The sequence below is a fragment of the Neorhizobium populisoli genome (genome assembly GCF_019430945.1).
In the GTDB taxonomy this organism is placed as follows: domain Bacteria; phylum Pseudomonadota; class Alphaproteobacteria; order Rhizobiales; family Rhizobiaceae; genus Neorhizobium; species Neorhizobium populisoli.
The window spans coordinates 460,400-575,742 of record NZ_JAHYCB010000004.1 but is presented as its reverse complement, the minus strand read 5'-3'; the positions used below and the strand labels follow the sequence as shown (position 1 = coordinate 575,742).

The 115,343-nt window shown below is 60.0% G+C and carries 110 protein-coding genes (2 of these 110 running past the window's edge); 61 read left to right on the top strand and 49 right to left on the bottom strand.

The features are described from left to right. The 4 genes from KX729_RS13795 to bcoG form a co-directional block, all read right to left on the bottom strand. On the bottom strand, positions 1-262 hold the beginning of the coding sequence (locus KX729_RS13795) for an acetate--CoA ligase family protein (RefSeq protein WP_219743028.1). It extends 1,814 nt beyond the left edge of the window; 262 of the gene's 2,076 nt are visible here — the first part of the coding sequence; it begins with the start codon at positions 260-262; the stop codon falls past the left edge of the window. Between the two features lie 213 nt (positions 263-475). Continuing rightward, positions 476-1,636 (bottom strand): acyl-CoA dehydrogenase family protein, encoded by a 1,161-nt coding sequence (locus tag KX729_RS13790; RefSeq protein WP_219743027.1) that lies wholly within the window; start codon positions 1,634-1,636, stop codon positions 476-478. 169 nt (positions 1,637-1,805) lie between these two features. Beyond that, entirely contained in the window at positions 1,806-3,296 is a 1,491-nt protein-coding gene (locus tag KX729_RS13785; protein ID WP_219743026.1) for a carnitine 3-dehydrogenase, read from the bottom strand. Between the two features lie 5 nt (positions 3,297-3,301). Next, entirely contained in the window at positions 3,302-4,204 is a 903-nt protein-coding gene (gene bcoG / locus KX729_RS13780) for a 3-dehydrocarnitine:acetyl-CoA trimethylamine transferase BcoG (RefSeq protein ID WP_219743025.1), read from the bottom strand. 106 nt (positions 4,205-4,310) lie between these two features. On the opposite strand from bcoG, the gene KX729_RS13775 reads away from it, so the two are divergent. Then, positions 4,311-5,291, top strand: coding sequence for a GlxA family transcriptional regulator (locus KX729_RS13775; RefSeq protein ID WP_219743024.1), 981 nt, complete (start codon positions 4,311-4,313; stop codon positions 5,289-5,291). Here KX729_RS13775 and KX729_RS13770 read toward each other — a convergent pair. Further along, positions 5,275-5,433, bottom strand: coding sequence for a YqaE/Pmp3 family membrane protein (locus KX729_RS13770; RefSeq protein WP_117193362.1), 159 nt, complete (start codon positions 5,431-5,433; stop codon positions 5,275-5,277). The genes KX729_RS13775 and KX729_RS13770 overlap by 17 nt on opposite strands. Positions 5,434-5,835: 402 nt before the next feature. On the opposite strand from KX729_RS13770, the gene KX729_RS13765 reads away from it, so the two are divergent. Further along, positions 5,836-6,282: a hypothetical protein gene (locus KX729_RS13765; RefSeq protein WP_219743023.1), complete on the top strand. Its 447-nt coding sequence runs from the start codon at positions 5,836-5,838 to the stop codon at positions 6,280-6,282. On the opposite strand, the gene KX729_RS33495 is transcribed toward KX729_RS13765, so the two are convergent. The 7 genes from KX729_RS33495 to KX729_RS13725 all read right to left on the bottom strand — a co-directional run bounded on the left by KX729_RS33495 (position 6,283) and on the right by KX729_RS13725 (position 16,156). Further along, positions 6,283-8,661, bottom strand: a complete 2,379-nt coding sequence (locus tag KX729_RS33495) for an acyl-CoA dehydrogenase family protein (protein ID WP_246617575.1) — start codon at positions 8,659-8,661, stop codon at positions 6,283-6,285. A gap of 321 nt (positions 8,662-8,982) precedes the next feature. Beyond that, positions 8,983-9,825: a p-hydroxycinnamoyl CoA hydratase/lyase gene (locus tag KX729_RS13750; RefSeq protein ID WP_219743022.1), complete on the bottom strand. Its 843-nt coding sequence runs from the start codon at positions 9,823-9,825 to the stop codon at positions 8,983-8,985. A gap of 19 nt (positions 9,826-9,844) precedes the next feature. Beyond that, positions 9,845-11,287 (bottom strand): NAD-dependent succinate-semialdehyde dehydrogenase, encoded by a 1,443-nt coding sequence (locus tag KX729_RS13745; protein WP_219743021.1) that lies wholly within the window; start codon positions 11,285-11,287, stop codon positions 9,845-9,847. A 218-nt stretch (positions 11,288-11,505) separates the two neighbouring features. Next, the gene (locus KX729_RS13740; protein ID WP_219743020.1) at positions 11,506-13,626 is read right to left on the bottom strand and encodes an acetate--CoA ligase family protein; all 2,121 of its coding nucleotides are present in this window, start codon (positions 13,624-13,626) and stop codon (positions 11,506-11,508) included. An 11-nt stretch (positions 13,627-13,637) separates the two neighbouring features. Beyond that, complete coding sequence (locus KX729_RS13735) at positions 13,638-14,501, bottom strand: p-hydroxycinnamoyl CoA hydratase/lyase (RefSeq protein WP_219743019.1); 864 nt, start codon at positions 14,499-14,501, stop codon at positions 13,638-13,640. A gap of 106 nt (positions 14,502-14,607) precedes the next feature. Then, positions 14,608-15,336 (bottom strand): SDR family oxidoreductase, encoded by a 729-nt coding sequence (locus KX729_RS13730; protein WP_219743018.1) that lies wholly within the window; start codon positions 15,334-15,336, stop codon positions 14,608-14,610. A gap of 28 nt (positions 15,337-15,364) precedes the next feature. Continuing rightward, positions 15,365-16,156, bottom strand: coding sequence for a helix-turn-helix transcriptional regulator (locus tag KX729_RS13725; RefSeq protein ID WP_219743017.1), 792 nt, complete (start codon positions 16,154-16,156; stop codon positions 15,365-15,367). 154 nt (positions 16,157-16,310) lie between these two features. Between KX729_RS13725 and KX729_RS13720 the strand changes: the two genes are divergently transcribed. After that, on the top strand, positions 16,311-16,841 hold the full coding sequence (locus tag KX729_RS13720; RefSeq protein ID WP_219743016.1) for a VOC family protein: 531 nt from the start codon (positions 16,311-16,313) through the stop codon (positions 16,839-16,841). A 264-nt stretch (positions 16,842-17,105) separates the two neighbouring features. Here the strand turns inward: KX729_RS13720 and KX729_RS13715 are convergent, their stop codons facing one another. Next, positions 17,106-18,284 (bottom strand): alpha/beta hydrolase family protein, encoded by a 1,179-nt coding sequence (locus KX729_RS13715; protein ID WP_219743015.1) that lies wholly within the window; start codon positions 18,282-18,284, stop codon positions 17,106-17,108. A gap of 76 nt (positions 18,285-18,360) precedes the next feature. Continuing rightward, a complete protein-coding gene (locus KX729_RS13710; RefSeq protein ID WP_219743014.1) occupies positions 18,361-19,581 on the bottom strand; it encodes an FAD-dependent monooxygenase in 1,221 nt (406 codons plus the stop codon). Between the two features lie 464 nt (positions 19,582-20,045). Here KX729_RS13710 and KX729_RS13705 point away from each other — a divergent pair, with 464 nt between their 5' ends. From KX729_RS13705 to KX729_RS13685, 5 genes are all read left to right on the top strand, one after another. Next, positions 20,046-20,492, top strand: a complete 447-nt coding sequence (locus tag KX729_RS13705; protein ID WP_219743013.1) for a tripartite tricarboxylate transporter TctB family protein — start codon at positions 20,046-20,048, stop codon at positions 20,490-20,492. A gap of 3 nt (positions 20,493-20,495) precedes the next feature. Then, positions 20,496-22,001 (top strand): tripartite tricarboxylate transporter permease, encoded by a 1,506-nt coding sequence (locus KX729_RS13700; RefSeq protein ID WP_219743012.1) that lies wholly within the window; start codon positions 20,496-20,498, stop codon positions 21,999-22,001. A gap of 49 nt (positions 22,002-22,050) precedes the next feature. Beyond that, a complete protein-coding gene (locus KX729_RS13695) occupies positions 22,051-23,037 on the top strand; it encodes a Bug family tripartite tricarboxylate transporter substrate binding protein (protein ID WP_219743011.1) in 987 nt (328 codons plus the stop codon). A gap of 82 nt (positions 23,038-23,119) precedes the next feature. After that, positions 23,120-24,103 carry a Bug family tripartite tricarboxylate transporter substrate binding protein gene (locus tag KX729_RS13690; protein ID WP_219743010.1) on the top strand — a complete coding sequence of 328 codons (984 nt, stop codon included), beginning with the start codon at positions 23,120-23,122 and terminating at the stop codon, positions 24,101-24,103. Between the two features lie 82 nt (positions 24,104-24,185). Beyond that, a complete protein-coding gene (locus KX729_RS13685; RefSeq protein WP_219743009.1) occupies positions 24,186-25,169 on the top strand; it encodes a Bug family tripartite tricarboxylate transporter substrate binding protein in 984 nt (327 codons plus the stop codon). Between the two features lie 119 nt (positions 25,170-25,288). On the opposite strand, the gene KX729_RS13680 is transcribed toward KX729_RS13685, so the two are convergent. The 3 genes from KX729_RS13680 to KX729_RS13670 all read right to left on the bottom strand — a co-directional run bounded on the left by KX729_RS13680 (position 25,289) and on the right by KX729_RS13670 (position 27,550). Beyond that, the gene (locus KX729_RS13680; RefSeq protein WP_219743008.1) at positions 25,289-25,660 is read right to left on the bottom strand and encodes a hypothetical protein; all 372 of its coding nucleotides are present in this window, start codon (positions 25,658-25,660) and stop codon (positions 25,289-25,291) included. Positions 25,661-25,736: 76 nt separating this feature from the next. Then, on the bottom strand, positions 25,737-26,549 hold the full coding sequence (locus KX729_RS13675; protein ID WP_219743007.1) for a class II aldolase/adducin family protein: 813 nt from the start codon (positions 26,547-26,549) through the stop codon (positions 25,737-25,739). Positions 26,550-26,578: 29 nt separating this feature from the next. Then, on the bottom strand, positions 26,579-27,550 hold the full coding sequence (locus tag KX729_RS13670) for a 2-hydroxyacid dehydrogenase (RefSeq protein ID WP_219743006.1): 972 nt from the start codon (positions 27,548-27,550) through the stop codon (positions 26,579-26,581). A gap of 308 nt (positions 27,551-27,858) precedes the next feature. Between KX729_RS13670 and KX729_RS13665 the strand changes: the two genes are divergently transcribed. Further along, entirely contained in the window at positions 27,859-28,350 is a 492-nt protein-coding gene (locus KX729_RS13665) for a MarR family winged helix-turn-helix transcriptional regulator (protein ID WP_219743005.1), read from the top strand. A 66-nt stretch (positions 28,351-28,416) separates the two neighbouring features. Here KX729_RS13665 and KX729_RS13660 read toward each other — a convergent pair whose 3' ends face one another. Continuing rightward, the gene (locus KX729_RS13660; RefSeq protein WP_219743004.1) at positions 28,417-29,118 is read right to left on the bottom strand and encodes a TylF/MycF/NovP-related O-methyltransferase; all 702 of its coding nucleotides are present in this window, start codon (positions 29,116-29,118) and stop codon (positions 28,417-28,419) included. A gap of 236 nt (positions 29,119-29,354) precedes the next feature. Next, positions 29,355-29,948 (bottom strand): TetR/AcrR family transcriptional regulator, encoded by a 594-nt coding sequence (locus KX729_RS13655; protein ID WP_219743003.1) that lies wholly within the window; start codon positions 29,946-29,948, stop codon positions 29,355-29,357. 123 nt (positions 29,949-30,071) lie between these two features. On the opposite strand from KX729_RS13655, the gene KX729_RS13650 reads away from it, so the two are divergent. After that, a complete protein-coding gene (locus KX729_RS13650; protein ID WP_219743002.1) occupies positions 30,072-31,298 on the top strand; it encodes an MFS transporter in 1,227 nt (408 codons plus the stop codon). 125 nt (positions 31,299-31,423) lie between these two features. Here KX729_RS13650 and KX729_RS13645 read toward each other — a convergent pair whose 3' ends face one another. Further along, positions 31,424-31,993: a helix-turn-helix domain-containing protein gene (locus tag KX729_RS13645; RefSeq protein WP_219743001.1), complete on the bottom strand. Its 570-nt coding sequence runs from the start codon at positions 31,991-31,993 to the stop codon at positions 31,424-31,426. Positions 31,994-32,114: 121 nt separating this feature from the next. On the opposite strand from KX729_RS13645, the gene KX729_RS13640 reads away from it, so the two are divergent. From KX729_RS13640 to KX729_RS13610, 7 genes are all read left to right on the top strand, one after another. Further along, complete coding sequence (locus KX729_RS13640) at positions 32,115-33,056, top strand: ornithine cyclodeaminase family protein (RefSeq protein WP_219743000.1); 942 nt, start codon at positions 32,115-32,117, stop codon at positions 33,054-33,056. A gap of 26 nt (positions 33,057-33,082) precedes the next feature. Further along, positions 33,083-34,216 (top strand): aminotransferase, encoded by a 1,134-nt coding sequence (locus tag KX729_RS13635; RefSeq protein ID WP_219742999.1) that lies wholly within the window; start codon positions 33,083-33,085, stop codon positions 34,214-34,216. An 80-nt stretch (positions 34,217-34,296) separates the two neighbouring features. After that, complete coding sequence (locus KX729_RS13630) at positions 34,297-35,076, top strand: transporter substrate-binding domain-containing protein (RefSeq protein WP_219742998.1); 780 nt, start codon at positions 34,297-34,299, stop codon at positions 35,074-35,076. Between the two features lie 72 nt (positions 35,077-35,148). Then, positions 35,149-36,519 (top strand): M20/M25/M40 family metallo-hydrolase, encoded by a 1,371-nt coding sequence (locus tag KX729_RS13625; RefSeq protein ID WP_219742997.1) that lies wholly within the window; start codon positions 35,149-35,151, stop codon positions 36,517-36,519. After that, on the top strand, positions 36,512-37,183 hold the full coding sequence (locus tag KX729_RS13620; RefSeq protein WP_219742996.1) for an ABC transporter permease subunit: 672 nt from the start codon (positions 36,512-36,514) through the stop codon (positions 37,181-37,183). Before KX729_RS13625 ends, KX729_RS13620 begins: the two co-directional genes overlap by 8 nt. A 1-nt stretch (position 37,184) precedes the next feature. Continuing rightward, positions 37,185-37,868 carry an ABC transporter permease gene (locus KX729_RS13615; RefSeq protein WP_219742995.1) on the top strand — a complete coding sequence of 228 codons (684 nt, stop codon included), beginning with the start codon at positions 37,185-37,187 and terminating at the stop codon, positions 37,866-37,868. 148 nt (positions 37,869-38,016) lie between these two features. Continuing rightward, entirely contained in the window at positions 38,017-38,778 is a 762-nt protein-coding gene (locus tag KX729_RS13610; RefSeq protein WP_312991014.1) for an SDR family oxidoreductase, read from the top strand. Between the two features lie 4 nt (positions 38,779-38,782). Here KX729_RS13610 and KX729_RS13605 read toward each other — a convergent pair whose 3' ends face one another. Beyond that, positions 38,783-39,427, bottom strand: a complete 645-nt coding sequence (locus tag KX729_RS13605) for an HAD hydrolase-like protein (RefSeq protein ID WP_219742993.1) — start codon at positions 39,425-39,427, stop codon at positions 38,783-38,785. A gap of 311 nt (positions 39,428-39,738) precedes the next feature. On the opposite strand from KX729_RS13605, the gene KX729_RS13600 reads away from it, so the two are divergent. Further along, complete coding sequence (locus KX729_RS13600) at positions 39,739-41,652, top strand: potassium transporter Kup (protein ID WP_219742992.1); 1,914 nt, start codon at positions 39,739-39,741, stop codon at positions 41,650-41,652. Between the two features lie 214 nt (positions 41,653-41,866). After that, positions 41,867-42,757, top strand: a complete 891-nt coding sequence (locus tag KX729_RS13595; RefSeq protein WP_219742991.1) for a helix-turn-helix domain-containing protein — start codon at positions 41,867-41,869, stop codon at positions 42,755-42,757. Positions 42,758-42,801: 44 nt separating this feature from the next. On the opposite strand, the gene KX729_RS13590 is transcribed toward KX729_RS13595, so the two are convergent. Next, positions 42,802-44,964, bottom strand: coding sequence for a TonB-dependent siderophore receptor (locus KX729_RS13590; RefSeq protein ID WP_219742990.1), 2,163 nt, complete (start codon positions 44,962-44,964; stop codon positions 42,802-42,804). A gap of 367 nt (positions 44,965-45,331) precedes the next feature. Between KX729_RS13590 and KX729_RS13585 the strand changes: the two genes are divergently transcribed. The 12 genes from KX729_RS13585 (at position 45,332) to KX729_RS13530 (ending at position 57,385) form a co-directional block, all read left to right on the top strand. Continuing rightward, positions 45,332-46,288: an iron-siderophore ABC transporter substrate-binding protein gene (locus tag KX729_RS13585; RefSeq protein WP_246617603.1), complete on the top strand. Its 957-nt coding sequence runs from the start codon at positions 45,332-45,334 to the stop codon at positions 46,286-46,288. Then, positions 46,285-47,325, top strand: coding sequence for a FecCD family ABC transporter permease (locus tag KX729_RS13580; protein ID WP_219742988.1), 1,041 nt, complete (start codon positions 46,285-46,287; stop codon positions 47,323-47,325). Before KX729_RS13585 ends, KX729_RS13580 begins: the two co-directional genes overlap by 4 nt. Next, the gene (locus KX729_RS13575) at positions 47,322-48,362 is read left to right on the top strand and encodes a FecCD family ABC transporter permease (protein WP_219742987.1); all 1,041 of its coding nucleotides are present in this window, start codon (positions 47,322-47,324) and stop codon (positions 48,360-48,362) included. Before KX729_RS13580 ends, KX729_RS13575 begins: the two co-directional genes overlap by 4 nt. Further along, positions 48,359-49,186: an ABC transporter ATP-binding protein gene (locus tag KX729_RS13570; protein ID WP_219742986.1), complete on the top strand. Its 828-nt coding sequence runs from the start codon at positions 48,359-48,361 to the stop codon at positions 49,184-49,186. The genes KX729_RS13575 and KX729_RS13570 overlap by 4 nt, the downstream gene beginning before the upstream one ends. Continuing rightward, on the top strand, positions 49,183-50,247 hold the full coding sequence (locus KX729_RS13565; protein ID WP_219742985.1) for a DUF2218 domain-containing protein: 1,065 nt from the start codon (positions 49,183-49,185) through the stop codon (positions 50,245-50,247). Before KX729_RS13570 ends, KX729_RS13565 begins: the two co-directional genes overlap by 4 nt. A gap of 298 nt (positions 50,248-50,545) precedes the next feature. Next, on the top strand, positions 50,546-51,028 hold the full coding sequence (locus KX729_RS13560) for a GNAT family N-acetyltransferase (protein WP_219742984.1): 483 nt from the start codon (positions 50,546-50,548) through the stop codon (positions 51,026-51,028). Between the two features lie 23 nt (positions 51,029-51,051). Further along, positions 51,052-52,074 carry a glycoside hydrolase family 3 N-terminal domain-containing protein gene (locus KX729_RS13555; RefSeq protein WP_219742983.1) on the top strand — a complete coding sequence of 341 codons (1,023 nt, stop codon included), beginning with the start codon at positions 51,052-51,054 and terminating at the stop codon, positions 52,072-52,074. Between the two features lie 37 nt (positions 52,075-52,111). Next, positions 52,112-53,761, top strand: a complete 1,650-nt coding sequence (locus KX729_RS13550; RefSeq protein ID WP_219742982.1) for an ABC transporter substrate-binding protein — start codon at positions 52,112-52,114, stop codon at positions 53,759-53,761. Positions 53,762-53,831: 70 nt separating this feature from the next. Continuing rightward, positions 53,832-54,809 (top strand): ABC transporter permease, encoded by a 978-nt coding sequence (locus KX729_RS13545; protein WP_219742981.1) that lies wholly within the window; start codon positions 53,832-53,834, stop codon positions 54,807-54,809. A gap of 1 nt (position 54,810) precedes the next feature. Further along, on the top strand, positions 54,811-55,689 hold the full coding sequence (locus tag KX729_RS13540; RefSeq protein WP_219742980.1) for an ABC transporter permease: 879 nt from the start codon (positions 54,811-54,813) through the stop codon (positions 55,687-55,689). Continuing rightward, positions 55,686-56,489 carry an ABC transporter ATP-binding protein gene (locus KX729_RS13535; protein WP_219742979.1) on the top strand — a complete coding sequence of 268 codons (804 nt, stop codon included), beginning with the start codon at positions 55,686-55,688 and terminating at the stop codon, positions 56,487-56,489. Before KX729_RS13540 ends, KX729_RS13535 begins: the two co-directional genes overlap by 4 nt. Continuing rightward, on the top strand, positions 56,486-57,385 hold the full coding sequence (locus KX729_RS13530) for an ABC transporter ATP-binding protein (protein ID WP_219742978.1): 900 nt from the start codon (positions 56,486-56,488) through the stop codon (positions 57,383-57,385). Before KX729_RS13535 ends, KX729_RS13530 begins: the two co-directional genes overlap by 4 nt. Positions 57,386-57,399: 14 nt before the next feature. Here the strand turns inward: KX729_RS13530 and KX729_RS13525 are convergent, their stop codons facing one another. Next, on the bottom strand, positions 57,400-59,577 hold the full coding sequence (locus KX729_RS13525; RefSeq protein WP_246617573.1) for a M48 family metalloprotease: 2,178 nt from the start codon (positions 59,575-59,577) through the stop codon (positions 57,400-57,402). Between the two features lie 296 nt (positions 59,578-59,873). Between KX729_RS13525 and KX729_RS13520 the strand changes: the two genes are divergently transcribed. The 3 genes from KX729_RS13520 to KX729_RS13510 all read left to right on the top strand — a co-directional run bounded on the left by KX729_RS13520 (position 59,874) and on the right by KX729_RS13510 (position 61,261). Then, on the top strand, positions 59,874-60,320 hold the full coding sequence (locus KX729_RS13520; RefSeq protein ID WP_219742977.1) for a hypothetical protein: 447 nt from the start codon (positions 59,874-59,876) through the stop codon (positions 60,318-60,320). Between the two features lie 123 nt (positions 60,321-60,443). Next, positions 60,444-60,935, top strand: a complete 492-nt coding sequence (locus KX729_RS13515) for a hypothetical protein (RefSeq protein WP_219742976.1) — start codon at positions 60,444-60,446, stop codon at positions 60,933-60,935. 53 nt (positions 60,936-60,988) lie between these two features. Beyond that, a complete protein-coding gene (locus KX729_RS13510) occupies positions 60,989-61,261 on the top strand; it encodes a hypothetical protein (RefSeq protein WP_246617572.1) in 273 nt (90 codons plus the stop codon). A gap of 43 nt (positions 61,262-61,304) precedes the next feature. Here the strand turns inward: KX729_RS13510 and lhpI are convergent, their stop codons facing one another. Then, entirely contained in the window at positions 61,305-63,023 is a 1,719-nt protein-coding gene (gene lhpI / locus KX729_RS13505; protein WP_219742974.1) for a cis-3-hydroxy-L-proline dehydratase, read from the bottom strand. A 221-nt stretch (positions 63,024-63,244) separates the two neighbouring features. Between lhpI and KX729_RS13500 the strand changes: the two genes are divergently transcribed. Further along, positions 63,245-64,138, top strand: coding sequence for a glycoside hydrolase family 25 protein (locus KX729_RS13500; protein WP_219742973.1), 894 nt, complete (start codon positions 63,245-63,247; stop codon positions 64,136-64,138). 238 nt (positions 64,139-64,376) lie between these two features. On the opposite strand, the gene KX729_RS13495 is transcribed toward KX729_RS13500, so the two are convergent. Then, entirely contained in the window at positions 64,377-65,165 is a 789-nt protein-coding gene (locus KX729_RS13495; protein ID WP_219742972.1) for a class I SAM-dependent methyltransferase, read from the bottom strand. Positions 65,166-65,272: 107 nt separating this feature from the next. Here KX729_RS13495 and KX729_RS13490 point away from each other — a divergent pair, with 107 nt between their 5' ends. From KX729_RS13490 to KX729_RS13440, 11 genes are all read left to right on the top strand, one after another. After that, positions 65,273-66,409 (top strand): ABC transporter substrate-binding protein, encoded by a 1,137-nt coding sequence (locus KX729_RS13490; protein ID WP_219742971.1) that lies wholly within the window; start codon positions 65,273-65,275, stop codon positions 66,407-66,409. A 6-nt stretch (positions 66,410-66,415) separates the two neighbouring features. Beyond that, positions 66,416-67,486, top strand: coding sequence for a FecCD family ABC transporter permease (locus tag KX729_RS13485; RefSeq protein WP_219742970.1), 1,071 nt, complete (start codon positions 66,416-66,418; stop codon positions 67,484-67,486). After that, positions 67,480-68,232: an ABC transporter ATP-binding protein gene (locus tag KX729_RS13480; RefSeq protein WP_219742969.1), complete on the top strand. Its 753-nt coding sequence runs from the start codon at positions 67,480-67,482 to the stop codon at positions 68,230-68,232. The genes KX729_RS13485 and KX729_RS13480 overlap by 7 nt, the downstream gene beginning before the upstream one ends. A 132-nt stretch (positions 68,233-68,364) precedes the next feature. Continuing rightward, entirely contained in the window at positions 68,365-69,138 is a 774-nt protein-coding gene (locus tag KX729_RS13475; RefSeq protein WP_219742968.1) for a DeoR/GlpR family DNA-binding transcription regulator, read from the top strand. A 109-nt stretch (positions 69,139-69,247) separates the two neighbouring features. Beyond that, positions 69,248-70,762 carry a glycerol-3-phosphate dehydrogenase gene (glpD, locus tag KX729_RS13470; protein WP_219742967.1) on the top strand — a complete coding sequence of 505 codons (1,515 nt, stop codon included), beginning with the start codon at positions 69,248-69,250 and terminating at the stop codon, positions 70,760-70,762. A 40-nt stretch (positions 70,763-70,802) separates the two neighbouring features. Then, complete coding sequence (locus KX729_RS13465; protein WP_219742966.1) at positions 70,803-71,873, top strand: ABC transporter ATP-binding protein; 1,071 nt, start codon at positions 70,803-70,805, stop codon at positions 71,871-71,873. A gap of 10 nt (positions 71,874-71,883) precedes the next feature. Then, the gene (locus tag KX729_RS13460) at positions 71,884-72,954 is read left to right on the top strand and encodes an ABC transporter ATP-binding protein (RefSeq protein WP_219742965.1); all 1,071 of its coding nucleotides are present in this window, start codon (positions 71,884-71,886) and stop codon (positions 72,952-72,954) included. 4 nt (positions 72,955-72,958) lie between these two features. Continuing rightward, a complete protein-coding gene (locus KX729_RS13455; protein ID WP_219742964.1) occupies positions 72,959-73,825 on the top strand; it encodes a carbohydrate ABC transporter permease in 867 nt (288 codons plus the stop codon). A 15-nt stretch (positions 73,826-73,840) separates the two neighbouring features. Further along, a complete protein-coding gene (locus tag KX729_RS13450; RefSeq protein WP_219742963.1) occupies positions 73,841-74,668 on the top strand; it encodes a carbohydrate ABC transporter permease in 828 nt (275 codons plus the stop codon). Between the two features lie 15 nt (positions 74,669-74,683). Next, the gene (locus KX729_RS13445; RefSeq protein WP_219742962.1) at positions 74,684-74,965 is read left to right on the top strand and encodes a DUF2160 domain-containing protein; all 282 of its coding nucleotides are present in this window, start codon (positions 74,684-74,686) and stop codon (positions 74,963-74,965) included. 76 nt (positions 74,966-75,041) lie between these two features. After that, positions 75,042-76,772 carry an ABC transporter substrate-binding protein gene (locus KX729_RS13440; protein WP_219742961.1) on the top strand — a complete coding sequence of 577 codons (1,731 nt, stop codon included), beginning with the start codon at positions 75,042-75,044 and terminating at the stop codon, positions 76,770-76,772. A gap of 76 nt (positions 76,773-76,848) precedes the next feature. Here KX729_RS13440 and KX729_RS13435 read toward each other — a convergent pair whose 3' ends face one another. The 5 genes from KX729_RS13435 to KX729_RS13415 all read right to left on the bottom strand — a co-directional run bounded on the left by KX729_RS13435 (position 76,849) and on the right by KX729_RS13415 (position 83,393). Then, positions 76,849-77,676, bottom strand: coding sequence for an alpha/beta fold hydrolase (locus tag KX729_RS13435; protein WP_219742960.1), 828 nt, complete (start codon positions 77,674-77,676; stop codon positions 76,849-76,851). A 137-nt stretch (positions 77,677-77,813) separates the two neighbouring features. After that, the gene (locus KX729_RS13430; protein ID WP_246617598.1) at positions 77,814-78,644 is read right to left on the bottom strand and encodes an alpha/beta fold hydrolase; all 831 of its coding nucleotides are present in this window, start codon (positions 78,642-78,644) and stop codon (positions 77,814-77,816) included. Positions 78,645-78,977: 333 nt separating this feature from the next. After that, entirely contained in the window at positions 78,978-79,916 is a 939-nt protein-coding gene (locus KX729_RS13425; RefSeq protein ID WP_219742958.1) for an MBL fold metallo-hydrolase, read from the bottom strand. Positions 79,917-80,029: 113 nt separating this feature from the next. Then, positions 80,030-80,569, bottom strand: a complete 540-nt coding sequence (locus tag KX729_RS13420; RefSeq protein WP_219742957.1) for a type 1 glutamine amidotransferase family protein — start codon at positions 80,567-80,569, stop codon at positions 80,030-80,032. Positions 80,570-80,654: 85 nt separating this feature from the next. Further along, positions 80,655-83,393, bottom strand: coding sequence for an ATP-binding protein (locus tag KX729_RS13415; protein ID WP_312991010.1), 2,739 nt, complete (start codon positions 83,391-83,393; stop codon positions 80,655-80,657). A 421-nt stretch (positions 83,394-83,814) separates the two neighbouring features. Here KX729_RS13415 and KX729_RS13410 point away from each other — a divergent pair, with 421 nt between their 5' ends. Both KX729_RS13410 and KX729_RS13405 read left to right on the top strand, forming a co-directional pair. Beyond that, positions 83,815-84,456 carry a MarR family winged helix-turn-helix transcriptional regulator gene (locus KX729_RS13410; protein WP_219743137.1) on the top strand — a complete coding sequence of 214 codons (642 nt, stop codon included), beginning with the start codon at positions 83,815-83,817 and terminating at the stop codon, positions 84,454-84,456. 34 nt (positions 84,457-84,490) lie between these two features. Then, on the top strand, positions 84,491-85,210 hold the full coding sequence (locus KX729_RS13405; protein ID WP_219742955.1) for a hypothetical protein: 720 nt from the start codon (positions 84,491-84,493) through the stop codon (positions 85,208-85,210). 459 nt (positions 85,211-85,669) lie between these two features. Here the strand turns inward: KX729_RS13405 and KX729_RS13400 are convergent, their stop codons facing one another. Continuing rightward, complete coding sequence (locus tag KX729_RS13400) at positions 85,670-87,262, bottom strand: gamma-glutamyltransferase family protein (RefSeq protein ID WP_219742954.1); 1,593 nt, start codon at positions 87,260-87,262, stop codon at positions 85,670-85,672. Between the two features lie 500 nt (positions 87,263-87,762). On the opposite strand from KX729_RS13400, the gene KX729_RS13395 reads away from it, so the two are divergent. From KX729_RS13395 to KX729_RS13385, 3 genes are all read left to right on the top strand, one after another. Continuing rightward, complete coding sequence (locus KX729_RS13395) at positions 87,763-88,269, top strand: MarR family winged helix-turn-helix transcriptional regulator (RefSeq protein WP_219742953.1); 507 nt, start codon at positions 87,763-87,765, stop codon at positions 88,267-88,269. Positions 88,270-88,335: 66 nt separating this feature from the next. Beyond that, on the top strand, positions 88,336-90,057 hold the full coding sequence (locus tag KX729_RS13390; protein ID WP_219742952.1) for a thiamine pyrophosphate-requiring protein: 1,722 nt from the start codon (positions 88,336-88,338) through the stop codon (positions 90,055-90,057). Positions 90,058-90,186: 129 nt separating this feature from the next. Beyond that, positions 90,187-90,771 carry a UbiX family flavin prenyltransferase gene (locus tag KX729_RS13385; RefSeq protein ID WP_219742951.1) on the top strand — a complete coding sequence of 195 codons (585 nt, stop codon included), beginning with the start codon at positions 90,187-90,189 and terminating at the stop codon, positions 90,769-90,771. A gap of 12 nt (positions 90,772-90,783) precedes the next feature. On the opposite strand, the gene KX729_RS13380 is transcribed toward KX729_RS13385, so the two are convergent. After that, positions 90,784-91,758: an oxidoreductase gene (locus KX729_RS13380; protein ID WP_219742950.1), complete on the bottom strand. Its 975-nt coding sequence runs from the start codon at positions 91,756-91,758 to the stop codon at positions 90,784-90,786. Positions 91,759-91,812: 54 nt separating this feature from the next. Between KX729_RS13380 and KX729_RS13375 the strand changes: the two genes are divergently transcribed. Next, the gene (locus tag KX729_RS13375; protein ID WP_219742949.1) at positions 91,813-92,811 is read left to right on the top strand and encodes an AraC family transcriptional regulator; all 999 of its coding nucleotides are present in this window, start codon (positions 91,813-91,815) and stop codon (positions 92,809-92,811) included. On the opposite strand, the gene KX729_RS13370 is transcribed toward KX729_RS13375, so the two are convergent. Further along, positions 92,812-93,315 (bottom strand): TIGR02444 family protein, encoded by a 504-nt coding sequence (locus tag KX729_RS13370; RefSeq protein ID WP_219742948.1) that lies wholly within the window; start codon positions 93,313-93,315, stop codon positions 92,812-92,814. A 174-nt stretch (positions 93,316-93,489) separates the two neighbouring features. On the opposite strand from KX729_RS13370, the gene KX729_RS13365 reads away from it, so the two are divergent. Further along, a complete protein-coding gene (locus tag KX729_RS13365) occupies positions 93,490-94,341 on the top strand; it encodes a hypothetical protein (RefSeq protein ID WP_219742947.1) in 852 nt (283 codons plus the stop codon). 19 nt (positions 94,342-94,360) lie between these two features. Here the strand turns inward: KX729_RS13365 and KX729_RS13360 are convergent, their stop codons facing one another. From KX729_RS13360 to pcaD, 5 genes are all read right to left on the bottom strand, one after another. Beyond that, a complete protein-coding gene (locus KX729_RS13360; RefSeq protein WP_219742946.1) occupies positions 94,361-95,431 on the bottom strand; it encodes a 3-carboxy-cis,cis-muconate cycloisomerase in 1,071 nt (356 codons plus the stop codon). A gap of 61 nt (positions 95,432-95,492) precedes the next feature. Beyond that, on the bottom strand, positions 95,493-96,110 hold the full coding sequence (gene pcaG / locus KX729_RS13355; protein WP_219742945.1) for a protocatechuate 3,4-dioxygenase subunit alpha: 618 nt from the start codon (positions 96,108-96,110) through the stop codon (positions 95,493-95,495). 3 nt (positions 96,111-96,113) lie between these two features. Then, positions 96,114-96,854, bottom strand: a complete 741-nt coding sequence (pcaH, locus tag KX729_RS13350) for a protocatechuate 3,4-dioxygenase subunit beta (protein ID WP_219742944.1) — start codon at positions 96,852-96,854, stop codon at positions 96,114-96,116. After that, the gene (gene pcaC, locus KX729_RS13345; protein ID WP_219742943.1) at positions 96,851-97,267 is read right to left on the bottom strand and encodes a 4-carboxymuconolactone decarboxylase; all 417 of its coding nucleotides are present in this window, start codon (positions 97,265-97,267) and stop codon (positions 96,851-96,853) included. The genes pcaH and pcaC overlap by 4 nt, the downstream gene beginning before the upstream one ends. A gap of 8 nt (positions 97,268-97,275) precedes the next feature. Beyond that, complete coding sequence (gene pcaD, locus KX729_RS13340) at positions 97,276-98,067, bottom strand: 3-oxoadipate enol-lactonase (RefSeq protein ID WP_219742942.1); 792 nt, start codon at positions 98,065-98,067, stop codon at positions 97,276-97,278. Between the two features lie 93 nt (positions 98,068-98,160). Between pcaD and pcaQ the strand changes: the two genes are divergently transcribed. Further along, positions 98,161-99,087: a pca operon transcription factor PcaQ gene (pcaQ, locus tag KX729_RS13335; RefSeq protein WP_025554347.1), complete on the top strand. Its 927-nt coding sequence runs from the start codon at positions 98,161-98,163 to the stop codon at positions 99,085-99,087. Here pcaQ and KX729_RS13330 read toward each other — a convergent pair. Together KX729_RS13330 and KX729_RS13325 are read right to left on the bottom strand one after the other, a co-directional pair. Continuing rightward, positions 99,071-99,496 (bottom strand): hypothetical protein, encoded by a 426-nt coding sequence (locus KX729_RS13330; RefSeq protein WP_312991004.1) that lies wholly within the window; start codon positions 99,494-99,496, stop codon positions 99,071-99,073. The genes pcaQ and KX729_RS13330 overlap by 17 nt on opposite strands. Before the next feature lie 82 nt (positions 99,497-99,578). Next, positions 99,579-99,911, bottom strand: coding sequence for a hypothetical protein (locus tag KX729_RS13325; protein WP_025554343.1), 333 nt, complete (start codon positions 99,909-99,911; stop codon positions 99,579-99,581). A 153-nt stretch (positions 99,912-100,064) separates the two neighbouring features. On the opposite strand from KX729_RS13325, the gene KX729_RS13320 reads away from it, so the two are divergent. Continuing rightward, a complete protein-coding gene (locus tag KX729_RS13320; protein WP_219742941.1) occupies positions 100,065-101,321 on the top strand; it encodes a glycerate kinase type-2 family protein in 1,257 nt (418 codons plus the stop codon). A 151-nt stretch (positions 101,322-101,472) separates the two neighbouring features. Here KX729_RS13320 and KX729_RS13315 read toward each other — a convergent pair whose 3' ends face one another. The 3 genes from KX729_RS13315 to KX729_RS13305 all read right to left on the bottom strand — a co-directional run bounded on the left by KX729_RS13315 (position 101,473) and on the right by KX729_RS13305 (position 103,410). Continuing rightward, complete coding sequence (locus KX729_RS13315) at positions 101,473-102,378, bottom strand: S1C family serine protease (protein ID WP_219742940.1); 906 nt, start codon at positions 102,376-102,378, stop codon at positions 101,473-101,475. A 147-nt stretch (positions 102,379-102,525) separates the two neighbouring features. Next, entirely contained in the window at positions 102,526-102,771 is a 246-nt protein-coding gene (locus KX729_RS13310; RefSeq protein ID WP_246617571.1) for a hypothetical protein, read from the bottom strand. A 108-nt stretch (positions 102,772-102,879) separates the two neighbouring features. Then, positions 102,880-103,410, bottom strand: coding sequence for a DUF992 domain-containing protein (locus KX729_RS13305; protein WP_219742939.1), 531 nt, complete (start codon positions 103,408-103,410; stop codon positions 102,880-102,882). A gap of 253 nt (positions 103,411-103,663) precedes the next feature. Here KX729_RS13305 and KX729_RS13300 point away from each other — a divergent pair, with 253 nt between their 5' ends. Further along, on the top strand, positions 103,664-104,227 hold the full coding sequence (locus KX729_RS13300) for a putative glycolipid-binding domain-containing protein (protein WP_219742938.1): 564 nt from the start codon (positions 103,664-103,666) through the stop codon (positions 104,225-104,227). Positions 104,228-104,235: 8 nt separating this feature from the next. On the opposite strand, the gene KX729_RS13295 is transcribed toward KX729_RS13300, so the two are convergent. Together KX729_RS13295 and KX729_RS13290 are read right to left on the bottom strand one after the other, a co-directional pair. Then, positions 104,236-104,646 (bottom strand): TIGR02588 family protein, encoded by a 411-nt coding sequence (locus tag KX729_RS13295; RefSeq protein ID WP_219742937.1) that lies wholly within the window; start codon positions 104,644-104,646, stop codon positions 104,236-104,238. A gap of 11 nt (positions 104,647-104,657) precedes the next feature. After that, positions 104,658-105,569, bottom strand: coding sequence for a TIGR02587 family membrane protein (locus KX729_RS13290; protein ID WP_246617570.1), 912 nt, complete (start codon positions 105,567-105,569; stop codon positions 104,658-104,660). Positions 105,570-105,694: 125 nt separating this feature from the next. Between KX729_RS13290 and KX729_RS13285 the strand changes: the two genes are divergently transcribed. Next, positions 105,695-106,858: a mandelate racemase/muconate lactonizing enzyme family protein gene (locus KX729_RS13285; protein ID WP_281423222.1), complete on the top strand. Its 1,164-nt coding sequence runs from the start codon at positions 105,695-105,697 to the stop codon at positions 106,856-106,858. 2 nt (positions 106,859-106,860) lie between these two features. Here the strand turns inward: KX729_RS13285 and KX729_RS13280 are convergent, their stop codons facing one another. The 4 genes from KX729_RS13280 to KX729_RS13265 all read right to left on the bottom strand — a co-directional run bounded on the left by KX729_RS13280 (position 106,861) and on the right by KX729_RS13265 (position 110,221). Next, complete coding sequence (locus KX729_RS13280; protein ID WP_219742935.1) at positions 106,861-107,649, bottom strand: DUF1194 domain-containing protein; 789 nt, start codon at positions 107,647-107,649, stop codon at positions 106,861-106,863. 102 nt (positions 107,650-107,751) lie between these two features. Next, the gene (locus KX729_RS13275; RefSeq protein ID WP_312990998.1) at positions 107,752-108,024 is read right to left on the bottom strand and encodes a hypothetical protein; all 273 of its coding nucleotides are present in this window, start codon (positions 108,022-108,024) and stop codon (positions 107,752-107,754) included. Positions 108,025-108,281: 257 nt separating this feature from the next. After that, positions 108,282-109,442 carry an LLM class flavin-dependent oxidoreductase gene (locus tag KX729_RS13270; RefSeq protein ID WP_219742934.1) on the bottom strand — a complete coding sequence of 387 codons (1,161 nt, stop codon included), beginning with the start codon at positions 109,440-109,442 and terminating at the stop codon, positions 108,282-108,284. Then, positions 109,439-110,221, bottom strand: coding sequence for an alpha/beta fold hydrolase (locus KX729_RS13265; RefSeq protein ID WP_219742933.1), 783 nt, complete (start codon positions 110,219-110,221; stop codon positions 109,439-109,441). Before KX729_RS13265 ends, KX729_RS13270 begins: the two co-directional genes overlap by 4 nt. Before the next feature lie 397 nt (positions 110,222-110,618). On the opposite strand from KX729_RS13265, the gene KX729_RS13260 reads away from it, so the two are divergent. The 4 genes from KX729_RS13260 to KX729_RS13245 form a co-directional block, all read left to right on the top strand. Continuing rightward, on the top strand, positions 110,619-111,410 hold the full coding sequence (locus tag KX729_RS13260; protein ID WP_219742932.1) for an SDR family NAD(P)-dependent oxidoreductase: 792 nt from the start codon (positions 110,619-110,621) through the stop codon (positions 111,408-111,410). Positions 111,411-111,548: 138 nt separating this feature from the next. After that, positions 111,549-113,012 carry an NAD-dependent succinate-semialdehyde dehydrogenase gene (locus tag KX729_RS13255; RefSeq protein ID WP_219742931.1) on the top strand — a complete coding sequence of 488 codons (1,464 nt, stop codon included), beginning with the start codon at positions 111,549-111,551 and terminating at the stop codon, positions 113,010-113,012. A 41-nt stretch (positions 113,013-113,053) separates the two neighbouring features. Next, entirely contained in the window at positions 113,054-114,766 is a 1,713-nt protein-coding gene (locus tag KX729_RS13250; protein WP_219742930.1) for a thiamine pyrophosphate-requiring protein, read from the top strand. Between the two features lie 10 nt (positions 114,767-114,776). Then, positions 114,777-115,343, top strand: partial view of an alpha-hydroxy acid oxidase gene (locus KX729_RS13245; RefSeq protein ID WP_219742929.1) — the 5' portion only. 663 nt of this gene lie beyond the right edge of the window; only the first 567 of its 1,230 coding nucleotides appear in the window; its start codon is at positions 114,777-114,779; its stop codon lies off the right edge, out of view.

The following is a 115,343-nucleotide window of genomic DNA, read 5'->3' as shown; positions in this document are numbered from 1 at the left end:
CCGAAAGATCGCGGATGATCTCGATCGTCAGCTGCCTGTTAACACCGACGAAGGAGGCATCCGGTGCGGCCGGCAGGTCAGCCACCGAGCGATAACATTTGCGCCCGAGGATTTCGTCACTCTTTGGATGAACGGGCCAGATCTCGCCGGCAAAACCCATCTTGTCGCATTGCTCGATGACGCGACGGGCTTCCTTGCCGCCGAAGACTGCGATGGTTTTGGGGCGTGTGAGGCGGTCGAGAGAACGGGGGGCTGGCGTCATACCGCAGATACACCCCTCAGCCCTGCCGGGCATCTCCCCCTCAAGGGGGGAGATTGGCCTATGGCATGCCCTTCACCCAGCATTTTGCGTTGGCTAAACCTAACAGGGGAGATAGGCGCGGGGCGGTGCTCCATCCGATCTCCCCCCTTGAGGGGGGGATGCCCGTCAGGGCAGAGGGGGGCGCGCCCCAACGACTGCGAGTACTTATACATCTCAAGCCCCCAGCGGCCGCAGCAGATCGCGGCTGATGATATGCCTCTGGATTTCCGACGTGCCGTCCCAGATACGCTCCACCCGCGCGTCTCGCCAGAACCGCGCCAGCGGCAGGTCATCCATCAGGCCCATGCCACCAAAGATCTGGATCGCTTCGTCGGTGACGCGGGCGAGCATTTCCGTGGCAAACACCTTGGCGGAGGCGATTTCGCGGTTCGACGGCAGGCCCTGGTCGAGCCGCCAGGCGGCGGAGAGCGTCAGCAGGTCCGCGGCATCGATCTCGGTGATCATGTCGGCCAGTTTGAAGGAAACGCCCTGGTTGGCGCCGATCGGCTTGCCGAACTGTTTTCGCTCGGCCGCATAGTTCAGGGCGTAGTCGAACGCCCGCCGCGCCCGGCCAACCGAGGTGGCCGCAACCGTCAGGCGCGTCGCATAAAGCCAGTCGTTGGCGATGTCGAAACCCTTGTGTACCTCGCCGAGGATTTGCGCCGACGGCAACCGGCATTCGTCGAAGGTGAGAATGCAGTTCTTGTAACCGCGATGCGAGACGGAATTGTAACCCTCACGGATTTCGAAACCCGGCGTGCCGCGATCGACGAAGAAACAGGTGATCAGCTTCTTCGGCCCGCGCGGTGTCTCCTCCTCGCCCGTCGCAATGAAGACGATCACGAAGTCGGCGATATTGGCGTGGCTGATGAAGTGTTTCGTACCGTTGACAACCCAGTCGTCGCCGTCTTTCCGGGCAAAACATTTCATGCCGCGCACATCCGAACCTGCATCCGGCTCGGTCATGGCCAGCGCATCGAACTTTTCGCCCTTCACTGCCGGGAAAAGATACTTTTCTCGTTGCTCGTCATTGCAAGCCATCAGGATGCCGGAGGGGCGGCCAAAAAACACGGTCAGCGCCATCGAGCCGCGACCGAGCTCACGCTCCACCAGCGTGAAAGATGTGTGATCGAGACCGGCACCTCCCACCTCTTCGGGGAAATTGCATCCAAAGAAGCCTATTTCCCGACATTTCGTGGCGATCTCTCGGCCAAGCTCCGGCGGCACGATACCGGTGCGCTCTACCTCATTTTCGTGCGGATAAATCTCCGTCTCGACAAAATCGCGGACGGTCTTGACGATCATTTCCTGCTCGCCGGTCAGGCCGAAATTCATGTGTTCTCCTCCACACTAAAAGCGGAAGGCGCCGCTACCCTCCTCTGCCCCGCAGGCCATTTCTCCCACAAGGAGGGAGATCGACTTGCGGCATACGTCTCGCGTCTCTCTGTCGTCGATGGGAGTAAGTCACCGGTGCGCCCAGCCAATCTCCCCGCCAAGCCCCACCTTACCTCTTCTGCCCCACAGACCGCCCCGCCCCTTCCGGCGCCGGCAAGCCCCTGTGTGCGTCGATCAGCGGCTGCAGCCTGCCCATGACCTCCGCCCCGGGCGCCACCGCCTTGCCCTCGTCCGACGAGACATGCAGCATCAGATGTTCGCATGTCGCAAGCAGCACGCCATCCGAAGCGCGGCTCAACGACAGGAAGCTCTGTACCTTCTTGCCGTCCGAAGACGGCAATATCTGCCCGCTGACTTTCAGGACATCGCCAAGCTTGGCTTCGTCGAGCAAACGGTTATGAGTCTCGACGGTGTAATAGCTGTTGCCTGCCGCGACATAGTCCATATCGACACCGATCAGGCGCAGAAGCGAGTCGCTGGCATCTGCAAAACACTGCGCATAACGGAACTCGGTCATGTGACCGTTATAATCGATCCAGGACGGGTGGACCTTGATCTCGAGAAGGTCGAGCGCATTCTTGCCGGTTTTGGCGGCCGGTTTTGGCGAATTCTTCCAGAGATGTTTTTCGAACTCGGCGAGGATCTTGCCGGCGCCCCAGCCCTTGCCCGCATCGCCTGCCTTCAGCGCCTGCATGATGCCGACGAGGTTTTCGTCGCGGATGCGTTCCAGATCCCGGATGCCTCGGGCGCCGGATTGTGCATCGGACTGGCCGGCGATCTTGTCGACCAGCGCATCATCGAGATCGACGACATCGGTGAGCTTCGTCCACGGCCAGGAGAGGCACGGACCGAACTGCGCCAAGAAGTGCCGCATGCCCGCCTCGCCGCCGGCAATGCGATAGGTCTCGAACATGCCCATCTGCGCCCAGCGCATGCCGAACGAGTAGCGGATCACGTCGTCCAGCGTTTCCGTATCACAGATGTCGTCATGGATCAGCCAGAGGCCCTCGCGCCATACGGCTTCCAGCAGACGGTCACCGACGAAGGCTTCGATTTCCTTCTTGATGATGACACCCTTCATGCCGATTGGTGCGAGCTTTTCCTGCGCCGCCTTCAGCGTTTCGGCAGATGTCCTCTGACCGCCGACCAATTCGGCGAGCGGCAGGAGATAAACGGGATTATAGGGATGTGCGACGAACATCCGCTCAGGATGTTTCATGTCCCGCTGCAGGTCGGTCGGCATCAGGCCGGAGGTAGAGGAGCCGATCAGCGCCTTCGGATCGGCGGCCGCGTCGATCTGGGTGATGATGCCACGCTTCAGTTCCAGCCGCTCCGGTACGCTTTCCTGGATCCAGTCGGCGCCTTGAACAGCTTCCTCGACCGTCTTGCAGAAGGTGATTTTTCCCTTTTGCGGCAATGGCGCCATGGTGAGCATGGCATAGGCACGTTCGGCATTGGCGAGCACTTCGCCGACGATACGCTGCGCTTCGGAATGCGGATCGAACATGTTGACGTCGATACCGGCCAGCAGAAACCGAGCCGCCCAGGCCCCACCGATCACGCCACCGCCGATGCAGGCTGCTTTTTCAATCTTGCTCATGGCGATCACCGCTTCTTCAGCTTCAGTTTTTCACGCACCGCAGCCGGCCCGATGATCTTGGCGCCCATGCCTTCGATCATGCCAACCGCCTTTTCAACGAGCTGCGCATTCGTCGCCAGCTGCCCTTTGCCGGCATAGAGATTGTCCTCCAGCCCGACGCGGACATTGCCGCCGGCGAGCACCGCGGCCGCCGGATAGGCCAGCGCGTTGCGACCAATTGAGAAGGCCGAAAACGTCCAGTTCTTCGGCACGTTATTGACCATCGCCATGAAGGTGTTGAGGTCGTCCGGCGCGCCCCACGGAATGCCCATGCAGAGCTGGATCAATACCGGATCCTCGATCAGCCCCTCTTCGACAAGCTGCTTGGCGAACCAGAGGTGGCCGGTGTCAAAGGCCTCGATCTCCGGCCGCACGCCGAGCGCCGTCATCTGCCGCGCCATTTCACGCAGCATGGAGGGCGTGTTGGTCATGACGTAATCGCCGAGCGAAAAATTCATCGTGCCGCAATCGAGCGTGCAGATTTCCGGCAGGCATTCGGCCACATGCGCGACACGCTCCGTGGCGCCCGCCATGTCGGTGCCATTCGGATTGACCGGGAACGGCGCCTCGACATTGCCGAACACGAGATCGCCGCCCATGCCGGCGGTGAGGTTCAGCACCACATCGACATCTGCTGAACGAATGCGGTCGGTGACTTCCCTGTAAAGATCGATGCCGCGTGCAGCCGCACCGGTTTCAGGATTGCGGACATGACAATGGACGACTGCCGCTCCGGCCTTGGCGGCGTCGATTGCCGAATCCGCGATCTGCTTCGGCGTGATCGGCACGTGGCTCGATTTCGCGGTCGTATCGCCGGCACCGGTCACGGCGCAGGTGATGAAAACCTCGCGGTTCATCTCAAGCGGCATCTTCCCCTCCTTGTTCGTTTTGCGCATTACGAACCGGACAAGGGCGAAATGCTTTTCACTTTCGGCGCCATTCTATACATTACCGGAAACGGAGGATGATGGTTGCATGGCAGACGGTTTGGCCGGAGCGCAGCATTTCGACATTCTGGTGCTGCCGGAGATCAACCTCATTCTCGCGGCATCCGTGATCGAGCCTTTGCGGGCCGCAAACCGCATCGCCGGCCGGGAGCTTTATCACTGGACACTGTCCTCGCCCGACGGGCAACCGATCGACACCAAGTCCGGCATCCCCATCCCGGTCGGCGGCGCATTCCGGCCCGGTCGGGAAAGCGATCCACTCTTCGTGCTTGCGAGTTACAACTGGAAACGGCATGCCACCCGCGAGCTGAAATTCCAGCTTTCACAAACCGCCCGACACCGGACGCTGATCGCCGGCATCGAGGCTGGCTCCTTCATTCTTGCCGATACCAGCCTGCTCGATGGCTTTTCCGCCACGACCCATTGGGAGGATTTCGAGGACTTTTCGACGGCCTATCCGCAGGTGAACATGGTCCGCGAGCGGTTCGTCATCGACGGCAAGCGGATAACCACCGGCGGTTCACTGCCGACACTCGACTTGATGCTGGAATTGATCCGCCGTTCGCATGGCTATTCACTGGCGCTCGAAGTCTCGCGTCTCTTCATCTACGAGCAGGAAAGGACCCGCGGCGACCTGTTGCAGATGCCGGCGATAGGCAACATGCGCATCGTCGATAGCCGGGTGCAGGTGGCGGTAAAGTTGATGGAAGAAACGGTGGAAGCCCCGCTTTCGCTGACCCGGCTGGCAAAACGCGCAGGCGTCAGCGCGCGCCACCTCCAAGATCTTTTCAACGATATTATGGGTGTGGCGCCGCGCGAGCACTATCTGGCGCTGAGGCTCAACGCGGCACGTCGAAAAGTCATCGAAACGCGCGCGACTTTCGCGGATGTCGCCGCCGCCACCGGCTTCAACTCGGCCTCCGCGTTTTCCCGCAGCTATCGCGCGCATTATCGCGAAAGCCCGAGTGATACCCGCCGGCGGCTGAAGCAACCTATTTCTTCAGGATGACCCAGAGTGCATGCACGATGCCCGGCAGCCAGCCGCAAAGGGTGAGCAGGATGTTCAGCCAGAAATGCAGGCCAAGGCCCACCTGAAAGAACACGCCGAGCGGCGGCAGGATGAAGGCGAGCAGGATGCGGATGATATCCAAAGGGTGTCTCCGGGTTGTGGCATTTGGCCCAATAACGTGCTGGACGGGAGATGGTTTCAGCACAGACGACACTCTTTGGGATCGATATTTTTACGGCTTGCCCTTACGCGAAGGCACACCTATTCATGAAACCTAAGGCTGAGGTGTCGATTTCATGCGCAAATATATTCTGCCCATTCTGGGCTTTTATCTCGATTTCATTTTCATCAACTCGCTTGTCGGCCTTATGGCGCATCTGGCGCAGGTTGCCGGGCGTGAAATCGATTCGGCCTATTCTGTACCGGCATCGTGGGGACTGGTTCTAAGCCTGATATTGATCGGCCGACGGCTTGATCTTTCAATTGGAGAACGGTTATTGGCCCACGCAAAAGTCGAACGCGCGATGGGAGTTACCACCCGCCAATGGCCCAATTTGGTGATTGGCACACTTATGATCCTGAGTGGTCTAAAGGAGCTGGTGAACTGGACCGCACCTGGACAGGGACTGCCGCTTTTCTGCTCGTTGATGAAACGCCCCTCAAGATCGGCCTCCTGACGATTCTTGGCGGCATTTGCCTGCTGGCCGGCATCATGATGCTGCGCTTTATACCCGGCGCAAAACTGGTGAATGCGGCTATTATGGCCTTCAGCGCCGCGGGTCTGGCGGTCAGTTTTTATTTTGCCCGAGATGCACTGGTAGCGGCTCAAGTAGCACGCCGCGCAAATCAAGGCTTGCAGCGCACAGTGGAAGACGCCGAGCGAATGGTTTCCTTCGCACCATATGCATCAGTCGTTGTATTTGCCGCGATGCTCTGGGTTCTCCATCTTTGCCGCGAGCGGGCGGGACCTGCCGTGCAGGAGCAACAATAGCTATCTGAGCAGCGTCTTCGCGATGATCTCAAGCTGGATCTCGTTGCTGCCGCCAAAGATGCTCTGGGAGCGAGAGTTGAAATAGACAGCCGAAGCCACCTTGCGCTCCTCGTCGATCTCACTCTCTTCCGGCAGTTCGTGCAGTGGGCGGTGTTCTTCCCAGCGCAGCACGTCCGGGCCGAGGATCGAGGCGGCAAGTTCGGCGATCGACTGGCGGATGCGGCTGCGCTCTATCTTCATTGTCGAGGACGGCACCGAACCCGGATTGCCGCCGGCCTGCACCTTGGACATCGCGGCAATTTCCAACATGTCGTTGGCATCGACATCCGTGGCGATCTCGGCAAAGCGAGCCATGAACAGCGGATCGTCGACCATTTTCCGGTCACCCGGCAAAGGTTCGGATGCCAGGCGATAGAGGCGGGTCAGCATAGCGCGCAACACGCCACCGGCGAAGGCGCCGCCGCGCTCGAACTCGAGCAGGTATTTGGCGATGTCCCAGCCCTCGCCCTCCTCGCCGATCCGGTCGGAAACCGGCACCTTCACGTCGTCGAAAAAGACCTGGTTGAACTCATGCGTGCCGCAGATCGAACGGATCGGCCGGATTGCGACGCCGAGCGATTTCAGGTCGATCAGGATGAAGGTGATGCCTTCCTGTTTCTTGCCCGTGTCGGCGGTGCGCACCAGCGCGAACATGCGGGTGGCGTGATGCGCGAGCGTCGACCAGATTTTCGAACCGTTGATGACATAGTGGTCGCCTTCCCGCACCGCCTTCGTCTTCAGCGAAGCGAGGTCGGAGCCGGAGCCGGGTTCGGAATAACCCTGCGCCCACAAATCCTCCCCGCGGAGAATGCGCGGCAGATAGAAGGCCTTTTGCGCTTCATCGCCATAGCGCATGATGACGGGCGCGATCATCTTGATCGAGGCACCGCGAAAATGCGGTTCGCCGGCGTGCTCACATTCCTGGTCGAAGATATAGCGCTGGGTCAGCGTCCAGCCGGTGCCGCCGTATTGTTTCGGCCATGAGGGCGCGACCCAACCCTCGCCGTTGATTTTTGCCTGCCATTTGAGGCCGATGCGCGGGTCGGCGAGAAAACTCGGGTTCAAACGCTCGGCGCGCTTCAGGTCGTCATCGAGATGAGTATCGAGAAAAGCCCGCACCTCGTCGCGGAAGCGGGCCTCCTCTTCGGTCATCCGAAGGTTCATGCCATTGCTTGCCGCAGATTGGTCGGCATCCGGCGCGCGCAACAAGCTGCCGGACAGCACGTCGGTGTCACGAATGGTCTCGCCGTATCGCTTCAGATGGTCGGCGGTGGTGCCGAAGGTGTTTTCGATGGCGTAGAGCCGGCGGAACCAGGCGCCGATCGGCATTTCTTCCGAAAACCCCATAGCGCCATGCAGCTGGATCGCCTCCTGCGCGACGGAGCGGGAGACCTTGCCGATCTTGGCCCGTGCTCCGGAAACGCCGCGGATAAGCATTGCATGCGGCGCATCGACGGAGAGCGTCGCGAGCAGGGCGGCACCGCGCGCCTCCTGGCATTTCACCGCCATCTCGGCCATTCGATGCTGCAGTGCCTGAAACGCCGCGAGCGGCTTGCCGAATTGCACGCGCTCCTTCGTGTAGGCGACGGTTGCATCCATCAGCGCATCCATGATGCCGACGGCTTCGGAGGCGAGTGCCGCATTGGCGCGGTCATAGGCCGCTTCGATCTCGGCAAGCGCACCGCCGCCATCGAGAAGGGCCGAGGCCAGAATAGAGACGTCATCCAGCACGAGATCGGCGGCATGGCTGCCGTCGACTAGTTTGATGGTTTTCCGGCTGAGGCCAGGCGTCTCGGCCGGCACGGCGAAGAGGCAGACGTCTCCCTCAAGCTTTGCCGAAACGAGAAACACGTCCGCAAAAGCGCCGCCGGGTACCAGCGGCTTTTCGCCTGAAAGGCGATAACCTTCGCTGGTTCGCACGGCGGTAGCCGTAATATTGGCAAGGTCGAAGCCAGTCTGCTTTTCCACATGCGCCAGCGCCGGGCGTGAGGTGCCGACGATCAGCGATCCAAGGATCTCGGCCTTCTGCTCCGCCGTGCCCAGCTTTTCAACGAGGATGCCGGCGAGGATGACGGAGGCGAGATAGGGCTCCACCACAAGCGCCCGGCCGATGGCTTCCATGATCAATGAGATTTCGACAGCACTGCCGCCGAGGCCGCCGTTTTCTTCAGAGAAGGGCAGCGCCAGCCAGCCAAGATCGGCCATCGCGGACCAAGTCGCCTCATCGAAACCGCCAGCGGCGAGGATCTTGGCCCGCTTCTCGAAGTCGTAGCGATCCTTGAGGAAGCGGGTGGCGCTTGCCTTGAGGAGGAGCTGTTCGTCGGTGTGGTTGAGGTTCATGGGTGGTCTCGTGTCTTGCTGCGGAAATCTGCCCCTCATCCACTTGCCGGCACCAACCGGGGACGGGTCGCTTATCCCGTCCCGTCCTCCGGACCCCGCAAGCGGGGAGAAGGACGAATGCTGCACCGGCTTCCCGGAACGCTGACGACGAATGGGGCACGTCCCCTCTCCCCGTAAGAACGGGGAGAGGATTAGGGTGAGGGGCGACTGTGCCTTGGGCAATGGCAGGGAGTCTGCGGCAGCCCTCCGCTTTCGCTCCGGGCGTTCGTCGCTGCAATCGATTCACTGGATCGATTGCTCGAGCTTAGGCCCGACCGCTCCTCACTCCTCCCGCTTGTAAGCCCCATGCCCCGGACGATAGGTCTTCGAATCCAGAAACTGCGACAGCCCCTTCTCCCGGCCCTTTTCCGTATCCACGAATGTGGTCTGGTCAGCCTTGGCGGTGAGATATTCCGCTGACTCCTCCCAGGTCATTTCGCGCACATATTTGTATGCCATGCGCGCCTGGCGCAGCACCGTCGGGTTCTTCTCCAACAGCACACGGGCGATTTCGATAGTACGCTCGCGTAGCTTGTCCGCCGGCACCGCCTCGTTCACCAGGCCGAGCTGTTCGGCCATCTTGCCGCCGAACTTTTCGCCGGTCATGACGTAATACATCGCCTTGCGGTCATTCATCAGCGTCGAGATCGCCTTGGAGACGACGCCGCCGGGGATGACGCCCCAGTTGATTTCCGACAGACCGAACACCGCGTCTTCTGAGGCGATCGCGAGGTCGCAGCAGATCAGCGGGGTGAAGGCACCGCCGAAGCACCAGCCGTTGACCATGGCGATGGTCGGCTTGGCGTAGTTCATCAGCAGGCGCCACTGCCAGGCGCGGGTGGAGCGGTAAGCGCGCATGCGCTTGACGTCCGAGACGCCGTCAGTAGCGCGGAAGAAGTCCTTGAGGTCCATGCCGGCGGAGAAGGCTTCGCCCTCGCCGGTCAGAATGATGACGCCTGCGCGGTCGTCGATTTCCAGCTCGTCGAGCACGCGGATCATGTCTTCCGCCAGACCGACGCTCATGGCGTTGCGCTTGTCCGGGCGGTTCAGCTTCACCCAGGCGATACCGTCCTCGAATTCGACCTTGACGTTTTCTCCGCCGATATCGCTTGTTTCAATGGCCATAAAACTTCTCCTGAAAAACCTAGGACTGGCTGGTCATCTTGGTGACGAGGTAAGCATCCATGCCCTCGGTGCCACCTTCGGAGCCATAACCGCTCTGCTTGACGCCGCCGAAGGGCGTTTCCGCCATCGAGATAAAACTGTTGTTGATGCCGACCATGCCGGCTTCCAGCGCATCGCTCACCATCGCGGCAGTGCGGCTCGACTGAGTGAAGGCATAGGAAGCAAGGCCGTAAGGCAGGCGGTTTGCCTGTTCGATCACCTCGTCGAAGGACAAGAAGCGGGCCGTCACGGCGACCGGGCCGAAGGGCTCCTCGTTCATGATGATCGCACCCTGCGGCACATCGGAGAGCACCGTCGGCTGGAAGAAATAGCCGCGATTGCTGCCCCGCTCGCCGCCGGTCTTCACCTTGGCGCCGCGGCTCACCGCATCCGCCACCATGCGTTCCATGGTCGGCACCCGGCGGCTGTTGGCGAGCGGACCCATCTGGCTTGCCGGGTCCATGCCGTCGCCGACCCTGATCGCGGACGCTGCCTTGGCAAAACCATCGACGAACCGGTCATGGACGCTGTCATGAACATAGAAGCGGGTCGGCGAAATGCAGACCTGTCCGGCATTGCGATATTTCGAATGCACCATCGTGCGGATCGCCAGATCGATATCGGCGTCTTCGAAGATCAGCACCGGCGCATGGCCGCCGAGTTCCATCGTAGCGCGCTTGACGCCTGCCTTGGCGGCAAGCACCGCCAGATGCTGGCCGACATTGGTGGAGCCGGTGAAGGTGATCTTGCGGATGCCGTCGGCGGCGATCAGATGTTCGGAGACTTCGGCGGGCTTGCCGTGAACGACGTTCAGCACGCCATTCGGCAGGCCCGCATCCTGCAGCGCGCGGGCGATTTCGAGCACGGTCGCCGGCGTTTCTTCCGACGGCTTGATGACCATGGTGCAGCCGACGGCAAGCGCCGCCGAAATCTTGCGCGCCGGGATGACGGCCGGAAAGTTCCAGGGCGTGAAACCGGCGACCGGGCCGACCGGCTCCCTGGTGACCATCCACTTTACCCCCGGAACACGCGAGGGCACGATGCGGCCGTAGGAACGGCGGCCTTCGTCGGCGGTCCAGTCGAGAATGTCGGCCGTGATGTGGATTTCCTGGGTGGCTTCGCCGATCGGCTTGCCCTGTTCCATCGTCATCCGGGCGCCGAGCGCATTTGCCCGCTCGCGAAGAATGTCGGCCGCCTTGCGGATGATCTTGGCGCGGTCGAAGGCGGTCATCGCCTTCCAAGCCTTGAACTCGCGTTCGGCGGCTGCGACGGCACGGTCGAGATCGGCAGGCGTTGCATGCGGCAGCGCGGCGATCGGCTCGCCGGTGGCGGGGTTGATGACGTCCTCCGTGACGCGGCCTTCCGGTCCTAGCCACTCGCCATCGACGAAGAGTTTCAGTTCACCATAGGACTGGGTCTGCATCACGGTATCCTCCCTCGTGACAGACAATAAAACGTTGGGCGCGGTTAGCCCCTCACCCCACCTCTGCTTCGCTCGGCGCACCCTCTCCCCGTAAACGGGGCGAGGGGGACCGGCTGACGGTGCGGCATATTTCCTTCTCCCCGCGAGCGGGGAGAAGGTGCCGGCAGGCAGATGAGGGGCTGAGCCACCCCAAAACCTCAGCGAGGGCTTACACCCCCTCACCGCACCACGAATAACGCGTCGAGCGCGAGAACCCCGTCCCCCTCGCCATAGACAACCAGCGGGTTGATATCGGCTTCGACAATCTCCGGCGCCGCACGCATCAGCGCGCCGAGCTTCACCACTACGTCGGCGATCGCCTCCACGTCACGAGCCGGTTGGCCGCGGAAGGGGCCGAGCAGCTTGGCAGCCTTCAGCTTGTGGATTTCGGCAATCGCCCGCTCGCGGCTGATATCGGCCGGCAGAAGACGCGCATCCGCCAACGCCTCGATCCAGACACCCCCAAGGCCGACGAGAACCGTCGGACCCCACTGGTCGCGCTTGGCGCCAACCACCATTTCAAGCCCCTGCCGCGCCATGCCCTCGATCAGCACGCCGTCGAGTTTCAGGCCCGGCTTGTGGATTGCGATGCTCGCATACATTTTCTCATGCGCGGCGCGCACCGCCGCCTCATCAGCGAGATTAACAGCAACGCCGCCGACATCGCTCTTGTGGGCAAGCTCGGCGGCCTGCGCCTTCATCACCACCGGATAACCGATCTCGGCGGCGATCTTCACCGCTTCGTCGGCGGATTTCGCCAGCGCACCCTTGGGGATCTGGATACCGAGTTCGGAGAGGATGCGTTTGCCTTCGTATTCCACGATCAGGCCGGAAGCGGGCATCTGCTTCAGGCGAGCGCCTTCCGCCGCCCGATCCTTCGTGGCTGCAAGCGCTGCGGCATAGTTCATCACCACGGCCATGGCGCGCATGGCGCGTTCCGGCGAGCGGAAGAAGGGAATGCCGCTGTCGCGCACCGCCTTCATGAAGCTCGGGTCGAGCGGGTAGTCGTCGCCGATGATGTTGAGGATGACCGGCTTTGTCGCGGTCGCTGCGACCGGAATGATCGCATCCGACTTCTTGATCTGCATCGGCGGCGAACCGCCGGCATGCGACAGGAAGACGATGCCGACGCTCGGATCCTTCAGCATGGAGGCCGTGGACGTGCCGAAAATGCCGGGATTGGAAAAGCCGGTCGTGCCGATGTCGAACGGGTTATCGACATGTACGTAAGGCGGCACCTGTGTCGTCAGTTCGGCATGCACCTCGTCCGACAGCGTCGCGATCGGCAGGCCGACGCGTTCGCAGAAATCGAAGCAGAGGCCGCGGATAGCGCCGGAATTGGTGACGATGCCCGCCTGACCGGCCGGCGGCAGCGGATAACGCGCAAGGATCGCCGCGACATCGAAGAGTTCGTCGGTCGTATCGACCAGCGCGACCGCCTCGTTGCGAACGGCGGCCTGCATGGTGGCGTGGTCGCCAGCCAGCGCGCCGGTATGCGACTGCGCCGCTGCCTTACCGCGCTCGCTGGAGCCCGGATGCAGCATGACGATCGGCTTGCCGAGTTCGCGGGCACGACGGGCGATGGAAAGGAACTTCTGCGGGTTCTTGACCTGCTCGACATAGACCGCGACGACCGCATTGTCGGGGTCCTCGATCAGCCACGCGACCAGATCTTCGACGGCGATGACCGCCTCATTGCCGGTTGCGATGACATAAGACACCGCGATATCGCGGGAATGCATGGCGAAACGGATGTTCGCCGCCGTCGCGCCGCTCTGGGCGACAATCGCGACACGGCTGCGCTCACCGACGCCGCGCAGATCGACGGGTTCGAAAGTGAGCGGAATGCCGTCGATATAATTCGTATAGCCCATGCAGTTCGGGCCGAGCATGGCGATGCCCGCCTTGCGGCAGATTTCAGCAAGCTCTTCCTGCTGCTGGCGGCCTTCCTCGCCGGCTTCCGCGAAGCCGGAGGAGTAAACGATGACGCCCGCCACTTCGCGCTCGACACAGGCGAGGATCGAATCCTTGATCGCCGCCTGCGGCACGATGAGGATCACCACATCGACGCCCTTCGGCAGGTCGCCGATCGTCTTCACGCAGGGGCGGCCGTTGATCTCGTCGCGCGAGCGGCTGACGAGATGCAATTCGCCGGAATATTGGAACAGTTCGAGGTTCGCCAGAACCCCGCCGCCGATCGAAGCCCGATCGGGCGACGCGCCCACGATCGCGATGGATCGTGGGCGGAGCAGACGGTCGAGGTCGAACGTCTCGGGAGATTGGATCATCGTGTCAGCCATCGAAGCAACTCTTAATCGCGGCGATAGGCGCCGAGGCCGGGGCGGAAGGACTTTTCATCGAGGAACTGGCTCATACCGGTATTGCGACCGTTTTCCGGGTCGCGCAGTTCCGTCTGGTCGGACTTCGCCATCAGATATTCGCCGGCCTGTTCCCAGGTCATGTCGCGGGTAAAGCGGCAGGCAGTCTTGGCCTGGCGCAGCACGAAGGGGTTCTTGCCGATCAGCGTCATGGCAAGCTTGCGGGTCTCTTCGCGGAGCTGTTCGGGCGCGACCGCCTTGTTGACCAGCTTCATCTCAGCCGCCTGTTTGCCGTTAAACGTCTCGCCGGTCATGATGTAATACATGGCGTCGCGGAAGCTCATGGTTTCCAGTACGGACTTGGTGACGATACCGGCCGGGATGATGCCCCAGTTGATCTCCGACAAGCCGAAAATCGCTTCCTGGGAAGCAATCGCCAGATCGCAGCCGACGAGGAACTGGAAGGCACCGCCGAAGCACCAGCCGTTGACCATAGAGATGGTCGGCTTCGGGTAATACATCATGCGACGCCACTGCCAGGCGGCGTTGGCCCGGAACAGGCGTTCGCGCTGGATCGGCGGCACCTTGTCGGTAGCGCGGAAATATTCCTTGAGGTCCATGCCGGCGGAAAAGGATTCGCCGGCGCCGGTGACGACCATCACCTTGCAGCGATCGTCTTCTTCCAGCGCGTCCATGATGGCGTTCATTTCCCAGACGATGCCGGGATTGATCGCGTTGCGCTGCTTCGGGCGATTGAGGGTGACCCAGGCAATGCCCTCGTCGAATTCCACGGCGACGTATTCGCCCCATTTGCCGGCAATGTGCTCGGACGTGGTGGATTCGGTCTTGTTTTCCATAGCGATTTCTCCCTGTCGAGAGATTGAATATCAGGGACCCATATATACGTCAAGCGGCTTGTTTTCCCGCTTTTGCGGAAAGCCAGTCGCCTGACCTGGAAATCAATCAGCCGCGGCCGAGGAAGGGCATTTCCACCGGCAGGATGATGCTCTCATAGAGGTTCACGTCGTCCGGCAAAGTCGCCATCAGCACGACGGTGCGCGCCACATCGAGCGGCATCATGGTGACGGGACGAACCTTGTCCGTAACGCCGGGAACCAGCGAGCTGACGGTCGAGCCCGGATGCACCATGGAGACGGCGATTCCATGTTCCCGACCATCGACGGCGAGCGAGCGGGTAAGACCTTCGAGCGCGAACTTGCTGGCGGTATAAGCTGCGGTATGGCCGCGCGGCACTTTTGCCGAGAGGCTGCCCATGTTGATGATGCGGCCGCGCTTCTGCTCGATCATCATGGTGAAGGCGGCGCGCGAGCAATAGAAGACTGAATGCAGGTTGGCGTCGATCACCTCGTGCCAACGTTCATTGGTCAGCTTTTCGGTCGCGGTGTGGTCGGCAATGCCGGCATTGTTGATGAGGATATCGAGACGGCCGTATTTTTCCTTCACGATGGCGAAGAGCTTTTCCACCTGCGCGTCGTCGGTGACGTCGGTCGGCACGACGAGCGCGCGGCCGCCTTCTGCCTCAATCTCTGCGGCGAGCTTCTCCAGCTTGTCGGCGCTGCGGGCCGCAAGCACGGTGATGGCGCCTTCGGCGGCAATCGCCTTGGCGATGCCCCAGCCGATACCCGAGCTTGCGCCGGTGACGATGGCAATACGGTCCTTGATCGAAATCATCTTAGAACTCCCTTCCCTATGCCCGCGCTCAGTTGCGCGAAATTCCCTCATAAAGCGCTTCCAGCCCGCGGCGGTCGCTGACACCCAGCTTCCGGTAGGCGCGCTGACGATAGGTGACGATGCTCGACAGGGCGAGACCGACCTTTTCCGATATTTCCCGATGCGTGCGACCAAGCAGCAGACCGGCGGAAACCTCGGCCTCACGGCCGGACAGCGCGTAGCCGGCCTGAAGAAGCCGGCCGGCAATCTCCTGTTGCGGTGGATGCAGCGATACGGCAAGCGGCCGGGATTGCAGGCGCACATGCTTAACGACCATGGCCATCAACAGCGGCGCGACGCTTTCGATCCGCTCCACCGCGACCAGCGGAAACGGTCCGCTCTCGCGGGTTCGGTAGAGGCTGGTGAAGATACGCGGCTCTTCCGAATGGTAGATCGTCAGACGCTCCAGCACATGCGCCCGCTCGTAACAGTCGCGGCGGTATTCCGGATCGCGAATGCCGTTCCAGGCCTGGCGGATGACCTGCACCTTGCCGCTTCCAGAAGAGCCGTTGAGCATCTGGCGGGTCACCCGGTCGCGCTGCCAATAAAGGTGGGCGTAATCCAGCGAGGCGCGCTCGGCAAAACCCGGAATTTGCGAATGGTAGCCGCCGGCGAAGAGATAGGTCAGCGACCCGTCCTCTTCGGCCTGAAAGGCGGAACAGAAATCCGTGCCGGCGAGACGCCGCAGGGTTTTCAGGAAAGTTTCTGGAAATGTCAGCTCCCCGACATCATCCATCAATGCGGCAAGCGCCGCCATATCGTCGCGATCAAGCGCAGGCATAAACGCCTCCTGCCATGTTTATCAATCTGCCGGTCGGGAATTTGCCAGTCGGGAATTTGAGTGAGGCATGTCCTCTCGGGCGGAGGACATGGGAGGAACGGCAAAGGCCTACCATCTGAGCCAATGCAACAAGCCTGGATTTGGAGGAACCACCATGGTCGACGCACCGAAGCTTCGCAAACTCTATCACTTTTCCTACCCCTGCCGCGATGGCGAAGAAACCCGCAAGTTCTACGAGGACCTGCTCGGCCTGCCGCTGGTCAACTGCATGACCGCCGACAAGGTGCCGTCCACCGGTGAGGAAAAGCCCTATGCGCATTTCTTCTTCGAAATGGGCGACGGTTCCTACATGGCCTTCTTCGACCTCGGCGAAAACACCATGCCACTTCCCTCGTCGAACACGCCGGACTGGGTGCAGCACTTCGCGATGGAAGTCGACTCGGTCGAGGAAGTCCTGAAGTTCAAGAAGCGGCTGCAGGAAGCCGGCGTCAAGACGACCGACGTCATCGACCACGAGTTCATCAACTCGATCTACTTCTTCGACCCGAACGGCCTGCGCCTGGAGATCACGGCGCGTACGGAAGAGCCGGGTTATCTGGAACAGGCCGCTTCCGAAGCCCATGATGCGATGAAGGCATGGGTGAAGAAGAAGGCCGGTATGATTGCCGCGAAGTCGGCGGCTTGAGATTATAGAACTGCGACGGTGCCGCGGTCTTAACCCTCCCCCTTGAGGGGAGGGCGGCCGGCAGGCGGGAGGGGTCTTTTCTCCAGGTTGAAGAAAGATCCCCTCCCCAACCCCTCCCCACAAGGGGGAGGGGCTTAACCCGCAACGGCGCTCCATCTCATCAACACGAGCACCACCGTTCCAGCCCGGACGGTGGTGCTTTTCATTGCAGCTCACAGTCAAACCTCCTGATGGTGAAGGCCCGCTCCCACGGGCCTCAGCCCCTTACGCCAACAGCCCCTGCCGCTTGCTCCAATCCACCACCCGGTCGATGCAAGCCTGCAACAGTTCCGGCTGACCAAGATAATAATGGGTGGCATGCGGCAAGCTCATATATTCCTTGTTCGGCGTCGCCAGCGCGTCGCGGATCGCCGGATTATGCGTCGCCGGCACCGCCTCGTCGGCATTGTTCTCGATCTGCAGCACCGGCGAACGCTTGATCAGCGCCGCGTTCATCGGCCCCTTGGCGTTCGAAAGGTCGTAGCTCCACTGTGACAACCACGAGCGCAACGTCGTGAAGCGGGCAAGCCCGACCGGGCCGACATTGACCGTGCGCGGATCGCCCATATAGCTCTTGCCGATCGGCCGGTCGTTCGGATCGATCGTGCCGTCGAACCAACGCACGTCGCACATGGTGCGGTGGACAACGAAGGCGCGTTCCTGTTCCGGACCGCCCCGACGCTTCAGTTCCGCCAACATGTCCTGCACCCATTGGGTGATCTTGCGGTTGCGGGCCAACTGCGCGGCGCGGAAGCGCTCGATGAATTCCTTCGAATAGGGCGGCTGGTGGGGGCAGTGCGGCGAATAGATGTCGAATTCCAGGTCGCGGTCGTCGGGGTTCATCTCGTCGGTGACGGACGGATCAAGCCATTCGGTGAGCGTCTCGGCGCGTGACAGGTGCGCGGCGATGAAGATCACGCCATCGGCCGGCTTTAGACCGGCTTCGACAAGGTTCAACTCGTCGCCGGCCGGCGTGTGGGTGATCGTCGGGTTTTCCGCCTGTGCCTGATAGAACAAGGATAGCGAACCGCCGCCGGACCAACCAACCAGCACGACCTTTTCGTAACCAAGCTCGCCGCGGGCGTAATCCAGCCATTTGCCGAGATCGATCGCCACCTTTTCCATGATCAGCGCGGTATCGTTCTTCGGGTAACGGCTTGCAGCGCAGAGCACGTGCAGGCCGGCATCGGCGAGCGCGGTCGGCATCGGCAAAAGCTGCAGCGTCGAGGTCGGGTGCATGAAGACATAGACGGTCTTCGACGGCTTGTCGGCCGGACGCAACAGCTGGCCTTCGAGGTTCACCCTCCCGGAATTGCCGGCAAAGCCGTAGGTCTCGGTATATTTCGCGGTCTCCGGAAAGGAGACGATCAGCGGCACGCGCTGCCATTCCGCCTTGGTGGTCATGATTTCCTACCCGTTATGCTTTTACCCGCCTGCCGGCATGCCGGCAGGCGGGTTCCTCCAGAAATGTCGAAATAGTTCAGGCCACCGCTTCGGGCGACCGGGCACCGGCCACGACCGGAACCGAGGTGGCGTCGTATGTGAAGAGCCATTCGTAGCGCTGGTTGATCTTGTCTTCCTGCCATTCGGCATTGACGTAATCTTCCGCGAGCTTCGGATCCTTCAGCGCCGGATTGTGGAAGCGGCTGAGATTGCCTTCCGCTCCACGCACGATCTTGCCGGTGCGCTCGACACGGGCCGATTCGTAGCCGGCAAAGCCCGCCTCGTAATCGCTGTTGTTCTCGGCAAGCGCACGGGCAAGCACGAAACCGTCCTCGATCGCCATGACCGCGCCCTGCGCGAGGAATGGCAGCGTCGGATGGCAGGCGTCGCCGAGCAGCGTGATACGGCCATTGGTCCACCGGTCCATCGGCGGGCGCAGCATCAGCGCCCACTTGTAAGGCACGTCGATCGCCTTGATCAGCGTGTGAATATCCTCATGCCAGCCTTCGTAATCGGCCAGGCACTCTTCCGTCGTGCCGGCAACCGACCAGGATTCGACCTGCCAGTTGGAGCGCTCGACGACCGAGACATAGTTCATCAGGTCGCCGCGGCGCAGCAGATACTGGATCACATGGCCGCCGGGGCCGATCCAGTTGGTGCCGACCGGGCGCAGCATGCGCTCCGGCAGACGCGAAACCGGAATGACGCCGCGCCAGGCGACGATGCCGGTGAATTTCGGATCGTCGCGACCAAACAACGTCTCGCGGATCTTCGAATGCACGCCATCGGCGCCGACGACGATATCAGAGGTCGCGCTTGTACCGTCCGCGAAGGACAGCGTCGCGCTCTTGGCATCCTGAGCCACGCCGACGCATTTTTTCGAAAGCTTGATCGCATCCGGCTTGATGCGCCGCACGCCGGCCGCCAGCGCCTGATGCAGGTCGTTGCGGTGGATGGTGATATAGGGAAAGCCGTAGCGCTCGATCGACACGGGGCCGAGATCGAACAGTTTCCATGTCTGGCCGGTATTCCACAAGCGGATTTCCTTGCCGGAAGCCTGTGCTGCAACCGACATGATATCCTCTTCAAGTCCAAGCGCGAAGAGGATGCGCGTGCCGTTGGCGCTGATCTGCACCCCGGCTCCGACTTCCTTCAGCTCGACCGCCTGCTCGTAGACATCGACGTCATATCCCTGACGCAACAACGCCAGGGCTGCCGTCAGACCACCTATCCCGCCTCCCACGACTGATATCTTCATTTTCTTATCCTTTGAAATGCTGCCGGATAATCCTCCAGCGCCGGCGCGCCTGTCAACCATTTTTGATAAAGTATAATTGACTTTGCTAAAAACCAATTTCATAAACTGCCTCGCGATGAGGATCCGAAGGTTCGCTACGGTGCTTCGCTTCAACGAAGAGTTTCAATCTACAGCCATAAAAGCCTTGTATCTCTCAGGAAATTACACCTAGGATATCTGGCTTCCTGATAAACTTGAGATAAGATCGATCGCAAGGCTCAGGTATGGTATCTGGTCGACAATGGGCGGAGGAATTCGGTTGACTGACAAGAGGGATCCTCTTGTATATAGTCAAATCAAGTTGCCCATAGACGAATATTCCTGCGGGTTCGAGGCGCAGGATCGAGTCGAATGCGTAATGACGGTCCGGAGGCTTTGAACGGCGCCGAACCGGTTGGCATAATCAGGTTTTCAGGGAGGAAACCATGGTCATCAAAAGTCCGCAGGATTTCGGCGCGGGCATCTTGTTCATCCTCTTCGGCGCAATCGGCCTCTGGGTCGGTTCCGATCTCAATTTCGGCACGGCCCGTAACATGGGACCCGGCTATTTCCCGATGATCATCTGTGGCCTGATCATGCTGATCGGCCTGATCGTCGCGGCAAAGTCGCTGGCGGTCGAAGGTCCGGCCATCGAGCGCATCCAATTTCGCCCGATTGTCTTCATCCTGCTGGCCATCGCAGCTTTCGGCCTGTTCATCGAGGATATCGGCGCCATCATCGCCTCGATCCTGCTGATCATGTTCGCGGCCTATGCCCGCAAGGACGTGAACCTCATCGAGACGGTCGTCTTCGCGGTGGTCACCGCGGCATTCGTCGTCATCATCTTCGTATACGCTCTCGGGCAGCCGATGCCGGTCTGGTGGGGTCGCTAAATCATGGAAGTTTTTGATCACCTCGCAACAGGTTTCATGGCGGCGGGCACGCTGCAGAACCTGTTCTTCTGTCTGATTGGTACGGTTCTCGGCACGCTGATCGGTGTCCTCCCTGGCATCGGCCCCATTCCTGCACTCGCCATCCTGCTGCCGATCACCTTCGGCCTCGATCCGCTTTCGTCGCTGATCATGCTCGCCGGCATCTATTATGGCGCCCAGTATGGTGGCTCGACCACCTCGATCCTGGTCAACATGCCGGGCGAAGCGTCCTCGGTGGTGACCTGTATCGAAGGCCACCAGATGGCCCGCAAGGGTCGTGCCGGTGCAGCCCTTGCCATCGCCGCCCTCGGCTCGTTCTTTGCCGGCTGCGTCGGTACGGTATTCATCGCCGCCTTCGGCCCGCCGCTCGCCTCGATTGCCCAGCAGTTCAATTCGCCGGACTATTTCGCGCTGATGCTGCTCGGCCTCGTTATGGCAATCGTTCTGGCTCACGGTTCGGTCATGAAGGCCGTTGCCATGGTCCTGATCGGCCTGCTGCTCGGTCTCGTCGGCACGGATACCAATACCGGTCTCACCCGCTACACGTTCGGGCTCTCCGGCCTGTGGGAAGGCATCGACTTCCTGCCGCTGGTTCTCGGCCTCTTTGGTATTGTGGAAATCATCCGCAATCTCGAAAATCCGCCACCGCCGCGCGACGCGATCAGCACCCGCATGCGGGATCTGTGGCCGAACAAACAGGAGATCCGTGAAGCCATTCCGGCCGCCCTGCGCGGCACCATGCTCGGCTCGATCCTCGGCATCCTGCCGGGTGGCGGTGCGGTTCTTGCGTCTTTCGCCAGCTATACGCTGGAAAAGAAGATCACCAAGACCCCTCGCAGGTTCGGCTATGGTGCGGTCGAAGGCGTTGCAGGCCCCGAATCGGCCAACAATGCGGCCGCCCAGACCTCGTTCATCCCGTTGCTGACGCTCGGCATTCCGTCGAACCCGATCATGGCGATCATGATGGGCGCGATGATCATCCAGGGCATTCAGCCGGGTGCCGCCGTCATGACCACCCGTCCGGACCTGTTCTGGGGCATGGTCGCCTCCATGTGGATCGGCAACCTGATGCTCGTCGTCATCAACCTGCCGATGATCGGCATCTGGGTGAAGCTGCTCTCGGTTCCGTACCGCCTGCTTTACCCGGCGATCCTGCTGTTCTGCGCGATCGGCGTGTATTCGACGAGTACCGAGCCATTCATGATGGTGCTGATGATCGTCTTCACGGTGTTCGGCTACGTGCTGTTCAAGCTCGGCTGCGAACCCGCCCCGATGGTGCTCGGCTTCATTCTCGGCCCGCTGATGGAGGAGAACCTGCGCCGTTCGCTGGTCATCTCGCGCGGCGACCCGATGATCTTCATCAACCGGCCGATCTCGGCCACCCTGCTGGTGGCGACGGTGCTCATGCTCTGCCTGATCATCTTCCCGCAATTCCGAAAGACGCGCGAGGAGGCGTTTCAGGAGGAATAAGCTCGGCAGAACAGCAGGCCAACGCAACGATTTTGGAGGAGGAGCCAAAATGACTGCAAAAGACCTGAAACTGACGCGACGCTCACTCATTGCGGCGGCCTCTCTGGCCGCCGTCATGCCACGTGTTACGTTCGCCCAGTCGAAACCCTATCCGGACGGCACGATCACTTTCGTCTGTGCCTTTCCGGCCGGCTCCGGCGCCGACGTGCTCGTCCGGTTTTTCTCCGAAAAGCTGGCACAGGTCTCCAAGCAGACCGTGATCGTCGAGAACAAGCCGGGCGCCAACGGCAATATCGCCGCCGAATATGTCGCCCGCTCCAAGCCGGACGGCTACACGGTCTACGTCCATTCCGGCACCTCGACCGCCGCCAACATGTCGCTATTCAAGAAGCCGCCGATCGACGTCACCAAGGCATTGCGTGGCGTGCAGTTTATCAACAAGCAGCCCTTCATGCTCGCGGTCGCAGCAGACAGCCCGATCAAGGACATGAAACAGCTGACCGAGCATCTGAAGGGCAAGGGCGGCGACGGCACGTACGGCTCGACGGCGACGTCCGGCAAGGTTCTGGCGGAAGTCTATCTGCAGCTCGCCGGCGTCTCGGCCACCGAAGTCGCCTACAAGACCGGCCCGGATTCCCTGAACGACATCACCAGCGGCCAGCTGGATTTTGCCGCGCTCGATCCGGTTTTCGCGCTCAGCCAGCAGCGCGAGGGACGCCTGCGCCTGCTCGGCGTCGGTTCGCCACAGCGGATGAAATCGATACCGGATGTGCCGGCGATCAAAGAATTCGGCTATAATGTCGACCAGCTCGGCTGGTGGGGTGTCTTCGTCCCCGCCAAGACGCCGGATGACACCGTCATGACCCTGAACGACCTGTTCCTGAAAGTGCTGCAGGCGCCGGATACCGAGGCGTTTCTGAACAAGTTCGGCGGTGACGTCTATACCGGCGCGCCGAAAGAGGTCGACGAGCTTCTGGCCAAGACCGTGGAGGAATGGCGCGGCTATGTCGCGCTGGCGAAGATCCCGCAGAACTGAGGAGTGATCCGGCTATGCCGGATCATGTTTTCGCGGGAATTGAAAATCTGGGAATGAACTTTGGCATCGAGGGAGGACAAGCATGCCGTTCAAGACTGATATCACACGCCGAAACCTGATGATCGCAACCGCCGCTTCCGCGGCGCTCGCCCCGTTCGGCGCCTTCGCGCAGGCCGCCTATCCGAACGGCCAGATCACTTTCGTCTGCGCCTTCCCGGCCGGCTCCGGAGCCGACGTGCTGGTTCGCTTCTTTGCGGAGAAGTTCGCAAAAGTCTCCGGCCAGACGGTAATCGTCGAAAACAAGCCGGGTGCGGCCGGCAATATCGCCGCCATGTACACCGCCCGCGCCAAGCCGGACGGTTATACGATCTACGTGCATTCCGGCACGTCGACTGCCGCCAACATGTCGCTGTTCAAGGCACCGCCACTCGACGTGGTCAAGGAGCTGCAGACCACGTCGTTCATCAACAAGCAGGCCTTCATGTTCGTCGTGGCTTATGACAGCCCCATCAAGGACATGAAGCAACTGACCGAGGTGCTGAAGACGAAGGGCAACAATGCCAGCTACGCAACGGCTGCGACCTCCGGCAAGGTTCTGGGCGAAATCTACAAGCAGAAGGCCGGCGTCGATCCGGTCGAGGTCAGCTTCAAGGACGCCAAGGATTCGCTCAACGACATGCTGTCGGGTTCGATCGACTACGGCGTGCACGACCCGGTCTTCGCGCTTTCGCAGGCGAATGAAAAGCGCGTCCGCATTCTGGCTTCCGGCTCGCCGGTGCGCCTGAAGTCCATTCCGGACGTGCCGACCGCCAAGGAACAGGGTTATGACATCGATCAGCTCGGCTGGTGGGGCTCCTTCGTGCCGAAGGCCACCCCGCGCCCGATCGTCGACAAGATCAACGCGCTGTTCAACGAAGTTCTCGCCCAGCCGGATACCGTCGCTTTCCTCGGCAAGTTCGGCGGCGACGTCTATGTGGGCACGCCTGACGAGGGCCAGGCTCTGCTCGCAAAGACCGTCGAAGAGTGGAAGGATTACGTGGCTCTAGCCAAGATTCCGCAAAATTAATCAACCGATTGGAAAGACCCTGCCGCCATAGTGTGGCAGGTTCTTCGCAGGGACCCTTACTAACCGCCATAGGAGACGAAAAGTGAAGACATGGCTTAAGAAGATCGCGCAAGCCACCGCCGCCGTGGCGCTGCTGGCAGTTGCGCAGGTTGCGACCGTAACCCCGGCCCAGGCTGCCTATCCGGAACAGACGATCACTTTCGTTTGCGCCTTCCCGGCCGGCTCCGGCGCCGACGTTCTCGTCCGTTATTTCGCCGACAAGGTCTCCAAGGCCGCCGGCGCGACGATCATCGTCGAAAACAAGCCGGGCGCGCTCAGCAATATCGCCGCCGAATATACGTCCCGTTCCAAGCCGGACGGCTACACGATTTTCGTCCACTCGGGCAACTCGATTGCCGGCAACATGTGGATCATGAAGAAGCCGCCGATCGACGTCGGCAAGGACCTGATGACGATCGCAACGATCAACAAGCAGGCTTTTATGATCGCCGTCGCCAAGGACGCGCCCTACAAGGACCTCAAGGAACTGACCGCTGCCATGAAGGCAAAGGGTGACGGCGGCTCCTACGCCGTCAACGCCACGTCCGGCAAGGTCATGGCCGAAGTCTACAAGCAGAAGGCTGGCCTCGAGACCGTTTCGGTCCAGTACAAGACCGCATCCGACTCGCTCAACGACATCACCAGCGGCGCTATGGATTTCGGTTCCTACGACCCGGTTTTCGCTCTCTCTCAGGCCCGTGAAGGCCGCTTCCGCCTGCTCGGCGTCGGCTCACCGGAACGCATGAAGGGCGCTCCCGACGTTCCGACCCTGAAGGAACAGGGCGTCGATGTCGACCAGCTCGGCTGGTGGGGTGCAATGGTTGCCAAGGGCACGCCGGACGAGATCGTCACCAAGATCAACGGCTGGTTCAACGGCGTGCTGCAGCAGCCGGAAACCCAGAAGTTCCTGGCCGATCAGGGCGGCGATCCGTATATCTCCACCCCGGCGGAGTCCCAGGCTCTGATGTTGAAGACGATCGCCGAATGGAAGGACTACGTTTCCATCGCACAGATTCCGCAGCAGTAAGTATTGGTCGGGCATAGCCCGGGCAATCGATCCAGTAAAATCGATTGCAGGAACGAACGCCCCTGAGGCAAAGCGAGGGGGCGTAAAAGCCTAAAAAAGCCGGCGGTAACGTCGGCTTTTCACTGTATTTTCCTTGCCAATGAAACGACGCAGGCCGCATTCCATATCAGCCATAACGCGACCCAGCCTACAACAACGGCCGGTCCGGTCGTCCAGACACGCAGGAAATAGGCTCGCTCTTCCATAAAGAGATTGGCGGTCAGACATGCATCAAGTGCCACGGCAGCGACAATAATGCAGGCATCGACCAGGAGCGCGTTTTTATCAGGCGCGGAAACCCTGACCAGCACCAACGGATAAAGTGCAATCAGTGGAATGGAAACCCACATAGGCATCCCCCAGTCATGCCCTGCCCCAGCCAGCATCACTGCCAGCGTCTGCGTGGCGAGCCACAGCAAAATCCCGCTGCCTATCCAAGCCAATTTGCTCACTGAGCTCACTCCGATTCACCGGGGAAGATTGCTGGAATTAGCAATCACTGCAACTCCGGCCCAATCGGATCATTCCTCAATCGCGATAGCTCGGATCAATCCGGTCCAGCTTCCTTAACATCGCCGGCCATTCCTTCAGCCCCGGCTTCGCCGGCGACATCTCGTACATATGCGCCGTCAGCTCGGCGATCTTCTCTTCCGGGACGGTCAACCCATGCGGCTGAGCGGCCATGGCGGCGAGCTGGGCGCGGGCCGCTTTTTCCAGCCAGAAGGTCCAGACGAAAGCCTCACCGACGGTTTCGCCCGAGGTCAGCGTGCCGTGGTTCTTGAGGATCATGTTCTTGTGCGGGCCGAGGTCGTGGATCAGCCGCTCCTGCTCTTCCATGTTAAGCGCCAAGCCTTCATAACCGTGGTAGCCGATGCGGTTGTAGAAGAACATCGAATGCTGCGACAGCGGCAGCAGGCCGCAATCGAGCATGGAAAGCGCCATGCCGGCTTCGGTATGCAGATGCATGACGCAGTTCAATTCCGGCCGCGCCTTGTGGACGGCGTGATGAATGACAAAGCCGGCGCCATTCACCGGATAATCCGACTTGCCGATGATCTTCGCCTCGTGATCGATCTTGACGAGATTGCTCGCCCTGATCTCGTCGAAGGCCATGCCGAAAGGGTTGATCAGGAAGTGATCGTGCGTGCCAGGAACACGCGCGGAGATATGGGTGTAGATCAGATCATCCCAACCGTAGAAGGCGGCAAGCCTATAGGCGGCGGCCAGATCGACCCGCACGGCCCATTCTTCATCGCTGATCGAGGAGCGGTCGAATTCAGTGACAACCTCTTCGGTGCCGTCCTGCCCGGCAAGACCGATAACGTGACGCTGGAATGCCATTCTGGTTCCCTCCCTGTTGTCGGGCTTCGCTAAAGCTCGAAAGCCCAGATTGCGATCGGAAGCACCGGCGTCGGCAGCGGCGCACCGAAGAAATAGGCGGCGACATTGTCGACCAGCAAAAGGGCCATGGCGAGGCGGGTATCGACCGTGGCACTGCCCTGATGCGGTGTCATGATGACGTTGGGGAGCGCTCGTAGCCGTTCCGGAACGTTCGGCTCCGCGGCAAAGACGTCGAGTGCGGCAAAGCCGAGCTTTCCGGTCTCCAGCACGTCGATCAGCGCCGCCTCGTCGACGATCGAGCCACGCGAGACATTGACCAGCGTACCGGTCGAACCCAGCGCCTCCAGCACCTGCCGATTGACGATGCCCTTCGTATCTTCGCCACCGCGGCTGGCGACGACGAGAAAATCGCTCTCGGCGGCCATCGCGATAAGATCCGGCATATAGCTGTAGTCGACCGGCTTCTGACGCGGGCCGTGATAGGAGACGCGCATGCGAAAAGCGCTAGCGCGTTCGGCGATCGCGGTGCCGATATTGCCAAGCCCGACAATGCCGATCGCCTTGTTCTTCAGCGACCGGCTGAGCGGCACCTTTGCCGCTATCGTCGTCCACTGCCCATCGCGGACATATTGGTTCTGCGGAACAATGTCGCGGGCGGAGGCCAGCATCAGCGCCATGGCAAGATCGGCCACATCTTCCGTCAACAGACCCGGCGTATTGCAGATGCCGATGCCTCGCGACTTCACAGTGGAAATATGAATCGCGTCGATACCAATGCCGTAACAGGCGACCAGCCTCAACTCCGGAAACCGCATCAGCACGTCGGCGCTGGCGCCAACACCCGGATCGGTGACCAGAACCTCGACATCCCGGATCGATCCGCCGGATCGCACCTCCTCCACACTCATACGTCGCCCGCCCATGCTTTCGAGCGTTGCGACAACAGAAGCCGGAAGAACGGCAGTCAGAATGACGATGCGGATATGCTTTTGAGACGCCACGAAACGATGCCCCTCCCCCAGGGCGCAATTTCTATCGGTTTCTTGGCATAGACATTATACGGCTCCCTGCGATCAAGATAGCGTTTTATGTCGATGACGAACGGAATTCATCATCGACGGATCGCAGCCATGTAAGCATGCGATTCTGGATATTCCGTGCGTAGAGCCGAAGAATATCCCGGCCACTCTACTGCCGATCACTGCTCCACAGTAAGTTGAGGGTTTCCCGCGTGCCGGCTTGTGCAGGCGCGTTTTCTCGGTTACGCCGAACATATAACCGTTTTAAGAGAAGGGATTACCGGATCGTGATGGCTGAAGACGTGAAGTCCGAAGACGCGGGCGGCTCCGAATGGGCAATGCAGCATCCCCGCGCCATCTATTTCCTGAACCAGGCAAACCATGCGGTGCGGAGCCGCCTGGAGGCCGGGCTTGCGCCGCTCCAGATGACCGGTATCCAGTACACCGTTCTGAGCGTCATCGGCAGCCGGGACGGTCTTTCCTCTGCCGAACTTTCCCGCCGCTTCTTCGTCACGCCGCAGACGATGAATGAGCTGATCGGCGGCCTGCAGCGCCGTAATCTCATCGTTCGTAAGGAAGACCCGGCGAACCGTCGCATCCTGCGCATGAGCCTGACTGCGGAAGGCAAGCGGATGATCAAGGCCTGTGACGCCGCTGCCGATACGGTGGAGCGTGACGTCTTCTCTTTCCTGCCGCAGGAAAGCTACCAGCAGTTTCGCGATCTTTGTCGCATGATCGCCCGCAATCTGCGGGAACGGGAAGAAGCGTCGAAAGCGGAATGAAGCCTGTTGCCGCCGGTCGAAATGTCCGGCGGCTCGACAAGAGAATGGCGGTCGTCCACCTAACGGCTACTTTATGATGAGACCCTGGCCGGTGGGCAGGCTCGCAATGTATTTGTCGTGCTTGACGGCGAACTCGTTCCACATCTTATGCTGGAGATCGTGCCCCATAAAGCCGTAGTCATCGATCAACACCATTGCGCCGACAGACAGCTTGTCCCAGAGCGCCTCGATAACCGCTTTTTCGGCAAAGACCTGATTGAGGTCAATTGAAAGATAGGCGACTTTCTCGATATTCACCTCCGACAACGTCGCAGGCAGGATGCCTTTCACCATGACCGTGTTCTTATAGGGTCGGAAATTCTCTTTTGCCTTTCCATAAACGTTTGTATAATAAAGCTTATTGTGACTTTCAGCGAGTTTGACTTCACTGACATGCAATTGCTCGATCGGAATACCTTCATACGTATCGAACAGATAGAATTTCTTGTCTGTCTTGTCGATATTGAGGAATTTGCATACGGCCATCGCCATCAGGCCGGTATTGACGCCACATTCCACAAAATCGCCTTCCAGCCCCAGGCCGTTCTTGGCTGCCCAGCAGGCGATATGTTGCCGCCATCTGACATCGACGATTCCTTGGGCATAGACGCCGGCACTTCCTTCCGAAGCCGCAAGAGCCGCGCTTGCGAAAGGTTCCCTGGCGAAATGGCTGAGATTTTTTCCTGCCGTTCCGACGCCGTCGGCGAAATAATCAAGCTGAACCGACATTATATCTGCCCCCCAAATCTTAAAGAAAAACGCGGATCGCGATATACGACACGCGGTAATGAGGATCGGGGTTCAAGCTTGCACGGAGGTTGCGATCATTTCCGGATCGCAAGCATCTAAAGGTAGAAATGGGTGGCAAACGTCAAATGTAGAAGCTTAAATCTGCACTCAAGGCTGTGGAGTCACATTATTTTCCCGTTTATGTGGGCGCTCGAGACCGATGCAGGCGAAGCCCCTCAGCCCCTGTCGGCCCGCAAGCCTGCGAGGAATGTCCGGAAGCTTTTGACGGCACGGACCGAGGTTGCCTCCGGATTGTCGGAATTGGCGATCCACTGGGCAGCGCCACTGCTCGCCGCATTGACGAATCGGGCACATGCTTCGGAATCGATAGCGACGATGGCGCCATCTTCTTTCAGGCTGTCCAGGCTGCGGGCGACTGCCGCGATGCAGCCATTTGCGTTCGGCCACTGGGACGGATCACCGAGCACGGCCGGCCCGTCACGAAACATGATGCGCTGAATTTCCGGCTCCAGCGCCATCCGGACATAACCGACATTCTCTTCGACGAACCCTTCCCAGCGGGTTTGTGCCTTGGCCGAGATTTCGCATAGTCGTTGCGTCATCTCCGCGTCTATTTCGCTCACGACCGCCGCAAACAGTCCCTTCTTGTCGCCAAAGTGATGATAGAGCGCGCCGCGCGTCAGGCCGGCTTCGGCCGTGAAGTCGTCCATCGACGCTTCCGCATATCCGACATTTCCGAACGCCTTGCGGCCGGCCGCCAGAAGCTTTGCCCGCGTCTCGGCGATCATTTCACTGCGGGGCTTGCGCATCATTTTCTCCATAATCTTCACATACGCTGCGTATATTAATTGACATACGCAGCGTATGCAATTATCTCGTCAACATACGCTGCGTATGTATGTGGCGACTTCCTCTTAACAAGGAGTATCCCGATGTCCAATCCATACAGAGAAATTTTCCGGGCTCCAGGTGCCAAAGGCTTTTCAGCCGCAGGTTTCTTCGCCCGCCTTCCGCTGGCGATGGCCCCGATCGGCATCGTCGCCATGCTTTCCCAGACACATGGCGAATACTGGCTGGCCGGCGCCGTCTCGGCGACCTTCGCACTCACCAATGCCGTCATCTCGCCGCAGATCTCCCGGCTGGTCGACAGGATGGGCCAGAGCGCCATCCTCATCCCGACCACGATCGTCTCCGTCATCGCCTTCGCGGCTTTGATCGTCGCGGCAAACCAAAACTGGCCGGCCTGGACGCTGTTCCTTTCTGCTCTCTTCGCCGCTGTCATGCCAAGCATTCCAGCCATGTTGCGCGCCCGCTGGACCGAGATTTTTCGCGACCGGCCCGAGCTGAACACGGCATTCGCCTTCGAGTCTTCGGCGGACGAGCTTGTCTATATCGCAGGCGCCTCCCTGTCAGTCGGCCTTGCCGTTTCCCTCTTCCCGGAAGCGGGCATGATCATCAGCACCGCGTTCATGGCGGTCGGCACGCTTGCCTTCCTCCTGCAGCGCTCGACCGAACCCAAGATAAGTCCGGTCGAAATCGGCGGTCCGCAGCGGTCCGCAATCTGGCTGCGCCCGGTCCAGATCATTACACTGGCCCTGATCTTCGTCGGATCCACCTTCGCAACGGCGGAAGTCAGCGCCGTGGCGATCACCAAACAGCTCGGCCAGCCTGAAGCCGCGAGCCTCGTTATCGGCGTCTATGCCGTCGGTTCCTTCGTGCTCGGCCTGATCCTTGGTGCGATCAATCCCAAGATGGCGCTACAGCGTCAGCTGCTGATCGCCGTCAGCGTGCTTGCGCTTGCCGCCCTGCCGCTTCTGGCCGCCACCACTTCGGTTGCCCTGCTCGCCTTTGCCGTCTTCGTCAGCGGCATTGCCATCTCGCCGATCTTCATCACCGCCTTCGGCCTGATCGAGCGCCGCGTACCGGAATCGATGCTGACGGAAGGCGTCACCTGGGTAATGACCGGTATCGGCATCGGCATGGCGCTCGGCGCCTTCGTTTCCGGCTGGGTGGTCGACAACTTCGGCCCAGGCAACGGCTTCTGGGTCTCGATCGTCGCCAGCCTGTCGGCAGTCGTCATCGTCGCCCTTGGCCAGCGCAGCCTTTCCGGAGAGCGCGCATCATCGAGCGCCGCGCCACTGGCACAGCCGGCCGAGTGACGTCACACTATCCGACCTCTTCTTTAAAGCGGGCTCGATGTGAGGACAAAAAAGGCGGTGGCAGATATGCCGTCGCCCTTTTCAATTATGGGGAAAACCGGATTCGCCAGACCGAGCTCGTTGTTCTAGGAGACGACATTGCGGAGGAACTTGGCTATCTCCAAGCCTCCATTCCTGTAAGAATAGTCCTGGGCCGAACTGTAAATGGCAAAACTGCCTGCCGGATAATCCTTCGTCGAGCCGTTCAGGACAAGCGTCAGCACGCCTTCCGTCACGAAGATCATCTCATGCCAGCCGTGCGGGTCGGGCTCAGCATCGTAGGTCTCGCCCGGTTCCAGAGACCAGAGCCACATCTGCGTTTCATGCGCCGCGGGAGCTGTGCCGAGCAGGATGCCTGCACTTGCTGGGCCGGCTCCGCGCCATGTCACTTCATTGATATCCGTCGAAGAGGTCCGCGAAGGATCCCGTACCAGATCGACGAAACCGACGCCCATGGCCTCCGCCAGCTTGTCGAGGCTGGAAAGGCTGATATTCGCGTCGCCCGCTTCGACGGCGACAATCATCCGGCGACTGATGCCGGACGCCTCCGCAAGTGCGACCTGGCTCATACCCGATGCCTGCCTTAACCGGCGAAGATTTCCGGAGACATGTGCCAGCACATCGCGTCGCTCTTGACTGTGCAATATATTGCTCATAGGCTCCTTTTACTCTTATTGGGCAGACCGTTCAACAGCCGTTTCGACCGCGCTTCCACGATGATGCGCGAGCGTTCACTTGCGCCTTCGGCCTGCCCCGCATGTAAAGGTGAGGCAGGCAATGACGCAACCGATCGTTCTCGGGCAGGCCGAGATCGAAGCCCTTCTTCCGAAGGTCGATATCCGCTCCGTCCTGGAACGTATGTTCCGTTCATTGGCGAATGGGAACGCCGTGCAGCCGCCGCAGACGCTCAGCCTTTTTCCGAAAGATGCCGGCGATTTCATCACCTATCTCGGCGTGCTGGCGGATGAAAAGGTCTTCGGCGCCAAGCTTTCCCCCTATATTCCCGGCGACGGCAAGGCGCTGGTGACCGCCTGGACGCTGCTGATTTCGATGGAAACCGGCACGCCTGTCCTGCTCTGCGATTCCAAGAAGCTCACTACGGAAAGAACCGCTGCGACGTCGGTCATTGCCGCCGATGTCCTTGCTGCCGAGGATGTTTCCGTGCTGGCGATCGTCGGCTCCGGGCCGGTCGCGATGGCGCATCTGCGCTACGCGGAAAACATCCGCGCGTGGAAAGAAGTCCGTATCGCCTCACCTAATGTCGAACGTCGCACGGACATCCCGGATTCGATCGCAAGCGGCGTGCCGGTGACACGATATGCGGATGCCGACAAGGCCGTCGAGGGCGCCGATGTCGTGCTGCTCTGCACCTCCTCCGGCAAACCGGTGATCGATGCGAAATCGCTGTCGAAAGCGGCGGTCGTCACCTCGATCAGCACCAATGTCGCAAACGCCCATGAGGTCGATCCGGCAGCATTGCAGGGCTTCGATGTCTATTGCGATTACCGCGCCACGACGCCCGCTTCCGCTGGCGAGATGAAGCTTGCCGTTGCGGCAGACCAGTGGAGCATCGGCGCGCTGAAGGGCGATCTTCCGGAACTGCTCGCCGGCCGCGCCGAACTTCCGTCCCGTCAGAGACCGGCCTTCTTCCGCTCTATCGGCCTTGGTCTCGAAGACATCTCGGCTGCCGTCGCGCTGCTCGCAGCCGCTCGCGCTTGAAACCATCATATCTGAGGAGAATAACCATGAAGATCCGCAATTTCGGCGTCGAGATCTGGATGAACAAATACGAGACCAGGTGCGAGCTGAACCTCGCAGAAACCTGCGTCGAGTCGCTGACCGTCGCCGAACTGCTCGACCTTACCGGCACCAACGATATCGCCCAGCAGCTCATGCCGATGAAGCTCACCTATGGCGAGATCGAGGGCAGCGTGCGGCTGCGCAATCTCGTGGCCGGCCTTTACGAGAACCAGAAGCTCGAAAACGTCGTCACTACGCACGGTGCGATCGGTGCCAACGCGCTTGTGCACCAGACGCTCGTCGAGCGCGGCGACCGGGTCATCTCCGTGCTCCCGACTTATCAGCAGCATTATTCCATTCCCGAAAGCATCGGCGCCGATACGCAGATCCTGAAACTGACCGAAGCGACCGGCTTCCTGCCGGACCTCGAGGAACTGAAGCGGCTCGCGACGCCCGGCACCAAGCTGATCGCCATCAACAACCCCAACAACCCGACCGGTTCGCTGATGGACCGTGCCTATCTGGAACAGATCGTCGAGATCGCCCGGGCCTGCGGTGCCTGGATCCTCTGCGACGAGGTCTATCGCGGCACGGACCAGGAAGGCGAAGACGGCATGACCGCCTCGATCGCCGACCTGTATGAAAAGGGCATCAGCACCGGCAGCATGTCGAAGACCTATTCGCTGGCCGGCTTGCGCCTCGGCTGGATCGTCGCACCGGTCGAACTGATCCATGCCGTTTCCATCCACCGCGACTACAACACGATCTCGGTCGGCATGCTGGACGACTATTTCGCGGCGATCGCGCTTGAGAACAAGGACAAGATCCTTGCCCGCAGCCACCGGATCACCCGCACCAACCTCGCTATCCTGTCCGACTGGGTTGATGGCGAACCGCTGATTTCCTGGATCAAACCGAAATCCGGCACGACCGCGCTTCTCAAATACGACCTGCCGATCTCGTCGGAAGAATTCTGCATCGGGCTACTCGAAAAGACCGGTGTGATGCTGACGCCCGGCAGCGCCATGGACATGGAAGGCTATCTGCGCATCGGCTACACCAACCCGGAAGCAGCCCTTCGTGAAGGCCTCGGCCGTATCTCGCAGTTCCTGAAGGAATTTGCCGCTTCGGCCTCCTGATCATCAATTTTCGAATATTTCGGCCGCCCATACACGTGTGCGGCTGAAGCAACTCGTTTCCAACAAAAGGGGAATACCACATGAAACGACTGACACTCGCGCTCGGCCTCTCGCTGCTCGCAACAGCGGCCTGCGCCGCTGACCTCCGCATCGGCACCAGCGCCGATTACCCGCCGTGGGAATCCGTCGATGGCAACGGCAAGATCATAGGCTTCGACAAGGATGTCGGCGACGAGATCTGCAAGCGCATCGCCGCCAACTGCAACTGGCAGAACCAGGCTTATGACGGCCTTCTGCCCGGCCTGCAGGTTGGCAAGTTCGACCTCGTCATCTCCGGCGTTTCGATCAACGAAGAACGCTCGCAGAAGGTCGATTTCTCGGCCGCCTACGCCGATGCCCCGAACGCGATCGTCGTCGCGCCGGGCAGTGCCGCCGCTTCCGCCAAATCGGCCGCCGACATCACCAAGGCGCTTGCGAAGTCCGCGATCGGCATCCAGTCCGGCACGACCCACGAACAGGTCGTCCGCGCGCATTTCCCGGGCGCCGACGTGCGCGTCTACGAGCGTCCTGACCAAATCGCCGACGACCTCGTCGCCGGCCGCATCGATGCGGGCCTGATGGAACGCTCCGCCTGGGAACCGCTCGTCAAGGATCGCGGTGCGATCAAGCTCGTTTATGCCGGTCCGCTGTTGACTAGCGCCGACTTTGCCGAATTCGGCAAGGGCCAGGGCGTTGCCATGGGCAAGGGCAAGGCCGAGCTGAAGGCAAAGGTCGATGGCGCCGTTCAGGCCATGCTGAAGGACGGCACGGTTTCGACCATCGCTCAGAAATGGTTCGGTTACGACGTCTCCAAGAAGTGAGCCGTCAGGGAGGCGGTTCGCTGCCTCCCCGCAAACCACCTCCCCAAGGCCGTCTCCCGCACAGGAGAAATCATGCCCGTTTCACCGGAAACCCTGTCCGCCGCCAGGCAAGACCTCGCGGAACTCGTCGCCATTCCTTCAGTCAGCGCCCGCGGCGAGGCGCTTGACGCCTGCGCGGCGAAAGTCGCGTTGCTGCTCGGCAAGGCCGGCTTCAAGACCGAAATCCATCTCGGCGATGTCGGCCCCTTCGTGGTGGGCGAAACGGGTGACGGGCCGTTCACGCTGGTGATCTACAATCACTACGACGTGCAGCCGGAAGATCCGGTCGATCTCTGGACCGCGCCGCCTTTCGAACTGTCGGAACGCGATGGCCGGCTGTACGGACGCGGATCGGCCGACGACAAGGGCGAATTCGTCAGCCGACTTGCCGGGTGGCGCGATTTCCGTGCGGCCCATCCCGAGCCCTTGCCGTACAAGCTGATCTGGATCGTCGAGGGCGAAGAGGAAATCGGCAGCCCATCTCTGACCCGTTTTCTCGAAAAACGATTCCCCGACTTGAAGGCCGATCTTTGCTGGTGGGAATTCGGCGAGGTCGACAAATCCGGCCGGCCAATCGTGCTGATGGGTTTCAAGGGCATTCTGGCTGTTGAGCTTGAATGCCGCACCGCCCGGGCCGACCTGCATTCGAGCCTCGGCGCGATTTTTGACAACCCGCTCTGGCGGCTTGCCGCGGCGATCACCTCGCTGCGCGATGCTTCGGGCCGCATTCTCATCGACGGCTTTTACGACGACGTCGTGCAGCCTGATGCGAAAAGCCTGGAGCTGGTCGCCTCGCCTCCCTTCCCACTGGAAGATTTGCAAGCTGAGACCGGCGGACGCCGCCTGCTGCAGGGCGTCGACGGGAAAAACTACTACAAGCATATCAATCTTGAGCCGTGCCTCAATGTGAACGGGTTCCACGGCGGTTATGGCGGCGAAGGTGCCAAGACAGTGCTTCCCTGCACCGGCATGGCCAAGCTCGATTTCCGCCTCGTGCCGGGACAGCACCCGATGCATATCGCCGATCTCCTGCGCAAACATTTCGATGCCAAGGGTTTCGACGATATCTCGATCAAGATCCTCGATGCGGAGGTCATCGGCGTACGCAGCGATCCGTCGCATTTCGCGGTCGACCTCGGCGCCGCCCTTCTGGAAAAATGGTTCGGCCGCCCGGCGGTGATCCAGCCAAGTTCGGCGGCATCCGGCCTTGCCTATCCATTTGTGCACCAGCTGGGCGCGACGCTTTTCGGCGCGGGGCTGACCCATCACGGCGCGATGCTGCATTCGCCGGACGAGAATATCCTGATCTCCCATTTCGAGAACATGATCGGCTTTTCTGCTGACTTCTTCGCGGCTCTCTGCGATGCCGTCCGCACGAACAGGGGGAATGCCGGCGATGCTTGACGCGCTGCTGCAGTATCGAGGTCAGCTGCTTCAGGGGCTGGAAATCACTCTCATCGTGGGCGTGGCAAGCTTTCTGTTAGGTTTCCTGATCGCAGCAGTGCTCGCGCCGCTTGCCGTCTACGGCAACTCGATCACTCGCAGGATCATCATGGGTTATGTCGGGCTGATCCGGGGGCTGCCGGAGCTTCTGGTCATCTTCCTTGTCTTCTACGGCGGCACGGTCTTGTTGACCAAGCTCGTCGGAGAATATGTCGAAGTCGATGCGCTGACGGCCGGTATCGTCTCGCTCGCCGTTGTCGCGGCCGCCTATCTTACCGAAATCCTGCGCGGCGCGCTGGTAAGCGTTTCGTCCGGGCAATGGGAGGCCGCACTTTCGCTCGGTTTCCGCCGGCCGCGCGCCTTCCACCTCGTCATCCTGCCGCAGATGATGGCGCGCGCCCTGCCCGGTCTCGGCAACCAGTGGCTCGTCACCCTGAAGGAAAGCGCGCTCGTCTCCGTTGTCGGCCTCGAAGAGCTGATGCGCAAATCTGTGGTCGCGGCCGGCGCCACGCACCAGCCGCTCGCCTTCTATCTGGCAGCCGCGGGCCTTTATGTAATGGTGACAGCCGTCTCGAACTTGGCTTTCAAGGCGTATGAAACGCGCCTCACCGTACATCTGAGGTAACATGCTGTCCTTCGAGCTGTTTTTACCTGCATTCCTGGCCGTCAAGAACGGTTTCATCCTGACGCTGACGATTACGCTCGCTAGCTTCGCGCTCGGTCAGGTTCTGGCATTGCCGCTGGCGCTGGCCCTCAACGCGAAAGGCAAGGCGCTTCGCGTTCCCGCCTCGACTTATACATTTCTCGTCCGTGGCAGCCCGCTGCTCGTGCAGCTCTTCATCGTCTATTACGGCTTGGGGCAGATCGAGGCCGTTCGCCAGAGTTTTCTCTGGCCGATGCTGCGCAGCCCGATCTATTGCGCCATCCTGGCCATCGGCCTGAACTCCGCCGCCTATGCAGCCGAGCTGCTGGCCGGCGCGATCCGCCAGCTGCCGCCCGGACAATGGGAAGCTGGCCGATCTCTCGGGCTTTGCTCCGGCGTGCTGATGCTGAAGATCATCCTGCCGCAGGCCTATCGCGCCATCCTGCCGGCGATTGGCAACGAGCTTGTGCTCGTCATGAAAGGTTCGACACTCGCCAGCGCCGTCACGGTCATGGAGATGACCGGGGCCGCCCGCGTTTTCGTGGCGAAAAGTTATGCGCCGTTCGAGACGTTCCTGATCGCCGGTGCGATCTATCTCCTTCTCGGCGCCATCTTCGGCAGGATTTTCAGGTTTATCGAGACGAGGACCACCACTCCCGGCCGCTGACGGGAACCGGAACATCACGCTTCCCCATTCCGGGTCATCGCGGCTATACCTTCCTCAGGTCGTCAGCCACATTCAATCCGGCCGACTGGCTAGGCAATAGCTGACCGGCACCCATGCCGGTATCAGGACCATGCGGGAGAAGTTTTCGGTGACCAACAAGCATCCCCTTTTCGATCTGTCCGGACGTCATGCACTTCTGACCGGCTCCAGCCGTGGTCTGGGGCTTGCCATGGCGCGAGGCCTTGCCTCGGCCGGCGCCCGCGTGACGCTGAATGGTCGCGACGAGGCGGCACTATCCGAAGCGGTCCGGCAATTGAAGGCGGAAGGGTATGATGCGGCGGGGATCACCTGCGACATCACCAAGAGCGACGAACTGCATGAGGCGTTCTCGGGACTGGGCGCCGTCGATATCCTCGTCAACAATGCCGGCATCCAGATCCGCGCCCCATTCCTTGAACACAGCGCCGAGACGTGGCGGCGGATGTTCGACACCCATGTCATGGGCGCCGTATTGCCTTCGCAGGCCGTGCTGCCAGGCATGATCGAGCGCGGCCAGGGCAAGATCATCAACATCTGCTCGCTGATGAGCGAAGTCGGCCGCAAGACGATCGTGCCCTACACGACGATGAAGGGTGCATTGAAGATGCTGACGCGTGGCATGGCGACCGAGCTCGGCCACCACAACATCCAGGTCAACGGCATCGGACCCGGCTATTTCGCCACCGAGATGAACCGTGCGCTGATGGATGATCCGACCTTCGACGCATTCGTGAAGAACCGTACGCCTGCGGCGCGTTGGGGCCAGCCGGGTGAGTTGGCCGGCGCGGCAATCTTCCTTGCCTCTCCGGCGTCCGATTTCGTCAACGGGCAGGTTCTCTACGTCGACGGCGGCATTCTGGCGGCGCTTTGAGATTTCAGAGGCCGGCCAGATCGGCCGGGTTCTGGAGCAGGCCGTCGGCTCCCGCGCTCTCCAGCTCTTCGCGGCTGCCATAGCCCCAGAGAACGCCGAGCGCCCGCATCCCGTTGGCGTGAGCGCCGACAATGTCGAACTTGCGGTCTCCGACCATGACGCATTGATCCACTTGCAGATTGTTTTCGGCCAGGATGTGGGCGATCAGTTCAGGCTTGTGGTCGATGTTCAGATCCGGAACCGAACCGTAAATACCTGCAAAAAGCCCGGTAAGCTCCTTGTTGTCGAGAATTTTCCGGGCGAAGGCGGCGCGCTTCGACGTTGCCAGATAGAGCGCCGCGCCAGCGCCGTGTAATGTTGCAAGCGCATCGGTTATGCCGTCGTAAAGCTCGCTGAGCAGCAGGCCCCTCACCCCATAGTCCGCCCGGTAGGCTTCCACCCCCGCCGCCACACGATCATCGCCAAACTGCTGCAGCAGATAACGCATGACGTCCTCGATTGGCGGTCCGATGATGGAAGCGATATTCATTTCCGGGTCGGTATCGTGGCCGAGTGCGCGCAGGGCTGCACGGCAGCTCGACAGGATACCAGGCTCGGAATCGACCAGCGTTCCATCGAGATCGAGGAGAATTACCCGGGATCGGCTCATGGAAATCTCGCTTTCTCTATCGACTACTCGCAAGCCTGGCGGCGCCGCAGCCTATCTCAGGGCTAGCTGCAACAACCCGTCTTTGCCCATATGCCCAGACACGATTCTTCATCTTCTCGCAATTGCGACCTCTGTGCTTCAAGGCCTGTTTTCGGTTTGAAGTGATCCGGACGCTTTGCCGTGTCGCTTAAAATTTCCGGTGATATTCGACCAATTTCGGATCACGTTTTGATGGACGTCATTTGCCTACGCTATCGTGATGCATCATATAGGGCGGCATCGATTTCATAGGCCGAGCGCCTGGAGACCCAATGACTACATCGCACGCCGCAGCTCCGGATACCCAGTCGGAGACGCGCAAGTTCCTCGTCCTGCTGCTTGGCTCGATCGGTGTGGTCTACGGTGATATCGGCACCAGCCCGCTTTATGCATTCCGCGAAGCACTCCGCCCGTTCACGGCAAACGGCGTGCAGCACGTTCAGGTCATCGGACTCATCTCGCTGATGATCTGGACGCTGACGATCATCGTCACCTTCAAATACGTGCTCTTCCTGCTGCGGGCCGACAATGATGGCGAAGGCGGCACCCTGTCCCTGCTGGCACTCCTGATGAAGAAGACCGGCAGCTACATGCCGGTCCTGTTCTTCGCCGGACTTATCGGCTCCGCGCTGTTCATCGGCGACGCCATGATCACGCCGGCTCTGTCGGTCATGTCGGCGCTCGAAGGCATGAAGCTGGTGACCCCGGCCTTCTCGGGCTACGTGCTGCCGCTGTCGGCCGCGATCATGGTCGGCCTGTTCATGGTACAGTCCAAGGGGACCGAGGCGGTTGCGAAATTCTTTGGGCCCATCACGGTCGTCTGGTTTCTTGCCATGGCCTGGGGCGGCCTGATCCATATCGGCGACGACTGGACGATCCTCGAGGCGCTCAATCCGATCAACGCGCTGTGGTTCATAACCCATGCCGGCTGGGCCGGCCTCATCGTTCTCGGTGCGGTCTTCCTGACGGTGACGGGAGCGGAAGCTCTTTACGCCGACCTTGGGCATTTCGGTCGAAAACCCATCAGCACGGCCTGGTTCATCCTGGTTTTCCCGGCGCTCGGCCTAAATTATCTCGGCCAGGGCGCGCTTGTCCTGAGCAACCCAGCGGCAATCGAAAACCCGTTCTACCTGCTCTATCCGGATTGGGCGCTGCTGCCGATGGTGATCCTCGCCACCATGGCGACGATCATTGCCAGCCAGGCCGTCATTACCGGTGCATTTTCTCTCGCCCGGCAGGCCGTGCATCTCGGTTTCCTGCCGCGCCTGATGATCCGCTTCACGTCCGAGACCAATACCGGGCAGATCTATGTGCCGGCGGTGAACATGATCCTGTTCATCGGCGTCATCGTGCTGATCTTCTCCTTCGGCGATTCGGAATCGCTTGCGACTGCCTATGGTATCTCCGTCACCGGCGCGATGGTTGTCACGACGCTGATGGCGTTCCAGTTCCTTCGTTCTGTCTGGGGATATTCGGCCTTCATTGCCGCCGCCCTTCTCGCCCCGCTCTTCGCCATCGAGGCGATCTTCCTTGTTGCGAACCTCATCAAGGTTCACGATGGCGGCTGGGTGCCGGTTACGCTTGCCATCGTCATCATGCTCGTCATGTGGACATGGACGAAGGGCTCGAAATATCTCAAGGAAAAGATCGCCAAGAACGAAATTCCACTCGAGACCTTCATCAAGTCTCTGGAGAACTCGATCGAGCGGGAATCGAAGTCTGCCCCGGTCCTGGTAACGGGAACCGCCGTCTTTCTGACCAGCGTACCCGACAAGACGCCGGGCGTTTTGCTTCACAACCTCAAGCACAACCACGTTCTTCACGAACAGAACGTCATTCTGACCATCTGGACGCAGGACAAGCCCTATGTGCCGGTCCATGATCGGGTGGAGATGACGCGGCTGTCGAAACATTTCATCAGGCTGGATATCACTTTCGGCTTCATGGACGAGCCGAACGTCACAAAGGCGCTGACGGTCTGCAAGAAGAAGGGCTTCAAGTTCGAGATCATGCAGACCTCGTTCTATCTGGGCCGCCGCAATCTCATCGCCACCCCGAACACGGGCCTGCCGCGATGGCAGGAAAACCTCTATATCGCGCTCGCCGATTTCGGCATCGATCCCTCGGCCTATTTCAAATTACCGCCGAACCGGGTCGTCGAACTTGGAGAACAGGTGGCGATCTAATCAGTGCGGCTGCACATCCTTATACGATCCTTATACGGTTCATGACCGGGTGTAAGTGACGGCCTTGGCGCTGCTCTGGTGCACATTTATAAAGCCATCTTGCCAGGCAGAAAAATATGAATAAAATAGTCATTTTTTTTATCCGCCGAAAATGGCATGTGAGGGCCAAAGCGCTTCGGTGCCAAAACCCGCGGAAAACGAACGGAATCCTCAGTTGGCTTTTTGGCATTCAATGACGTGGCATACCGAAGGCATTCGGGTTGTCGCTCCCGTCAAATGGCGCCAGCTCGATGGGCTCGTAAGCGTATTCTGGGAAGCCGAGAGCGAGGCGGGTGCCAACGGATATTATCTCGCCGACGATCCGCGCGTGATGGTCTTTTTCAACGACGTGTCCTCAAAGGTCAGCATATCGAACCGGGAACACGATCTTTCGAAAAACTCACGGCCAATGGCACGGGCAATCTATGTTCCGGCCGGTGTTCCCATGTGGACCAGCAGCAGGTCGCTGCACCGCTTTTCGCATCTCAATCTGCACATTCACAAAGACCGACTTTTAAAGTTCCTCTCCCCATCGCTGGGCACCTCGTCCGCGCAGGCGGCATTACGCCGACCGGTGGAGATCCAGGATATATCGGCCGTTCAGACGCTTGCCGGTCTGCTGGTCGACGAAATATCCAGCCCTTCGAAACACGCCATTTATGCGGAAAGCCTGGCTGGCAGCATTTTCGCCGGCCTGCTTGACATACCTGAGGATGACGAAAAGACGACCGGCCGGCTCACTCAAGCCCAGATGAACAAGCTCACATCACGTGTCGATGCCGTTGGAGATTACCGCATGTCGGTGGCCGACATGGCGGCGGCCGTAGGCCTTTCGGAGAGCTGGTTTGCCAACGTTTTCAAACAGACCACCGGCAAGACGCCGCTGCAATGGCAGCAGGCCAAACGTGTCGATTCTGCCAAGAAGCTGCTTTTGGAAAGCGACCTGGCTGTTGCGGGTATTGCCGCGCAGCTCGGTTTTTCCGATCAGGCGCATTTCACCAAGGTGTTTCGGCAGGTCGCAGGCGAGACACCGGCTGCCTGGCGGCGGATGCAGCAGGGACGCTGATCGAATGATGTCCCGCCCGGCAGAGCGCGGGCGGGACGATTGCGTTACCAGGTCTGGCGGAGCGTTGCCATGATCGTCCGGCCGGGGTTGTAGTAATATGCCCCGCCGTCATCGTTGGCGATATGCTTCTCGTCGAACAGATTGGTGGCGTTGACCTGAAGCGTGGTGTTTTCGAACACCTTGTAGGTGAAGGCCGCATCGAAGACGATGGCCCCATCCGATTTGCGGGTATTGGCGTTGTCGAAATAGTAGGACCCGACATAACGAGCGCCAAGCCCAAAAGTCATGTCGCCCAGTTTCCCATCGCCTTCCAGCGTATAGGTGCCCCATACGGACGCCATATGCTCCGGCACCTGGGCGAAAGCCTTGCCATTGTAACCGCTAATATTGCCCGGCTCGTCGATCTTCGAATCGATATAGGCATAGGCGGCAATCACGCTGATATTGCTCGTAACCTCGACTTTTGCTTCGAGATCGATGCCGCGATGGCGAACCTTGTCGATCGTTGCCGGCAGATAGGTGGGGGCCTCGTAGGTCGTGATGTTTTCCATCGTCAGGTCATAAACCGACGCTGTGAACAGAGCGGGGAAGGCATCGGGCCGATATTTGACGCCCATTTCATATTGCGTACCGATTGTCGGTTCGACCCCAGCGCTTGGCGGCGCGACGGACTCGGCATAGCTGGCGTAGGCCGCAAATTCATCGGTGATCTTGTAGCTCAGGCCCAAGCGCTTGCTGAACTTGCTGATATCAGATTCGCCGCTATACGGCCCGGTAAACAGGTTATTGCCGACTTCCTTGAGATCGAACCAGTCGTTGCGCAGGCCGATACTAACAGTCAGCCTGTCGAAGAAGGTCAGATCTTCCTGGAAATAGATGGCGTGGGTCTTCTGATTGCTTTCCGCAGTATCGTAAGGCGCGAGTGCTCCCGGTCCACCGGAATAAATCGGATTCTGCCAGTCGATAGCCGGTGCCGCAGCGTAGACCGTGGCGTTATTGGAATCGAGCTTGTTGTACTCGACGCCGAAAAGCGTGCGGCTTTCGACATCGTTGAAATTCGTCTCATAGAGCAGATGCGCGTCTACGATGAACTGTTCGCTGGACTTGTCGCTACCGAAGAACGAACGGTCGAGCATCGTGTCCGCCGGGTCGCTCGCCCCCAGCGCATCCCAGATATAGGCGTAACCGAAGCCGGTATCGGTCTTGCTGTAACGGGCGCTTGAGTTGAATGTCAGGCCGTCACCGAAGTCATGATCGAAAATGACACTGTAGGTATTCCGGTTCGCCGTGTTGTAGTTGTAGCTCGGCTCACCGAAGAACTTGTCCCGATCGAAATCCGTGAAGCGCGGGTGGCCACCGCTGCTGGGCGTACCGTCGCGATCGAGGTGATCGAAGACGAAGGAAAGGCTGGTCGTATCGGTGGGGCGCCAGGTGATCCCACCCATGATGAAGTTTTCGTCATTCTGCGAATAGTCGTATTCGGCGTCCGACCGCTGGAACTTGCCGGTCAGGCGATAGGACAGCGTATCGTCCTCGGTGATGTTGTCGCCGAAGTCGAAACCCGCTTCCTTGTGCGCGAACGAACCGCCGGTTCCATAGACTTCGCCGAAACGCTCGCTCTTCGGCAGCTTCGTCACATAATTCACCGAACCACCCGGATCGGAAACGCCGAAGCCCGTGGAATTGGCGCCCTTCAGTATCTCGACGCGCTCGTAGGTATAGGGCTCCTCCAGAAGGCCACCCCAGCTTCTGCCGATGGCCATTCCGTCACGATAGGTAAAGGGAGAGAAACCCCGGATCTTGAAGTAATCGAAGCGGTCATCCGAACCGTAATAGTCGGTAATTACGCCGGCAGTATACTGCACGACCTGTTCGATGCTGTTTGCACCACGCTCTGTGATTTCCTTGGAGGTGACCACAGACACGGAGGCCGGCGCGGTCAGGATATCCGTCGGCATCTTGCCGACGCCCGTGGTCTGCGTGGCGACGACCGACTTCGAATCGTTGCTCGTATCGAGCGTGCCGGCGGAGCCACTGCCTTCCAGCACGATCGGCGTCAGTGTGGTGGCCGAGCTCGAACCGCTGGCGTCCTGGCCGAACGAGACAGCCGGCGAAAGCGCGACCAGCGCCGTACAACCTAGAAGGACCGCATTCCGATAGCGGATACGGGTCCTTGATACGCGATTGCCTGCTATTTCCATATTCATGTTCTCGATCCAGAATCCAATTTCACCCTTGCCTGCTCACGATCGGGAGGTTGCCGAGAGTCAGACCGATTGCGGGGAACATGCCGAATGTCTTTCGAGCATCCGTGACGCATGGAAATCCCCTCTCCTGTCGCCCGGACGGTCTGTGCCCCGTGATAGCTATTAACTTGAGCAAGATTGTCCAGTATTGTAGATTTTCGACGTTTTGTAGGATCCCATGGGAATCTCAGCATTCCTGCTCACTGGTATCTGCATTGGCGTTGACGCGACGGCATTAACCTGAAAGTGGAAGTCCACTTAAACGTTAGGCGGAGTTTGCTCAATGTGGCGGTTGATGTTTGCGGTCTCGAAGGCCGCGGTCTTGTGCATGTGGATTGCCGTGTCCGCCGGCAATGCCTTAGCTGTGGAAGGCACGACATATCCGATCACCATCAAGCACGCGCTGGGAACGACCGTCATTGCCAAGAAACCGGAACGCATCGCGACGGTTGCCTGGGCAAACCATGAGGTGCCCCTGGCGCTCGGCGTGGTCCCGGTCGGTTTTGCAAAAGCCAATTTCGGCGACGACGACGGTGATGGATTGCTGCCTTGGGTGGCCCAGAGGCTCAAGGAATTGCATGCCAACAAGCCGGTTCTTTTCGACGAGGGCGACGGGATCGATTTCGAGGCGGTGGCCGCCACGCGACCCGATGTGATCCTCGCCTCCTATTCCGGCCTCAGCCAGGCCGACTACGATACGCTGAGCCAGATTGCCCCTGTGGTCGCCTATCCGGAAGCGGTGTGGTCGACGGACTGGCGTGAAATGATCCGCCTGAACAGCGCTGGCATGGGAATGGCCGCGGAAGGTGAAGCCTTGATCAGGAAGATCGAGGCCGAGATTGCCGAAACCGTATCGACGCATCCGGAAATCCGCGGCAGAAAGGCGATGTTCGTCACCCATCTCAACCCACTCGACCTCAGCACGATCAATTTCTACACGACCAACGACACCCGCGTAAAATTCTTCAAGGATCTCGGGCTGGAGAGCCCCAAGAGCGTGGTCGACGTATCACAGCCGGGCAAGTTTTCCGGTTCCGTCAGCGCCGAACGCATCGATATGTTCGATGACGTGGATCTCGTCGTTGCTTACGGCAACATGAAACTGGTCTCTGCTGTGACGGCAAACCTGCTGATGTCGAAAATGCCGGCAATCGAAAAAGGCGCGCTCGTCATTCTGGGCGGAAATAGCGTTGGCACGGCGGCCAATCCGACCCCCCTGTCGATTTCCTGGGTCCTGAAGGACTATGTCGCATTGCTTGCCGAGGCGGCCAGAAAATCGAAATGAGACTGTCGAGAAGACCAGACCTTCCGCGATCCATAGTCGCCCGGTCGCATAGGACGAAAAGCCTCTGGTTGGTCGGGCTCGTCGCGATTCTCGCCTTGCTGTTAATGCTGTCCGTGACGGTCGGCACGCGGGAAGTGGCCTGGACCGACATTTTTGCGGCACTTTCGGGAAAGGTCGACGATATCGGCCAAGCGGCCGTCGCGGTTCGCATTCCGCGAACTGCATTGGCACTGATGGCGGGCGCAGCTCTTGGGCTCGCCGGGGCGGTCATGCAGGGCGTGACGCGCAATCCTCTCGCCGACCCCGGCATTCTCGGTGTCAACATGGGCGCTTCGCTTGCCGTCGTCGTTGGCGTTGCATGGTTCGATATCGCATCGGCCGACGCTTATATCTGGACGGCAGTGCTGGGCGCGGGTTGTTCCGCAGTTTTCGTCTATACGATCGGTTCGCTGGGGCGCGGCGGTGCAACGCCCCTGAAGCTTGCTCTTGCCGGCGCCGCGACCTCGGTCGCGTTTTCCTCCATGGTGATTGCCGTCGTTCTGCCACGAGCCGATATCGCAGGTGGCATCCGCTCGTGGCAGATCGGGGGCGTCGGCGGCGCGACCTTCGATCGCATATTGCCGGTTCTGCCATTTCTCGCCGTGGGGTTTGCCATCAGTCTCCTGTCGGCACGCAAGCTGAATTCACTGGCGCTCGGTGACGAGCTAGCGGCCGGACTTGGTGAGCGGGTTGCGGTCGCCCGTGCGGCCGCCGCACTCGGCGCGATCCTGTTGTGCGGAGCGACGACGGCTATTTGCGGCCCGATTGGTTTTCTGGGCCTCGTCGTGCCGCACCTCTGCCGTCTGCTGGTCGGCGTCGATCATCGCTGGCTGCTGCCTTTCTCGATGATCGGTGGCGCATGCCTGCTGCTGGCCGCCGATGTCGTCGGACGCATCGTCGCCCGGCCGGCCGAGCTGGATGTCGGCATCGTCACCGCATTAATCGGCGCACCGTTCTTCATCTGGATCGTCCGGCGTCAACGGGTACGTGAGCTATGACGATGACCTCGCTTACGCTCAATGCCATTATCGAAGGCCGCCAGCGCCGCGGGCGCAGACACTTCCGTTTGGTCGGTCTGATGCTTGTCTTGGTCCTGGCAATCTTTGCGCTGACCCTGTCGGTCGGGCAATCCATTACACCGCCGGGCGATGTCCTCCGAGTCCTGCTGGGCGAGAACGTACCGGGTGCGACTTTCACCGTCGGGCAACTCCGATTGCCGCGCGCAGTGCTTGCCGTTCTTGCCGGCCTGAGCTTCGGGCTGGGCGGCGTCGCATTTCAGATCATGCTTCGAAATCCGCTCGCCAGCCCAGACATCATAGGCATCAGCTCCGGTGCCAGCGCTGCGGCGGTTTTCGCCATCATATTGCTGGGCATGAAAGGGCCGATGGTTTCCGTTTTCGCAGTCGTTGCGGGCCTTGGCGTCGCACTTCTGGTTTACGGCCTGTCGTCTCGCAACGGCGTAGCGGGCACCCGGCTCATCCTCGTCGGGATCGGTGTCTCGGCCATGCTGGAAAGCGTCATCGCCTATATCCTCTCGCAGGCGCCGGCCTGGAGCCTGCAGGAGGCGATGCGCTGGCTGACCGGCAGTGTCAACGGTGCGCAGATCGGGCAGGCATTGCCGCTTGTCCTCGCGCTCGTCGTCTTCGGTGGATTGCTTCTCAGTCGTTCGCGGGATCTGGAGGCACTGCGACTTGGCGACGATACTGCGGCGGCTCTCGGCGTGAGGGTCAACGCAACCCGCATCATGATCATCATCGGCGCAGTCGGCATCATCGCATCGGCGACGGCGATAACGGGGCCGATCGCGTTCGTCGCGTTTCTCTCCGGACCGATCGCCGCGCGCATCGTCGGCAACAATAGGTCGCTGCTGATCCCGTCGGCGCTGATCGGTGCATTGCTCGTGCTCGCCGGCGACTATGCCGGACAATTTCTCCTGCCTGGGCGATATCCTGTCGGCGTCGTGACCGGCGCGCTGGGCGCCCCCTACCTGATTTACCTGATCGTGCGCGTCAACCGGACCGGAGGCTCGCTATGACCGTCCATACTCTCACCGCCAGCGGGCTTTCGGCCGGATACGGCGAAACCGAAATCCTGAATGACCTCGATCTGGCGATCCCGCCCGGCAAGATCACCGTGATTGTCGGTGCCAATGCCTGCGGAAAATCGACGCTTCTGCGCACCATGTCCCGGCTGCTTACGCCGCATCGCGGGCAGGTCCTGCTGGACGGCAAGTCGATCCACAAGACGCCGCCGCGCGAACTGGCGCGCACGCTCGGCCTGCTCCCCCAATCGCCGATCGCACCGGAAGGCATCACGGTTGCCGATCTCGTCAGCCGCGGGCGGCACCCGCATCAGAACCTTTTCTCCCGCTGGACCCGGAAGGATGACGAGGCCGTGGATGTTGCGCTGACGGCGACGAAGACGGTGGAGCTTGCCGACAGGCCCGTGGACGAACTGTCCGGCGGCCAGCGCCAGCGCATCTGGATCGCCATGGCGCTAGCGCAGGAAACGGAAGTGCTGCTGCTCGACGAGCCGACGACATTTCTCGACATCAGCCACCAGGTCGAGGTTCTGGACCTTCTGACCGATCTCAACCATTCGCGTGGCACGACCGTCGTCATGGTTCTCCACGATCTCAATCTCGCGGCGCGTTACGCCGACCATCTCGTCACCATGACGGAAGGCCGCATCCATGTTTCCGGCAGGCCTGAAGACGTGCTGACGGAAGCGACCGTCCGGCACGTTTTCGGCCTTGAAAGCCGCATCATCATCGATCCCACATCCGGCCGGCCGATCATGTTGCCGATCGGCCGCCATCGCATGGCAACCGGGCAAGACGTCAAGGAGGACCAGCCATGAACGCGGTTCAGGAATTCAAACTTTCGGGTATTGCGCTGCCAAAGGATGCCGGCGGCATGCTGACGGAAATCTGCGAGCATTTCATCGAACATGCGGATGTCAGCCGCACGGAGGAAGAAGCGCTGCTGACCAGCAAGCTCGGCTCCGCGACCATTCGCATTCGCGAACGCAAGCTGGTTATCGAACTAAGCTGCCCGTCCGAACAGGCACTCCAGATGAGCCGCACGAGCATCGCCGAACACCTGTTCTATTTTGCCGGCGATGACCCGCTGGAACTGACCTGGGCGGAACCCGAAACACGAACGGGCCTCGACAACATTCATCACGTGGCGGTCGTTTCCATCGAGGATGTGACGCCGAATATGCGGCGGGTCAAGTTCGCCTGTGCCGACGTATCGCCGTTCATCGGCGGTGACATGCATATCCGCCTGCTGGTTCCGCCGAAGGGCAGGAAGCCGGTCTGGCCGGGGTTGCGGGACGATGGCCGCGTCGCATGGCCCGATGGCGAGGATGAACTCCTCGTCCGAGTCTATACAATCCGGGCAGTCGATATCGAGCGCCGCGAATTGTGGATCGACTTTCTGCAGCACCCCGCACCGGGCGTCGTAACGCCGGGAGCGGATTTTGCACGGGATGCGCAGCCGGGCGAGAAAGTTGCCCTGCTTGGGCCGGGTGGAGGTGCTCTGCCCGCAGCGCGGTCCATGCTGCTGGCCGGGGACGAAAGCGCTCTTCCGGCAATCGCCCGCATCGCAGCCGAAGCGCCTGAGGGGACCCGGATACAGGCGATCATCGAGATTGAGAACGAACAGGAAGAGCAGCCACTGCCATCGGCCGGATCGCTCGATATCCGCTGGCTCCATCGCCGATCCTATCCGGCTGGCGCCAGGGACATCCTTGTTGAGGAAACGAAAAGAGCAATCGCCTCAATGGCCGACGACACTTTCGTATGGTTCGCCTGCGAAAAGGAAGACGTGCGCTCCGTCCGCTCCTTCCTGAAAAGCCGCGGGCATGACAAGAAGAACCGATATGTCGCGTGGTATTGGGAACGCCAGGTCGATTGATCGACGCCGACAACGGCTCGGTCGATCCATGTAGCCTATTCTCGACGCAGCTCCTTCGATTCGGCTCCGCAATCGACGGCAGCCGAATGTCCACGATAAATCAGCGACATCGCGCAAACCGGCGATACGCCGCTTAGCTCAGATTGAGCATCAAAATACAAACTTCCATCCTTCAACCGGATGCGGGTCAGGACGGCCCGCACCACGTTCTCTGTTGACAAGTTCATTTGAAAAGATGAAGTCTATGTCATTAAAAGGGGATATATTCCGCAATTACGGAATTATGGGAGGAAGACAGGTGCCCGACCTGCTGGTGAGTTTGTATTCTGGCAAGCTCGACGAACTGGAATCCAGAGCGTCGGAAACCGCTATCAGGATTCGCCCGGCGATATCGCCGGAAATGCATGTCGTTGTCTCCTGGGTACGGGAACATTTCAGCGAAAACTGGGCAAGCGAAGTCATAGTTGCTTTTTCGCGCCAACCGAATGCCTGCCTGATCGCTGTCGAAGAAGGAAAACTCCTTGGCTTTGCCTGCTACGACACGACGGCCCGCGGCTTCTTTGGCCCGACCGGCGTTGCGCCCGAGGCACGTGGAAAGGGGATCGGGCTGGCTCTCTTTTCCGCCTGCCTGCGGACCATGAAAACGCTCGGCCACGCCTATGCCTTCATCGGGGACGCGGGCCCCGTCGATTTCTATGCCAAGACCGCCGGCGCAGTGCCGATCCCAGCACCTGACAAGGGTATTTACGAAGGCATGCTCAGAAGCGCGCCGAAAACCTGATTTTCAAGACCGGAGCATACAGAGTGTCCAAGACCCCTCTCGCCCTTTTCGTCGGCATGCCGAATCCCACGCTTTCGGACGACGAATTCGCGCTGTTTCGCGAAACCAATCCGCTCGGCATTTTCGTCGGCCGCCGTAATCTCAAGAACCCGGATCAAGTGCGCGCACTGATCGAGCGCTTCCGCGAAGCGGTCGGCCGGGACGATGCGCCCGTCTTTACCGACCAGGAAGGCGGTCGCGTTCAGCATCTCGACGCCGGCCCTTGGCCGCTCTTCCGTAGCTTCGGCGCGTTTGCAGAGCTTGCCGGGCGTGATTTCGAACTTGGCAAGCGTGCCTTGCGCCTGTCCTCCCAGGCTATGGGCACGATGATGACCGAACTTGGCCTCTCCAGCGGCTGCTCGCCGGTGCTCGACCTCGTCTTTCCGACGACGAGTGCCGTTATCGGGGCGCGTTCGTTCGGTCCGGATCCGGATTTCATTGCCGCGCTCGGCCGCGAAGTCGTGGACGGCCTTTTGGAAACCGGCAACATGCCGGTCATGAAGCATATCCCTGGCCACGGCCGCGCAACGCTCGATTCACACAAGGAGCGTCCGATCGTCGATGCATCGCGTGAAACGCTCGAGGCAACCGACTTCAAGCCGTTTGTTGCATTGAAGGATACGCCCTGGGCGATGGTCGCGCATGTGGTCTATTCGGCTTACGACAACGAGCTGCCGGCTTCCATTTCGCCTGTCATGCATGACGTGATCCGCAAGGACATGGGTTACGACGGTGTGCTGATATCCGACTGCATCTTCATGGAATCGCTGCGTGGCACCCTGCCCGAGCGTGTTGCCCAAGTGCTCGATGCCGGCTTCGACATCGCGCTTCACAGCCATGGCGACATTCCGGAAAGCGAAGCCGCCGCCAAGGCTGCCCGTCCACTGACTGACACGGCTCTCGCCCGCATCGCGGCCGGCAAGGCCCGCCTCGGCAATCTCAAGATCGATATCCGCGCCGCGCACGCGGAAGTCGAAGACATGTTCAAGACCGTGCTGGCCGCCTGACCCGCACGTATCGCGAAGCAACCAAAAGGGGAATAAAATGAAAAAATATATATTCGCCGCCGCAACAGCCCTGTCGCTGGTTTCCGGCTCCGCCATGGCGCAAACCATTTTGACTGCCAATATCGAGCCGGCAACCACCTGGGTGCGCAACTTCAACCCGTTCAACCAGACGTCCTCGCGCCAGTCGACGCTCGACTTCATTTACGAGCCGCTGGTGATCTTCAACCGCTTCGACAGCAACAAGCCTGTCTACCGGCTTGCTGAAAGTTTCAAGCTTTCCGAAGACCTGAAGAGCATCGATTTCAAGCTGCGCCCGAACCTGAAATGGTCGGACGGCCAGCCCCTGACCTCGGCCGACGTCAAGTTCACCTATGACTACCTGAAGAAGTTCCCGGCGCTCGATTTCGTCAGCATCTGGACCTTCATCACCGACGTTCAGGCCGTCGATGGCCAGACGGTCCGCTTCACGCTCGCCAATCCGAGCTCGCTTGCCGCCGAACAGCTTTCGCAGCTGCCGATCGTGCCGCAGCATGTCTGGAAGGACGTCGCAGACCCGGTCACCTTCGCCAACGAAAAGCCGGTCGGCAGCGGCCCGATGACCGAAGTGCCGCGCTTCACCGGCCAGACCTATGACCAGTGCCGCAACCCGAACTATTGGGATGCCGCGCATCTGAAGATCGACTGCATGCGCTTCCCGCAGCTTGCCGACAACAACCAGATCCTGACGGCAACGGCCAGCGGCACGCTCGACTGGGGCGTTTCCTTCATTCCGGATATCGACAATGTCTATGTCTCGAAGGACCCGGCGCATTATCACTACTGGTATTCGCCGAGCAGCATGGTCGCCTTCCTGTTCAACCTCGAGACCTCGAATGCGAACAACAAGAAGGCCTTCAACGACGTGAAATTCCGTCGCGCGGTCTCCATGGCGCTCGACCGCAAGACGATGATCGATATCGCGGGTTACGGTTATCCGACACTGAACGAAGATCCGGGCTTGATGGGCGAGCTCTACAAGAGCTGGGCGGACCCGTCCATCAAGTCCGACTTCGGCAAATACGCCACCTATAACGCCGACGCAGCCAAGGCTCTCCTCGACGAGGCCGGCTACAAGGACAAGGACGGCGACGGTTTCCGTGACAATCCGGACGGTTCGAAGATCGCCTTCTCGATCATCGTTCCCAATTCCTGGACAGACTGGATCGACACGGTCAACATCGCCATCGAAGGCATGCAGGCCGTCGGTATCGATGCGAAGATCGAGACGCCGGAAGAGGCTGTCTGGACCTCCAATCTCATCGACGGCAAGTTCGACGGCGCGATCAACAGCCTGCCTGCTTCGGCTTCGCCCTATTATCCCTACAAGCGCGCCTTCAGCGCTTCGGACAAGGGCAAGACGCGCTTCACGGCTCAGCGCTGGTTCAGCCCGGAGGTGGAAAACCTGGTGACCGAGTTCACCCATACCGCCGCTCTCGACAAGCAGAAGGAAGCGATGAACAAGGCGCAGCGGATCGTCGCCGAAAACATGCCGATGATCCCGGTGTTCAACAATCCGAACTGGTACCAGTATAACACCAAGCGCTTTACCGGCTGGTCGACAAAGGAAAACCCCTTCGTCAATCCGTCGATCTCGCGTACCAACCCGGCACGCCTCTTGAACCTGCTGGCGCTTGAGCCGGTCAAGTAAGCGATCGAAATCCGCAGGAGCGGTGCGACAAGCGCCGCTCCCGTTCTGACGGAGCCCCACGGAGCCCCTCATGGCCTTTCTGCTTCGCCGCCTCGTCTTCTACATGGCAGCCTTCATCGCGGCAGCGACGATCAACTTCTTCCTGCCCCGGCTAATGCCGGGCGATCCCGTGCGCCTGATGTTTTCAAGCGCAGGTGCCGAACTGCCGCCGGAAAGCCTGGCTGCGCTGAAGCTCACCTTCGGCTTTGTCGACGGGCCGCTCTGGCAGCAATACCTCACCTATCTCGGCAGCATCTTCACCGGCGATCTCGGCCGTTCGATCAAATATTTCCCGCTGCCGGTCACCTCGGTTCTCGGCCATGCGCTCGTCTGGACCGTCGGCCTGATGGGGACCGCAACGATCATCAGCTTCGCGCTCGGCACTTTCCTCGGCATCGTAGCAGCCTGGCGGCGCGGCAGCCGGTTCGACGTCATCGTTTCGGTCGGCGCGATCTTCGCGACATCGGTACCGGCCGTCGTCACCTCGCTGATCGTACTTTTCATCTTCGGCTTCACGCTGGGCTGGTTCCCGAACGGCTATGCCGCCGATCCCTCGCTCGATCCGGCTTTCAGCTTCCAATATATCGGCAGCATCATCTATCACGGCATCCTGCCGATGATCACGCTCTGCACCGTGCTGATCGGCGGCTTCACGGTGACCATGCGCAACAACATGATCAACCTGCTCGGCGAGGACTATATCGTCATGGCCCGGGCAAAAGGCCTTTCCGACCGGCATGTAATGTTGTGGTATGCGGCCCGCAATGCACTGCTGCCAACCGTTTCCAGCCTCGCCATCGCCATCGGCACCATTCTCGGCGGCTCGCTGGTGACAGAGGTCGTTTATAACTACCCCGGCCTCGGCAACATTCTCTATCAGGCGATCCTCGCCCGCGATTATCCCGTCATCCAGGGACAGCTTCTGATCATGACCGCCACAATGCTGGTCGCCAATTTCATCGTCGACGTCAGTTACGTGTTGCTCGATCCGCGATTGAAGGGAGCGTGAGATGAAAAGCCTGCTCCGCAATCGCAAGGCGCTGATCGGCCTCGTCATTATCTTACTGATCATCCTCATGGCGATCGCAGCACCTCTGCTGACGCAATACGATCCCAATGCCCGCACCGGCCGGCCACACCAGCCACCATCGATGGACCATATTCTTGGCACAACGCGCATCGGCCAGGATGTCTTTGCCCGGCTGATCTATGGTGCTCGCACGTCGCTTGCCGTCGGCTTCGGCGCCGGCCTGCTGATCACCGCCGTAGGCACCGCGCTCGGCATCATCTCCGGTTATCGCGGCGGCAAAACGGACGAAGTCATCAGCTTCTTCACCAATATGGTGCTGGTCGTGCCGAACCTGCCGCTGCTTCTGGTTCTGGCAGCCTTCATCGGCCAGGCAAGTCCGCTGGTCATCGCCCTTATCCTCGGCGCTACCTCATGGGCCTGGGGTGCGCGCGTGACGCGCGCCGAAACCCTCTCGGTCAAGCAGAAGGATTTCGTCAAATCGGCGGAGATGATGGGCGAACCGCAATGGCGCATCATGACGTTCGAGATTTTCCCCAACGTGATTTCCATCGTCGGCATCAACTTCATCGGCAGCGTCATCTTCGCCATCATCACCGAAGCGACACTGGAATTCCTGGGCCTGGGCGATCCCCGCGCTGTATCCTGGGGCACCATGCTCTACAATGCGCAGAAGGCCTCCGCCCTTTCGGTCGGTGCCTGGTGGGATATCCTGACACCCTGTTTTGCGCTCGCCTTCCTCGGTATCGGTATGTCGCTCCTGAATTTTGCGGTCGACGAGATCGCCAATCCGCGCCTGCGCACCGGCAATCACCTGAAGCGCTGGTCGCTTCTCGTTCGTTCCGGGGAGGGCCGCCTGTGAGTGAGCCACTGCTCTCCGTCAAAAACCTCACGATCGACTATATCGGCGAGGAGAAGGATTTCCGCGCCGTCGATGATGTGTCCTTCGATATCGCGCCTGGCGAGGTCTTCGGCCTGGCCGGGGAATCCGGCTGCGGCAAGAGCACCATCGCCTTCGCCATCAGCCGGCTTCACAAACCGCCGGCGCTGATCCGCAAGGGAAGTCGGATCCTGCTGGCCGGCCGCGATGTGCTGGATCTCGATCCGAAGGCGCTGGCCGACTTCCGCTGGCGCGAAGTCGCCATGGTTTTCCAGAGCGCCATGAATTCGCTGAACCCGGTGCTGCGTATCGAGGATCAGTTCTACGACGTCCTTCGCACCCACAAGGGTATGACCAGGGCACAGGCGCGCGAGCGGGCCGCCGAGATGCTGCGGCTTGTCGATATTCCGCCGGATCGAATGAGCAACTATCCGCACCAGTTTTCCGGCGGCATGCGCCAGCGCATCGTCATCGCCATCTGCATGGCGCTTAATCCCAAGCTTGTGGTCATGGACGAACCGACGACGGCGCTCGATGTGGTGGTACAGCGGGAAATCCTGCAGCGCATCAACGAGCTGCGGAAGGAATTCGGCTTCTCGGTGCTGTTCATCACCCATGATCTGGGGCTGATGGTGCAGTTTTGCGACCGCATCGGCATCATGCTCGCCGGCAAGCTCGTCGAGCAGAATGAGGCGGCAGCGATCTACAAGGCGCCACAGCACGACTATACCAAGAAACTCTGGGCCTCCTTCCCCTCGCTGCATGGAGGCGTGCTGTCATGAGCGATGCCATTCTCACCCTCGACGCCGTCACCAAGACTTTCGGTCACGGCGCATCCACCGTTCATGCCGCCCGCGCCATCTCCTTTTCGCTGCATGCCGGCCGTGCGCTGGCGCTGGTCGGTGAATCCGGTAGCGGCAAAACAACCTGTGCCCGCATGGCAATGCGCGAATACCAGCCGACCACCGGCCAAATCCTCTACAAGGGCCGCCCGGTCGAAGGCGCAAAAGCGGATGAGATTGCCCGTTACCGCCGTTCCGTCCAGATGATCTTTCAGGACCCGTTCGCATCGCTGAACCCGGCGCATACGATCGCCCACCATCTCCGGCGGCCGCTGAAACTGCACCGCCCCGACATTCGCGGGAGCCAGATCGATGCGACGGTGCGCGAGCTCCTTGAGCGCGTGAAACTCGACCCGGATCTCGTTGCGCCGAAATACCCGCATGAGCTTTCGGGCGGACAGCGGCAGCGCGTCAACATCGCCCGGGCGCTGGCGGCGCAGCCGGAAGTGATCGTCGCCGACGAGCCGACCTCAATGCTCGATGTCTCGGTTCGCCTCGGCGTTCTCAATCTCCTGAACGACATGAAGAAGGAGATGAACCTCGGCCTCCTCTACATCACCCACGATATCGCAACCGCCCGTTATGTGGCGGAGGATATCGCGGTCATGTATTCCGGCCAGATCGTCGAATGGGGACCGACCGGCGAGGTGATCGACAATCCGATCCATCCCTATACCCGGCTGCTGCTTTCGGCCGTGCCCGATCCCGACGTGCGTTTCGACGATCCGAGAACGCGTCTGAGACCGGAAGATGTCGACGATATCCGCAAGGCCGCCGCCGCACCGCAGGAAAAGGTCGTCGAGGCATTACCCGGACATTTTGCGCGCAGCCTTTAAGCTCCGGCCGAGGTTTAGGCCTTTTCAAAACCTTGGGACTTTAGCTCCTGCCGAGCATAGGCCGCCTCCTGATAGCGGCCGACCAGTTCGCTGAACTCTACAGCCTTCATGCCACGGATTCCCATCGCACCGAGAGTGACGATCCGTTTCTTGCGATCGACCTGGGTGTAGAGGGCCTGCCAGCTCTTGCCCGGCAGCGCCGAGCCTTCATGGAGCCAGAGGCGCAGGGCAAAACGGCTGGACGCATAGACCATGTAACCCGAGACCTCGATCCAGGCGATGGGCTTGTCCAGAACCGACGACACCAGGCCGTCCGGTGTCAGCACCATCAGGGGCCGTCGAGCCGACCGGTAAAGGAAGACGGAATAAGCGGCGCAGGCAAAGACCGCGACCGCCGCCACCGCCCCGACCACCTGCCGCGCGGTCTCATCGAACGTGAAGCCGAAACGTTCCGAGAAGAAAAAGATCAATATGCCGAACCCTCCCAGGATGACCGCGACGATCCCCATCGTCCAGATCATCGGGCCGACATTATCGTAGATGACGATTTCGCCGGTGGCGCCGGCCGCGGCATGCTCCAGATCCTGGCGGTAACGGGCACGCGCCTCCCCCGCGTTTTCGAGAAAGTCCTCGCTAAGGCTCGCGCAAAGGCCGGCCCAATCCGAAAACAACCTGGCGGCCAGCGAGGCAGCATCCGGCTCTGGTTGCCGGGTCGCTCTCTGCAGCAATTCATCGTCGATCGGGATACCGAGCGCTGCAATGCGCTGGAATGTCGGCGGATGGCTGTCCGTTGGGTGCGACTGCCGGTCTTCCAGCTGCGGCAGCGGGTCGGTCCACCCCTCGACGCGGCCGCTCTTGACAACCTGGGCCACAAGGTCGGTACGAGCACCGGGCTCTCGTTCATGGGCGGCAAGGAAGGCGTGCTCGAGAACATGGCTCGTCGCCGGCTCGATAATCCCGACGCGAATGAGCGCCGAGGCGGCAGCCTTGCGTGTCGAAACCGCGCTGCCGAGCCGGTCCGCATCCAGTTCCCTGAGCCGGCTCCAATGCGCCACTGCCTCGTCAAAGTGGCGCATCATGTGCAGACCGAGCCGGATAGCCGGATACAGGACGAAGTGACGTCGGTCGCCGATCTCCAATGCGCCCAGAGCTCGGACGAAAGCAGCATAGATCGGCGCGAATTCCTGGCTGTATCGGGTGTCTTCTCCAGAAAAATGCGCCAGTTCGTGGCCGATGATCGTCGCGATTTCCGGGGCATCGAGCAGGTCCAGATAGGGCGCCGGCAGATATAGCGACCGTCCTTTCAGCAACACGTCTCCCGGCGACAGCCTGACCTGGCTTTCGGTGACGAAGAAACCCTGGGTAAGGCCGATGATGATCGTGTCAGGCAGAAGCGATTGCTGCTTTTCCGCAATCAGCCGGACCAGGCGCCAAAGGCCTGGAGCCGCGGCCTCATCGACCACCCGCCCGAACACTTCGATTACATCCGGCGTATAGAGCGCGAAGACATCCTTCAGCCCGCGGAGAGCCAGGAATACGCCATAGGCCGCGAAGGCTGCGAGAACGATTGCAAGACCGAAAAGTTTTGCGCTTCCGGCGGTGAAGTCGGCCCAGAACCACATGCTGGCCGCTTCGAACAGAAGCGCCGACATGCTGGCAATGCCGAACCCGACGACGACCGCCGCGATCACAAACGGCAACGCCAACCGTTGGCGTCGAAAGCTCGTGATCAGCTGCCGCTGCGATTTTCTGGCACGCCTTGCGGCAACGGATGACAGCAGAAGGCCGCCGGCACCGCTGACAAAGGCAAGCGCTGCTCCACCGATCGTTCCAAAACTCAAGGGGTAGCGAATCTGCGATATCTCGATCTCTTCGGAGACCTGCGACAGAGCTTTTTCGACCCGGGAGGTCGCAACAAGTGCGGAAACGCTTTCCGTCGTCCCGTCCTCCCGCCCGAGTGTCAGCAGTGCCTGCGGATTCTCGACCATGATCTTTTGCACCTCGGCCCGCATCGCCTCGAGTTCACTGCGGGATTGGTAAGTGCTTTTCAGAGTTTCAGTCGCTCGCTGGAACTGCCATGCTCCCAGTGCGGCAAGAAGGATTGGGATGAGGATGACCCAGGCGATCACGCCGATCCGTGATCTGACGGCATCCGCCAGCCCTCCGGTCGATTTGTTATCTTCGCCTGTCAAACGGCGTGTATGGCTCGGTTGATATTCATTTCCGTCTGCCGCGACGTCGTATCCGCCCTTAATCAAACAACCAACTCCCAATACAAATTGCGTGATTATCCTGTGGTTGCATCACGCGTATGAGCGCCGGTCAAGATGTGCCGAGAGGCGGACAGGTATTCTTCGCTCACCTGATACCGGAGAGCCGCACCGATTCTCGTCCTCCGAATCTCTTATCTGTCATGGCCATGATCCCGCCGCATTTGCTGGGAGTGATCGCCCATAATCAGGGGTAGCAAAAGGCGGACGCCGAACACATGAGCTGGGGCAGAACTTCATTCCCGACATTGCTGATGGTGATGACGCTTGCTTTTCACGCTCCGGCATCGGCCGCATCCGATGCTCGATTTGGAAGCCCTATCCCCGCGCTGAAGCGCCTGATTGCCTCCACCGAACCCAGACCAAAAGGCATGCAGCACTTCTGCGTCGTCACATACCGGGCGAGTGGCGGATATGCCTGGGTCCACTGGCGCGAGGCAAATAAGCTGATTTTCTGGGGTGGCACGGTGCCTGATACGTCGCCGGACGACACGCTGGTTTTTGCCCCCCGCAAACTCGATCTGAAGACGGACGTCGTTCGAAGCCGGAATGAGGTGGGCAGCAGTACATACCTCGTCACCCGGAAATGGGTTGCAGCACGCCTCACCGATTGCAAAAGACGAGGCGCGCACTACAAACTAGCTGACAGCGATCTGGATCGATAGCGGTCTGTTACATGCCGCTGCTAAACGTAATGAGCGCAAGCTGGCGGCACCCATCGCGGCGCCTGATCGACGGGAGGTTGAGAATTGCAAAAACGACTTTCGTTTCTGGAATCTGGAGCGCGAATGATGGGGCGCCCTGCTTTGCTGGCGGCCATCGCATCCTTCATGGCATTTCAGGCACAGGGCCAGACCCAGGCTCAGGCGGGCGGCCAAAAGTGGTCGAAGGACCCGACCTCCCAGTGCGAATTCGTTTCGCCGGTATCGCTGACCGCCGGTCCGACCTATTGGGTGGGTGAATGCCCGGCCAATAAGGCAACCGGTTTCGGCATGCTCCGGCGTCGCGACGGCAACCAGGCAGGCCCCGCTTTCTATGGCGAGATGCGCGCCGGCATTCCGACGATCGGGGTCATCGACAACGAGGGTTACCGCGTCGGCCATTTCAAAAATGGCGACATCGGCGACGCCGAGCTTGAATTCCAAGTCAGGATGGATGCCTTCGAGGCTGCGGTCAAAGCGGCACGAGAAGTCAGCTCCCGATATGCCAAACAGGGCAATCAGGCTTCAGCTCGTCTTTATGAAGGCGTAGCGAAGCAGCTGGACGAGCAGATCGAGTAATGTCCCAAATACTATTCCGGCCATGCTTGTTTGCAGCCTTGGCGCTCACAATCTTGCCGGCCTCTTCCCAGGCTGAAAGCGCCCCGTCAAAGAGTCCATCTCTTCCGGCAGAGGTCGAAACCTTCATAAGCCGGCGGAACGATTGCGATCATTTCCGCGGCGAAGCCTCGCCCGATGCGGGCCGTCAGGCGCAGATCGACCGCGAGCTCCGCCGGCTTTGCACCGGCACCGACGCCGCTTTGGCACGTCTCCTGAAGCGTTATGCCAAGAAGGCTTCGGTTCAGAACGCATTGGCAGACTACGAGCTGAATATAGAAGGACGCTGAAGGCACCTCTTTATCAAGCTCTCTTTGAGCTCTGCACCAGCGGCTATTCGGCAAGCCATTCAGGAAGACGGCTGTCATACTCCCCCGCCTCCGAGGCCGTGGCGCATTGGGCGAGGCTGCCAAATCTCATGGACCGGCCGGAAAGGCCTGAACCGTAATGGGCGTATTTGCCGGAATTGGTCAGCGTGACCGAAACCTCTCTCGGGATGACCGGATCGCCGATCATGCACCAGCAGGTATCGGTGACGAAGGTTACGCCGAAGGCTTCGAGCGCGCCGACCGACCCCTCATCGACGGCGCGGCGATAAACATCGCGACCGCAAGTGATCATGACATTCGTTTTGGGATGCCGAATCTTGCCTTTGCAAAGAGCTGCAAATGCCGCGATTTCCTCCGCAGAAAAATGCGGGTTTCCAAGCGCGACCAGACCGATCTGTTGTGACGCCGGCACGCCATTCAGCTCTTGCCAGCTTTCTGCCAGATCAGATCGGGCAATCGCCACCTGCGGCAATTTCTGCCGGAGCGCGGTTATCTTATCCGGATGGCGTGCTTCCGGAGTAACGCCGGAAATGTGAAACATCGGCGCCGCGGAAGTTGTCGCGAACGCCGCCCCGAAGGCTTTAAGATCATCGCGGGTGATGGGCGCGTTTTCGAGCCCGACGATCAGAGGTATCCGCGCTCCGGCAAGCTTACCGGCATGGTAGCCGAGAAGCGGGTAAAATGCGTCGTCATCGGGAACTGTGGAGACTTCGATCACGAACTGCGGCTCGCGCTCCTTATCGAGGTGGCATCCGGCCCAGGGTGCCCGACCCGTCAATGCAATACAGATATCCAGATAATCTGGATATTTCATCGTGCGGGCGCCCAACACGCTGTTTGCGAAAACCACGGCATTGGATTCTGCCCAGACGATCTGCTCGCCTTCCATGGGCGCGTCGTCGAGGAGATAGGGAGCGCAGGTGAAGGTTGGGCGCGCACCCATTGCCACATAGGCATCTGCAAGCCGGCTTGCGGCTGTACCAAGCGACGGGGCGACGCCCTGTGTCTTCCATCGATCGTAGTCCACCGAGATAGCATTGAGCGTTGTCGGTATCTTCACCAATCCACCCCAGTCCACCAGCGTCTCGGCAAAACGCAAGCCCGCCTCGCCCGTATAGATGCAGCCGTCGATATGTGCCCGGCCGACATCATGCAGACGGCCGGCTGAATAGATCCCGGCAGCCTCGACGATGATTTCCATGGCCGCCTGTGCCGCTCTTCCATGTCTACCGGCGAGAAACGCTTCGTCCAGTTCCGTCAGCGCAAGATCAGCCGGACAAGCTTTTTCGCGCTTCGGCATCATGCCTTCAGGCTTCGCCAAATAGACCGTTCCGTCTTCAATAAAAGCGCACTCGCACTTGGCGAGGAGCCCATAGTCCTCCGCGTTGATCCTGACGATCGGCAGGGAGAGACCGAAAATCCGCTTTGCGACAATCGCGCCCAGCGTCAGGATTTCCTCATTCTCCAAAAAGACGAGCGCTGCCGGCGCGTGGCCGTTCAACATCAGTTCCATAAGCACGCCGCTGCCCGAACAGGAACCACGGCTGCTCGGTATGACAAGCACGCTGCCCTTCAGGCTACTGCCATGAAGTGGATGGTGCGTATCGATTACGATGCCTGTCGCGGGATCGACCCCACCCCAGAAGGACAGCGCGGTATCGCAGGCCAGCACAGGCCCGGCAGCTTTGCCGAGTGTCATCGGCTCGCCAAAAATTGCATCCATGAGATCGTCACTCCCTCGATCGAACGATAACGAAAGTCACTCCAGAAAGGCGCGCCAATTCGTTCTATGAAGGGGAAATAGCCAAAGCGTGGAAGGTCGCACAGGCCGACCGCAAGCGGATTTTCCACTCTGGTCTGCCAGCGGACCATGAACCTTCATAGATGGTATCTCGGTAGAGCCGGTTTAATTTTTGATTAACCAGTAATTTTTACGCTTTCGAGATGAAAAAGCGGTTCGCAAACATTGCTGGCATATTGGCAGTTCTGGTCTGGAGCTGCCTGATTGCTCAAAGCAGCCAGGCGGGGCAAAGCAAGCCCTGGCGCGATCCCGGCCTGCCGCTGATCGTCGATGCCTACGAGCTGAACACCATAGACTGGCAGAAGCTTCTCAGCGACAAGCGCATCGCAGGCTTCATTCACAAGGCTTCCGACGGTCTGCCGGAAACCTATGCCTGCTCAGCGAAGGAAGATTCCGATGCCTTCGCCCTCTGCAGGACCAAGTGGCGGAAATACGCGGTCAGCAAGGAACTCTACCAAACGCGCCGACTGGTGGCTCGCGGAGCTGGTCTCTTATGGGGCGCTTATCATCTTGCCCGTCCCGGAAACCCGATAGATCAAGCGAACCATTTCATCGACTATGCCGAACCGGATAGCAGTGATCTGATGGTGCTGGATCTCGAGGATATCGACGCAAAATTCATGTCGCTGGATGACGCCGAAATCTTCGTTCGCCACATCAAGTTTCGCACGGGCCGCTATCCCATTCTCTATACGAACCACAGCGTTGCCAGATATATCGCCGCCACCCGCAAAGAACACGAACTGCTATCACGCCTGCCCATATGGTACGCGCGATACAAGCCCGATGTTTCAGAGGTTTTTCCGATCGGCAGCTGGTCCAACTATTTCCTTTGGCAGTTTTCCTCATCAACGAACTGCTCCAAGAAGAAATGCCCCTATCGAATACCGGGCACACTCACCGATATCGACGTAAATGTCGCAAGCGTTGGGTTAGATGAATTGAAGCGCGTCTGGGGTCAGGGAGCCCTGTTGCCATCAGACTCCGCAGAGCCAAACCTGATTGCTGATGCCTCAACCGCATACCAGCCGTTCTAAGCCCGAGGGCTAACACCGGAATAAGCCCGTTATCGCCATTCACATATCGAAGCTTATCGCTGCCTGACAGATTTTGACCAAGCCGCTGAGTCCTTCATTGTGGCCGCGCAGAGCTTTGGTGCCTAACCATCATGGATCCGACACCTCTTCTGAATACGCCCCGCTCATGCCGGCTTGCGTAGGCAACAAGGCAGGGCCGGCCGGGACATGAATGGAAGCCGCGATGCCGGGCGAAGAATTACTTCGCCGGCTTCGTCGCACAGATCGCAAAACGATCCTGCACCATGCGTTCAAGACCGCGCAGGAAAGGCATTTTGCGGGCCTGGGCCCAGTGGATATCGGAAAGCTTCCGGTCGACGACGATATTTTCGAAGCCTGCCTGACGGAGAAGCTCGACGATGGCTTCCGCCGGCATCTTGTCCGAGAAATGTACCCGGGAGCGGATAGCCTGATGGCGCGCCATCATTTCCGGTTTCATGTGGCTCGCCGGCTCTTTGCCGGTCAGCCTGGTCCAGAGCTTCTGCAGGCCCTTCACCCAGGTCTCCTTGCCCATATTGCCATCGACGATCAGCACCTTGCCGCCGGGTTTCAGCACCGAATACCATTCGCGAAAGGCCGCTGCCGGATCGACCAGCGTCCAGACCAGATGCCGGTTGGTGATCGCATCGTAGCTGTCCTTCGGCTCCATAGTATTCTCCGCATCACCCGAGACGAAACGGATATCGGTCCCGCGCTTTTTCGCCTTGGCGCGGGCCTTTGCCAACATTGCGTCTGACCAGTCCAGCCCGGTGACCTTGAACCCGACATCGTTCATCAGATGCGAAATGACCGCCGTGCCGCAGGCAAGATCCAGAGCGGCCCGGCCGGTGCCATCGCCCAGGTGCTTGCGGATCAGCCGCTGCCATCCCTTGCGCTCTTCCTCCGAGAAGATTTCGTGCCCGACGCTTTCGTCGAACGTCGCAGCCCTCTCTGACCAGAAGTCGCGGATCTCATCGCGGATGGAATAGTTGGAGCCTATCGAATTCATTACGGAACGCCCTGATCACCTTGGAAAAGCTCTAAAACATAAAACTTGATTCCAAAGTCGTATTTCTTATGCATGCGGACATTATCAGACATCGGGGGAGTTTCCAGATGAATTTCGCGAAAATGCTTGCAACATCAACGGTTGTGCTTGCGAGCCTTTTACCCTTTTCCGCACTGGCACAGTCCTTCACCGTGAAGGACGTAGCAGGCCGCGAGGTGAAGTTCGACAAGCCAGTCGAGCGCGTTATTCTGGGCGAAGGCCGGATGCTCTACGGCGTGGCGCCGATCGAGAAGGAAGACCCGTTCGCCAAGATCGTCGGCTGGCGCAACGATCTCTGGACCACCGACAAGGACGGCTTCAACGCCTATGTCGCCAAGTTCCCGAAGGGCAAGGAACTGCCCTATCTCGGCAACCTGACCGACGGCACGCTGCAGACCGAAACCGTCGTCAAGCTGAACCCGGATGTCCTGCTTCTGCCGATCGGCAACAAGAAGGCAGCCGACGAGGTGAAGCTCGAAGACATGCTGAACAAGATCGGCGTGAAGATCGTCTATATCGACTTCCGCGAGCAGATCCTCGCCAATACCGAGCCGAGCCTGAAGATCCTCGGCAAGCTCTTCGGCCATGAGGACCGCGCCGAAGCTGTCGCCGCCTACTGGAAGCAGCAGATGGCGCGCGTCACCGACAAGCTGAAGGCCGCCAATCCGAAGAAGCCGAACGTGTTCATGTATCGCGCTGCAGGCCTCGTCGAATGCTGCGGCACGTTCGGCCCGGACAATTTCGGCCTGATGGTGGATTGGGCCGGTGGCCACAATCTCGGCTCCGACTTCCTGCCGGGTTATACCGGCTCGATCAATGCCGAGCAGGTGGTCGCATCCAATCCCGACGTGATCGTCGTCACCGGTTCCAACTGGAGCCAGACCAAGGACGCCAAGGATTACGTCAATGTCGGCCCATCTGCGGCGGCCACAATCGAAGACAGCCGCAAGGTGCTGAACACGTTGATGCAGAACCCGGCCTTCACCGGCTCCAAGGCGGTTGCCGGCGGCAATGTCCATGCCATCTGGCACCAGTTCTACACCAGCCCCTATCAGTTCGTCGCCGTGCAGCAGATGGCCAAGTGGTTCCATCCGGAGCTCTTCGCTGATCTCGACCCGGATGCGACCTTCAAGGAATTCTCCGACAAATTCCTGCCGGTCGCCTATCAGCCGGGCTACTGGGTCGACGCAAAGGCGGCAAAGTAAACCGATATGGCCGAGATCGCCGCATTGCAGATCGAAGCTGAAGCCGGGCGGGAGCGCTATCGCGCCCTCGCCCGCCGCAAGCTTCTGATCCTCGCCGCCATGACAGCCGCCCTGTGCTTGTCATTTGCCGTCGATCTCGCCTGGGGGCCGGCTCGCTACAGCCTCGGCGAAGTCATCGCCGCACTGATCGATCCGTCCTCCGTCTCGGCGCAGGTCCGCGCCGTGGTCTGGGACATCCGCATGCCGGTCGCCGTCATGGCGATCTTCGTCGGGGCCGCGCTTTCGGTCGCCGGTGCGCAGATGCAGACGATCCTTGCCAATCCGCTGGCGAGCCCGTTCACGCTCGGCATATCGGCTGCGGCAAGCTTTGGCGCGGCACTTGCGATCGTCACCAGCATCTCGATTATCCCCGTCGCAGCGAGCCTGCTGGTGCCGGTCAATGCCTTCATCATGGCGCTGATCGCAACCCTGTTCATCCATTTCGTCTCGCAGATGCGCGGCGTCAGCGTACAGACGGTTGTTCTGCTCGGCATCGCGCTCGTGTTCACCTTCAATGCGCTGCTCGCCTTTGTGCAGTATCTCGCCACCGAACAGGCGCTGTCGGCAGTGGTGTTCTGGACAATGGGCAGCCTCACCAAGGCGACCTGGCCGAAGATCTGGATGACGCTTGCCGTGGTACTGATCGCCCTGCCGCTGTTTGCCCGCAATGCCTGGGCGCTGACCGCAATCCGGCTCGGCGAGGACAAGGCGGCGAGCTTCGGCGTCAATGTCCGCCGCATCCGGCTGGAGACGATGCTGATCGTCTCACTGCTCGCTGCCGTGCCGGTCAGCTTCGTCGGCACGATCGGCTTCGTTGGCCTTGTCGGCCCGCATATCGCCCGCATGATCCTAGGCGAGGACCAGCGCTTCTTCTTGCCAGGCTCCATCCTGTCAGGCGCGCTGCTTCTGTCGCTGACCTCGATCGTCTCGAAGTCGATCATTCCGGGCGTCGTCTTCCCGATCGGCATCATCACCGCTCTCGTCGGCGTGCCGTTCTTCTTTTCGCTCATCCTCTCGAACCGGAGCCGGTCATGGTAGCGCTGCAACTGCAATCGGTCGGCGCTTATCACGGCCGCAAGCTGTTCGTCGAAGACGTGACGACGCCGGTGATGAAGGCTGGTGAAGTGGTCGCGGTCATCGGCCCTAACGCAGCCGGCAAGTCGACGCTGTTCAAGCGCATCACCGGCCTCCTGAAGGGACCCGGCAATATCGTCATCGATGGCGCGAAGACCAAGAACGCCATCACCTACATGCCGCAGGATACGTCCGCCAATGCGGTGCTGACGGTCTATGAATCGATCCTGCTTGCCCGCAAGCAGGGCCAGTCCTGGGCCGTGGGAGATCGCGATCTCATCTTCATCGACGAGATCATGCGAGCGCTCAATATCAGCTCCATCGCATTCCGGGACCTCGGCGCGCTTTCCGGTGGCCAGCGGCAGCTGGTATCGATCGCGCAGGCGCTGTCGCGCGAGCCGGAAATCATCCTGATGGACGAACCGACCAGCGCGCTCGACCTCCACCGCCAGGTGGAAGTGCTCGACTTCATGCAGCGGCAGGCGCGCTCGAAGGGCATGATCGTGATGATCGCCATCCACGACATCAACCAAGCACTGCGTTTCGCCGACAAGGTGCTGGTCATCGCCAACGGTCGCATGCGCGCCTGCGGCAATCCCCGCGATGTCGTTACCGTCGATATGCTGCGCGACGTCTACAAGGTACATGCCCGCATTGAGAAATGCTCGATGGACCACGATCACGTCATCGTGGACGGGACAGCCCATTAATTCCGGGGAGATATTCGGATCCTGACGGCCCGCTTTCGCGCGTATTCGGCTGCCTTGAACAAAATCACCATTCGTCTTTGCCTTCAGGCGCGTTTTCGCTAAAAGAGAAAAAAAAGCGAATGGAGAGGGCTCGTGTTCCTGACGGAGCGCCAAACGAAGATCGTGGAGCTTGCCAAGTCACAGGGCCGTGTTCTGGTCGATGACTTGGCAACGCAGTTCTCGGTCACACCCCAGACGATTCGCAAGGATCTGAACGATCTCTGCGATGCCGAGTTGCTGACCAGAATTCACGGTGGCGCCACGCTGGTGCGCAGCAACGAGAATGTTCGCTACGACGCACGGCGCCAGATCGCCGCCACGGAAAAACAGGCTATCGGCATCGCGGCAGCCGGGCTGATCCCCGACAATTCTTCGCTCTTCATCAACATCGGGACCACAACAGAAGCCGTTGGAGAGGCATTGGTCAATCACCGCGAACTGATGGTGATCACCAATAATATAAACGTTGCCAATAGGTTACGCCTTCTGGACGAGATCGAGGTGGTGATTACCGGCGGCGTCGTGCGCCAATCCGACGGCGGGATTGTCGGTGAAGCAGCGGTCGATTTCATCCGACAGTTCAAGGTCGATTATGCGATCATCGGTGCATCAGCTATCGATCCGGACGGCGCACTTCTCGATTACGATTTTCGTGAGGTGAAGGTGGCCCAGGCTATCATCGCCAATGCCCGGCATGTGATCCTCGTCGCCGACTCGACCAAGTTCGAGCGCACCGCCCCGGTGCGGATCGGTCAGATTTCGCAGGTCCAAACCTTCATTACAGACCACTGCGATTCGCCCTCCATCCGCGAGATTTGTCAGCAGAACGGTGTCGCGCTCCTGGAAACCACGAAAGAAAACCACTGAATTTATTGGCGAACGACATTCGTTTGACATTCGAAAAATTTTCGCTTTAATCAATCTCAGGTTCACATGTCAGTGAACTGCCGTATGTTTCTGATCGGCGAGGGGAGTGATGAGCCAGCAAATTCACGATATCTTTGTCATCGGCGGCGGCATAAACGGCTGCGGTATCGCGCGTGATGCCGCCGGGCGCGGTTATTCCGTAGCGCTTGCCGAGATGAACGATTTCGCTTCCGGCACATCTTCCGGCGCCACAAAGCTCATCCACGGCGGGCTTCGTTACCTCGAGCACTACGAATTCCGGCTGGTGCGGGAATCGCTGATGGAGCGCGAAACGCTTTGGGCGATGGCGCCGCATATCATCTGGCCGATGCGCTTCGTGCTGCCTTACCACAAAGGGGGCATTCGCCCCGCCTGGCTCATTCGCCTCGGCCTGTTCCTCTACGATCATCTGGGCGGCCGAAAACTGTTGCCGCCGACAGCCGTGCTCGACATGCGTTCCGATCCGGCCGGCAAGCCGCTGAAACCGCTTTTCACCAAGGCATTCGAATATTCCGACGGCTGGGTCGATGATGCGCGGATGGTCGTGCTGAACGCCAGGGATGCGGCTGATCGCGGCGCGCTGATTCTGCCGCGGACCAAGGTCATATCTGCCCGCCGGGAGAACGGCCTGTGGACAATCGAAACGGTCGAGACCGCGACCGGCCGAGCGCAGACCCATCAGGCCCGCATGCTGGTGAACGCCGCAGGCCCCTGGGTCGACCGCGTCATCCGCGAGGCGCTCGGCAATAACGAAGCCCACCATGTCCGCCTCGTCCAGGGCAGCCATATCGTCGTGAAGAAAAAATTCGAGGGCACCCGGGCCTATTTCTTCCAAAACCAGGACAACCGGATCATCTTCGCGATCCCCTACGAAACCGACTTTACCCTGATCGGCACGACCGACCGCGACTACAAGGACGATCCGAAGGACGTCCGGATTTCGCAGGAGGAAACCGCCTATCTCTGCAATGCCGCCAGTGAGTATTTCCGCGAGCCGGTGACGCAGGACGATATCGTCTGGACCTATTCCGCGGTTCGGCCGCTTTACGACGACGGAGCCTCGAAGGCGCAAGAGGCGACGCGCGATTACGTGCTGAAGCTTTCCGATGGCGGCAATGCCCCGTTGCTCAATGTTTTCGGCGGCAAGCTGACGACCTATCGCCGCCTTTCGGAACACGCGCTTGAGAAGATCGCCGAGGCGATCGGAGCGAAGGGCCAGCCCTGGACCGCAAAAAGCCACTTGCCAGGAGGCGACTTTGCAGCCCAAGGTTACGAGGCGGAAGTTGCCAAGCTGATGGGCAAATATCCGTTCGTGGAGGAACGGTACGCGCGGCGGTTGGTGCGACGCTACGGGACCCGCGCGGCGGTGATCCTTGGTAATGCCACCAGGATGGAGGATCTCGGTCGTCACTTCGGTGGCGGCCTGTACGAAGCGGAAGTGAAATATCTGATCGACCGTGAATGGGCCATGGGTGCGGAGGATGTGCTCTGGCGGAGGACCAAGGACGGTTTGCGAGTGACTGAGGAAGAGGCGAAATACCTGGAGGAGTACATGGCCGCGATACCGGCAAGAATGGCCGGATAAGCGGCATGTGTTCCCGCTGTGAGGAGGCACGGGAACCTGCATGCTGGAAATGCGCAACATCGCCAAGATGGTGGGAGGTGAGTATCATATTCACCCGACCAGTCTTGCATTCGACCGCGGCTCGCTGAACGTCCTGCTCGGCCCGACGCTGTCGGGGAAGACGTCGCTGATGCGGCTGATGGCCGGGCTCGACCGCCCGACCAGCGGATCGATCGTTTTCGATGGCACGGATGTCACTGGCGTCGCTGTCCAGAAGCGCAATGTCGCGATGGTCTACCAGCAGTTCATCAACTATCCGGCTTTCACCGTTTATGAAAACATCGCCTCGCCGATGCGGATCGCCGGCAAGGATGCAACGACGATCGACCGCGAAGTCCGCAAGGCCGCCGAACTCCTGCGGCTGACGCCCTATCTCGACCGTACGCCTCTCAATCTCTCCGGCGGCCAGCAGCAACGCACCGCACTTGCCAGGGCGCTCGTCAAGAATGCGAGCCTGGTGCTGATGGACGAACCGCTCGCCAACCTCGACTACAAGCTGCGCGAGGAATTGCGCGAAGAGCTTCCGCGGATATTCGCGCAATCCGGCGCCATTTTCGTTTATGCGACGACCGAACCTTCCGAAGCCCTTTTGCTCGGCGGCAATACGGCGGCATTGTCGGAAGGCCGCATCACACAATATGGCCCGACCATCGATGTCTATCGCCGACCGGTGGATCTCGTTACCGCCAAGACCTTTGCCGATCCGCCGCTCAATTTCATCGATGTCGTCAAGTCCGGAGGTTCATTCCAGCATCAGGGCACTGATGGCATCGGCGTCCCGCCGCATCTTTCAGCCTTGCCCGACGGGCCAGTGACAATCGCATTCCACCCGCATCACTTGGGATTCTCGGCACAAACAGGTACTGCGGTGAAGCTTAGAGCGAAGACACAGATATCGGAAATCACCGGCTCCGAAAGCTTCGTTCATATGAACTTTGCCGGCGTGCGCTGGGTCATGCTGGCGCCCGGCATCCATGACATCGATCCGGATACGGATATCGACCTCTTTCTGGACACCCGCCACCTGCTGGCTTTCGGAACAGACGGTCGCGCCATCGCGGCGGCGGCTTGAGGAGACGGACATGGCACGCATCACGCTCGATCATATCCGCCACGCCTACGGCTCCAATCCGCAATCCGAAACGGCTTATGCGCTGCGCGAAGTCGACCATGAATGGGCCGATGGCGGTGCCTATGCACTGCTTGGCCCTTCCGGATGCGGCAAGACCACCCTGCTCAACATCATCTCCGGCCTGTTGCACCCGTCCCATGGCCGCATTCTCTTCGACGGGAAAGACGTCACCGATCTTTCCACGCAAGAGCGCAATATCGCCCAGGTTTTCCAGTTCCCGGTGATCTATGACACGATGACCGTTTACGACAATCTGGCATTCCCGTTGCGAAACCGGGGTGTCGCGGAGGCAGACGTCGATCGCCGTGTGCGCGAGATGCTGGAGATTATCGACCTTACCGACTGGTCGAAGCGCAAGGCCCAGCGGCTGACGGCCGACCAGAAACAGAAAATCTCGCTGGGGCGCGGCCTCGTCCGCAACGATGTCAACGCGATCCTTTTCGACGAACCGCTGACCGTCATCGATCCGCATATGAAATGGGTGCTGCGATCGCAGCTCAAGCGTTTCCACAAGCAGTTCGGCTTCACCATGGTCTATGTCACACACGACCAGACCGAAGCGCTCACTTTCGCCGACAAGGTAGTGGTGATGTACGAAGGCCAGATCGTCCAGATCGGCACGCCGGCCGAGCTTTTCGAAAAGCCGAGCCATACGTTCGTCGGTTATTTCATCGGTTCTCCCGGCATGAATGTCATGCCCGCCGAGCTTCAGGGCAATGCGATCAGGATCGGTAGCGAGACAATTGCGCTGGACCATTCGCCGAAGATTGCCGCCGGAGCGACCGTCGAACTGGGGATCAGGCCCGAATTCATCCGCCTCGGCCGAGAAGGCATGCCGGTCACGGTAACGCGCGTCGAGGACATCGGCCGCCGCAAGATCGTCCGCGCCAGCCTTGCAGGCCAGCCGATCTCGATCGTCGCATCCGAGGATACCGACGTGCCGGCCGAGGCCCGCGTCACATTCGATCCGTCGGCGCTCAATATCTACGCCAATTCGTGGCGCGTCGGCAGGGAGGCCTGAAGCGATGGAAAAGACCTGGAACAACAAGGCCTGGTTTCTCGTCCTGCCGGTGCTGCTGCTCGTCGCCTTCTCGGCGGTCATTCCGCTGATGACGGTCGTGAATTATTCGGTGCAGGATACGTTCGGCAACAATGAATTCTTCTGGGCCGGCACCGACTGGTTCACCGAGATCCTGAAATCGGCGCGCTTCTGGGAGGCATTGCAGCGCAACCTGCTCTTCTCCTTCATCATTCTGGCGCTCGAGATTCCGCTCGGCATCTTCATCGCGCTGAACATGCCGAAAAAGGGCATCGGCGTGCCGATCTGCCTCGTGCTGATGGCGCTTCCGCTGCTCATTCCGTGGAATGTCGTCGGCACCATCTGGCAGGTATTCGGCCGTGTCGATATCGGCCTTCTCGGCCACACGCTGGAAGCGCTCGGCGTCGACTACAATTATGTCCGCGATCCGATCGATGCCTGGATCACCGTAATCGTTATGGATGTCTGGCACTGGACGAGCCTCGTCGTGCTGCTCTGCTATGCCGGTCTCGTTTCCATTCCGGATGCCTATTATCAGGCGGCCAAGATCGATGGCGCATCGCGGTGGTCGGTGTTCCGCTACATCCAGCTGCCGAAGATGAAGCGGGTCCTGCTCATCGCCGTCCTCCTGCGCTTCATGGACAGTTTCATGATCTATACGGAACCGTTCGTGGTCACCGGCGGCGGGCCTGGAAACTCGACCACCTTCCTGTCGATCGACCTCGTCAAGACTGCTGTCGGCCAGTTCGACCTCGGACCAGCGGCCGCCATGTCGATCGTCTACTTCCTGATCATCCTGCTGCTCTCATGGATTTTCTACACCGTGATGACTAGCAGCGATGCGGATACGTGAGGACAGGAGAGCACCATGGCTTCAACCATAAAATACAAGCCTGCGGGCAACCTCTCCTGGCTGGTCTCGACGATCTACATCGTCTTCCTTATGCTGCCGATTTATTGGCTGATCAACATGAGCTTCAAGGAAAACTCCGAGATCACTGGCACGTTTTCCCTCTGGCCGCAGAACCCGACGTTCCGGAACTACATGGTGATCTTCACCGACCCTTCCTGGTACAACGGCTATATCAACTCGATCATCTATGTGGTGCTGAACACGATCATATCGGTGCTGGCCGCCTTGCCCGCGGCTTACGCCTTCTCGCGTTATCGCTTCCTCGGCGACAAGCACCTGTTCTTCTGGCTGCTGACCAACCGGATGGCGCCACCGGCGGTATTCGCCCTGCCGTTTTTCCAGCTCTATTCGGCTTTCGGCCTCATCGACACGCATATTGCGGTCGCACTGGCGCATTGCCTGTTCAATGTGCCGCTGGCGGTCTGGATCCTCGAAGGCTTCATGTCCGGCGTGCCGAAGGAAATCGATGAAACCGCCTATATCGACGGTTATTCCTTCCCGCGCTTCTTCGTGAAGATCTTCATGCCGCTCGTCGCATCGGGCATCGGCGTCGCCGCCTTCTTCTGCTTCATGTTTTCCTGGGTGGAACTCTTGCTGGCACGCACGCTGACGACGACCGCCGCCAAGCCCATCTCGGCCATAATGACCCGCACCGTGTCCGCATCCGGCATGGACTGGGGCGTGCTTGCCGCGGCCGGCGTGCTGACCATCGTTCCCGGCGCGCTCGTCATCTATTTCGTCCGAAACTACATCGCCAAGGGCTTCGCCCTCGGCCGCGTCTGACAGGAGGAGGCACAAATGAGCTTTTCATGGATGGCCTGGACGCTGCCAACGGCGCTGTTCTTTCTGACGATCCTCGCTCTGCTCATCGGCATGAGCATCTGGGAATATTTCGCGCCCGGCGGTTCGCCGCGGACAGGCATCCTGCGCTTCGAAACGACGCGCGGAGACAGGCTGTTCATCTCGCTGCTCGGCGCGGCATTCATTCATCTCGCATGGTTGGGACTGATCGGCCCCAACCTGTGGTGGGCTCTTGCCATCGCAGTGGTCTACGCCATCGGCGTCTTCCGCTTCGTATAAAGGCAAGTCCAAAAAGTGTCGGGAAAACCGGCACTTCAAGTCGAACGTTGCAATCGCAAACTCTGGGAGGACTAAAATGCGACGGCATCTTATGACGACGACAGCAGCAGCGCTGCTGGCTCTGACCGGCTCTGCCTATGCCGGCATGGACGAGGCGAAACAGTTCCTGGACAAGGAAGTCGGCGATCTTTCGTCGCTTCCGCGCGCCGACCAGGAAAAGGAAATGCAATGGTTCATCGACGCGGCAAAGCCGTTCGCGGGCCTCGACATCAAGGTCGTCTCCGAAACGATCACCACGCATGAATACGAATCCAAGGTGCTGGCGCCGGCGTTTACCGCGATCACCGGCATCAAGATCACCCACGACCTGATCGGCGAAGGCGACGTCGTCGAAAAGCTGCAGACGCAAATGCAGTCGGGCGAAAACATCTATGACGCCTATGTCAACGACTCCGACCTGATCGGCACCCATTGGCGCTACCAGCAGGCCCGTTCGCTGACGGACTGGATGTCCGGCGAAGGCAAGGACGTCACCAATCCCGGCCTCGACCTCGACGACTTCATCGGCCTCAAATTCACCACCGCGCCGGACAAGAAGCTCTACCAGCTGCCCGACCAGCAGTTCGCCAACCTCTACTGGTTCCGTTACGACTGGTTCAACGACGCCAAGAACAAGGCCGATTTCAAGGCGAAGTACGGCTATGAGCTGGGCGTTCCTGTCAACTGGTCGGCCTATGAGGATATCGCCGAGTTCTTCACCGGCCGTGATGTCGGCGGCAAGAAGGTCTATGGCCATATGGACTATGGCAAGAAGGACCCGTCGCTCGGCTGGCGCTTCACAGACGCCTGGCTGTCGATGGCCGGTAACGGTGACAAGGGTCTGCCGAACGGTCTGCCGGTCGACGAATGGGGCATCAAGGTCAACGAAAAGTCCCAGCCGGTCGGCTCCTGCGTCGCGCGCGGCGGCGACACGAACGGCCCAGCAGCCGTCTATTCGATCCAGAAATATCTCGACTGGATGAAGGCCTATGCACCCGCCGCCGCTCAAGGGATGACCTTCTCGGAATCCGGCCCGGTTCCGGCCCAGGGTGAAATTGCCCAGCAGATGTTCATGTACACGGCCTTCACCGCCGACATGGTCAAGCCCGGCCTTCCGGTGATGAACCAGGACGGCACGCCGAAATGGCGTTTCGCTCCGTCTCCGCATGGCGTCTACTGGAAGGACGGCATGAAGCTCGGTTACCAGGACGTCGGTTCCTGGACGCTGATGAAGTCCACCCCCACCAACCGCGCCAAGGCGGCCTGGCTCTACGCCCAGTTCGTCGTGTCGAAGACGGTGGACGTCAAGAAAAGCCATGTCGGTCTGACCCTGATCCGCGAAAGCACAATCCGGCACAAGAGCTTCACGGATCGCGCGCCGAAGCTCGGCGGCCTGATCGAGTTCTACCGCTCGCCGGCCCGCGTCCAGTGGTCGCCGACCGGTACCAACGTGCCCGACTATCCGAAGCTCGCGCAGCTTTGGTGGCAGGCGATCGGTGACGCTTCTTCCGGTGCCAAGACCGCCCAGGCGGCCATGGATTCGCTTTGCTCCGAGCAGGAAAAGGTGTTGCAGCGCCTTGAACGCGCCAAGGTGCAGGGCGAAATGGGTCCGAAGCTCGCCGAGGAGAAGGACCTAGCCTACTGGAACAAGGATGCCGTCTCGAAGGGCAATCTTGCTCCGCAGCTGAAGGTCGCCACCGAGAAGGAAAAGCCCGTCACCATCAACTATGACGAGCTCGTCAAGAGCTGGGCCGACGCCAAGAAATAAGCCAATTCGCCGGGCGCCCAGGCGCCCGGCGATCTTCTATTTGTGGAATGAGCATGCCGGGCAAACCCGATCGGGTTCAGAGCGCCGCCTTTAGAAACACATGGATGTAGTCCGCCGATAGCTGCGGAAACTGGTGTTGCGGGCCATGTCCGGTCCTTGGCAGAATGAGCAGCTGCGCGCGCGGTATCTTGCGAACGAGCGGAAACCAGTTGTCTACGGGAGTGCTCGGATCGTTGTCGCCGCACAGGATCAGCATCGGCACATCGGATCTCTTCAGCGCCTCGCGAACGCCCTCCTCGTCCTCATGGAATTTCCGGGCCGCCTCGAAGAAGAGCTTGAACTCCTCCATTCTCGACGGGATGCGCTCCGTCACCCCTTCTCGGGCATAGATGCGGTTGTGGGATGCGACCGCCGCCGCCATGCTTTCCTCATAAGCGGGTTCGAAGAACAGTACCTTTTCATCGGCAAGATCGTTGACGGGCTTCAACGCCAGCTGGAACCAGTCCTCGCGCATGGCATGCTCGACATGGCCGGGCGGGTTCGTGCCGATCAGCACCGCACGCTTTATCAGGTCGGGATATTTCGCGATGAAGGTCTGAGCGAGCGCCCCGCCCCAAGACCAGCTCACCAGATGGAATTTCTCCACACCTATCGCTCTCGCAAACTCGGCCATCGTTGCGGCTACTGCCACCATGTACGCCGCCAGCGTGCCGTCGGAATAACCCACTCCCGGATAATCCACTATGATGACGCGATACCCGTCCGCGAGCGCATTGCTGAAGGCCGGATCCCAGGTGTCTATCGTGCCGCGAAGGCGGGTGAACATGACGATCGGTTCACCGGTACCGATCTCGCAATAGCCGAGCTTTGCGCCATCAACGGTGACAAATTTGATTTCGGTCATGGATGCGATCCCTTGACGGAATGTTGAACGGCAACCGGACGAGAGAGATTCCGGGCGGATTTGAAGCAGACGGCCGCGAGCATGATCGCCTCTGCGAGAGCGCAATACCCGCGACCGCTCTACAGCTTCGGGCGATATCAGCTCTGGAAGAAGGCCAGCAGATCCGGGTTGGCCACTTCCGGATGCGTCGTGCAGAGACCGTGCGGAAGACCCTTGTAGGTCTTCAGGGTGCCCTTCTTAAGCAGCTTGACCGCCAGCGGCGCCGAGTCCGCGTAAGGCACGATCTGGTCGTCATCGCCATGCATCACGAGCACGGGAAGATCGATCTTCTTGAGGTCTTCGGTGAAATCGGTCTCCGAGAAGGCCTTGATGCAGTCGTAATGCGCCTTCGCGCCACCCATCATGCCCTGCCGCCACCAGTTCTGAATGACGCCTTCGGAGGCTTTTGCACCGGGACGGTTGTAGCCGTAGAACGGGCCGGCCGGAATGTCGCGGAAGAACTGCGCCCGATTGGCCACCAGTGCGGTACGGAAGCCGTCAAAAACTTCGATCGGCAGACCGCCCGGGTTCTTTTCGCTCTTGACCATGATCGGCGGTACGGCGCCGATCAGCACCGCTTTCGAGACACGGCCCGGCTTGGCACGAGCGACATAATGGGCAACCTCGCCGCCGCCGGTGGAATGGCCGACATGGATGGCATTCTTCAGGTCCAACTTTTCGGCCAGTTCGGCGACGTCGGCTGCGTAGGTGTCCATCTCGTTGCCGGTATCCGTCTGTGTCGACCGGCCGTGGCCGCGACGGTCATGGGCGATGACCCGAAAACCCTTTTCCAGGAAGAACATCATCTGGTTGTCCCAGTCATCGGCCGAAAGTGGCCAGCCGTGATGGAATACGATCGCCTGGGCATCCTTCTTGCCCCAGTCCTTGTAGAAGATTTCCGTTCCGTCCTTGGTGGTGATGTAGCCCATGGTCATGTTCCCCTGTTCGGTTGCGGTGGATTGGTTGGCTGCCGATGCCCACCCCGGAAACGATGCGACGGCAATTGCCGCGCTTCCGGCAAGCAGGAGGTCACGCCGCGTGGCGTTCAGATCTAATGCGATGGCGGTGCCGGTCATGTTCGTCTCCGTGGAAGCTGTGCCTCTGTTGACGAAGAGGAACGTGCCCGAGGGCTGGCCGTAAAACGAGTTAAGCGTCGTAAATTGATGAAAATCAGGAAATCCGGGGGGCAGCGGTCAAGCAAAAAGGGCCGAAAACCTCGACCCCTTCGTGACTGGCGCAGTTCGATGGCCAATAGACACAGTTCAGGCGGACACGAACCTGTAGGCATCGCCGCGGCGCTCCGCATAACCGACCCCCGGATAGGTCCAGTGATATCCGAGCAATTTCAGCTTTTCGGAGGCCGCCCTGTCGAGAAGCCGGCGGCGGCTGGCGAGCGCGACTTCCGTGTCGGTATCGAAGCCGAAATGCCAGTCCGGCCGCGCGAAGAAGATCGTATCGTTGGTGCAGGCATCGCCGGTGATCAGAAGATTGTCGCGGCCCTTCAGTTCGATCGAGACATGGCCTGGTGTATGACCGGGCGTATCGACGACCGACATGCCGGAAACGATCTCGTCACCCGCCCGGACACGGACGATCCGGTCCTCGACAGCAAACAGGTCTCGCTGGGCGCCCTTGGCAAAACCATGCAGAGCGGCCGGCCTTCGCATCTCGAAACTCTTGTCCGTCCAGAAGTCCCATTCCGTCTGGCTCACATAATATCGGGCGTTGGGATAAAGAACCTTGCCGTCAGCCGTGACGGTCGCACCGGAATGATCGGGATGCACATGGGTAAACACCACCTTGGTGATCTGCTCCGGAGCAATACCCAATGTCTTGAGATTTTCCGCCAGCTTGCCCGCCGTCGGCTGAAAGTTCGTACCGGAACCGTTGTCGATCAGGATAAGGTCGTTGCCGTGTCGTATCAGCGGGATATTCGCCTGGACTGCGGCGCCCTTTTCGTTGCCGCCAAGACGCTTCAGGAAATCGGCCCGCTCCTCAGGACCGGCATCCGGGAGCAGGACCTCCGGCGGGAGCGTGATGAGACCGTCGCTGACGACGGTGATGTCGAACGCACCGTGCGCGAATTGATGGAACGGCGCGGCAAGGACGTCGCGCGGCAGAGCCATGGCAGCGGCGAACGCGGCGGAGCCGGCAAGCAACTGCCTTCTAGTGGCGCCGATATCGGTCTCGAACTTGGACATGCTCTATCTCCTCTTTGCCTAACGACCGTCCTGGTCATGGGTCGCGATGCCGGGAGGTTAGGCACGCGTGAAGCCGCGGGCGAGTTAAGCGTCGTAAATCGATGAAAACCCTATCAGAAGACGCCACCCCAGCGCATGTCGGCCACGACATTGATCAGGACACGGGCCGCACATAGCGGGGAATCGTCATTGTCGCCGAGGATCAGCAGGCCATTGCCCGCACCCTCCGGCGAAAGCAGCAGATGCTTGCCGGGAACGAGCGCTACCGGTTTGCCCGCGCCAAGAAAAGCCCTGACGAGAGCTGCGACGCCATTGTCGTCATCCGCCCAGATTTTCCCGGTGAGCCCGATGCAGAATGCTGCGGCAAAGTCCTCCACGACGATCTGGTCGATGCCCAGCGTATCGGCAAGTTCTTCCCGGGCACTCCGATCACCCTTGAACCGGCGTATCGCCTCGTCGGAGAGATCGCTGGATCGCACACTTTCCGAAAGCATTGGAGGACCGCCCAGCGGGGTGGCAAAAACGACCTCGGAGAAATCCTTGAATGCGTAATAAGGCGGCGCGATCCTCGCCAGATCCACTTCGTGATTGCCCGTCCCGTCTCCGCCATCGGCAATCAGTATCAGAAAGCGGATGGCGGCTTCTTCGCTCATTTCGGTCTCCTGCTCTGCTTTGATGATCGCGCGAGCCGGACTTTGGAACGAGTTTAGATTTGTAAATCGGTGTAAATTCCGCTCTTCAGTGAGCGCCAACGTTATTCCTGACGGGCGATCCAGCGTCCACACCGCTCGACAATATCGCATCGAGATCGCGATCGATCCGCCGTTTCCAGGCAAGAGCACCATCCCGGCGCGCCACTTCTGCTGCCGTGGTCAGCAGCTCCATCGCACGTGTAGCTCCACGACCTGAAGTCTCGGCGAGGATGACCTCCGCCTTCACCCGATAAAGTTCCGGCAAGCACCAGCGTTCGCCGGAATCGCGGCAGTGTTCGATAGCCTCATCTATCAGCGTGAAAGCCTCGGAATGACGTGAAAGCCCGGCCATCGCGCTCGCGGCAACCGATTGGAAATAGGTTTTGAACAAGGTGAAACCGGCGGCCGACAGCGTTTCCATGCCCGTTCTCAATGCCCGCAGGCATTCTTCCGCCCTACCCTCACGCAGCATCAGCTCGGCCTCGAAGCAGTCGGCATAACAATGCCAGACATCGAGCGAAAGGGCCTTGGTATGTTGCCTCAACTGCGCGATATAACCGGCGGCCAGGTCGTCGCGGCCCGAGAGGAGCGCGATCGGGCATGCGGCCTCCGCCAGCGCATTGGCAAGCGACAGCGTCTGGCCGATATCGGCCGCATGGTCGATTGTTTCGCGCACTTCCTGTAGCGCTGAATCTTCGTCTCCCAGGACCCACATCACCCGCGCGAAGATGATGCGAGCGACGATCCGCTGGTCGAACTGGAAGCGGATGGAATGTGGGCCACCCTGTACGCTGGAATATTCAACCAGCATCTGCCGCAGTTCGTCGCCGGATTCGGCGTGGCGGCCAAGCCAATGCAGAGTGGCACCGCGCATGCGTTGGCCGATGATCGCATCGGCAGGATCAACTGAGGATGTCGCAAGCGAGCCGAAACGCTCGGCGAACTCCATTGCCGACGCGGGCTGGGCGCGGTTGATCGCATCGACCCATAATGCCCAGATGGCGCGCAGCTGGTGATCGATATCGCCGATTTTCTCGGCGATATCGAGCGCGGTAGACCAGGCCCGGATTCCGAATTCCGGCGCGTCGGTGGCCCGCATCTGCGGCCAACCCAAGGCGGCATAAAGCTTCATGCGGCTGGGCTCATCCAGGCCGGGCCGTGTTTCAAGAAAGTTGATGGCCCTCGTGACGGCCACGAAACATTCGTCCAGAAGCGACAACCGGAACAGAAGCGGAAGTGCCGCCACCGTGAGGCGGACTCCCAGCGGTCGGTCGCCATGTTCTCCGAAAGACCAATCGAGAGCGGATCGCAGGTTCGTCACCAGCGATGCATGGTCCTCGGACCATTCGTCAATGGCGGCGGAATAGATCTCGCGCTCGGCGCCGGCCAGCCTGCCTTCCAGATATTCGGTCAGGCGGGACATGGAGCGGTCCTCGCCGCTGCATTCCGCCAGCTTTTCAGCGGCATATATGCGTGTCGTATCGAGAATATGATATCGCGCACCGGCAGACTGGATGTCCGCGCTCACCAGCGACTTCGATACGAGCGAGGCCAGCTCATCTTCCGGCAGATCGCCCGACAATACCTTGATGGCCGCGTCCGCACCGAACCATCCGCGGAAGACCGACAGTTCCTGCAATGCCGTCCGCTCGCTCGGGGACAGGATATTATAGCTCCAATCCAGAGTGGCGCGGAGCGTTTGGTGTCTGGGCAGAGCGGTGCGCCGCCCGCGCGTCAAAAGCCGGAAGCAGTCCGACAGCGAGCCTGCCAGACCCTGAATGCTGATCGCCTCAAGTCGACCGGCTGCGAGCTCGATTGCCAGCGCAATGCCGTCGAGCCGTGCGCAGATGTCCACGACATAAGGTGCGTCCTCATCGGAAAGTTCGTAACTGCCGAGGCAGGCATCGGCGCGTTCGACGAAAAGCTGGACGGCGGGAGACAGCAGGGCTTCGCTCGCTCCGCCGGTCGCCGACGGCAATTCCAGCGGAGGCAAGCGATGAACGCGCTCGCCTTCCGCACGCAGCGGCTCCCGGCTGGTCGCAAGGATCCGGGCGGAGGGCGACATGCTCAGGATCGCCTCCACCATCGGCGCGACACCCTCGACGACCTGTTCGCAGCCGTCGAGCACCAGAAGCACGTCGCGGTTTGCCAGATGAAGGGCGATGTCGCGGACGATATTATCCGTTCTTGCCAGAATGCCGAGTGCCGAAGCGATCGTCGTCGCGATCAGTCCGACTTGCCCCACTTCGGAAAGGTCGATCCAGACGGTCTCCGACACGCCTTTTCCCATGGCGGCTGCACGCGCCACCGTGGACTTGCCGATCCCGCCAGGCCCAACGATCGTCAGCAGCCGGGAACGCTGCAACTGCATGGCAATCGACGCGATAGATTGGTTTCGCCCGAAGATGCGCGCGCCTGCCGGCATATTCCGGACGCTGGATGGAGGCGCGATTGAGGTCGGTTGGTCAGCCTGCTCAGGCACAATGTTTGCGATGAATGTGTAACCGCGCCCGGGAATATTGGCGATGAACTTCGGTTCTCGCTGGGTATCGTCCAATGCCTTTCTCAGGGCAGAGATGTGCACACGTAGATTGGCCTCCTCGACGAACGTATCGGGCCAGACATGCTTGATGATCTCGGCATTGGTCTTCAGCTCTCCCGGATGTGACGCAAGGAAGATGAGCATGTCGGCGGCACGGCTACCGAGCGCAACCGGCTGCCCGTCACGCAGAAGCACGCGGCGGCCTGGTATGATCGTGAATGAGCCGAAATGTATGTCGCTCACCGCGTGCCTCGCGAATGCCTCTGAATGCAGCTGACCGATGTGAAGCATATTTGCCGGGAGATTCCCGTTTGGCAACGACAAGCTTCAGTTCAAAACGAAAGTATAATCGGCGTGAAATTGTGATTGAGTTTACTCTAATGGAATATGGCATTGTATATATAGAAACAGACTAATGTTATGGGAGTATGCAAATACAATATCGGCCTGTCATGGAGCCCCCAGCATGTATAATCTTAGTTAAATTACAGCTGCACCACAGTTTCAGGTCGTACCCGGTAATCATATCCTTTGCAGTCAATCCGCAGTACCGATGGCGGTGCAAAAAGGATAAGTGTCGGGCCTTCCGGTCTCGCTGCGTCAATTTTTCGAAACCGGCTCAGCCCTCCTTGCAATAAACATAGGAATCCTATATTTATTGCGTATGGAAACGCCGAAGAACCCCTTTCCTATCGACTTCCGCATTCGCGAAGGCCTTTCGCGGATTGCGATGGCGTTGCGAGTCGACGAGTGGAAGAAGGCCAAGGATGTGGGCCTCAACCCTACCCAGCTCGCAATTCTCGCCCTGCTCGAAGGGCGAAAGGATGGGCTGAACGTGAAGGAGATCGCCGCCCACCTCGGCGTTTCCCAGCCGACGGCAACCGATTCCATCGCGGCGCTGGAAAAGAAGCAGCGTTTGGAAAAACGGGCGGAACAGGGCGATCGGCGCGCGGTCCGTGTGTATCTGACACCTATGGGCCTTGCGGCTCTCCAGCCCGATACGGGCGACAGCCTGGCCGAGCAGGCGGTCGGCTCGCTTGATAAGTTGGAGCAGCAACAATTACTGCTCACCCTCATTAAGATGATCCGTCACCTTCAGGAAAGCGACGCGATCCCGGTCCAGCGCATGTGTGTGACCTGTCGATACTTCGCTCCGTTCGCTCATCCGGATGCCGGGCAACCGCATCACTGTCATTTCGTCAACGCGGCTTTCGGCCAGCGCGAGCTGCGCGTCGATTGCCGTGACCACGAAGAAGCCGATCCCACTTCCCGGGCTGCCACCTGGGAAGCTTTTCAAGCGGGATAATCCACCCTCCAGGCAAACAAAGGAAGACAATCAAATGCTTCGAAGATTTATAACCGGGACGCTGGTCGTCGCCGGAACGGCTCTTGCATGCCTTACGGCAGCACATGCGCACTCCATCAAGGCAGATCCGGCCCCGGCCGTGCAGGCCTCTTTCGATATCATCGAAACGAACATCACGACCAAAGGCGACAAAGCTCTGTTCAGCACCCGCGTGCGTGGCGAAGCGGGCAAGGACAAGCCCGACGCCACGGGCAAGTTCGAAGGCTCTAACGTCTACGCCTATGTCTGGCCGACCAGCCTCGACAGCGGTGAGATCGGCTTTGAAAAGAAACAGGGCATCGTCGCACTCGCCGTCACCTTCCATCCCGATTTCGACGATGCGGCCAATGGCGGCAAGAACCGGCATGTCTGGCATCCGCATTGGGTCGTGCTTGCCGAAGACAAGGCCTGCGGCGCCGGGCTCAAGGTCATCGATATTCCCGCCGGGGCGAAACCCAAAGTGCCGAAGACATGGCCGGGTGTGCCCCTTCTGATCGACAGTCCGGAATATCCGACGACATTCTCGGGAGACACGGTCGATGTCGAAATCCCACTATCGCTGATCAGCGGCATCAAAGGCGCTTCTTTCGATGGCGTAACGGCTGGTCTCAAGGTCAACGGCAACCTGCATGCGCCGCTGCTTTGCGTCAGCAACATCTTCAAGGTCGCTTCCGGCAATCTCAGCCTTCCCGGCAAGGTCGAGCCGGAAAAATGACCTGACCAGATAGCCCACAAGCGCCGGTTCGCCGACTGCCATCGGCGAACCGGCATATTCTCCCCTCCAAGCAAATAGAGGATAAGAACACCGGTAGAATTACCCCTATCAATCCCCCAGATGCAACAGGGCGCTCTGAAGCCAGCTCAACCAGACCGGCTCAGCCTTCGGTGTCGTGCCCAACACGATTATTGCAATCGTCGATAAGGCAGCGACTCTGCAGTATATATGGAATTCGTTGGTGCGTTTGGCGGCAGCAATACAGGCACCCTGACAGGTCAATGGATGGCGATTGCCTCCTCTCCTGAACCAGCGTTGTTATTGCTTTTCCAGTGGTCCCTATATCTCTTTGCGGCAATCGGGAGATCAAAGCCACGGTCTTTGATTGCAATTGACCCCGACAGAAATCGCCACGCCGGCTCCCGGCGTGGCAGCGAAGATAAACATGCGGCGAACGGACTAGATGCCGATTGCCATACCATCCTTGCGCGGGTCGGAACCGCCTTTCAGGACGCCGGTTTCCCAGTCGATCCAGATTGCCTGGGCGCCACCCATGGCGGATTCCGGCACTTTGACCTTGAAACCACGGCGTTCGAAATCGGCGGCCAGTTCCTTTCGCAGGCGATGTTCCATTTCCACTTGATTGGTGCCCGGAAGCGGGAAAAGACGCGGCAGGTCGATCGCGCTTTGCAGGTCCATGCCGTAGTCGAAGACCTTGGAGAGGAAATGCGCATGGCCCATGGCCTGGTAGTGACCACCCATGACGCCGAACGGCATCACAGCCTTGCCGCCCTTGGTCACCATGCCGGGAATGATCGTATGCATTGGCCGCTTCCCGCCGTCGATTGCGTTCGGGTGGGCCGGATCGAGAGAGAAGCTCATGCCGCGATTGTGGAACAACACACCGCTTTCCGGATCCATGCGGGTGCTGCCATAGACCGAAAAAATCGAATTGATGAAGCTCACCGCATTGCGGTCGCTGTCGACCACGCAGAGATAGATCGTGTCCTTGTGCGGCACGTCATCGAATTTCGGCAGATCGCCAATCGCCTTGGCCGGATTGATCATGGCGGCGAGTTCCTGCGCCAGTGCATCGGAAAGCAGATATTCCACCGGCACATTGGACTTGGCCGGGTCGGCGAGGAACCGCTGTCGCGCCGCGTAAGCAAGCCGCGTCGCCTCGACCTCGATATGCAGCCTTTCCGGCGCTATCGGATCGCCCGAACCCGGAAAATGCGACAGGATATTGAGGATCATCAGGGCGATGATGCCCTGCCCGTTCGGCGGGCACTCGTGGATTTCATGACCACGAAAGGTGGTTTTGATCGGCGTCACATATTCGCCTGCAGCGCTCGCGAAATCCTCAATCGTGTGAAGACCACCGATACTGTTGAGATAACCCACCATGCTTTCGGCGACCGGGCCGCGATAGAACGCATCCCGCCCCTCACGGCCGATGGCCTCCAGCGTCTCTGCAAGTTTTTTTTGGTACTGGATCGAGCCCGCCGGTGGCGCCTTGCCGTCCACGAGGAACGTGCTGCCCGCTGTCGGATCATGCCGGACGATCTCGGCCTGGGCTGCCAGGTCATGTGCAGTGCGAGGCGGCAGAACGTATCCGTCACGAGCGAACTTAATGGCCGGCGCCAGGATATCGGCCATCTTCAAGCGCCCGTGATCGGCGACCAGCCTTGTCCACGCATCGACGGCACCCGGCACGGTAATGGAATGCGGAGACGTGCGCTCGAGGCTGGTGACGCCGAGTGAACGCAGATGCTCGACGCTTGCCGCCGCAGGCGCGCGGCCAGAACCGTTATAGGCTAAGATCCTATCGGACCCGCCGAGCGACAGGAGTGCAAAACAATCGCCACCAATACCGGTCGATCCGGCTTCCACGACGCATTGAACGGCACAAGCCGCCACCGCTGCATCGATCGCGTTGCCGCCGTTGCGCATGATGTCGATTGCGGTCAGCGTAGCCAGCGGCTGGGAGGTTGCAGCCATGGCCTGGCGACCCACGGCCAGTGAACGCCCGGGTAGTTCGAAGTCTCTCATGTCGCTCTCATCCGTTGAATCATGGCTCGGCTCTTGGGCCTCGATTTTGGCGGAAACAGATCACGGCGCGACAAGTGTATCAAGGCGGCCGCGATCTATTTCGAATTGCCTAATATTTAAATCATTGGTTAACCCTCAGGCGTCGTAAACATATTCGTAAGGATATGAAGGGCTTGCCCTGCGTTGATCGGAGACGGCAGGAAAGAAGGGTCATGAACAGTATTCCAGCCATTCTGCTGGCCGTGATTTGTCTTATCGTCATAGGCTTCTACGCGGTCACGTTCTTTAACGCCCTGATGGGCTGACGCTTCTGCTCGCCTCTCGATAACGGTCCGATTGACCCGAGGCGGGCAGCCCTCGGCTGCTCGCGCCGTCCTTTTTCCGGTGATATTTCCTCCCGGCGACACGCTCAGTGAGTCCAACACTCGAGATAATTTGATATCAAACCATCTTGCTGTACCCCCTTAATTCTAATAGATTTGGGATGGGGAGGATGAACAATGACGACGGAATATTCTGTTGCGCAAGTCGACGGCGCGCGGCCCGGGCCTGCGGAAAATGAACCGCTCATCCCGGCAATCTTCAAAAACCTCATAGGCTACCATCTGCGGGTGGCGCAGGAAGCGTCGTTTCAGGCTTTCGCAAAGGCTGCCGGGAAAGCTGATCTCAAGCCCGGATGGTATGCGTTGCTTACTGCGCTTGCGGAAACCGAAAGCATGACGCCATCGGAGCTCAGCCGCATCTGCGGCCGCGATCGTTCAACGCTGACCTCAAGCCTCAAAGGCCTCGCAAACCGCGGCTTGATCGAGCGGCGCTGGAACCCGGATGATCAGCGTAGTTATAGCGTGCGCCTGACGGATGATGGCCGCCGGATGCAGGCGCAGCTCTATGCCATCGCCGAGGTGCATGATCGACGTCTGGATGAGATCGCCGGAGAGGACAAGGCAATGTTGCTCGCCGCGCTCGGTCGCATCACCGCAGCACTCGGCTCACCCCAGGATTTCTGAAGCAGACATTTTTGCGCACCGCATGAGAGGAACGGCGTTGCGCATTTTCCCTATGGAGGAGAGTTCATGACCGCAGCAGCTGCAGGTGATGCCGGTGACAAAATCACCGCTGGCGGTGCCATTCTGGCCCGACTGAAAGCGGTTGGCGTTGATTACATCTTTGCCAATTCCGGTACGGACTTTCCGCCGATCATAGAAGGATTGGCGGAGGCCGCGGCAAAGCAGATTCCGCTTCCGAAAGCCGTTGTCATTCCTCATGAAAATGCCGCCATGGGCATGGCCTATGGTTATTATCTCGCGACCGGTCGCGCCCAGGCGGTGATGGCCCATACCAATGTCGGCCTGGCAAACTGTGCGATCGGCGCGATCAACGCTGCGACCGAACATATTCCCATGCTGCTGTTTTCCGGCCGCACGCCGGTTACCGAAAAGGGCCGGCTTGGCGCCCGTACGGTGCCCATCGGCTGGGGCCAGGAAATGCGGGACCAGACAGCAATGATCCGCGAAACGGTGAAATGGGATTACGAACTGAAGTTTCCCGAACAGGCCGTTGAAATCATCGACAGGGCCTATGCGATCGCGACCTCGACGCCACGCGGACCGGTCTATCTCAGCCTTCCGCGAGAGGTGCTGTGTGAACCTTGCCCGTCCAAAGAGCTTGAGCGCCCAGGCACGATTGCCTCGGCAACGTCCGCACCTCGCGCTGCCGATATCGAGGTAGCTGCACTCATGCTGCGCAACGCAAAACGGCCTTTGATCATTAGCCAACGAGGTGCGGGCAGCGAGAAAGGGTTTGAAGCCCTGTCAAAGCTGACGCTCGATTGGGGCATTCCCGTTTGCCAGTATTGGGCGGTCCAGCTCGGTGTTCCGACGGACCACCCGATGGCTGTCGGCGTCGATCCGGCTAGGTGGCTGGCAGAAGCCGACCTTGTTCTGGTGCTGGATTGTCTGGCACCATGGTCGCCGGATATTCACCCGCTGGCGGACGGTTGCAAGGTTGTCCATATCGGCCAGGATCCGCTCTACTCCCGCTTTCCCGTCCGCAATTTCCCCTGCCATCTAGCGCTCGTCGGCGATACCGCGGAAGTTATCATTTCGCTTGCTGACGCTGCCGAAGCACATCTTGCTGAAACGACAAGGGATCGTGACCGTCGCCGCGAGGCGGTCAAAACCGCAGCCATGAAACGGCGGGATGAAGCTCTTAGGCAAGCTGCGGCTGGCGATAGCGAACGAATGACCAAAGCATTCGTTAGTCTTTGCCTGTCCAAGGCGATTGACGGCAAAAACGCCACCGTGCTGTCCGAACTCGGCGCACCTCTGGAGCCATTGACGTTGCGCGAACATGGCTCCTGGTATCAGGAGCCTCATTCGGGCGGCCTTGGCTGGTCCTTCCCGACCGGGCTTGGCATGAAACTCGCGGCCCCTGAAAAACTGATCATCGCGACCATGGGCGATGGATCCTACATGTTCTCCAACCCCGTCGCCTGCCACCAGATTGCCGAGGCGATGGAAATCCCCCTGCTCGTGCTGGTCCTGAACAATACCGAATGGGGCGCGGTGCGCCAATCTGTGCTCGGCGTTTATCCGAACGGGTATGCGGCAAAATCCAATGACATGCCGCTCGTTTCGCTCGCCCCATCACCGGATTTTACGAAGGTAGCTTCGGCCAGCCGGGCGTGGACGGCCAAAGTAGAACGCGGTGACGAACTGCTCCCGGTGCTGGAACGCGCGATCGAGCACGTAACGAAAGAGAAAACGCAGGCGCTCGTCGAGATCAGGATCATTTGAGCCGAAGCGCAGAAGTTGTCGTCATCGCCGGGGGACATCGAGGGCTGGCTTTGTCTGTCAATACGACATAAGGAAGGTCCTGCGGCCAGCGAGGCAAAGCTGGCTTGAAATGGAGGAAACGAGGAAGACATGCGCCGCATCATCATCGCCATCACGGGTGCCTCCGGGGTCGTTTATGGCGTTCGCGCCCTCCAGCTTCTGCGCGAGGTTGAGGATATCGAAACGCATGCGGTTATCTCGCCTTCCGCCTTCCGTACCGCCATCGACGAGATCGACATGAGCGCCGAGGAGATCAAGGGCCTTGCCGACGTGCTCTATAACTACAAGGATATCGGCGCCGCGATTTCCTCCGGATCGTTCCGCACCGCCGGCATGCTGGTCGCGCCGTGTTCGGTGAAAACGCTGAGCGGCATCGCCAATTGCTACAATGACGAACTGATCGTCCGCGCTGCCGACGTCTGCCTCAAGGAACGTCGCCGCGTTGTTTTGCTGTTTAGGGAAACACCGCTGCATGCCGGCCATATCGCCTTGATGGACCAGGCGACACGCAATGGCGCGATCGTCATGCCGCCCGTGCCGGCCTTTTATTCCAAACCGAAGACGCTCGACGAGATGGTGACCCAGACGGTCGGCCGGGCGCTTGACCTGTTCGACATCCACCTGCCGATGGTCAAGCGCTGGAAAGAAGGCCCGGATTCACCGGGCCAACCCTGATATCGGAACATCTCAAGCGATGAAGCGGACGCCGGTCAGGCGTTCGCTGAGCGCCCATAACCTCTCCGCAGCTTCGGCATCGTATGCCCATGGCATGACGCCGAGATGGTCGGTCGAATCCGCGGCCAGTCCCTTGGCGATATCGCAATCCTCGCAATAGACACCGCCCATGCCGGCGAGCTTCGGGCTGGTGGCGCACCACACCGTGGTTGCCGCACCCTGCTCGATCGTCTTCATGTTTTTTGAAGGGTCGAGAACCGGCTTGCCTTGCTCATCGATCGCCCCCACCGCACGGATTTCGTCCTGCGTCATGTGCTTGGCAAGTCCGGTGATGATGCCGCCCGGATGGACCGAAAAGGCGCGCACGTTGTGTGGTTCGCCAAGCTTGTCGAGATGTAGCGCGAACAGCGCGTTGGCGGTCTTTGCCTGGCCATAGGCGGTCCAGCGATCATACATGCGAGCCGTGAAGTTTGGATCGTCGAAATCGATCCTGCCGCGCTTGTGACCGCGCGACGAGAGTGCCACGACACGGGCGCCGCCCGCCTGTTTCAATGCCGGCCACAGGCGCACGGCCAGTTGGAAATGACCAAGGTGATTGGTCGAAAACTGGGATTCGTAGCCCCTGGCATCGCGCGTCAAAGGGTTCGCCATGATACCGGCGTTGTTGATGAGGATGTGCAGTGGCTCACCGCGCGCGAGCAATTTTTGGGCAAAGGCGTCGATCGAGACCGGGTCCATCAGATCCATTGTTTCGATTGCGGTGCCGCTGATACCGCCGAGTGCCTGCTCAGCGCGTGCCGGATCGCGGGTCGGCACCGTTACGCTCGCGCCAGCCCCGGCAAGCACGCGAACAGTCTCCAGGCCGAGACCGGCATAACCACCGGTGACGACCACGTTCTTGCCCGTGAGATCGATGCTGCTGATAACATCCGCCGTCGTGTTGGCAGCGGAAAATCCGGAGCCGATGGGAGATTGAATGGAAGTCATGATCTGTCTCCTCCTTTTCGAGGGAACTTTTATCTTGCGGTTACCGGACGATGAATGCTTGCAAATCCGCCCTTCTTGCGCGATCGTCCGAAAATGTTATCCGATCCTCTTTCTGACGCCCTCGACCTCATCAATGCGGAATCTGCCGTTTCAGGCACGCTCCTCGCCGGAGGCGCATGGAATATCCGCTTTCCAAGACCGGGCAAGATCAAGTTCAATGCAGTGGTAAAGGGCACGGCATGGCTCGTTCTCGACGATGCCAGCCTTGAGCCAATCAGGCTCGAACCTGGCGATGCAGTCCTGTTCAAAGGCACTCATTCCTTCGTGATCGCCAGCGATCTCACCGCGCCGGAGGTGCTAGCCGTCGATCTCTTTCGCGAAACCATCGGCCGCACCGCCCGGCTTGGCAGCGCGGACGAATACCATGCAGTAGGCGGGCACGTGTCCTTCAACGCCGCCGGTATCGACCTTTTGCTCGACAGCCTGCCGCCGGTCATTCACATCAAGGCAACGGCGCCCGAAGCCGGCGTCATTGGCTGGCTTCTAACGCAGCTTGCGCGCGAGATGGATGCGGAACGCCCGGGCGCCGCCTGTGCTGCCGCGCAACTGGCCCAGCTTGTCTTCGTGCAGGTCATGCGCGCCTATATCAACAATGCCGAACCATTGTCGCCCGGCTGGTTGAAGGCAATCGGCGACGAAAAGATAGCACCGGCGATCCGGCTCATGCATGGAGACCCGGCGCGCAATTGGCAACTTGGCGACCTTGCGAGGGCTGTCGGCATGTCGCGGACGAGTTTCGCAGAACGCTTCAAGACAGTCGCGAACGTTGCCCCCCTCACCTATCTCGCCAACTGGCGGATGCGGCTTGCCGAACGCGCGTTGCGGGACGGTTCCGAGCCTGTCTCGGCGGTGGCCCTTTCACTCGGCTATACGTCAGAAAGCGCCTTCAGCAACGCCTTCAAGCGGATTGTCGGGCTTGCGCCGAACCGCTATCGCGCTGCCGCCAGAAACGAGGTGTTGCCGGAAGAGGAAGACTTTGCCGACGTGGCCTGATCAGAGCGCAGCCAGCGCTCGCTCGATTGTCGAAAGCGCCCCAGCCGCTGCTGCATCGGGTTCTGCACTGCGATAGTGAAAAAGAGCCCGAGCGAGATTGGCGATGTTTTCGCCCCGTGGCATGTCAGCAGCAATGAGAGCGTTGCCTTCAGCTTCCAGCACCGCCAGCTCGATCTTTTCGGAACTGAGCTCGACGCCCTTCACACCGTTCCGCAGCGTTTCAGTTTCCTTGGTTGGAGCGGGCGCCGGCCCTTTTCTCAAGAGACGGCGGACTGCGCGGAGCGGTTTGACGACAGTCTCGTGCCATTCCTTCACCAATCCGTCGATACGGGCGATCTCGGCTGCAGTCAGTATGACATCGTTCTTCGAAAGCCAGGCGCAGAACAAGAGGACAGGCACATCCACGTCACTCTCGTCCTGCAGGACAAGACAGGCTTCGGCAACACCCGGCGCTGCATAGAGCTTTAGCGCGAAATCCCAAAGTCCCTGGTGGCTATGGCTCATCTTCTGACTCCTTTGGATCGCCCAAAACCAACTGCTACTGCGATAAATGAGATAGCGCATACAAGAGTCGATCACCGCACATAATTGGCGGTCCGATTCTCCGAAAAAAGAGAGAACGTTGGCGAAACGGCGAAGACGCTCCATATCCCGCAACATGGGCTGGAGATGTTTTCCATGGTTCGACGCGAGTTCTTCAAGATGGCTGCCGCATTGGCTGGCCTATTTTCGGGCGGCCGGAAAGTAACAGCGACCGAAGCTCACGCATGGACTCTTACCAGCATCCAGCAGCAGTTTGATCTTGAAGACGTTCGCAAATGGGTGGATCCGCAAGCTGTGACGGTGACAGGTCCGGATCCGGATATACCCGCCCACTGGGTGGGATATCTTTCCCCTGATCACGCCGTTCGCCTTCGGCATATGCCGGCAGAACTCGCGCTGATCGAACCGATCCTGCCGCGGACTGCAAGGATATTGCGGGAGGTGACACGCGATGTCTTTGTTATCCGCCTTGCACCGAGGAATGGAGAGCGACGCTTCGCCCGCGTCTTCAATTGCATCGATCCTATCGACAGCAAATCGAAAGGCGAACTCTACTCTTTCCTCTCGTACTCGCCCTCACCGCTGGTGATGGTCGAAGAGAAGAACCGCATCTTCCTGGAGCGAGCCCCCGAGGCATTATCCAATCTGTATAGAACAATCTTCGATGGCATCACGGATGTCGGCGGAGATGGGTTGCGACCGCTACACCTAATGGAAACGGTTGCCTCCGCGGCGCAGGCTTATGGAGAAGCCGATTGGTATGACAGTTTCGTTGCGAAGACCAATCCCGCGCTGGTCTATGAGACGATCGTCAATGGTGCAGGCATTACCGGGTTGATCGATTTGAACGATACATCCGTCGCCAAAGCCACTCCGATCGCCATCTGGACGGATGCAGAAGAGCCGAAGCTTGAGTTCGAGGACTTCTGGGAATTCAACGACATGCTTCTCTCGATCGTCATCGGCGCAACGGAGGATTCGCGCTAGTCCCTCATTCGGCTGCGGCTCAGTCCCGACCGAGCGAGCGGATGTTGCCGACGAGTTCTGCCGCCAGACGCAGCGACGCGCCTGTCGCCATCACCATCGATGGCAGGATCAGCCATTCCAGCGTCCAGGCGGCGCCCGACCGCTCTTGCTCATGGACCATGGCTTGCTGCATGCCGGAAAGCTGCACGGCGTTGAACCGTGCCAGCGAGACGAGTACTTCAGCTGCCACCGGGTTCTGCTTGTGGGCCATGGCAGAAGAGCTCCCGCCGCCCGCAAGCTGCATTTCGCCGCCCATTTCTGCGAGCAACGCTATATCCTGCCCCATCTTTCCGAGCGAGCCCGAGATCATGGCGAGAATACCCGAGAATTCGGCAAGGCGATCGCGCTGGCTCTGCCATTGCGGCGCATCGACCAGGGATAGCTCGTCGGCCAGTACATTGCGCACCGCCGCGGCCTTGTTGCCGAGTTTTTCCAACGTGCCAGCCGCACCGCCGAATTGCACCGGAAATCCAGTCTGCGAAAAAGTCTCCAGACGGAGGCGGTGACGGGTCAGCGGCTCTGACCAGGCGCGGATGCGGTCCGAGACGGTGATGGGGATTGCCGCCTGCATGCGAGTATGGCCCATCAGGACACGGGAGCCGAACGTGGCATCGACAGACGCGAAAGCTTTTTCGAGAGCGGCAAGTCGTGCGACAAAGATAGCAGATGCCTGCTTGAGGCGGATCATCAGCGCCGTATCGATGACATCCTGGCTTGTCGCGCCGAAATGCACGTGGCTTGCCGCGTCGGCACCGCCAGGCTGTGCGGCGACAGCGCTTCTCAACTGCTTGACAAGTTCGGCGATGACAACGCCATCACGGCCAGTGCCTCTACGAAGGCCAGCCATATCAGGCTCGAAAGTTTTACAGACAGTCGAAATCATCTCTGCCGCATCGGCGGGAATTATGCCGAACGCCGCTTCGGCCTTGGCCAATGCCGCCTCGAAAGCAAGCATGGCATCGATCTCGGCTTTTGCCGAAAACAACTGTCCGGCCTCGTCGTCACCAACGAGGCCGGAGAGGAACGGATGCTCGAAAGCCGAGACGCTCATATCTACTCCCGAGGCCGCACCTCTGATTCTTCAATTCAAATGAATCGTGGTGACCCACGCCTCAGATGTCAAAGAAGATCGTCTCGTTCTCACCCTGAAGATGGATGTTGAACGTCACCGTATCACCCTCGCGCTTGCCGATCAGCGTGGGCACGCGGACACGGTGTTCGATGCGCGACAGGATCGGGTCAACTGCATTGGCTTCCTCCTCGTCAGAGAAATACATGCGAGTGTTGAGGCCGAGGTTGATACCACGAGCGACGACCCAGAGATTGACATGCGGCGCCATCGGACGACCGTCGCGGAACGGCACCTTGCCGGGCTTGATCGTCTCGAATGCGAACTCGCCGGTATTCATGTCGCCCGGCTGGCGTGCCCAACCGAAGAAGTTCGGATCGGCCTTGCCGCGGGTTTCCGACGGGCTGTTGTAATAGCCGTCGGCATCCGCCTGCCAGATCTCGATCATCGCATCCTTGAGCGCCGTGCCGACGCCATCATAGATGAAGCCCCGGATGGTGATGCGCTCGCCGCGCGTCTGGTCGTTGACCATCGAACCGGAGCCGAGATCCTTGTCATAGACGCCGGTAATGCCGGAAAAGTTTGGCGTGCAGCCGATATGGACATACGGACCGGCGGTCTGCGAGGCGGATTCCTTGAAATAGGTGAGCGGCTGGACCATGGATCAGTTCCCTTCCTTGCGGTTCTCGAAGAAGGTCGAGCGGCGGCCGCGCAGGATGATATCGAATTTGTAGGCACGCATGTCATGCGGAATGGTGTTCTGCATGTCCAGCGCCGCGATCAGGCCCTTGATGGCGTTCTCATCCGGAATGGTCTTCACAATGGGACAAATCCAGATCATCGGATCGCCTTCGAAATACATCTGGGTGATCAGGCGCTGGGCAAAACCGTGGCCGAAGACCGAGAAGTGGATATGCGCCGGACGCCAGTCGTTGACGCCGTTCGGCCACGGATAAGGGCCGGGCTTGATCGTCTTGAAGACGTATCCGCCGTTCTCGTCGGTAATCGTGCGGCCGAAACCGCCGAAGTTCGGGTCGAGCGGGGCGAGATAGGTTTCCTTCTTGTGGCGGTACCGGCCGCCGGCATTCGCCTGCCAGAACTCCACCAGAGCACCCGGAATGCCGACGCCACGCTCGTCCAGCACGCGGCCGTAAACGAGGATGCGCTCGCCGAGCGCCATCTCGCCGGGCTTGGCATAGTTGACGATCAGGTCGTTATCGAATTCGCCGAGAATGTTATGGCCGAAGACCGGGCCGGTGATCTCGCTCTTGGTGCCTTCGAGCGAGATCAGGGCGCGCTGCGGCGAGCGCAGGATGGAGGTCTTGTAGCCCGGCGTGAATGCCGGCGGATGCCATTCCCGGTCGCGGGCGAAAAAGGGGGTCGTTTCTGGGGGGGTGTTCTTCATTTCTGCTCTCCCGCGGCGTTTGCGGCGTCCATTTCTGCGTAGGTGGCTTTGGCGATCTTGAAGGCATGATTGGCAGCCGGCACGCCGGCATAGATCGCCACATGCATCAGCGCCTCGCGAATATCTTCCGGCGTCGCACCGGTATTGGCGGTAGCGCGGATATGCATGGCGACTTCGTCGTGATGGCCGAGCGCGGCCAGAAGAGCGATCGTCACCATGGAGCGCTCGCGCTTCGTCCATTCGGAACGCGACCACACCGTGCCCCAGGCACCTTCGGTGATCATTTCCTGAAAGGGCTGGTCGAATGCGGTCTTGTTCGCCTCTGCACGGTCCACATGCGCATCGCCGAGCACCGAACGGCGCGTCTGCATGCCTTGCTGGAACCGTCCCGATGGCGCGGAATTTTCGGCCATATCTATCCTCAATCCAGTTGATCAACAAAACCGCGGATGAGCGCGGCATGGGCGGCCGGGGCTTCAACGCACGGAATATGCGCCGCACCCTCGATGATTTCGTAGCGCGAGCCGGGGATCAGGTCGGCGAGAGACTTCACGACCTCCGGTGAGGTCGAGCCGTCTTCCCGACCGACGATGCAAAGAACTGGCACGGCAATCTTCTTGGCTTCCTCAGTAAAATCCGCGTCGCGGATCGCAGCGCAGGTGCCGCTGTAACCGAAGGTCGGCTGGCGCACGAGCATGTTGCAATAGGCTTGGTAAGCGGCATTTTCCGGCTTGCGAAACGGCGCAGTGAACCAGCGCGTCATGATCGCGTCGAGGATGCTGCCGATCCCGTCCTTCTCGACGGCGGCAATCCGCGTCGCCCACATCTCAGCCGTACCGATCTTGTGCGCCGTGTTGGAGAGAACAAGCGCCCTCACGAGGTCCGGCCGCGATGCATACAGACCCTGGGCGATCAATCCGCCGACAGACAGGCCGCAGACGATAACATTCGAAAGCTCAAGATGATCGAGCAGACCGGCAAGGTCGGCCACGTGATCGGTGATCACATACGGCGGATTTCCCAAGTCGGACAGGCCGTGACCGCGCTTGTCATAGATGAGGATGGTAAAATCGTCGGCGAGTTTCGGCAGTTCATGATGCCAGATGCGGCTATCGGTACCGAGCGAGTTGATAAAGACCAGAACCGGCTTCTCGTCATCGGCGCGACAGATGTCGTAATGGATCACAACTCCATTAATGTGTACAAACTGCATCCGCGCATCCTCCTCCGACTATCAATTACACCGGTTTCCGGTTAGGTAAAATGATATTTCAGCCTAGTCTCCTAACCGTGGGGTTATTTGATCTTGATCAACTCGCGAGTCAAGTTTCGGCATCTGCATACATTCGTCGAGGTCGCGCGTCAGAAAAGCGTGGTCAAGGCAGCCGAAATCCTGAACGTTAGCCAGCCGGCCGTAACGAAGACCATTCGCGAGCTGGAAGAGGCGCTCGGCGTCTCGGTTTTCGAGCGCGAGGGTCGCGGCATTCGCATCACGCGCTATGGTGAAGTCTTCCTGCGACATGCGGGGGCGGCACTGACTGCACTTCGGCAAGGCATGGATTCCGTTTCGCAGGAGCTGTTCGATGCTGCACCTCCGGTGCGCGTGGGGGCGCTGCCGACCGTTTCCACCCGCATCATGCCGCGCGCCATGTCGGCATTCCTCAACGAAAAGACCGGCAGTCGCGTGAAGATCGTAACGGGCGATAATGCCGTCTTGATGGAGCAATTGAGGATTGGCGATCTCGATCTCGTGGTGGGCCGCCTTGCTCCATCGGAAAAGATGACGGGGCTGACCTTCGAGCATCTTTATTCCGAACAGGTCGTCTTCGCCGTGCGCGCCGGCCATCCACTGCTTGAGACGAAACAATCGATCTTCGACGGCTTTGCGGATTATCCCGTGTTGATGCCATCGCGCGGGTCGATCATTCGGCCATCTGTCGAGCAGTTCCTGATCGCCAATGGTGTCGCCAGCCTACCGACGCAAGTGGAAACCGTGTCCGATGCCTTCGGCCGAGCTTTCGTGCGGGCGAGCGATGGTATCTGGATCATTTCGGCCGGCGTCGTGGCAGCCGATATCGAGGATGGCACGGTCGCCACCTTGCCGATCGATACGAGCGAGACACGCGGCCCGGTCGGCTTGACGATCCGTGCGGATGCGGCCCCATCAACGCCACTGGCGATATTGATGCAAACGATCCGCCAGGCGGCGGCCGAGATCATGCCGGCACGCTGAACTTGGGAGGTTCAATCCTCACCACCTCGTCGCCGCAAAACAGGATGAGATAGCCGCCTTCCAGTTCGACATCTTTTGCTATCTGCTGAAGGCCGGAAAACCAGGGTTCGTGACGCCACACGTCCGGATGGTCGGGGTCGACCAATACCGTCATCTGTGGCCCTTGCGCATAAATGAGCATATGCGAAGTCAATGGGCGCCAGGTATCAGCGAGCGCCGGATTGGTCATCCAGAGACAGAGGAAATCGCGACAGAGTTGCGGGCGATCCGCATAGATGGCGCAGCTCTGACCTGTGCAGTGCATGCACCAGGTATCGGCAGGTTTGGACAGGGCGTCGATTTCAGGCAGCCGACAACACAGCGTGCAGGAGCCGCATGAACGTTCCGTCTGTTGCCCTGCGTCTTGCACGATCCGTCACGTAAAATGTCGAAAGCCCGGCCACGATCAGCCAGGCTCGCCTTATAGATTATGATGCAGAAGCGCAAATACGCTAATTCGCCCGAAGCTCCGGAAACTTCTTCTTCAGCTCATCCATCGTCGAGATGACGGCGTCATCGGCCTGCAGCGTCACCGAAATATTGTCGGCGACATTGAGCGTTTCCTCGAAATGCACCGGCATCTGGACGCCGCCGACGCGGACCAAGGTTGCCTCGTTGCGAAATCCTTGCTTCAGCAGCCAGTCACGCGGCGCGGTCAGACTGACAGCTACGTGATAGGCGCCGTCATTGTCCTTGCGGGCATTCAGTTTGTAAGTGACCGGCGACCGAGTTCCTTCGATCTCGATTTGACCAGGGTAACCGGCTTCTTTCAGATGTTCAGGCATGGGATGTTCGCTCCTTCGTTTCCGTGAGCCCGTGAAGACAACCGACAGTCACTCGCTTTGTTCCGGTTGAATTCCTGACCGCCGATCAAGCCCGGTTGACGAGTGTCACCCACCGTGATCGAAAGGGCCGCGCGGGATAAGAGGAGAAGACGCATGCAGGATCGCGAATTGCTGGAGGCGATGTTTACCGCCGCCGTGAAGGCCGCCGATCCGCTGATCGGTATCCGGAAGTACCTCCCCGCTCCACCCAAAAACGGGCGCACTATCGTAATCGGCGCGGGAAAAGGCGCCGCCCAGATGGCTGCAGCACTTGAAAGCGTCTGGAATGGCGAACTGTCGGGCGTGGTCGTTACCCGATACGGTTATGGCTGCGAAACAAAGTCCATCGAAATCCTGGAGGCGTCGCATCCGGTGCCGGATGCTGCCGGTCTTGCGAGCGCAAAGCGGCTGATGGAGACCGTGTCCGGCCTTTCCGAAAACGACCTGCTCATTGCGCTGATCTGCGGCGGTGGCTCGGCATTGCTGCCGGCTCCACCCGAAGGATTGACGCTGGAGGATGAAATCGCGCTCAATGAGACGCTGCTAGCCTCCGGCGCGCCGATCTCGGCCATGAACGTGGTTCGCAAACATCTCTCGACGATCAAGGGCGGGCGGCTGGCGGCAGCCACCAAAGCCCGCGTCGTCAGCCTGATCGTTTCCGATATCCCAGGCGACAACCCGGCCTTTGTTGCCTCCGGCCCAACCATCCCGGACGCCACGACGCGACAGGATGCCTTGGCGATCGTGGAACAATACAGGTTGAAACTGCCGGCAGCGATGATCGCTCACCTCAATTCTCCGGCGGCCGATGCGCCGAAGCCGGACGATCCGATTTTCGCCCGCCACGAACATTTCGTCATCGCTTCCGCAGGCGTTTCTTTGGAGGCCGCAGCCGAAGTGGCCCGTGAAAATGGCGTCACACCTTATATTCTGTCGGACTCAGTCGAAGGCGAATCCCGCGATGTGGCGCTGGTACATGCCGCACTTGCCCGTGAAGTCGCGCAGCGTGACCGACCGTTCGCCAAGCCTGCCGTTCTGCTTTCCGGCGGGGAGACGACGGTGACCTTGCGCGGCAAAGGCGGCAAAGGTGGTCGCAATGGAGAGTTCGCTTTGGCCTTTGCGCTGGCGATCGATGGTCACACGATTACAGCGCTAGCAGCGGATACGGATGGCATCGACGGCTCGGAAACCAATGCCGGCGCATTTGCCGATGGGACCTCGGCAAAGAGAATTCGCGTGGCCGGACTGGATGGCCGCAAACTACTGGACGGCAATGATAGCTTTTCCGGATTTTCGGCTATCGGCGACGTTTACGAAACCGGGCCGACGGGTACGAATGTCAACGATTTCCGAGCAATTTTGGTACGGTGAGGTAAACTCCACTCTTACCTTTTGCTAGATAGATGTCGCCAACAGCGACAGCGGGAAAGTCAGCAAATTCGACGTTAGAGTGTTTTTCTCTATCTGTCGGCTTCGCTGACATCTTCCTTATAAAGTGAAAAAGGAGGCACCGAACCGCTTCTCACTGCAGTTGCGGCTTCCTCAAGAAATCGTTCCGATCCGCTGATTTGACCCTCAACCATGCCTCACGCCCGTCCCGCAGCACACGCATCGGGATTTCCGTGCCCGGCGCGCCGCTGTCCCAGATCTTGCGGTAGAAATCCGCAAGCCCGTCCACTTCGCCATCGCGGATTTCCGAGATGACGTCGCCGCTCTTCAGGCCGGCCTTGGCGGCGGGGCCGTTTTCGGTGACGCTCATGACCACGACCTCGCCATTGCTTTCCGCGGAGAAAGCGCCGAGCCACGGGCGAGGCTGACGATTATACTGGCCTTGATGAAGCAGATCATCGAGGATCGGTTTTACGAGATTAATCGGCACGACCATGTTGATGTCGGCGATTTCTCCGCCCTTGCTCATCTGCAGCCGTAGCGAACCGACGCCGATCAACTTGGCTTCCGCATCGATGAGCGCCGCGCCGCCCCACGAGGGATGTGCCGGAGCGATAAAGATTGCTTCGTCCAGCAGGTATTCCCAGTAACCGGCAAACTCTTGCTTCGCGACGATGTTGCCGCGCACGTATTCACCTTCACCATCGGCAAAGACGACCGGCTCGCCAAGGGTAGTCTTGTCGGAATCGCCGATCTCGAGCGCCGGCAGCTCGAGTGGCGCCAGCGCCTGCACGAGGCCGAAGCCGCTTTCCTGATCATAGGCCATCGGGTGCGCGGGCACGACGCTTCCGTCATGGCGCGTCAGCCAAACTTCATCCGCTTCGGTAATGAGATAACCGATGGTCAGAACAAGACCATTTTCGCGAATGACGACGCCGGAACCTTCGCGTCGGGTGCCAAGCGTGTTCGCAGTAAAGGCATTCTCGGGGATGGAGGCGCGGACGGCCACAACGGACCGCAAAATCTTTTCGATATCCATGACGCAAATCCTGAAGCAACAGAAGCCCGAAACCTGCAACATTCCGTTTCCGGGCTGCGAGTCCGAGCGGTATCACGTCCTTAAAGTATGAATGCGAACGCGCGCCCGCAAGGGGTGGAGACGACCGCGCCCGAGGCGCGATCGCTTCTACTTCAGCCGTTCAACGAGACTGATACGCCAGTCTCCGGCAAAGCCGAAAGTGGGCGCCGGGATTTGATCGGAGAACCAGAACGAACTCATACGGGCTATATCGGGTACACAATACCAATATGCCCGGCCGTCCTCATCGACGGCCCACCAGCGCGCATGAGCAGGCGCCAAGCTCCAATCAACCTCAATGGCCAATTCGGCGGCCGCAATGGCGGCAGGGAATGGTTTATTCATATCGGTCATGGGGTCGGGAAAATAGACCTGCGCCGTGAACGCCTCCTGAAATGCCCGCTCATCTCAGGTTCACCTACGGCCTCTTCCCGAAGCGGGAAGAGGCCGTGCGGTAAAATCTTAGCCTTCCGGCGTCAGCGTGACGGACGTGCCGGTGGCTGCAAGGTTGAGGCCAAGCTGACCAGTCACGCTTACCGTTTGCAAATGGATGGATCCTGACGTGCCGCCAACGAGGATATTGGCACCAATGCCGGCGCCCAACGTGGCTTCAGCGGTCGCTCCCTGGTAAAGGCCGCCGAGCGAACCATGATGATAACCGGCGGTCGGGGCGAATACGGCCCAGATCAACCGCGAACGGGTGGTAAAGCCAAGATCGACGCCCATCTTGCGAACGACGCCGGAATAGCGGTCGAGTGGTTCGCTGCCGATGGTTGAGGTAAAGACGCAATCAGCTTCCTTGGCGGAACCGAGAACGTAACCTACGCCGCCGCCGATCGAGCAATCCAGGTAACCGATCCGAACGCCGCCGCGCTGATCGGACTCCTGATAGACCGGCACGCGATCACGCCGGACCATATCGGCCGAATACGCCACACCGGCGCTGGAAATCACCGGAAGGGCGGCAAGCGCCACGGCAACAATCTTCTTCATCCCTGTACTCCTTATATTCTTTCGCCGCCGGTTGAAGAGACTCAAAAACCGAGCCGGCTATGGCAGCGTTCGTAAACGCATGTGGCAGAAGAATGATCCGCAGCAACGATCTCACGAATTGTCACAGCCTAAGCAGCGAATGTGAGCACGGTCGGGAAGCCTTTCGCGCCTTATTGAAGCAGTACCGCTAAAGTAGCAATTCGCAATCGGAACTCCCGTTGGGAGGCGCGGGGCTTTGGGAGGAGTTTTGCCGATGATCACATCCATTCTCTTCTGGCGCCGGACTGATATCGAGGGTTTCGAGCGGCTTGAGCTTTCGATCGAACCGGACGGCGTAAAAGCAAGTTCCACCGTACTCTGCCTTGAGGACGGTGGTTTTCGGCTCGATCATCGCTGGCGGCTTTCGCCTGATTGGCGGGCGCAGTCCGTGACGGTCGAGCGCTGGAATGCCGGTGGGCACGACATGCTGCATCTGGAGCGCGTCGGCGCCGGCTGGCATGTGGACGGCCTGCCGCGGCCCGATCTCGACGGCGCCGAAGAACCTGACCTTTCCGTCACACCCTTCTGCAACACCTTTCCGATCCGTCGCGCGCCGAACACGCAGAATGCGAGCCTACCTCTCGGCACCGCCTTCATTGATGGCCTGGCCCTGACCGTTGCCCGCTCCAGCCAACGCTACGACAGGCAGGGACCGGATCGGCTGCGTTATGTTGATCTCGGTCTGTCGCGCGGCTTCGAGGCTGATCTGGTCGTCGATGAGGAAGGCCTCGTCATTCATTACCAGCATCTTTTCGAACGGATGACGCCGCCGAACTGACCGGCACGTCATGGATCGCTGTAACCGACCGCCCGGATGCGCACCTCCCGCTGCCCCGGCTCTGCCGAGAACAACATGGCGCCTGACGATTTCGACTGGGCCGGAACGTAATCGAAGGTGACTTCGGCATCTTCGACCGCTTTCCCCTGATCGAGGATTTCGCCGCGTACAACGACCGCGGCAGCCGTGCGGGTGGCGCGATTGGCGATGTCGAATTCCACCCGATAGCCGCCCGCAATAGCATTGCCACCGGTAATCGCGATGCCGAACTCCGGCGGTTGATCCTCTTCCACGATGGCCTCGACTCCGACCCATCCGATCATCCCCACGACCAGCACGGCGGAGAATATTCCAGTGGCCCACTCGATCCAGTGCGGGTCCTCAGTTTCTGAAGGCTGCTTTCGGGAAATTTCGGTCATTTGGTTCCTCGTCACAGCATGAGGCGGGCGGCGGCGGCGCCGATTGCGCCCGGAAAGGCAAGTACGATTGCCGACATCAGCATCTGGGTGGGCGCGGTGTCGTCCAGCCGACCGAAGGTCCAGAGCACATAGAGGCTGATCGCCATCGCAACGATATAACCCGGCAGGGTGAAGCGGAAGAAAGCGTGCCACCACGGCGTATCCTCCGGCAGTTCATGGGTACCCTTGAAGGCGACGGCGTAGACGAAGCCGTGCATGATGGCGATCGAAACGAAGATCGTCGCCAAGGCATGCCATGGTGTCATCTTGTAGGAGATCAGGATCACTTCTTCCGTCGGCGCGACGTTGAGATTGAGGAAAAGCGCGCCGACAGCCATCAGGAAAAGCTCACGGCTATAGCTCGTCGACAACTGGTCCGGCACGGCATCGCCGCCATCACCCTTGTCTTCATCGTTCCCGTCGGCCCCTTCGGCTTCGTTGTCCTCTTCATCGTCACCTGACGATCCACCGAGCTGCGACCGGCCAAGCAATGCGCCAATGCTGGCCGGCACCGCCTGGATCGCGATCTTGCCGAGCATTTCGGAAAACGGAGTATCCAGCTTGATATCGCCGAACAATGCGAGGATCGCCGCGCTCATGACGATCCCAAGCGCATAGGCAATGGTCGCATCCCGCCAAGCCTCCCGCCATGTCGAGGTTCGCTCGAAGCCGACGCGGTCCGCGAGTAAAACCAGGAGCGGAATGTTTGCAACCAGCAGAAGAAAAAGCCGGTAGCGCTCGATATAGAAACCGAGCTGCCACAGCTCCATCGTCATCAGCATCGGGATGCCGAACAGCATGGCACCTGCCGCTCCCCGGCCAAGACCGATCAGGAAAGAGCGCGGTTCCTCCCTGAGGCCACCCTCGGCAGCAACGCTCCCCAAATCCGCTCTCCTCACAGCTGTACCGAACAAGCGCACGGAAACCCGCAGAGAAGCGAAAATGTTCCATGGCCTCTCGCCAGAGAGCCAACCACTCTCTAGTTTCGTCGCAAATCGGAGGACACACCTTGCGCATCATCGATATTGTCGAAGTCACCAAGCCGATCGCCTCGCCGATCCGCAACGCCTATATCGATTTCTCGAAGATGACCGCGAGCCTTGTGGCAGTCGTAACCGATCAGGTTCGCGACGGACGCCGGGTCATCGGTTACGGCTTCAACTCCAACGGCCGATATGGCCAGGGCGGGCTGATCCGTGAGCGCTTTCGCAACCGAGTGCTAGAAGCCGATGCGAAGACTTTGCTGAACGACGAAGGCGACAATCTCGATCCCTCGCGCATCTGGTCGGCGATGATGATCAACGAAAAGCCCGGCGGCCACGGCGAGCGTTCGGTTGCCGTCGGTACGCTCGACATGGCGGTGTGGGACGCGACCGCCAAGATCGCTGGCAAGCCACTCTTCCGGCTACTGGCGGAAAAATTCGGCCGCGAGGCCGATCCGAAGGTCTTCGTGTATGCCGCCGGCGGATATTATTATCCCGGCAAGGACAATTCCCAGCTGCGCGCCGAAATGCGCGGTTATCTCGACCGCGGCTACAATGTCGTGAAGATGAAGATCGGTGGCTCCTCGATCGACGAAGATCGCGGTCGCATCGAGGCTGTGCTCGACGAGATCGGCCCCAATGCCAGGCTTGCCGTCGACGCCAATGGCCGGTTCGACCTGGAAACGGCAATCGCCTATGCCAGGATGCTGCGGGACTACCCCCTCTTCTGGTACGAGGAGGCCGGCGATCCGCTCGATTATTCGCTTCAGGCGGCGCTATCGGAGTTCTATCCCGGCCCGATGGCGACCGGCGAGAACCTGTTCTCGCATCAGGACGCCCGCAATCTTCTGCGGTATGGCGGCATGCGACCTGATCGCGACTGGCTGCAGTTCGATTGCGCGCTGTCTTACGGTCTCGTGGAATATCTGCGGACGCTGGATGTGCTGAAACAGTTCGGCTGGTCGCCTTCCCGCTGCATCCCGCATGGTGGTCATCAGATGTCGCTCAACATTGCGGCCGGCCTCGGACTTGGCGGCAATGAAAGTTATCCCGACCTCTTCCAGCCCTATGGCGGTTTTCCCGACAGCGTGAAGGTGCAAGACGGCCATATCACCATGCCTGACCTGCCGGGTATCGGCTTCGAAGGCAAATCTGACCTGATCAAGGTAATGCGGGAACTGGCCGAATAAATTCAGCGATCGAAAAGATCCTGCCACTGCCTTTCGCCGACCAGACAGTCGCTCATCGGCTGTTTGCCGGCGGTCTTCTGAACGGTTGCAGGCGGCATGAGCCCGCTGATCTCCATCACCAGCTTGCGGCGTACCGCGATGGCGAAATCGTCGATATCATGAACCGGCAAGACGAATGAGCCCGGCCCGCCGATGACGCAATCGCCGTAATATTTATCGAGCCCGCCGGGGGCGCCGGAGGGCCGCAGCATCAGTGCCAGACCATTGATGACAATGCCGGCTTCGACCGCCTTGTCACGAGCTGGCACGACCGGATTACCGGAATTGTTCGGCCCGTCGCCGGAAACGTCGATGACCTGGCGCATGCCGCGATAGGAATTGGCGACGATCATCGTGGCACCTTGGGCAATAGCCGCGGAAATTGAGGTGCGGCGCTGTGTATTGATTGGCCGCGCCTCGAGTCGGTCGGCAAAGGCCCTGGCATCCTGCTCGTTTGCGATGATCTGCCAGTCGATGACCGACCCCGGAACGACTTCACCCGCCCATTCGAAATAGCTGATGGCAATGCGGCCGGTGAGCCCGGTCCTCACTGCATCAATGAATTCCTTGTGCTTGAGCGCCTCAACATAACCCTCGCGCTGGACGCGCACCTCCTCGTAATCCATGGAGCGGGATGTATCGACGGCAAGGACAAGCTCGACATCCACCTCGCCGCCTTTTCCCTGCGCCATAACGGTCGGCAGCGCCGTTGCAGAGGAAAGGCTCATGAGCATCGCGAGTGTTGTAAGCATCGGCAACCCAATCACTGCGTTCGTCGTAACGAAACTGTAACACAGGTTGGAAGGAGGGCGACTCCTGCCCGAATACTTCCCTTCAACTTTCAGTGAAGGGTTTTACTCGGCGGCGACCATGACCGGCTGCGGCCCATTTGCCAGCGCCTCCATCAGGCAATCCATGATCGCCTTGCGTAGCGCGTAGGTATTGGCATTGGTACGCTTGTGATCCAGGCACTGGGCGGCCTCGACCAGATTCATCCCTTGATGAACAACAATCTGATGGGCACGGTTCATCGCCCAATGTTCAATAGAATGGCCAGATTCATTGGCACGGCTTTGTTCACTCAAAGCAGCCTCGCTAATCATTAGCTTCGTTTGGATGCGGATCATTTCGCACTTCCGAAACTAACTTGGAGCTTTAGATTCGTGAATCCTTTTCTTCTTCGTATCTTCGATAGAAGGAAGAATTTTGACTGTAAAATCAGTAATTACCAATTCTCATGATTTAGAAATATTGGTCGTAATCCGAAAAACTATCAGCTTTTAGAGATTGCGGTTGGCCGTTGTTAAGCGGTTACCCGCATCGCTAGACCCACCCGTTGAGGCGGCCACCCGCCTCAACCAGTCATCACGCAGTCCCTGTGAACTCAGGCAGCCCTCTTGGACGTCACGTTGCGCAGATAGGGCATGACTTCCTTGGAGTAGATCTCCATGTTCTTGCGGGTCAGTTCCGCCGGCAAAGTGCCGAACTGCAGGAGCGTCAGTAGATGGCCGAAACCGATCTGGGACTGGTATTCTTCCAGCTTCTCACGCACCGTCGCCGGACTGCCGCAGATGAACTTGCCCTCTTCGATGACGCTGTCGATCGTCTGCTTCATCGCATGGCCGGCCTTGGCGGAGAGCGCCCCGACCATGGATTTCACCGAGGTGTATCCGGGCGGCAGCAACATCTCCATCGGCATGCGCAGGAATTTCTGCAAGAAGGCCTCGATATGCTCCTTGGCTTCCCTGCGGGCGATCTCGTCGGTTTCGGCCACATAAAGCGGCAGCGACCAGCCGAGTTGATCTTCGGTCGCCTCGTAACCATAGCCGGCGGCAACATCCTTATACATCTTCATGTATCGCGCGACGATGGAGACCGAAGCGAAGGTCTGCAGATAGGTATATTTGCGGTCCGGATGCGCTGCCCATTCGATCGTCTCGCTCGAACCCTGGCTCGGGATCCAGATCGGCGGGTGCGGATTGTCCTGATAGACCCGCGGCCAGACATTCACATAATCGAAATTGTAATGCTTGCCTTCGAAAACGCTCGGACCTGGCTGCGTCCAGCTTTGCAGGATAAGGTCATGCGCTTCCTGGAAGCGTTCATGGCTGAAGGCCGGGTTGACGCCCCAGGAATGATATTCCGCGCCGATGCCGCGCACCATGCCGGCGATCAGGCGCCCGCCGGTAATATTGTCGATCATCGCGAACTCTTCCGCGACGGTCAGCGGATTGTTTAGAAGCGGCAGAGCGCGGCCGAGCACGGCGATCTTGACGTTCTTAGTGCGGCGCGCCAACGCGCCGGCCATCACACCAGGGATCGGCATGAGACCATAGGCGTTTGAGTGATGCTCGTTGACGCAGATGCCGTCAAAGCCAAGCTGATCGGCATATTCCAGCTCGTCCAGATAACGGTTGTAGAGCTGATGGCCCTTCTTCGGATCGAAATAAGTGTTCGGCAGCGTCACCCAGGCGGAATTGTGCTTCTCGTCGTAAGAGAGATCGAGATCCGCATAGGGCATCAGATGCATGAAGTAGAATTTCATCGCGTTGCCTCCCGGATGAAGCCATCGACCAGCTGGACGAAACGGTCGCTTTTTTCGATCTGCGGCAGGTGACCGCAATTCTCGATGATTTCCAGCCGCGAATTAGGGATGAGATCGCGCCATGCCGGGCCGTAGCCGGCAGGCACGACCTTGTCGTTGTCGCCCCAAAGGATCAGCGTCGGTACGGAAATCCTGTGCAGCCACTTGTGCAGGTCGGGATTGTAAAAGCGCGGCTCCCAGGCGAGCTTGGCCGTGGTGAGCTTGTTCTTGAGAACCGTCTCCAACACTTCCTTCGAAGGAGGGACGGCAAGCATCTGCTCGGCATAGGACTGGTCATGGAAAAGGTTGCGGGCCGTCTCTTCCGCATTCCACATGAAGACGTCGCCCTTTCGCAGACCCTTCACGCGAATGCCGGCTGGCGCCACGACGGCAAGCGAAGCGAGCTTGGTCTGATTTCGAATGGCGATCTCGGCCGCCAACCAGCCACCGATCGAACCACCGACGAGATTGACCTTATCGAGGCCGAGATGGTCGATGACGTCGAGATAGAAGAACGCAAGGTCGGACATCCCGTCCAGCCATTCCGGCGAACCGGACGCGCCGAAACCAGGATGCTCGGGCACGATCACCTCATAACTCTCGGCCAATTTTTCCATAAACGGAGCCCAACGCGCAGCGCCGCTCGATCCGTGGAGAAACAGGAGCGGCGCACCTTTGCCGCCGCGCATGAACCGGACGTTACAGCCGGTTATGGTCTCGGTACTTTCGGTAAAGCTCATCGGCTTTCATCCTCCCCAAGATGTAAAGGTATACAAGTCAGCGATGTCGCCGCGATCAGCGCTCCTCCGCGCCGCAGGCATGACAGCAATCTGTATAACCTTTTTGAGAGGGTCAATATGACTCTGTCAAATTTTGATTGATAATAGCAAATTTCTAACTTGCTTCTTCCGAAGTTGCATACAAAAGTGGCGCGGCTTGAAGGGGTGGGGTTGAGGTTGAAATGCTGCGGCTTGGCAGCCACCTCATCCGCCTGCCGCCACCTTCTCCCCGCTGGGGAGAAGGGAAGTTGCTGCAACGCCGCTATTCCCTCCTCTCCCCTCGGGGAGAGGGTGGCCGAGCGGAGCGGAGGCCGGGTGAGGGGGCTCCGGGCGCCAACGCGAAATACGAGGGAGAAAAATGCACGCCGAAAAACTCTTCGATCTCAAAGGCCAGGTGGCAATCGTCACAGGCGCCGCCAGCGGCCTTGGCCTTGCGATCAGCAAAACGCTCGCCGCCAATGGCGCGCATGTGGCGCTCATCGACCTCAACCCGGAAACGCTCGCCGCTGCCTATCAGTGGCTGAACGGCCAGGGTTATTCGGCCGAGAGCCATGAGGTGGACGTGTCCGACAGCACGGCCCTTCGCAACGCGATCGACGGCATCGCCGAAAAACATGGCCATCTCGACATCCTCGTTGCCAATGCCGGTATCAGTGGTGGGCCGAATTCCCGCACCGAAGCGGGTGCGATCGAAAATGTCAGCGACGAATTGTGGAACAAGGTGGTGGACGTGAACCTCACCGCCACCTTCGTCGCCATCCAGTCCGCCGCCAAGCAGATGAAGAAACAGAAAAGCGGCCGCATCGTCGCGATCGCCTCGATCGCCGGTCTGCGCGCCGATCCGATGACCGGTTACGCCTATGCCTCCAGCAAGGGCGCCGTCGTCAATCTCGTCAAGCAGGCGGCTTGGGAACTCGCCCCTTATAACGTGCTGGTCAACGGTATCGCACCCGGCCCCTTCCGCACCAATATCGCCGGTGGCCGCATCCGCGAACCGGAGATCGAAAAGGCTTTTGCCGATACCGTGCCGCTCGGCCGTATCGCCGAGACCGACGAGATCATGGGCCTGGCGCTGCTTCTGTCGTCGAAGGCGTCGAGTTTCATGACCGGCGCGGTGATACCTATCGATGGCGGCACCGTGGCAATCTGAACAGTCGCAGAAGGTTGCAATTGACAATATCAGGCTCCCTGCTTTACCTCTCTGAAGAGGAGACGAGGAGCCGGCCCGAAAGGGTGCTGAATCGACGAATGTCGAAGACATTCGCCTAATGAGTTCGGAGGAACGACCATGAACATCGCGACCAATCCCGCCTCCCCTTCCGAGGCATATTCTTCGGCGCGCCTTTTGATCGACGGTGTCTGGCAAGAGAACGGCGACAGGAAAACGCAACCCGTCGTCAACCCGGCGACCGAAAAGCCGATCGGCACCGTGCCGCATGCAACTGCCGAGGATCTTGACCGCGCACTCGAAGCCGCCCAGCGGGCCTTTCCATTGTGGCGTGCGACAAGCCCGCGCGAACGCGGCCGCATCCTGAAGCGCGCCGCGCACCTGATGCACGAGCGGCAGGAAGAAATCGCCCGCATCGCGACACTGGAAATGGGCAAGCCGATCGCCGAGGCGAGGCTCGAAACGCATTTTGCATCTGAAGAAATGGAATGGTTCGCAGAGGAAGGCCGCCGCACCTATGGCCGCATCATCCCCGGTCGTCTCGGCGAGACCCGCTTCCAGGTGGTCAAGGAGCCCGTCGGCCCGACTGCCGGTTTCTCGGCATGGAACTTCCCGGTCGGCAATGCCGCCCGCAAGATGGGCTCGGTGCTCGCCGCCGGCTGCACGATGATCTACAAGCCCGGCGAAGAGGCTCCGGCGGCGGCGGCGGCCGTTGCCCAATGCCTGATCGATGCGGGCGTGCCGGCCGGCGTGATCGCCGTCGTGTATGGCGTGCCGGATTTCATCTCGCGCCACCTGCTCGCCTCGCCGGTCATCCGCAAGATCTCGTTCACCGGTTCGGTCGCGGTTGGACAACATCTTATCCGGCTCGCCTCCGAAGGCCTGAAGCGCACGACTATGGAACTCGGCGGTCATGCACCCGTGCTGATCTTCGACGACGCGGATCAGGCGGCGGCGCTGGAAATGTCGGTGCAGCGCAAATACCGCAATAGCGGCCAGGTCTGCGTCTCGCCGACCCGGTTCTTCATCCAAGCCAAGTCCTACGAAGCCTTCTGCGCCGGCTTTGCCGACAAGGCTTCAAAGCTGAAGGTTGGCGATGGCCTCGACGCGGCGAGCAATATGGGCCCTCTGGTGCATGCCCGCCGTCGCGACGCCATCGAGGCGCTGGTGCAGGATGCGACCTCCAAGGGCGCCAAGCTTCTCGCCGGTGGTCACCGCGTCAACAACGAGGGCTTTTTCTACGCCCCGACCGTACTCGCTGATGTGCCGGACGACGCCCGGATCATGAGCGAGGAGCCCTTCGGTCCCGTCGCCGTGCTGAACCGCTTCTCCGATTTCGATGATGCCATCACCAAGGCGAACAAGCTGCCTTACGGCCTCGCGGCCTATGGTTTCTCGAACTCGCACAAGACCATCGCTAAGCTTTCCGACCAGCTGGAAGCCGGCATGGTCGGCATCAATTCCTTCAACATTTCCATGCCGGAAACGCCGTTCGGCGGGGTGAAATACAGCGGCCATGGCTCTGAAGTCGGGATCGAGGGCGTCGAGGCCTATATGGTCACGAAGACGGTCAGCATCACGTAATCGGTCGATTGGTTTCAAAGATTTCCAGAAGGACTACAATTATGAAACACGAAAAGCCGACCGGCACATTCGCCGCCGAAGCCGTGCTGACCCACATGAAGGCCGCCGGCATCGACGTGTTGTTCGCCAATGGCGGCACAGACTTCCCGTCGATCATCGAGGCCTTTGCCCGCCAGTCCGAGACCGGCCTTAAGATGCCGGAAGCGCTGGTCATTCCGCATGAAGGCGTCGCCGTCGGCATGGCGCATGGCTATTACCTGATGACATCAAAGCCTGCCGGCGTCATCGTCCATGTCAATGTCGGCCTCGCCAATTCCGTTATGGGTCTGATCAATGCTCGCTCGGAAAACGTCCCAGTCATGATGTTCTCCGGTCGCACGCCGATCACCGAACACGGCCGTTTCGGCTCACGCTCCTCGCCGATCCATTGGGGCCAAGAAATGTTCGACCAGGGCGGCATGGTGCGCGAAGTGGTCAAGTGGGACTACGAGCTGCGTTATGCGGAACAGGCGGGCATTGTCATCGACCGCGCCATGAGCATCGCCATGAGCGAGCCGCGTGGCCCGGTCTATCTCAGCCTGCCGCGCGAGGCACTTGCGGAAGGCGCGAAGATCGAAGACGGCCAGCGATCCACCGTGACGCCGACCACCTACGGCCCGGCCGATCCAGCGCTGGTGGCGGAAGCCGCCGATCTGCTCGCCAAGGCGAAGAACCCGCTGATCATCTGCCAGAGCCCGGAACTTGGCCCCGACTTCGAACCGCTTTCAAGCTTCATCGACAAGTTCGCCCTGCCGACCGTCGAGATGTGGGCAACCCGCCTGGCGCTGCCCTCAGATCATCCGATGATGATCGGTCGCGACTCGACGCAGGTGCTGAAGGAAGCCGACGTCGTCCTCGTCATCAATGCCGCCGTTCCGTGGATCTCGGATCATACCGAGCCGATGGAAGGCGCCAAGATCATCGCCATCGGTCCGGACCCGCAACATAGCCGCGTGCCTATACGCAGCTTCCCGATCGACATCGCACTCGCCGGCGGGATCAACAAGACGATTGCGGCACTCGCCGCGGCAATGGCCGAGCGCATGCCCGCGAGCGAAACCTTCTCCGAACGCCGCGAGAAGTGGGCAAAGGTGAAGGCTGCGCAGGTGGAAGCCGCCACCAAACACGCCGCCTTGGGCAACGGTTCGCCGATGACGCCGGCCTATGTCAGCCGCTGCATTTCCGACATCATGGACGACAAGACGACCGTGGTGAACGAACTCGGCATCGACCCGTCGGTCATGAACTTCACGCATCCGAAGGCCTTTTTCTCGACACCGCTTTCCGGCGGGCTCGGCTTCGGCGTGACCGCGGCGCTCGGCGCCCAGCTCGCTGCCCAGAGGCAAGGCGAAGGTCGGCAGGTGATCGCCACGGTCGGCGACGGTTCCTACATGTTCGCCAACCCAGTCGCCTGCCATCAGACGGCAACCGCGCTGAAACTGCCGCTGCTGACGATCGTCTTCAACAACGGCATCTGGAATGCGGTGCGCCGCTCGACGCTTTACATGTATCCAGACGGCAGTGCTGCGACCGCCAACATCATGCCGATCACCGCGCTTGACCCGGCCCCGGACTATGCAGCCGTCGCCCGCGCACACGGTGCCCATGCGGAACGAGTCGAAAACGGTGCAGACCTGCCGGCAGCCCTGCAAAGAGCGCTCGCCGCGACCAAGAGCGGCCAGCAGGCCATGCTCGAAGTCATGGTTTCCTATTAAGGCGGCGACGATGGCGGGAGGAGCAGGAGACGACGCAAAACTTGAGACGCTGGCGGAATTCCGCCGGCGTTATCCGATGGTCGGCGACCTCGAAAAGCGGGCGAAATGGCGCATCCCGCGTTTCGCCTACGAGTTCCTGCAGGGCGGCGCGGGCGACGAAACCGGGCTGAACCGCAATCGCTCTGCCCTGAAGGCGGTCGAGGTCGTGCCGCGTTACGGCATTGACGTATCGAAGGTCGATACGTCGGTCGAACTCTTCGGCCGGCGCTACGCGGCACCGATCGGCATCTCGCCGATCGGCTTCGACGGGATGATGTGGCCGGGCGCAACTGAGCGCTTCGCCAAGGCGGCGCAGGCGCATAACATTCCCTATATGGTCGGCACGCTCGCCTGTTCGACGATCGAAAAGGTGGTGGAATGGGCACCTGACGTCACCTGGTTCCAGCTCTATCCGATGGCGCCGAACACCCACCAATATTCTCTGGAAATGGCCGAACGCGCCCGCGTGGCCGGGGCAAAGGTTCTGGTCGCGACGCTGGACGTGCCGGTGCGCGCCAAGCGGCCGCGCGATCTTCGC

Coding starts and splice junctions, on each gene's coding strand:
- KX729_RS13625 (WP_219742997.1), top strand. CDS start 35,149: ATGCCCGTTTCACCGGAAACCCTGTCCGCCGCCAGGCAAGACCTCGCG.
- KX729_RS13395 (WP_219742953.1), top strand. CDS start 87,763: ATGACGACGGAATATTCTGTTGCGCAAGTCGACGGCGCGCGGCCCGGG.
- pcaC (WP_219742943.1), bottom strand. CDS start 97,267: ATGGCCGAAAATTCCGCGCCATCGGGACGGTTCCAGCAAGGCATGCAG.
- KX729_RS13765 (WP_219743023.1), top strand. CDS start 5,836: ATGGCCCAATTTGGTGATTGGCACACTTATGATCCTGAGTGGTCTAAA.
- glpD (WP_219742967.1), top strand. CDS start 69,248: ATGAGCCAGCAAATTCACGATATCTTTGTCATCGGCGGCGGCATAAAC.
- KX729_RS13440 (WP_219742961.1), top strand. CDS start 75,042: ATGCGACGGCATCTTATGACGACGACAGCAGCAGCGCTGCTGGCTCTG.
- KX729_RS13545 (WP_219742981.1), top strand. CDS start 53,832: ATGGCCTTTCTGCTTCGCCGCCTCGTCTTCTACATGGCAGCCTTCATC.
- KX729_RS13450 (WP_219742963.1), top strand. CDS start 73,841: ATGGCTTCAACCATAAAATACAAGCCTGCGGGCAACCTCTCCTGGCTG.
- lhpI (WP_219742974.1), bottom strand. CDS start 63,023: ATGGATGCAATTTTTGGCGAGCCGATGACACTCGGCAAAGCTGCCGGG.
- KX729_RS13575 (WP_219742987.1), top strand. CDS start 47,322: ATGACGATGACCTCGCTTACGCTCAATGCCATTATCGAAGGCCGCCAG.
- KX729_RS13390 (WP_219742952.1), top strand. CDS start 88,336: ATGACCGCAGCAGCTGCAGGTGATGCCGGTGACAAAATCACCGCTGGC.
- pcaH (WP_219742944.1), bottom strand. CDS start 96,854: ATGAAGAACACCCCCCCAGAAACGACCCCCTTTTTCGCCCGCGACCGG.
- KX729_RS13460 (WP_219742965.1), top strand. CDS start 71,884: ATGGCACGCATCACGCTCGATCATATCCGCCACGCCTACGGCTCCAAT.
- KX729_RS33495 (WP_246617575.1), bottom strand. CDS start 8,661: ATGAACCTCAACCACACCGACGAACAGCTCCTCCTCAAGGCAAGCGCC.
- KX729_RS13655 (WP_219743003.1), bottom strand. CDS start 29,948: ATGCGCAAGCCCCGCAGTGAAATGATCGCCGAGACGCGGGCAAAGCTT.
- KX729_RS13260 (WP_219742932.1), top strand. CDS start 110,619: ATGCACGCCGAAAAACTCTTCGATCTCAAAGGCCAGGTGGCAATCGTC.
- KX729_RS13300 (WP_219742938.1), top strand. CDS start 103,664: ATGATCACATCCATTCTCTTCTGGCGCCGGACTGATATCGAGGGTTTC.
- KX729_RS13700 (WP_219743012.1), top strand. CDS start 20,496: ATGGAAGTTTTTGATCACCTCGCAACAGGTTTCATGGCGGCGGGCACG.
- KX729_RS13370 (WP_219742948.1), bottom strand. CDS start 93,315: ATGAGCCATAGCCACCAGGGACTTTGGGATTTCGCGCTAAAGCTCTAT.
- KX729_RS13585 (WP_246617603.1), top strand. CDS start 45,332: ATGTGGATTGCCGTGTCCGCCGGCAATGCCTTAGCTGTGGAAGGCACG.
- KX729_RS13430 (WP_246617598.1), bottom strand. CDS start 78,644: ATGGGCTACATCACCACCAAGGACGGAACGGAAATCTTCTACAAGGAC.
- KX729_RS13785 (WP_219743026.1), bottom strand. CDS start 3,296: ATGAGCAAGATTGAAAAAGCAGCCTGCATCGGCGGTGGCGTGATCGGT.
- KX729_RS13500 (WP_219742973.1), top strand. CDS start 63,245: ATGAAAAAGCGGTTCGCAAACATTGCTGGCATATTGGCAGTTCTGGTC.
- KX729_RS13750 (WP_219743022.1), bottom strand. CDS start 9,825: ATGGCCATTGAAACAAGCGATATCGGCGGAGAAAACGTCAAGGTCGAA.
- KX729_RS13630 (WP_219742998.1), top strand. CDS start 34,297: ATGAAACGACTGACACTCGCGCTCGGCCTCTCGCTGCTCGCAACAGCG.
- KX729_RS13745 (WP_219743021.1), bottom strand. CDS start 11,287: ATGCAGACCCAGTCCTATGGTGAACTGAAACTCTTCGTCGATGGCGAG.
- KX729_RS13425 (WP_219742958.1), bottom strand. CDS start 79,916: ATGTCCAAGTTCGAGACCGATATCGGCGCCACTAGAAGGCAGTTGCTT.
- KX729_RS13605 (WP_219742993.1), bottom strand. CDS start 39,427: ATGAGCCGATCCCGGGTAATTCTCCTCGATCTCGATGGAACGCTGGTC.
- KX729_RS13775 (WP_219743024.1), top strand. CDS start 4,311: ATGGCAGACGGTTTGGCCGGAGCGCAGCATTTCGACATTCTGGTGCTG.
- KX729_RS13250 (WP_219742930.1), top strand. CDS start 113,054: ATGAAACACGAAAAGCCGACCGGCACATTCGCCGCCGAAGCCGTGCTG.
- pcaD (WP_219742942.1), bottom strand. CDS start 98,067: ATGCAGTTTGTACACATTAATGGAGTTGTGATCCATTACGACATCTGT.
- KX729_RS13310 (WP_246617571.1), bottom strand. CDS start 102,771: ATGACCGATATGAATAAACCATTCCCTGCCGCCATTGCGGCCGCCGAA.
- KX729_RS13515 (WP_219742976.1), top strand. CDS start 60,444: ATGATGGGGCGCCCTGCTTTGCTGGCGGCCATCGCATCCTTCATGGCA.
- KX729_RS13490 (WP_219742971.1), top strand. CDS start 65,273: ATGAATTTCGCGAAAATGCTTGCAACATCAACGGTTGTGCTTGCGAGC.
- KX729_RS13725 (WP_219743017.1), bottom strand. CDS start 16,156: ATGCCTGCGCTTGATCGCGACGATATGGCGGCGCTTGCCGCATTGATG.
- KX729_RS13480 (WP_219742969.1), top strand. CDS start 67,480: ATGGTAGCGCTGCAACTGCAATCGGTCGGCGCTTATCACGGCCGCAAG.
- KX729_RS13735 (WP_219743019.1), bottom strand. CDS start 14,501: ATGGAAAACAAGACCGAATCCACCACGTCCGAGCACATTGCCGGCAAA.
- KX729_RS13325 (WP_025554343.1), bottom strand. CDS start 99,911: ATGCCTGAACATCTGAAAGAAGCCGGTTACCCTGGTCAAATCGAGATC.
- KX729_RS13280 (WP_219742935.1), bottom strand. CDS start 107,649: ATGCTTACAACACTCGCGATGCTCATGAGCCTTTCCTCTGCAACGGCG.
- KX729_RS13270 (WP_219742934.1), bottom strand. CDS start 109,442: ATGAAATTCTACTTCATGCATCTGATGCCCTATGCGGATCTCGATCTC.
- KX729_RS13360 (WP_219742946.1), bottom strand. CDS start 95,431: ATGAGCGTCTCGGCTTTCGAGCATCCGTTCCTCTCCGGCCTCGTTGGT.
- KX729_RS13570 (WP_219742986.1), top strand. CDS start 48,359: ATGACCGTCCATACTCTCACCGCCAGCGGGCTTTCGGCCGGATACGGC.
- KX729_RS13465 (WP_219742966.1), top strand. CDS start 70,803: ATGCTGGAAATGCGCAACATCGCCAAGATGGTGGGAGGTGAGTATCAT.
- KX729_RS13275 (WP_312990998.1), bottom strand. CDS start 108,024: ATGATCCGCATCCAAACGAAGCTAATGATTAGCGAGGCTGCTTTGAGT.
- KX729_RS13715 (WP_219743015.1), bottom strand. CDS start 18,284: ATGACCACCAAGGCGGAATGGCAGCGCGTGCCGCTGATCGTCTCCTTT.
- KX729_RS13530 (WP_219742978.1), top strand. CDS start 56,486: ATGAGCGATGCCATTCTCACCCTCGACGCCGTCACCAAGACTTTCGGT.
- KX729_RS13710 (WP_219743014.1), bottom strand. CDS start 19,581: ATGAAGATATCAGTCGTGGGAGGCGGGATAGGTGGTCTGACGGCAGCC.
- KX729_RS13740 (WP_219743020.1), bottom strand. CDS start 13,626: ATGGCTGACACGATGATCCAATCTCCCGAGACGTTCGACCTCGACCGT.
- KX729_RS13645 (WP_219743001.1), bottom strand. CDS start 31,993: ATGAGCAATATATTGCACAGTCAAGAGCGACGCGATGTGCTGGCACAT.
- KX729_RS13520 (WP_219742977.1), top strand. CDS start 59,874: ATGAGCTGGGGCAGAACTTCATTCCCGACATTGCTGATGGTGATGACG.
- KX729_RS13445 (WP_219742962.1), top strand. CDS start 74,684: ATGAGCTTTTCATGGATGGCCTGGACGCTGCCAACGGCGCTGTTCTTT.
- KX729_RS13600 (WP_219742992.1), top strand. CDS start 39,739: ATGACTACATCGCACGCCGCAGCTCCGGATACCCAGTCGGAGACGCGC.
- KX729_RS13650 (WP_219743002.1), top strand. CDS start 30,072: ATGTCCAATCCATACAGAGAAATTTTCCGGGCTCCAGGTGCCAAAGGC.
- KX729_RS13405 (WP_219742955.1), top strand. CDS start 84,491: ATGCTTCGAAGATTTATAACCGGGACGCTGGTCGTCGCCGGAACGGCT.
- KX729_RS13385 (WP_219742951.1), top strand. CDS start 90,187: ATGCGCCGCATCATCATCGCCATCACGGGTGCCTCCGGGGTCGTTTAT.
- KX729_RS13730 (WP_219743018.1), bottom strand. CDS start 15,336: ATGATTTCGATCAAGGACCGTATTGCCATCGTCACCGGCGCAAGCTCG.
- KX729_RS13305 (WP_219742939.1), bottom strand. CDS start 103,410: ATGAAGAAGATTGTTGCCGTGGCGCTTGCCGCCCTTCCGGTGATTTCC.
- KX729_RS13420 (WP_219742957.1), bottom strand. CDS start 80,569: ATGAGCGAAGAAGCCGCCATCCGCTTTCTGATACTGATTGCCGATGGC.
- KX729_RS13565 (WP_219742985.1), top strand. CDS start 49,183: ATGAACGCGGTTCAGGAATTCAAACTTTCGGGTATTGCGCTGCCAAAG.
- KX729_RS13380 (WP_219742950.1), bottom strand. CDS start 91,758: ATGACTTCCATTCAATCTCCCATCGGCTCCGGATTTTCCGCTGCCAAC.
- KX729_RS13375 (WP_219742949.1), top strand. CDS start 91,813: ATGCTTGCAAATCCGCCCTTCTTGCGCGATCGTCCGAAAATGTTATCC.
- KX729_RS13485 (WP_219742970.1), top strand. CDS start 66,416: ATGGCCGAGATCGCCGCATTGCAGATCGAAGCTGAAGCCGGGCGGGAG.
- KX729_RS13435 (WP_219742960.1), bottom strand. CDS start 77,676: ATGACCGAAATCAAATTTGTCACCGTTGATGGCGCAAAGCTCGGCTAT.
- KX729_RS13675 (WP_219743007.1), bottom strand. CDS start 26,549: ATGGCATTCCAGCGTCACGTTATCGGTCTTGCCGGGCAGGACGGCACC.
- KX729_RS13580 (WP_219742988.1), top strand. CDS start 46,285: ATGAGACTGTCGAGAAGACCAGACCTTCCGCGATCCATAGTCGCCCGG.
- KX729_RS13620 (WP_219742996.1), top strand. CDS start 36,512: ATGCTTGACGCGCTGCTGCAGTATCGAGGTCAGCTGCTTCAGGGGCTG.
- KX729_RS13720 (WP_219743016.1), top strand. CDS start 16,311: ATGGTCGACGCACCGAAGCTTCGCAAACTCTATCACTTTTCCTACCCC.
- KX729_RS13640 (WP_219743000.1), top strand. CDS start 32,115: ATGACGCAACCGATCGTTCTCGGGCAGGCCGAGATCGAAGCCCTTCTT.
- KX729_RS13590 (WP_219742990.1), bottom strand. CDS start 44,964: ATGAATATGGAAATAGCAGGCAATCGCGTATCAAGGACCCGTATCCGC.
- KX729_RS13365 (WP_219742947.1), top strand. CDS start 93,490: ATGGTTCGACGCGAGTTCTTCAAGATGGCTGCCGCATTGGCTGGCCTA.
- KX729_RS13540 (WP_219742980.1), top strand. CDS start 54,811: ATGAAAAGCCTGCTCCGCAATCGCAAGGCGCTGATCGGCCTCGTCATT.
- pcaG (WP_219742945.1), bottom strand. CDS start 96,110: ATGGTCCAGCCGCTCACCTATTTCAAGGAATCCGCCTCGCAGACCGCC.
- KX729_RS13255 (WP_219742931.1), top strand. CDS start 111,549: ATGAACATCGCGACCAATCCCGCCTCCCCTTCCGAGGCATATTCTTCG.
- KX729_RS13295 (WP_219742937.1), bottom strand. CDS start 104,646: ATGACCGAAATTTCCCGAAAGCAGCCTTCAGAAACTGAGGACCCGCAC.
- KX729_RS13615 (WP_219742995.1), top strand. CDS start 37,185: ATGCTGTCCTTCGAGCTGTTTTTACCTGCATTCCTGGCCGTCAAGAAC.
- KX729_RS13455 (WP_219742964.1), top strand. CDS start 72,959: ATGGAAAAGACCTGGAACAACAAGGCCTGGTTTCTCGTCCTGCCGGTG.
- KX729_RS13315 (WP_219742940.1), bottom strand. CDS start 102,378: ATGGATATCGAAAAGATTTTGCGGTCCGTTGTGGCCGTCCGCGCCTCC.
- KX729_RS13695 (WP_219743011.1), top strand. CDS start 22,051: ATGACTGCAAAAGACCTGAAACTGACGCGACGCTCACTCATTGCGGCG.
- KX729_RS13665 (WP_219743005.1), top strand. CDS start 27,859: ATGGCTGAAGACGTGAAGTCCGAAGACGCGGGCGGCTCCGAATGGGCA.
- KX729_RS13690 (WP_219743010.1), top strand. CDS start 23,120: ATGCCGTTCAAGACTGATATCACACGCCGAAACCTGATGATCGCAACC.
- KX729_RS13495 (WP_219742972.1), bottom strand. CDS start 65,165: ATGAATTCGATAGGCTCCAACTATTCCATCCGCGATGAGATCCGCGAC.
- KX729_RS13705 (WP_219743013.1), top strand. CDS start 20,046: ATGGTCATCAAAAGTCCGCAGGATTTCGGCGCGGGCATCTTGTTCATC.
- KX729_RS13550 (WP_219742982.1), top strand. CDS start 52,112: ATGAAAAAATATATATTCGCCGCCGCAACAGCCCTGTCGCTGGTTTCC.
- KX729_RS13635 (WP_219742999.1), top strand. CDS start 33,083: ATGAAGATCCGCAATTTCGGCGTCGAGATCTGGATGAACAAATACGAG.
- KX729_RS13790 (WP_219743027.1), bottom strand. CDS start 1,636: ATGAATTTCGGCCTGACCGGCGAGCAGGAAATGATCGTCAAGACCGTC.
- KX729_RS13660 (WP_219743004.1), bottom strand. CDS start 29,118: ATGTCGGTTCAGCTTGATTATTTCGCCGACGGCGTCGGAACGGCAGGA.
- KX729_RS13265 (WP_219742933.1), bottom strand. CDS start 110,221: ATGAGCTTTACCGAAAGTACCGAGACCATAACCGGCTGTAACGTCCGG.
- KX729_RS13410 (WP_219743137.1), top strand. CDS start 83,815: ATGGAAACGCCGAAGAACCCCTTTCCTATCGACTTCCGCATTCGCGAA.
- KX729_RS13400 (WP_219742954.1), bottom strand. CDS start 87,262: ATGAGAGACTTCGAACTACCCGGGCGTTCACTGGCCGTGGGTCGCCAG.
- KX729_RS13320 (WP_219742941.1), top strand. CDS start 100,065: ATGCAGGATCGCGAATTGCTGGAGGCGATGTTTACCGCCGCCGTGAAG.
- bcoG (WP_219743025.1), bottom strand. CDS start 4,204: ATGCCGCTTGAGATGAACCGCGAGGTTTTCATCACCTGCGCCGTGACC.